Annotated in this window: 117 protein-coding genes (2 of these 117 cut by a window edge); 57 read left to right on the top strand and 60 right to left on the bottom strand. The window is 66.7% G+C overall.

Going from position 1 to position 112,425, the window contains the following annotated elements; translation table 11 throughout:
* On the top strand, positions 1–1,007 hold the 3' portion of the coding sequence (locus AWC12_RS12450) for an aspartate aminotransferase family protein (RefSeq protein WP_085174577.1). 388 nt of this gene lie to the left of the window's left edge; 1,007 of the gene's 1,395 nt are visible here — the last part of the coding sequence; its start codon lies beyond the left edge, outside the window; the stop codon is at positions 1,005–1,007.
* Here AWC12_RS12450 and AWC12_RS12445 read toward each other — a convergent pair.
* Positions 1,004–1,615 (bottom strand): hypothetical protein, encoded by a 612-nt coding sequence (locus AWC12_RS12445; protein ID WP_085174575.1) that lies wholly within the window; start codon positions 1,613–1,615, stop codon positions 1,004–1,006. The genes AWC12_RS12450 and AWC12_RS12445 overlap by 4 nt on opposite strands.
* 124 nt (positions 1,616–1,739) lie before the next feature.
* On the opposite strand from AWC12_RS12445, the gene AWC12_RS12440 reads away from it, so the two are divergent.
* Together AWC12_RS12440 and AWC12_RS12435 are read left to right on the top strand one after the other, a co-directional pair.
* Complete coding sequence (locus AWC12_RS12440; protein ID WP_200864952.1) at positions 1,740–2,132, top strand: hypothetical protein; 393 nt, start codon at positions 1,740–1,742, stop codon at positions 2,130–2,132.
* 86 nt (positions 2,133–2,218) lie between these two features.
* Positions 2,219–2,998, top strand: a complete 780-nt coding sequence (locus AWC12_RS12435; RefSeq protein WP_085174573.1) for an SDR family NAD(P)-dependent oxidoreductase — start codon at positions 2,219–2,221, stop codon at positions 2,996–2,998.
* Here the strand turns inward: AWC12_RS12435 and AWC12_RS12430 are convergent.
* Positions 2,964–4,598, bottom strand: a complete 1,635-nt coding sequence (locus tag AWC12_RS12430) for a diguanylate cyclase domain-containing protein (protein ID WP_085174571.1) — start codon at positions 4,596–4,598, stop codon at positions 2,964–2,966. The genes AWC12_RS12435 and AWC12_RS12430 overlap by 35 nt on opposite strands.
* A 73-nt stretch (positions 4,599–4,671) precedes the next feature.
* Between AWC12_RS12430 and AWC12_RS12425 the strand changes: the two genes are divergently transcribed.
* Complete coding sequence (locus AWC12_RS12425) at positions 4,672–5,688, top strand: CobW family GTP-binding protein (RefSeq protein WP_024444824.1); 1,017 nt, start codon at positions 4,672–4,674, stop codon at positions 5,686–5,688.
* Here the strand turns inward: AWC12_RS12425 and AWC12_RS12420 are convergent, their stop codons facing one another.
* A complete protein-coding gene (locus AWC12_RS12420) occupies positions 5,689–6,243 on the bottom strand; it encodes a DUF1697 domain-containing protein (protein ID WP_085174569.1) in 555 nt (184 codons plus the stop codon). It lies immediately after the preceding gene.
* Positions 6,244–6,272: 29 nt separating this feature from the next.
* Here AWC12_RS12420 and AWC12_RS12415 point away from each other — a divergent pair, with 29 nt between their 5' ends.
* The 5 genes from AWC12_RS12415 to AWC12_RS12395 all read left to right on the top strand — a co-directional run bounded on the left by AWC12_RS12415 (position 6,273) and on the right by AWC12_RS12395 (position 10,142).
* Complete coding sequence (locus tag AWC12_RS12415; protein WP_024444822.1) at positions 6,273–6,659, top strand: DUF2237 family protein; 387 nt, start codon at positions 6,273–6,275, stop codon at positions 6,657–6,659.
* A gap of 34 nt (positions 6,660–6,693) precedes the next feature.
* The gene (locus AWC12_RS12410; RefSeq protein ID WP_024444821.1) at positions 6,694–7,206 is read left to right on the top strand and encodes a DUF4333 domain-containing protein; all 513 of its coding nucleotides are present in this window, start codon (positions 6,694–6,696) and stop codon (positions 7,204–7,206) included.
* 23 nt (positions 7,207–7,229) lie between these two features.
* Positions 7,230–7,889 carry an MOSC domain-containing protein gene (locus AWC12_RS12405; RefSeq protein ID WP_085174567.1) on the top strand — a complete coding sequence of 220 codons (660 nt, stop codon included), beginning with the start codon at positions 7,230–7,232 and terminating at the stop codon, positions 7,887–7,889.
* Between the two features lie 132 nt (positions 7,890–8,021).
* On the top strand, positions 8,022–9,230 hold the full coding sequence (locus AWC12_RS12400) for a mechanosensitive ion channel family protein (RefSeq protein WP_024444819.1): 1,209 nt from the start codon (positions 8,022–8,024) through the stop codon (positions 9,228–9,230).
* Entirely contained in the window at positions 9,231–10,142 is a 912-nt protein-coding gene (locus AWC12_RS12395; protein WP_024444818.1) for a phosphotransferase family protein, read from the top strand.
* Here the strand turns inward: AWC12_RS12395 and AWC12_RS12390 are convergent.
* The 3 genes from AWC12_RS12390 to AWC12_RS12380 form a co-directional block, all read right to left on the bottom strand.
* Positions 10,139–10,591: a hypothetical protein gene (locus AWC12_RS12390; RefSeq protein ID WP_024444817.1), complete on the bottom strand. Its 453-nt coding sequence runs from the start codon at positions 10,589–10,591 to the stop codon at positions 10,139–10,141. The genes AWC12_RS12395 and AWC12_RS12390 overlap by 4 nt on opposite strands.
* A 45-nt stretch (positions 10,592–10,636) precedes the next feature.
* The gene (locus AWC12_RS12385) at positions 10,637–11,353 is read right to left on the bottom strand and encodes an NUDIX hydrolase (protein WP_024444816.1); all 717 of its coding nucleotides are present in this window, start codon (positions 11,351–11,353) and stop codon (positions 10,637–10,639) included.
* 310 nt (positions 11,354–11,663) lie between these two features.
* Positions 11,664–12,659, bottom strand: coding sequence for a ferritin-like domain-containing protein (locus AWC12_RS12380; RefSeq protein WP_200864951.1), 996 nt, complete (start codon positions 12,657–12,659; stop codon positions 11,664–11,666).
* Positions 12,660–12,848: 189 nt separating this feature from the next.
* Here AWC12_RS12380 and AWC12_RS12375 point away from each other — a divergent pair, with 189 nt between their 5' ends.
* Positions 12,849–13,883, top strand: a complete 1,035-nt coding sequence (locus AWC12_RS12375; RefSeq protein WP_036464070.1) for an iron-containing redox enzyme family protein — start codon at positions 12,849–12,851, stop codon at positions 13,881–13,883.
* Positions 13,884–13,887: 4 nt separating this feature from the next.
* Here AWC12_RS12375 and AWC12_RS12370 read toward each other — a convergent pair whose 3' ends face one another.
* From AWC12_RS12370 to AWC12_RS12350, 5 genes are all read right to left on the bottom strand, one after another.
* Entirely contained in the window at positions 13,888–14,085 is a 198-nt protein-coding gene (locus AWC12_RS12370) for a CDGSH iron-sulfur domain-containing protein (protein WP_024444813.1), read from the bottom strand.
* Positions 14,082–14,774, bottom strand: a complete 693-nt coding sequence (locus AWC12_RS12365; RefSeq protein WP_024444812.1) for a HemK2/MTQ2 family protein methyltransferase — start codon at positions 14,772–14,774, stop codon at positions 14,082–14,084. Before AWC12_RS12365 ends, AWC12_RS12370 begins: the two co-directional genes overlap by 4 nt.
* Before the next feature lie 78 nt (positions 14,775–14,852).
* On the bottom strand, positions 14,853–15,557 hold the full coding sequence (locus AWC12_RS12360; protein WP_024444811.1) for a cutinase family protein: 705 nt from the start codon (positions 15,555–15,557) through the stop codon (positions 14,853–14,855).
* A gap of 28 nt (positions 15,558–15,585) precedes the next feature.
* On the bottom strand, positions 15,586–15,945 hold the full coding sequence (locus tag AWC12_RS12355; protein WP_024444810.1) for a hypothetical protein: 360 nt from the start codon (positions 15,943–15,945) through the stop codon (positions 15,586–15,588).
* Positions 15,932–16,216, bottom strand: coding sequence for a hypothetical protein (locus AWC12_RS12350; RefSeq protein ID WP_024444809.1), 285 nt, complete (start codon positions 16,214–16,216; stop codon positions 15,932–15,934). The genes AWC12_RS12355 and AWC12_RS12350 overlap by 14 nt, the downstream gene beginning before the upstream one ends.
* Before the next feature lie 35 nt (positions 16,217–16,251).
* Between AWC12_RS12350 and ppk2 the strand changes: the two genes are divergently transcribed.
* From ppk2 to AWC12_RS12325, 5 genes are all read left to right on the top strand, one after another.
* Complete coding sequence (gene ppk2, locus AWC12_RS12345) at positions 16,252–17,130, top strand: polyphosphate kinase 2 (protein WP_051226495.1); 879 nt, start codon at positions 16,252–16,254, stop codon at positions 17,128–17,130.
* Positions 17,131–17,185: 55 nt separating this feature from the next.
* A complete protein-coding gene (locus AWC12_RS12340) occupies positions 17,186–17,743 on the top strand; it encodes a type 1 glutamine amidotransferase domain-containing protein (protein ID WP_024444807.1) in 558 nt (185 codons plus the stop codon).
* A 70-nt stretch (positions 17,744–17,813) separates the two neighbouring features.
* Complete coding sequence (locus tag AWC12_RS12335) at positions 17,814–18,266, top strand: hypothetical protein (RefSeq protein WP_024444806.1); 453 nt, start codon at positions 17,814–17,816, stop codon at positions 18,264–18,266.
* A 33-nt stretch (positions 18,267–18,299) separates the two neighbouring features.
* Entirely contained in the window at positions 18,300–18,734 is a 435-nt protein-coding gene (locus AWC12_RS12330) for a MarR family winged helix-turn-helix transcriptional regulator (protein ID WP_024444805.1), read from the top strand.
* On the top strand, positions 18,731–19,975 hold the full coding sequence (locus tag AWC12_RS12325; RefSeq protein WP_085174565.1) for an MFS transporter: 1,245 nt from the start codon (positions 18,731–18,733) through the stop codon (positions 19,973–19,975). Before AWC12_RS12330 ends, AWC12_RS12325 begins: the two co-directional genes overlap by 4 nt.
* On the opposite strand, the gene AWC12_RS12320 is transcribed toward AWC12_RS12325, so the two are convergent.
* Positions 19,972–21,057: a glycoside hydrolase 5 family protein gene (locus AWC12_RS12320; protein WP_051226502.1), complete on the bottom strand. Its 1,086-nt coding sequence runs from the start codon at positions 21,055–21,057 to the stop codon at positions 19,972–19,974. The genes AWC12_RS12325 and AWC12_RS12320 overlap by 4 nt on opposite strands.
* 286 nt (positions 21,058–21,343) lie before the next feature.
* A complete protein-coding gene (locus tag AWC12_RS12315; RefSeq protein ID WP_085174563.1) occupies positions 21,344–22,645 on the bottom strand; it encodes an aspartate aminotransferase family protein in 1,302 nt (433 codons plus the stop codon).
* Between the two features lie 278 nt (positions 22,646–22,923).
* Between AWC12_RS12315 and AWC12_RS12310 the strand changes: the two genes are divergently transcribed.
* The 6 genes from AWC12_RS12310 (at position 22,924) to AWC12_RS12285 (ending at position 28,530) form a co-directional block, all read left to right on the top strand.
* The gene (locus tag AWC12_RS12310; protein ID WP_420087708.1) at positions 22,924–23,883 is read left to right on the top strand and encodes an MBL fold metallo-hydrolase; all 960 of its coding nucleotides are present in this window, start codon (positions 22,924–22,926) and stop codon (positions 23,881–23,883) included.
* 8 nt (positions 23,884–23,891) lie between these two features.
* Positions 23,892–24,875 carry a glycerophosphodiester phosphodiesterase gene (locus tag AWC12_RS12305; protein WP_085174641.1) on the top strand — a complete coding sequence of 328 codons (984 nt, stop codon included), beginning with the start codon at positions 23,892–23,894 and terminating at the stop codon, positions 24,873–24,875.
* 127 nt (positions 24,876–25,002) lie between these two features.
* Entirely contained in the window at positions 25,003–26,589 is a 1,587-nt protein-coding gene (locus AWC12_RS12300; protein WP_085174561.1) for a PP2C family protein-serine/threonine phosphatase, read from the top strand.
* Between the two features lie 8 nt (positions 26,590–26,597).
* Positions 26,598–27,653, top strand: a complete 1,056-nt coding sequence (locus AWC12_RS12295) for a cobalamin B12-binding domain-containing protein (RefSeq protein ID WP_085174639.1) — start codon at positions 26,598–26,600, stop codon at positions 27,651–27,653.
* On the top strand, positions 27,650–28,000 hold the full coding sequence (locus AWC12_RS12290) for an STAS domain-containing protein (RefSeq protein ID WP_085174559.1): 351 nt from the start codon (positions 27,650–27,652) through the stop codon (positions 27,998–28,000). The genes AWC12_RS12295 and AWC12_RS12290 overlap by 4 nt, the downstream gene beginning before the upstream one ends.
* Positions 28,000–28,530, top strand: coding sequence for an alpha/beta hydrolase family protein (locus AWC12_RS12285; RefSeq protein WP_085174557.1), 531 nt, complete (start codon positions 28,000–28,002; stop codon positions 28,528–28,530). Before AWC12_RS12290 ends, AWC12_RS12285 begins: the two co-directional genes overlap by 1 nt.
* Here AWC12_RS12285 and AWC12_RS12280 read toward each other — a convergent pair.
* The 7 genes from AWC12_RS12280 to AWC12_RS12250 form a co-directional block, all read right to left on the bottom strand.
* On the bottom strand, positions 28,514–28,879 hold the full coding sequence (locus tag AWC12_RS12280; RefSeq protein ID WP_085174555.1) for a nuclear transport factor 2 family protein: 366 nt from the start codon (positions 28,877–28,879) through the stop codon (positions 28,514–28,516). The genes AWC12_RS12285 and AWC12_RS12280 overlap by 17 nt on opposite strands.
* Positions 28,880–29,034: 155 nt before the next feature.
* A complete protein-coding gene (locus AWC12_RS12275) occupies positions 29,035–29,538 on the bottom strand; it encodes a MarR family winged helix-turn-helix transcriptional regulator (protein WP_085174553.1) in 504 nt (167 codons plus the stop codon).
* Positions 29,535–29,981 (bottom strand): acyl-CoA thioesterase, encoded by a 447-nt coding sequence (locus AWC12_RS12270; RefSeq protein WP_085174551.1) that lies wholly within the window; start codon positions 29,979–29,981, stop codon positions 29,535–29,537. Before AWC12_RS12270 ends, AWC12_RS12275 begins: the two co-directional genes overlap by 4 nt.
* Positions 29,982–29,987: 6 nt before the next feature.
* Complete coding sequence (locus AWC12_RS12265; RefSeq protein ID WP_234813985.1) at positions 29,988–31,337, bottom strand: hydroxyacid-oxoacid transhydrogenase; 1,350 nt, start codon at positions 31,335–31,337, stop codon at positions 29,988–29,990.
* Positions 31,283–31,915, bottom strand: a complete 633-nt coding sequence (locus AWC12_RS12260; protein ID WP_085174547.1) for a TetR/AcrR family transcriptional regulator — start codon at positions 31,913–31,915, stop codon at positions 31,283–31,285. The genes AWC12_RS12265 and AWC12_RS12260 overlap by 55 nt, the downstream gene beginning before the upstream one ends.
* On the bottom strand, positions 31,908–32,747 hold the full coding sequence (locus tag AWC12_RS12255; protein WP_085174545.1) for an EamA family transporter: 840 nt from the start codon (positions 32,745–32,747) through the stop codon (positions 31,908–31,910). Before AWC12_RS12255 ends, AWC12_RS12260 begins: the two co-directional genes overlap by 8 nt.
* Positions 32,747–33,586, bottom strand: a complete 840-nt coding sequence (locus AWC12_RS12250; RefSeq protein WP_085174543.1) for an SDR family oxidoreductase — start codon at positions 33,584–33,586, stop codon at positions 32,747–32,749. Before AWC12_RS12250 ends, AWC12_RS12255 begins: the two co-directional genes overlap by 1 nt.
* Positions 33,587–33,658: 72 nt before the next feature.
* Between AWC12_RS12250 and AWC12_RS12245 the strand changes: the two genes are divergently transcribed.
* Together AWC12_RS12245 and AWC12_RS12240 are read left to right on the top strand one after the other, a co-directional pair.
* Entirely contained in the window at positions 33,659–34,900 is a 1,242-nt protein-coding gene (locus tag AWC12_RS12245) for a metallophosphoesterase (protein WP_085174541.1), read from the top strand.
* A gap of 19 nt (positions 34,901–34,919) precedes the next feature.
* Positions 34,920–35,765 carry an acyl-CoA thioesterase gene (locus AWC12_RS12240; protein ID WP_207576420.1) on the top strand — a complete coding sequence of 282 codons (846 nt, stop codon included), beginning with the start codon at positions 34,920–34,922 and terminating at the stop codon, positions 35,763–35,765.
* 20 nt (positions 35,766–35,785) lie between these two features.
* Here the strand turns inward: AWC12_RS12240 and AWC12_RS12235 are convergent, their stop codons facing one another.
* Both AWC12_RS12235 and AWC12_RS12230 read right to left on the bottom strand, forming a co-directional pair.
* Positions 35,786–36,220, bottom strand: coding sequence for an SRPBCC family protein (locus AWC12_RS12235; RefSeq protein WP_085174537.1), 435 nt, complete (start codon positions 36,218–36,220; stop codon positions 35,786–35,788).
* A gap of 9 nt (positions 36,221–36,229) precedes the next feature.
* Positions 36,230–37,075 carry a lysophospholipid acyltransferase family protein gene (locus tag AWC12_RS12230; RefSeq protein WP_024449449.1) on the bottom strand — a complete coding sequence of 282 codons (846 nt, stop codon included), beginning with the start codon at positions 37,073–37,075 and terminating at the stop codon, positions 36,230–36,232.
* A gap of 55 nt (positions 37,076–37,130) precedes the next feature.
* On the opposite strand from AWC12_RS12230, the gene AWC12_RS12225 reads away from it, so the two are divergent.
* From AWC12_RS12225 to AWC12_RS31080, 3 genes are all read left to right on the top strand, one after another.
* Positions 37,131–39,644, top strand: a complete 2,514-nt coding sequence (locus AWC12_RS12225) for a DEAD/DEAH box helicase (protein WP_085174637.1) — start codon at positions 37,131–37,133, stop codon at positions 39,642–39,644.
* Positions 39,645–39,668: 24 nt separating this feature from the next.
* Positions 39,669–40,370: an SHOCT domain-containing protein gene (locus AWC12_RS12220; RefSeq protein WP_085174535.1), complete on the top strand. Its 702-nt coding sequence runs from the start codon at positions 39,669–39,671 to the stop codon at positions 40,368–40,370.
* Between the two features lie 145 nt (positions 40,371–40,515).
* Positions 40,516–40,656, top strand: coding sequence for a hypothetical protein (locus tag AWC12_RS31080; RefSeq protein WP_162834996.1), 141 nt, complete (start codon positions 40,516–40,518; stop codon positions 40,654–40,656).
* A gap of 1 nt (position 40,657) precedes the next feature.
* On the opposite strand, the gene AWC12_RS12215 is transcribed toward AWC12_RS31080, so the two are convergent.
* A complete protein-coding gene (locus AWC12_RS12215; RefSeq protein ID WP_085174533.1) occupies positions 40,658–41,488 on the bottom strand; it encodes an LLM class F420-dependent oxidoreductase in 831 nt (276 codons plus the stop codon).
* Between the two features lie 46 nt (positions 41,489–41,534).
* Complete coding sequence (locus AWC12_RS12210; protein ID WP_024449453.1) at positions 41,535–41,921, bottom strand: hypothetical protein; 387 nt, start codon at positions 41,919–41,921, stop codon at positions 41,535–41,537.
* Positions 41,922–42,105: 184 nt separating this feature from the next.
* Here AWC12_RS12210 and AWC12_RS12205 point away from each other — a divergent pair, with 184 nt between their 5' ends.
* On the top strand, positions 42,106–42,453 hold the full coding sequence (locus AWC12_RS12205) for a YidH family protein (protein WP_024449454.1): 348 nt from the start codon (positions 42,106–42,108) through the stop codon (positions 42,451–42,453).
* Positions 42,450–42,755: a DUF202 domain-containing protein gene (locus AWC12_RS12200; protein ID WP_024449455.1), complete on the top strand. Its 306-nt coding sequence runs from the start codon at positions 42,450–42,452 to the stop codon at positions 42,753–42,755. Before AWC12_RS12205 ends, AWC12_RS12200 begins: the two co-directional genes overlap by 4 nt.
* On the opposite strand, the gene AWC12_RS12195 is transcribed toward AWC12_RS12200, so the two are convergent.
* Entirely contained in the window at positions 42,750–43,889 is a 1,140-nt protein-coding gene (locus AWC12_RS12195; protein ID WP_024449456.1) for an RNA polymerase sigma factor, read from the bottom strand. The two genes, AWC12_RS12200 and AWC12_RS12195, sit on opposite strands and share 6 nt — an antisense overlap.
* A complete protein-coding gene (locus tag AWC12_RS12190; protein WP_085174635.1) occupies positions 43,889–44,296 on the bottom strand; it encodes a YciI family protein in 408 nt (135 codons plus the stop codon). Before AWC12_RS12190 ends, AWC12_RS12195 begins: the two co-directional genes overlap by 1 nt.
* Positions 44,297–44,395: 99 nt before the next feature.
* On the opposite strand from AWC12_RS12190, the gene AWC12_RS12185 reads away from it, so the two are divergent.
* Both AWC12_RS12185 and AWC12_RS12180 read left to right on the top strand, forming a co-directional pair.
* Entirely contained in the window at positions 44,396–45,940 is a 1,545-nt protein-coding gene (locus AWC12_RS12185) for a phospholipase D family protein (RefSeq protein WP_024446410.1), read from the top strand.
* Between the two features lie 125 nt (positions 45,941–46,065).
* The gene (locus AWC12_RS12180; protein ID WP_024446411.1) at positions 46,066–46,545 is read left to right on the top strand and encodes a hypothetical protein; all 480 of its coding nucleotides are present in this window, start codon (positions 46,066–46,068) and stop codon (positions 46,543–46,545) included.
* A gap of 2 nt (positions 46,546–46,547) precedes the next feature.
* Here AWC12_RS12180 and AWC12_RS12175 read toward each other — a convergent pair whose 3' ends face one another.
* The 5 genes from AWC12_RS12175 to AWC12_RS12155 are packed head-to-tail and all read right to left on the bottom strand — an operon-like array spanning position 46,548 to position 49,413.
* Positions 46,548–47,225, bottom strand: a complete 678-nt coding sequence (locus AWC12_RS12175; RefSeq protein ID WP_024446412.1) for an energy-coupling factor ABC transporter permease — start codon at positions 47,223–47,225, stop codon at positions 46,548–46,550.
* Between the two features lie 34 nt (positions 47,226–47,259).
* Positions 47,260–47,544 (bottom strand): nitrile hydratase accessory protein, encoded by a 285-nt coding sequence (locus AWC12_RS12170; protein WP_024446413.1) that lies wholly within the window; start codon positions 47,542–47,544, stop codon positions 47,260–47,262.
* Positions 47,541–48,161, bottom strand: a complete 621-nt coding sequence (gene nthA, locus AWC12_RS12165; protein ID WP_024446414.1) for a nitrile hydratase subunit alpha — start codon at positions 48,159–48,161, stop codon at positions 47,541–47,543. The genes AWC12_RS12170 and nthA overlap by 4 nt, the downstream gene beginning before the upstream one ends.
* A complete protein-coding gene (nthB, locus tag AWC12_RS12160; RefSeq protein WP_024446415.1) occupies positions 48,158–48,892 on the bottom strand; it encodes a nitrile hydratase subunit beta in 735 nt (244 codons plus the stop codon). The genes nthA and nthB overlap by 4 nt, the downstream gene beginning before the upstream one ends.
* Positions 48,889–49,413 (bottom strand): DUF1097 domain-containing protein, encoded by a 525-nt coding sequence (locus AWC12_RS12155; RefSeq protein WP_085174531.1) that lies wholly within the window; start codon positions 49,411–49,413, stop codon positions 48,889–48,891. Before AWC12_RS12155 ends, nthB begins: the two co-directional genes overlap by 4 nt.
* A gap of 191 nt (positions 49,414–49,604) precedes the next feature.
* On the opposite strand from AWC12_RS12155, the gene AWC12_RS12150 reads away from it, so the two are divergent.
* On the top strand, positions 49,605–50,588 hold the full coding sequence (locus tag AWC12_RS12150; RefSeq protein ID WP_085174529.1) for a GlxA family transcriptional regulator: 984 nt from the start codon (positions 49,605–49,607) through the stop codon (positions 50,586–50,588).
* Here the strand turns inward: AWC12_RS12150 and AWC12_RS12145 are convergent.
* Both AWC12_RS12145 and AWC12_RS12140 read right to left on the bottom strand, forming a co-directional pair.
* The gene (locus AWC12_RS12145) at positions 50,538–51,572 is read right to left on the bottom strand and encodes a GlxA family transcriptional regulator (RefSeq protein WP_085174527.1); all 1,035 of its coding nucleotides are present in this window, start codon (positions 51,570–51,572) and stop codon (positions 50,538–50,540) included. The genes AWC12_RS12150 and AWC12_RS12145 overlap by 51 nt on opposite strands.
* An 89-nt stretch (positions 51,573–51,661) precedes the next feature.
* Complete coding sequence (locus AWC12_RS12140; protein WP_234813984.1) at positions 51,662–52,813, bottom strand: MFS transporter; 1,152 nt, start codon at positions 52,811–52,813, stop codon at positions 51,662–51,664.
* Positions 52,814–52,865: 52 nt separating this feature from the next.
* Between AWC12_RS12140 and AWC12_RS12135 the strand changes: the two genes are divergently transcribed.
* From AWC12_RS12135 to malQ, 3 genes are all read left to right on the top strand, one after another.
* Positions 52,866–54,047, top strand: a complete 1,182-nt coding sequence (locus AWC12_RS12135) for an ROK family transcriptional regulator (protein ID WP_085174523.1) — start codon at positions 52,866–52,868, stop codon at positions 54,045–54,047.
* A gap of 258 nt (positions 54,048–54,305) precedes the next feature.
* Positions 54,306–55,460, top strand: coding sequence for an oxygenase MpaB family protein (locus tag AWC12_RS12130; RefSeq protein ID WP_085174521.1), 1,155 nt, complete (start codon positions 54,306–54,308; stop codon positions 55,458–55,460).
* A gap of 46 nt (positions 55,461–55,506) precedes the next feature.
* Entirely contained in the window at positions 55,507–57,489 is a 1,983-nt protein-coding gene (malQ, locus tag AWC12_RS12125) for a 4-alpha-glucanotransferase (protein ID WP_085174634.1), read from the top strand.
* Positions 57,490–57,540: 51 nt separating this feature from the next.
* On the opposite strand, the gene AWC12_RS12120 is transcribed toward malQ, so the two are convergent.
* The 3 genes from AWC12_RS12120 to AWC12_RS12110 form a co-directional block, all read right to left on the bottom strand.
* Positions 57,541–58,806: an ammonium transporter gene (locus tag AWC12_RS12120; RefSeq protein ID WP_024446424.1), complete on the bottom strand. Its 1,266-nt coding sequence runs from the start codon at positions 58,804–58,806 to the stop codon at positions 57,541–57,543.
* Between the two features lie 80 nt (positions 58,807–58,886).
* Positions 58,887–59,714, bottom strand: coding sequence for a Rossmann-fold NAD(P)-binding domain-containing protein (locus tag AWC12_RS12115; RefSeq protein ID WP_024446425.1), 828 nt, complete (start codon positions 59,712–59,714; stop codon positions 58,887–58,889).
* Complete coding sequence (locus AWC12_RS12110; protein WP_024446426.1) at positions 59,711–60,142, bottom strand: nuclear transport factor 2 family protein; 432 nt, start codon at positions 60,140–60,142, stop codon at positions 59,711–59,713. The genes AWC12_RS12115 and AWC12_RS12110 overlap by 4 nt, the downstream gene beginning before the upstream one ends.
* A gap of 98 nt (positions 60,143–60,240) precedes the next feature.
* Between AWC12_RS12110 and AWC12_RS12105 the strand changes: the two genes are divergently transcribed.
* Positions 60,241–60,840 (top strand): TetR/AcrR family transcriptional regulator, encoded by a 600-nt coding sequence (locus AWC12_RS12105; protein ID WP_234813983.1) that lies wholly within the window; start codon positions 60,241–60,243, stop codon positions 60,838–60,840.
* Here AWC12_RS12105 and AWC12_RS12100 read toward each other — a convergent pair.
* Positions 60,830–61,600 (bottom strand): cyclase family protein, encoded by a 771-nt coding sequence (locus AWC12_RS12100; RefSeq protein ID WP_085174631.1) that lies wholly within the window; start codon positions 61,598–61,600, stop codon positions 60,830–60,832. The two genes, AWC12_RS12105 and AWC12_RS12100, sit on opposite strands and share 11 nt — an antisense overlap.
* Positions 61,601–61,673: 73 nt before the next feature.
* Between AWC12_RS12100 and AWC12_RS12095 the strand changes: the two genes are divergently transcribed.
* Positions 61,674–62,864 (top strand): FAD-dependent monooxygenase, encoded by a 1,191-nt coding sequence (locus tag AWC12_RS12095; protein WP_085174519.1) that lies wholly within the window; start codon positions 61,674–61,676, stop codon positions 62,862–62,864.
* Positions 62,865–62,868: 4 nt separating this feature from the next.
* Here the strand turns inward: AWC12_RS12095 and AWC12_RS12090 are convergent, their stop codons facing one another.
* Positions 62,869–63,072, bottom strand: coding sequence for a zinc-ribbon domain-containing protein (locus AWC12_RS12090; RefSeq protein WP_085174517.1), 204 nt, complete (start codon positions 63,070–63,072; stop codon positions 62,869–62,871).
* Positions 63,073–63,149: 77 nt separating this feature from the next.
* On the opposite strand from AWC12_RS12090, the gene AWC12_RS12085 reads away from it, so the two are divergent.
* Positions 63,150–64,322: a YihY/virulence factor BrkB family protein gene (locus AWC12_RS12085; protein ID WP_234813982.1), complete on the top strand. Its 1,173-nt coding sequence runs from the start codon at positions 63,150–63,152 to the stop codon at positions 64,320–64,322.
* A gap of 11 nt (positions 64,323–64,333) precedes the next feature.
* On the opposite strand, the gene AWC12_RS12080 is transcribed toward AWC12_RS12085, so the two are convergent.
* Genes AWC12_RS12080 through AWC12_RS12060 form a run of 5 tightly spaced genes read right to left on the bottom strand, consistent with a single transcriptional unit; the run spans position 64,334 to position 72,937 of the window.
* On the bottom strand, positions 64,334–65,323 hold the full coding sequence (locus tag AWC12_RS12080) for a glycoside hydrolase family 6 protein (RefSeq protein ID WP_024446432.1): 990 nt from the start codon (positions 65,321–65,323) through the stop codon (positions 64,334–64,336).
* Between the two features lie 46 nt (positions 65,324–65,369).
* On the bottom strand, positions 65,370–65,990 hold the full coding sequence (locus AWC12_RS12075) for a chemotaxis protein CheB (RefSeq protein WP_085174515.1): 621 nt from the start codon (positions 65,988–65,990) through the stop codon (positions 65,370–65,372).
* 1 nt (position 65,991) lies between these two features.
* Complete coding sequence (locus AWC12_RS12070) at positions 65,992–66,840, bottom strand: CheR family methyltransferase (RefSeq protein ID WP_085174513.1); 849 nt, start codon at positions 66,838–66,840, stop codon at positions 65,992–65,994.
* Positions 66,841–66,844: 4 nt separating this feature from the next.
* A complete protein-coding gene (locus AWC12_RS12065; protein WP_085174511.1) occupies positions 66,845–70,330 on the bottom strand; it encodes a response regulator in 3,486 nt (1,161 codons plus the stop codon).
* Between the two features lie 6 nt (positions 70,331–70,336).
* The gene (locus AWC12_RS12060; RefSeq protein WP_234813981.1) at positions 70,337–72,937 is read right to left on the bottom strand and encodes a two-component system response regulator; all 2,601 of its coding nucleotides are present in this window, start codon (positions 72,935–72,937) and stop codon (positions 70,337–70,339) included.
* 105 nt (positions 72,938–73,042) lie between these two features.
* On the opposite strand from AWC12_RS12060, the gene AWC12_RS12055 reads away from it, so the two are divergent.
* Genes AWC12_RS12055 through AWC12_RS12040 form a run of 4 tightly spaced genes read left to right on the top strand, consistent with a single transcriptional unit; the run spans position 73,043 to position 76,240 of the window.
* Positions 73,043–73,495 (top strand): hypothetical protein, encoded by a 453-nt coding sequence (locus AWC12_RS12055; protein ID WP_085174507.1) that lies wholly within the window; start codon positions 73,043–73,045, stop codon positions 73,493–73,495.
* Between the two features lie 14 nt (positions 73,496–73,509).
* Positions 73,510–73,932, top strand: a complete 423-nt coding sequence (locus AWC12_RS12050; RefSeq protein WP_024446438.1) for a nitroreductase family deazaflavin-dependent oxidoreductase — start codon at positions 73,510–73,512, stop codon at positions 73,930–73,932.
* 40 nt (positions 73,933–73,972) lie between these two features.
* On the top strand, positions 73,973–75,004 hold the full coding sequence (locus tag AWC12_RS12045; RefSeq protein ID WP_085174505.1) for a fused (3R)-hydroxyacyl-ACP dehydratase subunits HadA/HadB: 1,032 nt from the start codon (positions 73,973–73,975) through the stop codon (positions 75,002–75,004).
* Positions 75,005–75,010: 6 nt separating this feature from the next.
* Positions 75,011–76,240, top strand: coding sequence for a glycosyltransferase 87 family protein (locus tag AWC12_RS12040; protein WP_085174504.1), 1,230 nt, complete (start codon positions 75,011–75,013; stop codon positions 76,238–76,240).
* Here AWC12_RS12040 and AWC12_RS12035 read toward each other — a convergent pair.
* The 5 genes from AWC12_RS12035 to AWC12_RS12015 form a co-directional block, all read right to left on the bottom strand.
* A complete protein-coding gene (locus tag AWC12_RS12035) occupies positions 76,193–77,266 on the bottom strand; it encodes a LacI family DNA-binding transcriptional regulator (RefSeq protein ID WP_085174502.1) in 1,074 nt (357 codons plus the stop codon). The genes AWC12_RS12040 and AWC12_RS12035 overlap by 48 nt on opposite strands.
* 72 nt (positions 77,267–77,338) lie before the next feature.
* On the bottom strand, positions 77,339–79,450 hold the full coding sequence (locus tag AWC12_RS12030) for a xanthine dehydrogenase family protein molybdopterin-binding subunit (protein ID WP_085174500.1): 2,112 nt from the start codon (positions 79,448–79,450) through the stop codon (positions 77,339–77,341).
* Positions 79,447–79,917, bottom strand: coding sequence for a (2Fe-2S)-binding protein (locus tag AWC12_RS12025; RefSeq protein ID WP_024446443.1), 471 nt, complete (start codon positions 79,915–79,917; stop codon positions 79,447–79,449). Before AWC12_RS12025 ends, AWC12_RS12030 begins: the two co-directional genes overlap by 4 nt.
* A 1-nt stretch (position 79,918) precedes the next feature.
* Entirely contained in the window at positions 79,919–80,563 is a 645-nt protein-coding gene (locus AWC12_RS12020) for a carboxymuconolactone decarboxylase family protein (RefSeq protein ID WP_024446444.1), read from the bottom strand.
* Positions 80,564–80,628: 65 nt separating this feature from the next.
* On the bottom strand, positions 80,629–81,567 hold the full coding sequence (locus AWC12_RS12015) for a LysR family transcriptional regulator (protein WP_024446445.1): 939 nt from the start codon (positions 81,565–81,567) through the stop codon (positions 80,629–80,631).
* Positions 81,568–81,689: 122 nt separating this feature from the next.
* Here AWC12_RS12015 and AWC12_RS12010 point away from each other — a divergent pair, with 122 nt between their 5' ends.
* On the top strand, positions 81,690–82,403 hold the full coding sequence (locus tag AWC12_RS12010; protein ID WP_024446446.1) for an SDR family NAD(P)-dependent oxidoreductase: 714 nt from the start codon (positions 81,690–81,692) through the stop codon (positions 82,401–82,403).
* Position 82,404: 1 nt separating this feature from the next.
* Positions 82,405–82,764 carry a YybH family protein gene (locus AWC12_RS12005; RefSeq protein ID WP_024446447.1) on the top strand — a complete coding sequence of 120 codons (360 nt, stop codon included), beginning with the start codon at positions 82,405–82,407 and terminating at the stop codon, positions 82,762–82,764.
* 8 nt (positions 82,765–82,772) lie between these two features.
* On the opposite strand, the gene AWC12_RS12000 is transcribed toward AWC12_RS12005, so the two are convergent.
* On the bottom strand, positions 82,773–83,009 hold the full coding sequence (locus AWC12_RS12000; protein ID WP_024446448.1) for a hypothetical protein: 237 nt from the start codon (positions 83,007–83,009) through the stop codon (positions 82,773–82,775).
* A 297-nt stretch (positions 83,010–83,306) separates the two neighbouring features.
* On the opposite strand from AWC12_RS12000, the gene AWC12_RS11995 reads away from it, so the two are divergent.
* Together AWC12_RS11995 and AWC12_RS11990 are read left to right on the top strand one after the other, a co-directional pair.
* A complete protein-coding gene (locus AWC12_RS11995) occupies positions 83,307–85,340 on the top strand; it encodes a toprim domain-containing protein (RefSeq protein ID WP_085174498.1) in 2,034 nt (677 codons plus the stop codon).
* A 9-nt stretch (positions 85,341–85,349) separates the two neighbouring features.
* Positions 85,350–87,494 (top strand): DNA gyrase subunit A, encoded by a 2,145-nt coding sequence (locus tag AWC12_RS11990; protein ID WP_085174496.1) that lies wholly within the window; start codon positions 85,350–85,352, stop codon positions 87,492–87,494.
* 10 nt (positions 87,495–87,504) lie between these two features.
* On the opposite strand, the gene AWC12_RS11985 is transcribed toward AWC12_RS11990, so the two are convergent.
* The gene (locus tag AWC12_RS11985; protein ID WP_024446451.1) at positions 87,505–87,726 is read right to left on the bottom strand and encodes a hypothetical protein; all 222 of its coding nucleotides are present in this window, start codon (positions 87,724–87,726) and stop codon (positions 87,505–87,507) included.
* A gap of 23 nt (positions 87,727–87,749) precedes the next feature.
* Here AWC12_RS11985 and AWC12_RS11980 point away from each other — a divergent pair, with 23 nt between their 5' ends.
* Positions 87,750–89,171, top strand: coding sequence for a serine hydrolase domain-containing protein (locus AWC12_RS11980; RefSeq protein ID WP_085174494.1), 1,422 nt, complete (start codon positions 87,750–87,752; stop codon positions 89,169–89,171).
* On the opposite strand, the gene AWC12_RS11975 is transcribed toward AWC12_RS11980, so the two are convergent.
* Positions 89,168–91,780 (bottom strand): Ig-like domain-containing protein, encoded by a 2,613-nt coding sequence (locus AWC12_RS11975; protein WP_165762802.1) that lies wholly within the window; start codon positions 91,778–91,780, stop codon positions 89,168–89,170. The genes AWC12_RS11980 and AWC12_RS11975 overlap by 4 nt on opposite strands.
* A 371-nt stretch (positions 91,781–92,151) precedes the next feature.
* Positions 92,152–92,865: a FadR/GntR family transcriptional regulator gene (locus AWC12_RS11970; RefSeq protein ID WP_085174490.1), complete on the bottom strand. Its 714-nt coding sequence runs from the start codon at positions 92,863–92,865 to the stop codon at positions 92,152–92,154.
* Between the two features lie 127 nt (positions 92,866–92,992).
* Between AWC12_RS11970 and AWC12_RS11965 the strand changes: the two genes are divergently transcribed.
* The 4 genes from AWC12_RS11965 (at position 92,993) to AWC12_RS11950 (ending at position 96,476) form a co-directional block, all read left to right on the top strand.
* The gene (locus tag AWC12_RS11965; RefSeq protein WP_024446455.1) at positions 92,993–93,484 is read left to right on the top strand and encodes a gluconokinase; all 492 of its coding nucleotides are present in this window, start codon (positions 92,993–92,995) and stop codon (positions 93,482–93,484) included.
* Positions 93,485–93,520: 36 nt separating this feature from the next.
* The gene (locus AWC12_RS11960; protein WP_085174487.1) at positions 93,521–94,942 is read left to right on the top strand and encodes a GntP family permease; all 1,422 of its coding nucleotides are present in this window, start codon (positions 93,521–93,523) and stop codon (positions 94,940–94,942) included.
* A gap of 63 nt (positions 94,943–95,005) precedes the next feature.
* Positions 95,006–95,773, top strand: a complete 768-nt coding sequence (locus AWC12_RS11955; RefSeq protein ID WP_024446457.1) for a DUF1906 domain-containing protein — start codon at positions 95,006–95,008, stop codon at positions 95,771–95,773.
* A 34-nt stretch (positions 95,774–95,807) separates the two neighbouring features.
* Positions 95,808–96,476, top strand: coding sequence for an NADPH-dependent F420 reductase (locus AWC12_RS11950; RefSeq protein WP_085174486.1), 669 nt, complete (start codon positions 95,808–95,810; stop codon positions 96,474–96,476).
* Here AWC12_RS11950 and AWC12_RS11945 read toward each other — a convergent pair.
* A complete protein-coding gene (locus AWC12_RS11945; RefSeq protein ID WP_085174484.1) occupies positions 96,473–97,543 on the bottom strand; it encodes a coiled-coil domain-containing protein in 1,071 nt (356 codons plus the stop codon). The genes AWC12_RS11950 and AWC12_RS11945 overlap by 4 nt on opposite strands.
* Before the next feature lie 195 nt (positions 97,544–97,738).
* On the opposite strand from AWC12_RS11945, the gene AWC12_RS11940 reads away from it, so the two are divergent.
* From AWC12_RS11940 to AWC12_RS11920, 5 genes are all read left to right on the top strand, one after another.
* Complete coding sequence (locus AWC12_RS11940) at positions 97,739–98,644, top strand: serine hydrolase (RefSeq protein ID WP_085174482.1); 906 nt, start codon at positions 97,739–97,741, stop codon at positions 98,642–98,644.
* Positions 98,645–98,755: 111 nt separating this feature from the next.
* Positions 98,756–100,447 (top strand): GGDEF domain-containing protein, encoded by a 1,692-nt coding sequence (locus tag AWC12_RS11935; RefSeq protein ID WP_272937885.1) that lies wholly within the window; start codon positions 98,756–98,758, stop codon positions 100,445–100,447.
* A 244-nt stretch (positions 100,448–100,691) separates the two neighbouring features.
* Positions 100,692–101,774, top strand: a complete 1,083-nt coding sequence (locus AWC12_RS11930; RefSeq protein WP_085174480.1) for a methyltransferase — start codon at positions 100,692–100,694, stop codon at positions 101,772–101,774.
* 60 nt (positions 101,775–101,834) lie between these two features.
* Positions 101,835–102,296, top strand: coding sequence for a DUF4174 domain-containing protein (locus tag AWC12_RS11925; RefSeq protein WP_234813980.1), 462 nt, complete (start codon positions 101,835–101,837; stop codon positions 102,294–102,296).
* Positions 102,296–102,928 carry a CIA30 family protein gene (locus AWC12_RS11920; protein ID WP_085174625.1) on the top strand — a complete coding sequence of 211 codons (633 nt, stop codon included), beginning with the start codon at positions 102,296–102,298 and terminating at the stop codon, positions 102,926–102,928. The genes AWC12_RS11925 and AWC12_RS11920 overlap by 1 nt, the downstream gene beginning before the upstream one ends.
* Before the next feature lie 10 nt (positions 102,929–102,938).
* Here the strand turns inward: AWC12_RS11920 and AWC12_RS11915 are convergent, their stop codons facing one another.
* Entirely contained in the window at positions 102,939–103,907 is a 969-nt protein-coding gene (locus AWC12_RS11915) for an aldo/keto reductase (protein WP_085174478.1), read from the bottom strand.
* A 152-nt stretch (positions 103,908–104,059) separates the two neighbouring features.
* Between AWC12_RS11915 and AWC12_RS11910 the strand changes: the two genes are divergently transcribed.
* Positions 104,060–104,830 (top strand): lysophospholipid acyltransferase family protein, encoded by a 771-nt coding sequence (locus AWC12_RS11910; RefSeq protein ID WP_234813979.1) that lies wholly within the window; start codon positions 104,060–104,062, stop codon positions 104,828–104,830.
* Positions 104,831–104,841: 11 nt separating this feature from the next.
* On the opposite strand, the gene AWC12_RS11905 is transcribed toward AWC12_RS11910, so the two are convergent.
* Positions 104,842–105,441, bottom strand: a complete 600-nt coding sequence (locus AWC12_RS11905) for a TetR/AcrR family transcriptional regulator (RefSeq protein ID WP_110808620.1) — start codon at positions 105,439–105,441, stop codon at positions 104,842–104,844.
* A 114-nt stretch (positions 105,442–105,555) separates the two neighbouring features.
* On the opposite strand from AWC12_RS11905, the gene AWC12_RS11900 reads away from it, so the two are divergent.
* On the top strand, positions 105,556–106,482 hold the full coding sequence (locus AWC12_RS11900; protein ID WP_085174474.1) for a CPBP family intramembrane glutamic endopeptidase: 927 nt from the start codon (positions 105,556–105,558) through the stop codon (positions 106,480–106,482).
* A gap of 5 nt (positions 106,483–106,487) precedes the next feature.
* On the opposite strand, the gene AWC12_RS11895 is transcribed toward AWC12_RS11900, so the two are convergent.
* The 5 genes in view from AWC12_RS11895 to AWC12_RS11875 are tightly spaced (at most 4 nt apart) and all read right to left on the bottom strand, a layout consistent with a single transcriptional unit that may run on beyond the window.
* Positions 106,488–107,678: a cytochrome P450 gene (locus AWC12_RS11895; RefSeq protein WP_024446468.1), complete on the bottom strand. Its 1,191-nt coding sequence runs from the start codon at positions 107,676–107,678 to the stop codon at positions 106,488–106,490.
* A gap of 4 nt (positions 107,679–107,682) precedes the next feature.
* Positions 107,683–109,266 (bottom strand): bifunctional 3-(3-hydroxy-phenyl)propionate/3-hydroxycinnamic acid hydroxylase MhpA, encoded by a 1,584-nt coding sequence (gene mhpA, locus AWC12_RS11890; protein WP_085174472.1) that lies wholly within the window; start codon positions 109,264–109,266, stop codon positions 107,683–107,685.
* Complete coding sequence (locus AWC12_RS11885; RefSeq protein ID WP_085174621.1) at positions 109,263–111,149, bottom strand: acyl-CoA synthetase; 1,887 nt, start codon at positions 111,147–111,149, stop codon at positions 109,263–109,265. The genes mhpA and AWC12_RS11885 overlap by 4 nt, the downstream gene beginning before the upstream one ends.
* Positions 111,146–112,084, bottom strand: coding sequence for a fumarylacetoacetate hydrolase family protein (locus tag AWC12_RS11880; protein WP_024446471.1), 939 nt, complete (start codon positions 112,082–112,084; stop codon positions 111,146–111,148). Before AWC12_RS11880 ends, AWC12_RS11885 begins: the two co-directional genes overlap by 4 nt.
* Positions 112,081–112,425 carry the end of a VOC family protein gene (locus AWC12_RS11875; protein ID WP_024446472.1) on the bottom strand. The gene runs 798 nt beyond the window's last position, so 345 of the gene's 1,143 nt are visible here — the last part of the coding sequence; its start codon lies off the right edge, out of view — the gene reads right to left on this strand; it ends in the stop codon at positions 112,081–112,083. The genes AWC12_RS11880 and AWC12_RS11875 overlap by 4 nt, the downstream gene beginning before the upstream one ends.

Genomic DNA, 112,425 nt, shown 5'->3' with positions numbered 1-112,425 from the left:
ACGGTGGCGCCGACGCCGTCGAGCACGCGGTCCGCATGGCGCGCCTGCACACCGGCCGCTACAAGGTGCTGGCGCGCTACCGCTCCTATCACGGTGGCACCGAGACCGCGATCAACCTCACCGGTGACCCGCGGCGCTGGCCGAACGACCACGGCAACGCCGGCGTCGTCCACTTCTTCGGCCCGTTCCTGTACCGCTCACAGTTCCACGCCACCACGGAATCAGAAGAGTCCGAGCGTGCCCTCAAGCACCTCCACGACACGATCCGGATGGAGGGCCCGAACACCATCGCGGCCATCATTCTCGAGTCGATTCCCGGCACGGCGGGGATCATGGTGCCGCCGCCCGGCTACATCCAGGGCGTGCGCGCGCTGTGCGACGAGTACGGCATCGTCTTCATCGCCGACGAGGTCATGGCCGGCTTCGGCCGCAGCGGAAAGTGGTTCTCCATCAACCACTTCGATGTCGTCCCCGACCTGCTCACGTTCGCCAAGGGCGTCAACTCCGGCTACGTCCCGCTCGGTGGGGTGGCGATCAACCCGGCGATCAGCGAGACATTCGCCCACCGCGCCTATCCGGGCGGCCTCACCTATTCCGGCCATCCCCTCGCCACCGCCGCCGCCGTCGCGACGATCAACGCGATGGCCGACGAGGGCATCGTGGAGAACGCGGCGAATGTCGGCGCCGAGGTGATCGGCCCAGGTCTCAAAGAGATTGCCGCCAAGCATCGCTGCGTCGGCGAGGTCCGTGGCGCAGGCGTGTTCTGGGCGGTCGAACTCGTCGCCGATCAGACCACCCGCGAACCGCTGGCCCCCTATGGCAGCTCCAGTGCCGCAATGAATTCCGTCATCGCGGAGTGCAAGAAGCTGGGCCTGCTCCCCTTCGCCAACTACAACCGCATCCACGTGGTGCCGCCGTGCATCATCACCGCCGAACAAGCACGTGAAGGGCTCGCCATCCTCGACCGCGCGCTCGACGTGGCCGACGCCGCGATCGCCGGCGCCTAGTCGAGCTCGCCTCTGGCACCCCGCTCCAGGGCGGCGCGAGCCCGCTCGGGTAACACGATCAGCCCGTCGAGTTCGCGCCGCGCCAGCTGGTAGGCACGGTCCCGCTCCTGCTGTGTGGCACCGGAATCGACTGCCACGCGCAGCAGGCGCTGAGCCCGAACCAGCCGTTCCTGTTCCACGACAGAAAAATTGGTACGACCGCGGCGGATCGCTTCGGCCTCGGCGATGTCGAATGCGGTGGCGTAGTCCTGCACCGCATCGAGATACTCGGATGTCGCTTCGCGGTCCTCGACGAGGTCGGAGACATCCGAGGGACGCAGAAGATCGGCCCGCAGTTTGGCGCGGTGGAAGCGCTGGGTGAGTGGATCACGCATGTCGGTCATCAGCGGGTAGTCGAGAGTCTTCTCGACGTCGATTTCGTAGGCGAGCCACCGGGTATCCGTCCTATCGTGCGTGCCGATGGCACGCGATATCGCGTTGCGCTGAGAGGATCCCCTGTCGACCTGCGGGCCGCGCGCGCCGACAACGGCGCGAAACGTCGCGTAAGCCACACCCGCCAGCGGTACAAGGATGAGCAACAGCTCCGCGAGCCGGATGATCAGTCCCACACCGCCAGCATGCCTCACCACTCCTTCAGAAAACCTTCATAATCGAGATGGTTTTGTTTTCGCATCACCCGGCAACAGTTCTGTTATGCGACACAAGACATCTGCTTTCGGAATCTTCGGACCTATGCTCTTCGCGGGCGCCGCGGCGACTGCAATCGCTACCGCGCCCCTGACCATGGCCCAGCCCGCGCCTCCGCCGTGCTTCAATGCCGACGGCACCCCGTGCGCCAGCGTCGGCACCGCCGGCCCTGGCGGCGCCACCGCCGCCATCCCGGGCGGACCGGCTGGTACTGCCGGACCCGGCGGCGCCAGCGGCAGCACCAATCCCGGCGGTGTGTCCGGCGCTGCGGGTCCTGAGGGTGCGACCGGCGCCATTCCCGGCGGACCGGCCGGCACTGCCGGACCCGGCGGCGCCAGCGGCAGCACCAACCCCGGCGGCGTCGGAGGCACGGCCGGACCCGACGGAGTTTCGGGATGTATCCCGAACGTCGGTTGCGCCTCCATCCCGGTCGGCTGACCAAGACACACCCACACCCACGTATTCTGCGAGGCCGGACCCACTCGGGTCCGGCCTCGCAGTGCTGTCGGGCTACCGTGTCCGGCATGAACACCAGAGTCCCGGCAACGCTGCTGGACGGTCGAGTAGCGATCGTCACCGGTGCCGCACGTGGAGTCGGCAAGGGTATCGCCGCGGCGCTGACCGAACGCGGTGCTTCCGTTCTCCTGGTGGACCGTGACGACGAGCTGCTGCACGCGACGACCGACGACTTGCGCAAATCGGGACGCGCCGTCGAAGCCCTCATGGCAGATCGTCGCGACCCCGACAGCGCCCGCCACATCGTGGCGACCACGCTCGACAGATTCGGCACAGTGCACGGGCTGGTCAACAACGCCATCGCGACCAATGAGCCGAAACCGTTCCAGGACATCACCCGTGAGGACTACGACCTCGTGTTCGACGTCGGGCCACGTGCCACCTTCGAGTTGATGCAGGCCGTCTATCCGGTGTTCGTCGACAACGGCGGCGGCAGCATCGTCAACCTGGGATCTGGTTCGGGCACGATCGGCCTACCCAGATTCGGCGCCTATGCCGGGGCGAAGGAAGCCATCCGTGGAATGTCGAAAGTCGCTGCGCTGGAATGGGGCCGACTCAATATCCGAGTCAACGTGGTGTGCCCGTACGCCGAAACCGAGAGCATCAGGACGTGGCGGGAGTGGGATCCCAAGACCTATGAGCGCACGGTACGCGGGGTGCCGATGGGACGCCTCGGCGACGTCGTCACCGACATCGGTCCGGCGGTGGCGTTCCTGCTCAGTGACGAAGCCGCGTTCGTCACGGCACAGACGATCATGCTCGACGGTGGGGCCGCCGGGTTTCGGTGAGGCGCGAGACGCAGTAGGTCGCGAGAACCTTGACCAGGGAGGCTATTTCGGCAAGGATTTGGTGTCCGTCGTGTGAGTAGAACTCCAGCAGGAAGCACTGCTGCCCGGCGGGCAGACCGATGCCGAGCACTGCCTGGTAGCCCAGTTTGGCCAGCAGCGCGGTCTCGGCGGGATCGGAGTCGTCCAGCCCGATGGCGGCGACGAAGCAGGTTCCCTCCGCCAGGGCCTGCACCGTTGCCGGGTAGTCGGTGAGGGTGTAGAACTCCGGTCCGAGATCCGTCATCACCGACAGGCCGGATTCCTCCTGCCGGACACAGTCCACGCCGCGAATCCTCTGCAGCACATCGTGATCCTCCGTGCACCCGGAAATCACCCAGGCCGCGGTGCCGCACACTTGCTGCACCTGCATGGCGAGAATCTCCAGCGCCTCGGGCACCGTGAGATCGGGGCGCGAATCGAGAATGCCGACGACGACGGCGGCCAACCGATCGATCCCGATCGGCCTGCCCGCGTCGCGGTCACGGCGGTCGATCCCGCCCGCCACCGCTGACGTTGCGACGACGGTGCTGTAGCGGGCAGGCCCCTGACGCTTGGCCTCCATCAGTGCGGCGTCCGCTGCGGCGAGAAGGTCGCTCCCGCTGCGAATGCCCTGACCGGTTGTCGCGGCGCCCCAGGACAGGCTGACCTCGGTGACCGCTGCCTCCCGAATCGCCTTGGTCGCGTCGATGGCGAAGATCTGGGCCGACGCCAGGGTGGCGTCGCGCAACACGACGCAGAACTCATCCCCGCCCAGGCGTGCGGCGATCGACCCGCCAATCGCGACGGACATGTGCTCGAGTTCGCGTGCGACGTCACGCAGCAGTCGGTCACCGGCGGGATGACCGTCGCGGTCGTTGATTCGCTTGAAGCCGTCGAGATCACACAGCAGTGCGACGACTGAATCGGTGTTATCCCAATCTATTTCAGCCAAGTACTGGTCGATGGCGCGCCGATTGGCGATGCCCGTCAGCGGGTCCTCGAACGCATAGCGCCACACCGTCGTCAGGAGTTCCGAGCGGCCTATCGCCATGGCCGCATGAGCGGCGATGGCCTGGATGAGCTGCTTGTCACCGTGGTCGAATCTGCGGCCGTCGTCCCCGGTCGCCCAGATCAGGCCCCACATCGAATCGCCGACCATGACCGGGACCGCGAGCTCGGCTTCCTTACCTACGCTCTCAAGTGCAAGCACGGATTCGACCGGACAGTCCTCGTCATCGAGGGCATTGGTGTACGCGATTCCGCGGCTGAGCAGCGTGTGGACGTTCGATTCAGGCGTCACCTCGTAGAAGTCGTCGACCGGCCACCTCTGTTGGTGCGGCGCCAGGTCGCCGACGTTGATCAGGGTGCGCAAGGCGGCACGGTCGCGTTCCCATCGGGTGATCGTGAGGGCCGCTGTCCCCAGAGCCGCCCGCGCCTGCTCGGCGACGACCTCGAGCACCTCGTCGAAGTAGTTCGCCCGCGACACCGCCTCCGAGATGTGAAGGAGCGCCTTGAGCACGGGGAGCTCGTCGGCAGCATCGCGCTCGGCGAGGCCGGAACCGCCGTCACCCACTCCGTGCACGTATCACCCCCTGGCGCCGATGAACGTGGCGCAAACAAAAATGGTACCGCGAGTCCCTGTAACCTGCGGTGCTGTGCAGCCGATACCTGTGATCGCGTTGACCGGCTATCTCGGCGCCGGAAAGACCACGCTTCTTAATCACGTGCTGCGCAGCCCGAATGCCCGGATCGGCGTCGTGATCAACGACTTTGGCGAACTCAACGTCGACGCCGGACTGGTGACGGGCCAGGTCGACGAGCCCGCGTCGATCGCCGGCGGCTGCATCTGCTGTCTGCCGGACGAGGGCGGACTCGACCTCGCGCTGGCCCGGCTCGCGGACCCGAAGTTGCGCCTCGACGCCATCATCGTCGAGGCGAGCGGACTGGCCGACCCCGTCGCGGTCTCCCGCATCATCCGGTTCAGCGGTGTCGACGGAGTCAGACCCGGCGGCATCGTCGACGTGATCGACGCCGCCTCCCACTTCGACACCGTCGACCGGGACGCGCACCCGCCGGCCCGCTACGGCGCGGCCACACTGGTCGTCGTCAACAAGCTCGACCAGGTCGCCGACCGCGCCGACACGCTGCAACGCATCGAGTCCAGGATCCGCGAACTGAACGCCCACGCCTACGTGGTGGGTGCCACCGGCGGGCGCATCGACCCCGCGCTGCTGTACGACATCGCCACGGCCGCACAGGAATCCGGACAGTTGACGTTCCGCGAGTTGCTGTTCGACGCCGAACCGCACGCCCACGATCACGACCACGTGCATGCGGACTCGGTGACCGTGTTCACAGACGGCTGTGTCGACCCCGGCGCCGTCGTCGACCTCCTCGAGGAACCGCCGACGGGGGTCTACCGCATGAAAGGCACGATCGCGGTCCGTTACCGATCCAGTGTCCGGATGTACACGGTCAACGTCGTCGGACCGTCGGTGCACATCGCCGTCGCGCCGCCGCGCGCGGCGGCCAACAACCTGGTCGCGATCGGAATGGAACTGGACACCGAGGCCGTGCGTGACCAGATTCGGACGGCGCTGGCCGCGACCTCCGGCGCCGCTCCCGCGCAGGGTGTGCGGCGCCTGCAACGCTATCGCCGGCTGAGCATCTGATCAGCGCATGCCGTCGAGGATGGCGAGCATCTTCGTCGTCGTCGCCCAATTCCGGATCGTCATCAGCCGATACTCCGGGGTCCCGACGATGCGGTTCATCTTGCTCTTGGTGCGCTTGGCCGACAGTCGGGTGAAGTACACGACACCGCGCCCCTTCCACGCCTCGTCGACCCCGTCGCGTACCTGGACGACACCCATCGCCTGCTCGACGGTCAGCGGCGTCTTGAGGAAGACGACGTCCCGATGATGGTCCTGGGTGCGCGCGACGAAGTCGGCGGGCGCCTTCTCGACGATGGCACGCAATTCGCGGTGCGACCGCACCACCACGACCGGAGCGCTTTCCAAGCGTTCCGTCAGCAGCGCCTCGATGTCGGACTCCAACGACTTACGCGCACCGTCGAACTCGAAAGCGACGTTGCCTGACTGGATGTAGGTGGTGACGTTTCCGTAGCCGGCGTCGGAGAACACCGACCTGAGGTCCGCCATCGAGATCTTGTTGCGGCCGCCGACATTGATGCCACGCAGCAGTGCCGCATACCGGGTCGTCGATCCCATGGAGGGCGACGCTACGGGATACTGACCCGATGGCAGATCGGAACGTTCTCGGTGGACCGTTGGACGCCTGTGGCACCGAACCTTTGACAGGTTTCTACCGAGACGGCTGTTGCAGTACCGGAGACGAGGACCTCGGCAGGCACACGATCTGCGCCGTGGTGACCGCGGACTTCCTCGCCCACCAGCGCTCAATCGGCAACGATCTCTCGACTCCGATGCCTGCGTACCGGTTCCCGGGGCTGGTGCCCGGTGACCGGTGGTGCGTCACGGCATTGAATTGGCTCCGGGCGCATGAGGACGGACAGGCATGTCCGGTGGTGCTGGCGTCGACCCACGAAAAGACGCTGGAGGCGGTGCCTCTTGACGTGCTCCGGCGCTATGCGGTTGACGTCCCGGACGACCTCGCCGATCTATAGACGTGCGTCGCCGCCGTCTTTACGATCTTGATTCATGGTGAAAACCCTGCTGACCTCCTGCGGCGCCGCTCTGGCGCTGTCCGCCTGCTCGTTCTCCTTCGGCGGACTCGACTACGACAGGCTCGAGGAGGAGATCACCAAAAAGCTCGACGAGAGCTACTCCTCGATCGACCAGAAGGTCTCCAGCGTGACGTGCCCCGAGCAGTCACCAAGCCCGAAGGCCGGCAGCACATTCGACTGCACTGCCGAGGTCGGCGGGCAGACGGTGCGCGTCGGTGTGACGGTCAAAGACGACGACTACAACGTGAGCTACGAGACCAGGGACACGCTGTACGAGCTCCCGACCGTGGCCGACACGCTGGGCGAAGAGGTGAGCAAGCAGGTTGGTTTCCCGGTGACCGTGGATTGCGGCGAGGGTCTCAAAGCGGTCGAGGTCGGTACGACGTTCGACTGCACCGCGTCCGACGAGCAGGGCGCCGAACGCACGGTGCAGGTCACGGCAGCACCGGTCGGTGAGGACGACAGCTGGGAGCTCCTCGACAGCTGATCGCCGCCTGGTTAGCTTCTGGTATGGCCTTGGTGCAGACGGTGAACATGGCGGCGTCCCCTATCGATATGCGGCGGCGCCGCTCGGGGATCGACAAGCGGCCGAGCGCCGAACCGTTGGTGGTGCGGGCGCCGGGACCGCGCAAGGGTGGGCTGGGCAGCGGCGTCGTCGGCGACTCTATCTGCGACAGCAAGCACCACGGCGGCGACGATCAAGCCGTCTACGCCTATGCCAGGGAAGACCTGGACCGGTGGGAGGGAGAGCTCGGGCGCGAGCTGACCAACGGCATGTTCGGGGAGAACCTGACCACCTCCGGGGTCGACGTCACCGGGCTCCTGATCGGCGAGCGTCTGACGGTCGGAGAGGACGGGCTGGTACTGGAAGTGACCAGCCCGCGCACGCCGTGTCAGACGTTTGTGGAGTGGCTCGGCATCCGTGGCTGGATGAAGACGTTCACGGCTGCGGGTGACCCCGGTGCGTACTTCCGCGTCATCCAACCGGGGACGATCCGGGCAGGCGACCGCATCGACGTGCTGTCCAGGCCGGACCACGATGTGACGATCGGCACCGTGTTCCGGGCGATGATGGGTGAATCCGACCTGATGCCTGCGCTTGCGGTCGCGGACGCCCTTCCCGACAAGATCAAAGCGCTGGTGGCCAAGCGCAGCCAGGGTGTGAGCTGAGTCCCATCTGGCCGAAACGAACCTGTGCCGGTTTCGGCCCCGGGGCGGGGCGGGAACGCATCAGTGCGCGTCGACAACGCCGTCGCGCTCCACGTGCCCACTGACAACCGCTCCCAGGAGTCTTCTTCTGTCATGGACGACGCGATCGGACTTCATTCCGCAACGCATTTGGCCGGCGACGCCGCATGGATCGCCGGCGCCATCGCCCTTGCCTACGCGATAGGACTCGCTCTGTCGTGGATTCTGCAACGGCTCGGACGTCGCAGCACCCTGCTGCATCACGTCGCCGACCTCACCCGCCGACCCCTGCGCGCCACCCTGGTGGTGATCGCCGCGTCGGCGGCGGTTCGGCGCACCGTGGACATCAGTGCCAGCTGGCGCAGTTGGGCGGACCATGCCCTCGTCATCGCGCTCATCGCGACCATCACGTGGATGATCGCCAGCCTGGTGCGGGTGGCGGAGCGAGAGGTGATCTCCCGCTTCGCCGGTGGCGACGAGGGGTTGACCGACGCCGACCGCCACCGCCGCAAAATCAAGACCCAGGTACTGACATTGCGCCGCATCGCGGTCGCGATCATCGTCATGCTCGGCGTTGCCGCTGCGCTGATGACGTTTCCGTCGTTCAGCGACATCGGAAAGACGCTGTTCGCGTCGGCCGGTGTGCTGACCGTGGTCGCGGGCCTGGCCGCGCAGACCTCCCTCGGATCCGTCTTCGCCGGAATCCAGATTGCGTTCTCCGACGCCATCCGAGTGGGTGACGTCGTGGTACTCGAGGACGAGTGGGGACGCATCGAGGAGATCACGCTGACCTACGTCGTGGTCCACCTGTGGGACGAACGCCGCCTAGTGCTGCCGTGTACGTACTTCACCAGCACGCCGTTCCAGAACTGGACACGCAACGCCACCGAGCTGCTCGGCACGGCCGAACTGGACGTGGATTTCACGGTGCCATTCGACGCCATGCGCACCGAGCTGGATCGGCTACTGCACGCAAACCCGTTGTGGGACGGCCGAGTCGGTGTTCTCCAGGTGACCGATGCCGTCGAGGGACGGGTCCGGGTCCGGATGCTTGTCAGCGCCTCCAACGCCGGCCAATTGTTCGACCTGCGCTGCGACGTCAGGGAGGGCATGGTCTCTTGGCTGCAGCGGACCAATCCCGGTGCGATGCCCCGTCAGCGCCTCGAGCACCAGAGTGACGTCAGTCGACAGCCGCAGAATGACGTCGCCCAAAACGGCAAATCGCAGGCCGACTCCGGGCTGTTCAGCGGAAGCTTCGAAGCGGACCGCCGGAGCCGGGCTTTCGACGCCGATCTCGCGAGCGTGCGTTACGACGGTGGCTGAGTGATAGGGGACCGGACCCAACGGGCTGTCGCCGCCGCAGTTGGCGCGGCACGCGAACTCGGCCTTCACGTCGAGCACCCCACCGTGTTGCATGACGTCTTCTCGGTGGTCGTCCATCTCGGGCCGGAGCCGGTGGTGGCACGCATTCCGGTGGTCTTGACCGCAAGCCTGCTCCCCGAACGCCAGGCGGCCAGGCAGCAGCGCGAACTCGACGTGGCCGCTTGGCTTGACGGACAGGGTGTTCCGGTGGTTGCGCCGTCACCGCTAGTACCCCGGTCTCCCGTCCGACGGGACGGGTTCCCCATGACGTTCTGGGAGTTGGCCGACGTCGCCGACGACCACCAGCCTTACCAGGGTGTGGATGTATCGTTCGCGGCGCGCTTGCACGCCGCGCTCGCCCGCTATCCGGGAGAGCTGCCGTTCCTGGCACCGTTCAACGACGGTCTGCCGGATATGCTGGCCGACCTCGACAACGTGGAGGTCCTCACGCCCGCCGAAATCGACCGTGCGCGTGTGGAATACGAGGCACTGAGCCGGATACTGGCGGATCCGACGACGTTCACGTCGGCGTTTCCGAAGGCCTCGGTACAGCCAATCCAGGGAGATGGACCGTCCCACAACGTGATCCGCGCCAAGTCTGGCGTGTTGTTTTCCGATTTCGAAGATGTCTGCCTCGGCCCCGTCGAGTGGGACCTCGCGATGCTGGGAAAAGACGCGGTCGACCAGTATGAGAGAACAGCGCGAGAATTGGGTCTGCGCGGCACCGATCCCGAGGTGCTGCGTGTCATGGACTGCGCGCGTCGACTTCAGTTCGTGGGTTGCCTGACGCTGATTCCTCAATTGCCTTTGCTAGCTCAGGGTTTGGGCACAGCGCTGGAGGAGTGGCGCGGCACACCGGTGTTCAGCGGCTAGGTCGGCAGCCCGTAATCCATCGGCGGCCCGTTCGGTCCGACTGCCGTTTGGTCCGCGATCGCCGTAGCGACCGCGACGCCGTCGTGGACCACGCCGACCACCACCACGTGACGCTTCACTGACGGCGAAGCGATCTGGGCCGTCTCGGGCGTGATGCGGAATGTCGTGGTCTGCCCGTCTGGGGTACTTGTCGTGAACGAATTCCCCGACACAGCGATGACCTGTCCCTCCCGCTGTATCTGCTCCCGCGCGGGCGACTCGGCGACGGACGGTCGCGGTTCCGCGGTGGGCTGAGCCGGTGCCGGTCCGACGATCTGCATGGTCAGTAGCCAACCTGCCGTCCCGGCCGCACCGAGCACGGACGCGGTGGTGACGCGGCGCCCGAATTGGCCGCCTCGGCGTGTTTGCCGGTGTCGTCCGCAGTGGTGGGTCGCAGTCACGAGTGTCATCTACCCAGCACGCCGCAGCGGGAAACGGCAATGCCGTTCTCGGTGTCACTTCCAGGCGAAAACTGGCTGCTCAAGGCCGTCGACAGGGTCGCTGCGCCCCTCCAGGCCCAACCACCGCAGCTGCAACAGCACCGCTCCCGTGGGTGCATGGATCAGGTCGTTGCCGAGTGGAATCTGAACCACCGGTCGAGGGCTTTCGGGAATGTCGATGAATCTGGGGGAGTCCTCGCGCAGGAGCTGATGCAGGCCAACCCGGTACACCGCAACAACCTCATCGGGCGAGGGCCGTGGTTCCAGGCGTCCCGCCCCCCAGATCACCACAGGGGTGATGACGTACCCAGAGCGGGTCGGGTAGTCGTCCAGCATTCCGAGCACGGACGACTCGGGGAGCCGGACTCCCACTTCCTCGTCGAGTTCACGCAACGCAGCCTCGACCACCGTTTCCCCCGGGTCGAGTCGACCTCCCGGCAGCGCCCACTGCGCCGAATGCGACGACAGCCGAGATGCCCTCCGGCACAACAGGAACGCGGCTCCCCCGGAGACATCGACCATCCGGCCGTCGAGATCCTCGGGCATGGGGCGGCCCGCGATCCAATCGTCGACCGGCGCCGGGTCGACTCGGTCCTCGCCGACAAGGGAATCGACCAACACCACGGCGACGGCGGCGTGGCGCTTCGAGGGGTCTGTCACACTTCGGCGATCGTGTGCCGCAAGACGCTCGCGGATCCGGTCCCGTAGCTCGTCGTCGTAGCCGATCGTCACCCTTGAAAGACTATGACGGCGGTCAGCGATCGCTTAGAGTGCCTTCCACCAGCGGACCGAGGCATTCGGGTTTCCCCAGTACTCCTGCGCGGTGGGGGTCTTCGGTCTACCCCATTCGCGCAGGGCAGCGATCGCGCGCGCAAACGTGGTCGAGAATGACCGCCGAGTCGACGGCACGGAAAGCGACGGCATTGTGGCCTCCTGCGGTGGCTGGCTATGTGGCTTCGGCTCATTACCCGTTGCCACTGAAGCTAAACGCGCCGAGGCCGACACGGATTTCTCCGCGCCGGCCTCGGAAACGTCGGTGTGGCTAGTTGTTGATCCCCACAACCTCCTGCGCAATGGCGGCGAGACGGGTCTGCGCTGCCGAAACCACGCGCTGGCGGTCCTTGTGCGCTTCCTCGTACGCCACGATCACGCGGATGTCGGCGGGATCCTCAAGCTCCTTGACGGCATTGGCCGCATCTGTGACGTTGAGGTCGTCGTAATCGGCGATCGGCAGCTCCTCGGCCGCGAGGACGCCGGTAGCGCCGCGAGCCTTGTGGATCGCGTCCGCGGCATCTTCGGCACCCTGCTCCCGGCTGATGCGTTCGGCGGCCTGTAGGGCCGAATCACGCGCACCTGAAAGCACCTTCGTGGCTACTTCGCCGGTCTTCGAGCCGCGCTCCACCAGCTCGTCGAAGTTCGGACGGACTGAACGGAGCGCCTCGGCGATCCGCTCTGCGCCGCGTGTCGACCAGGTGAACGGTAGGTTGGCGAATTTGACCGCCAGCCCCGCGGCCGCCTGCAACGGTGTGCGCTTGAGCGCAGCGGGCCCACCCAGGGCGTCCTCGGCCAGTACTGTGGTCAGCCATTCCACGGTCGCGGAGTGCGCGGTGATGAGGCGCGTCGCAAGGTCTTCGATCTCGGGTTCCTTCGCCGAAACCGCCAATGCTTTGACGTAACGCGAACGGTCGAGCAGCTGCCCTTCCAGGGCCAGATCGCCGAGCAGCGCCTCGTCGAAAGGCTCTGCCTGCTCGGTGAGCGCCTTCACGGCCGCAGCTGCGCGTCCCAGGAAAGGCCCGATGATGTCAGGAAAACCGCCGAGGTCACGAATCGCTTTCTCGATCGCCTCGGCGCGAATTTTGGCGTTCTCGGCGTTTTGCGTCAGCTCTCGCTGCACCGCCTCGGTCCGGGCCTGTGCAGTCCTGGTCTCGGCCACCTGGATCTCGGTATGCGTCAGGTCCAGCACTGTACGCAGTTGCGCGATCAGCGTTGCCTTGGAGGCGTTCACTGCGGCGGAATCAATCGTCTTGTTCGAAGCCATGATTGTCTCTTCACTCCTTGTTGGAAGACTTGGCGTTCTCCGGTCAGCGCAGATGTGCGCTTGAAGTTCGGTTACCCGCTTGGGGCCATCCCGATCGCGGATATGGCCCGATGTGAAATTCCCGGCAGAACGTGTAGCAGCCGGGGGGCCCTGGGTACGTCGCCTGGGTACTACCGTTTGCCTGAATGCATGGCGGGTACCTACGGCGGTGTGATCCCGTTGCTGCTTCAACCCACTCTGCCCGACCCTCGTGGTCCGATCTCGATGTCGGTCATCGAACTGCTCGCCGAGCGCGCGCCTCTCCGTTACCTGGCGCGGGTGGAAACCTCGTTGGCCGACGCGGATCCCGCCGGCATCGATCTGCAGCTGGCGCTCTACGTCTGCTACGAACTGCACTATCGAGGCTTCGCCGACGTGGACTCCGCATGGGAGTGGAACGCAGGGCTGCTCGATCTGCGCGGACGCCTGGAGGAGTTGTTCCTCACCGACATCCAAAGCTGCGTCGGTCCCATCGAGGCTGACGTCAGCGCCCTCGAAGAGCTCGACAAGCTGTGCGTCGAACCGGTCAACGGAAACGGACCCTCGTACTTTTTGCGCGATGAGGGCACCTGGGAGCAGATGCGCGAGTACTTCGCGCACCGGTCGCTCTATCACCTCAAGGAGGGCGACCCTCACGCGTGGGCGATTCCACGGCTCACCGGCCAGGCCAAGGCGTCGTTCGTTGCCGTGGAATACGACGAATTCGGCGCCGGTAAAGGCGCCCGGTTGCACCAGCAGCTGTTCGCCGACCTGATGGAGGCCGCACAGCTGGACACCGCCTATCTCGGATATCTCAATGATGTTCCGGCCGAGTCCCTGGCGGTTGTCAACGTGATGTCGCTGTTCGGGCTGCATCGTCGCCACCGGGGCGCCGCTGTGGGCCACTTCGCAGCCACCGAGGTCACCTCCCCGCCCGGATCACGCCGGATGGTGCAGGCGCTGGAACGGTTTGGCGCACCGCAAGAGTGCCGAGCCTTCTACGCCGAGCATGTCGAGGCCGACGCGGTGCACGAGCAGGTGGTGCGTACCGACGTGGTGGGTGACCTGGTGGCCCGAGAGCCGGACCTCAACGCCGACGTCGTGTTCGGCATCCGGGCTTTCGATCTGATCGAGAACCGCTTGGCCGATCACCTGATGGCGAGCTGGCAGGCCGGCCGCCCGTCGCTGCGACGAGAGCTGGACTGAGCGATCAGGTTGCCCGCTCTTTGCGGCGATGGCTCGTGTCGCACAGCGGGTAGGTCTTGGAGCGCCGGCACGCGCAGATCGCGACCATGAAGCGATCGGATTCCACCGTGCTACCGTCCGGAAGTTCGATGCGCACAGGACCTTCCACCATGACTGGCCCGCCGGGAACGACGCGGACCAGTCGTGGCGGTGCGTCACTCACGGCGCGTCCGCACGGATGACAACGATCCGCTCGCAACGACTGCCCCGCGAGAGCAGACCCGCTCGCACGAGCCAGGGGGCGCGCGCCGTCATCACCGGACCGAACGGAATCAACTGCTGAGCAATGACTTCGGCGGACATGCCGTGTTCCCTCAGCGCCCGCAGAGTGCGCTGCACGTCCGAGCACTCGGACTGGACGATCAGCATCGTGCCGCCCTCGTCCAGCAGACGGGGCGCGGCAGCACACATCGGGTCGAGTACAAGCCTGCCGTCAGGCCCGGCGTCCCACGCCCGTGAAGGGCCGGCCGTCGCCGCGACGGCTCCGCCCTCGCCCGTCGGGCAGACCGGAACGTAGGGCGGATTGGCAAGCACCACGTCGAAGGGACCGAATTCGATTGCGCGAGCCCATGACCCACGGTGGACGGCGACCCTGTTGCCGACGCACAAAGCCTCTTCGCGCGCCCGCTGGACCGCCTTGTGGCAGATGTCGAAGGCAGACACCTCTTTGGCACCTGCCACCGCTGCGGCCACGGCGACCACGCCGCTGCCGGTACACAAATCGGCGACCCTGGCCCCCGGCACCACATCGGCCTGGACCATCGCGTCGATCAACAGTTGCGAATCCTCTTGCGGGGGATAGACGTCGACTGCGATCTCAGGGGTGTCGAAGTCGGTATATGCGCTCGTCACGCATCCTTGATGCCCACTTCGGCACCCTCCAAACGTTTGCCGCTGGGAGGCGCGAGAATCCTGCCGGCGCGTGAGCGGCTAGAGCCGTCCGACCGCGAAAGCCGCGCCCTCGTTCGTCATGCCGTTCACCGGGTAAAGGGCGTGTGCCACACCGGGGACACCACCGGGGCTGCCGTCGCAGATACCGTCACCCGGCGCGCACAGTTCCTCGGTCTTGTCCGCATACAGCGAGCCGATCGTGATAGCCGGCGCTCCGTACTTCGACAGGAAAGTGCCGGACGGAGCTCCGAAAAGCACGACCGCCGCGACATTCTGCGCCGCCTTCGGGGGCAGGGGCGAGGGAGCGATCGCGGTCGGCACGGAACTGGGCACCGTATCCGATGTCGTGAAGCCCGAGACCACCGCACCCTGGGAGTAGCCACCGAGAATGAGGCGGGTGTTCGGGCACACGTCCGACATGGTCTGCACCCTGTCACCCGCGTCGCGGATGCCGTCGATCACCGTCTGTGCGAACACAACACGGTCGTCGAAGTTGTTGCCCGCCGGGTAATTCACGGCGTACACCCCCACCGACCGCGGCGCGGCCTGCGCGCGGACCGCATCGACGAATGCCTGGCCCACACCTCCGACTCCCGGCGCTTCGCCGGTGCCACGGGCGAAGATGACCTCGACGTCGGGGCAGGGTTGCTGCGCGGAAGCCGACGGGGCGCCGACGCCCAGAACAGATGCACAAACTCCGACGACGGCGGCACCGGCCGCACCCACCATTGAACTGATCTTCATCGAGCTGCTGTACCCCACGGTTCATTCGTCAAACGCCGATGCCGGCCGCCGCGTCCAGATACTGCAGCAAGTCGTGGGCGGCCAGTTCGACGGATTTGTGCCGCCACTGCGCCGCGCGGTACACGCAGGCGATCAGGCCACTGCGATGGACCCTGCGGAAGTCGCCGCACACGAACGCGTAGCGCGCTTTGGTCTCCTCGGCGGCCCCGTCCGTCAGACCAAGGTGCCAGCGCCCGTACTCCTGCCAGCTGTGCGACTCCAGGTAGGCGTTCTGCGCTGCGGCATCGGGTTGCACGTCACCCCAGTCGCTGTCGAGCACGTACTGGCGTGAGTCGACGAGACCGCGGACGAACTCGACCGCCGGTCCGTTGACCTCATACCTGGCCATCGCCGTCGTGGGGGGTAGGGCTCTGCGGGGACTCCCACTTGGATTCCAGCGTGCGCACCACGACGGTGTCACCGGGCAGCTCGACGTCACACGTCTCACCGTCGTCGCCCTCCAAGGTCACGATCATCGTCGTGCCTGACGCATTCTCGCGGGAATCGATGTGCACCACCTTGTACTCCCCCGGCCCGTCGCCGCGGTTGGGCACAGCCAGCGTGATGAGGTCGCCGGGCGCGACGTTGTCGAGACGGTCGTTGTCGGACTGAGCTGTCATGGGTTCGACGTTAGAGGACGCGGGAAATCACGGGTATGAACGAGATCAGTTTGGAGGAGCTGTCCACCGACAAGCACGGTTTCACGATCGACGACAGGGACGAGGACGAACCCGTCCTGCTCGACAGGGATGGCAATCCGGTGGAGACCTGGCGGGAAGGCTATCCGTACAAGACCAAAATGCGCCGCTCGGACTACGAGCGGGAAAAGCGTCGGCTACAGATCGAGCTTCTGAAGTTGCAGAAATGGAGCCTGCGCACCGGTGCGCGGCACCTCATTCTGTTCGAGGGTCGCGATGCCGCCGGCAAAGGCGGCACAATTGCCCGCTTCATGGAACACCTGAACCCGCGCGAGGCGCGTGTCGTCGCGCTGGACAAGCCCACCGATCGTGAGAAGTCGCAGTGGTACTTCCAGCGGTACGTGCAGCACCTCCCCGCCGCAGGCGAGATCGTGCTCTTCGACCGCTCCTGGTACAACCGGGCGGGGGTCGAGCGGGTGATGGGGTTCTGCAGTGTCGAGGAGTACGCCGAGTTCATCAGGCACACGCCTCTTTTCGAGCAGATGCTGGTCGAGAACGGCATCCATCTCACGAAGCTGTGGTGCTCGGTGTCGCCCGCAGAACAGCGCACACGGTTCGCGATCCGGCTGGTGGATCCGGTTCGCGAGTGGAAGTTCTCACCGATGGACCTCGAGTCCGCCGACCGGTGGGGTGCGTACACGCAGGCCAAGGAGGACATGTTCGCGGCCACTGACACCGACGTCGCCCCGTGGATCGTGGTCAAGAGCAACGACAAGAAGCGAGCGAGGATCAACGCGATGCGGCATGTGCTCGACAAGGTCGACTACGACGACAAGGACCACGACGCGGTGGGCGAGCCCGACCCGCTGATCGTGGGTCGGGCGCTCGCCGATTGATTCGACGAGCTTTCAGCGGGTAGTGCTGCACGCAGAACACGAAAGGAACTGACACATGCCCAACGAACTCAACGGACGCCGGATCGCCTTTCTCGCCGCCGACGGCGTCGAGAAGGTCGAGCTCGAGCAACCGCGCGCTGCGGTGCAGAATGCCGGCGGCCACGCCGAACTGCTGTCGGTCAAGGACGGCGAGATCGACGCGCGCAACCACGATTTGGAGCCGGCCGGAACCTTCCCGGTCGATCGACTCGTCGGTGACGTACGCGTGGACGACTACGACGCGCTCGTGCTGCCCGGCGGCACGGTGAACGGGGACAAGCTGCGCCTCGACGAGGCTGCGGTGGCATTCGTGCGGGAGTTCGTGCAGTCCGGCAAGCCGGTGGCCGCGATCTGCCACGGACCGTGGGCGCTGGTGGAAGCCGACGTCGTCAGGGACCGGACCCTCACGTCTTATCCGAGCTTGCGCACCGATCTGCGCAACGCCGGTGCGACGGTCGTAGACCAGCAGGTGTGCATTGACGGCAACCTGATCACCAGCCGCTCACCCGACGATCTCGACGCCTTCTGCCAGGCCATCACCGACCAATTCGCGAACACCCCCGCTCACACATGACCACCACCGTCCCGCCGACGTGATGTAGCCGGGGGCGTTTTACACCAGCCTGTCGGGGCACCCGAAAAACATGCAGTATCGCAACGCACGCGCAATCACCGTTGGCGGCGTGCTGGCCTCGGCTGTTCTGGCCGTAGCGCTGGTCATGCCGGCGGCGCGGCTCCTTGGTACCGAGGACGGTCTTCTGCAAGGCATGGCGCTGTTTGCCCTCCCACTCCTGGCCGTGTTGACCGCCACCGGCATCCCGTTCTACGGCTTCTGGCGGGCCTCGTCGGTCGCCGTGACGCTGACCCTGGGCGTGTCTGTCGCCATGTGGCTGTTGGCGCTGTTCGCCGTCGCAGGCGCGCTCAGCGGATCCGCATCCGCATTGATTCTGACGATTGCGGTGCTCGCGGTACCGGCGCTGCTTCTCGTCGGTGCTGGACTCTTCACGATGCGGTTCCTCAACGGAGCCACCCCGATCGAAGAACGGGAGCCATCGCCGTCGCTGACACCCCCGGAATCACGACTACCGCGGCGCTGAGGACGAGCGACGAATTCTCGGCAACAAACATGTATGTGCTATGCATATTTGGTGCCGCAGTCCCGTTATGATCAGCTCGACGAGCTGCTGACGCGCATCCACGGTGCACGGCAACGGCCTCACTGGAGGCACCGCGTTCTGCGCGCCGTCGAGCAGTGTCAGCACAACGGCGGAGCCTCGGTCCGCGATGTCGCCCAGTTCATGGCGGTCGAGCATTCGACGGCGAGCCGTATCGTCGCCGCGGTCGTCGCCGAGGGACTGCTCACGAAGTCTTCTGCCCACGATGACCAGCGACGGTGTGCTCTGGTGCTGACCGACGTGGGACGTAAGGAACTCGCCGCGGTCACCGACCGGCGCCGCGATCTGGTCGCCGCGACGGTGGCCGATTGGCCGGAGTCCGACGTCGGCACCCTGTTGTCTCTTTTGGAGCGGCTCACCGAGCGCTTCGAACGCGCGGCCGCCGAATGACGGCGGAGGTTAACGCGCCCACACTCGCCGCCCGCAATGCACTCGGGCTGATGTTCGACCGTGTTTTCGGTGCGTTGTTCTGGGGCAGGATGTTCGCCGTCGTCGGAGTGTGGACGCACGGCATCGTCGCCGCCATCGTGATGTACGACGCGACCCGCTCCGCATTGATGGTCGGTCTGGTGGGTGTCGTCCAATTCGCACCGCAGATCATCCTCAGCCCCACCAGTGGCAAATGGGCCGACGCCGGAAACCCTGTCAGGCAGATTCTGCTGGGTCGGGTCTTCTGCGTTGTCGGCTCCGGCTCGATCGCCGCATGGATGTTCGTACAGCCCGGACTGCAGGGCGCCGCCATCGCAGTCCCGATTCTGCTCGGCACAACCCTGGTCGGCTTCGGCTTCGTCGTCGGCGGCCCTGCGATGCAGTCGATCGTGCCCAACCTGATTCGCGAGGGTGAGCTCGCAACAGCGATGGCGCTCAACAGCATCCCGATGACCGTAGGCAGGATCATCGGGCCCGCCACGGGCGCCTATCTGGCCGCGCACGTAGGACCGGCGACAGCGTTCACGGTCAGCGCCGTCCTGCATTTCGTGTTCGCCATCTTCCTGGTGGCCGTCCGCTTCCCCGCGCCACCGGACCGCGTCCCTGGTGCGGACTACCGCGTGCGCGTTGCCGTCCGGTACGTCGTGCAGGACCGACCGCTGCTGCTCGCACTGGTCGCGGTGACCACGGTCGGCATCGTCTCCGACCCATCCATCACTCTCGCCCCGTCGATAGCCGACGCTCTCGAGGGCGGGCCCAGCATGGTCGGCGCACTGTCGGCGGCGTTCGGTGTGGGAGCGGCCGTCGGGATGGCGGCGCTGGCGCTGCTGCGAGGACGGATCGCGTCGGCATTCGTCTCCTCGATCGGCATGGTCGCTCTGACGCTCGGCAGCATCGTGTTGGCCCTCGGCATCCAGCCGTGGGTGGCGTTCACCGGTTTCGCGTTGGCGGGCTTGGGTTTCGGCATCGCGATGACCGGCCTGGCGACCGTTGTGCAGGAACGGGCCCCCGCGGAACTTCGCGGCCGGATCATGGCGCTCTGGCTCGTCGGCTTCCTCGGCTCGCGGCCGATCGCCGCCGCCGTGCTGGGCGGCACCGCCGACCTCGTCAACGTCTACGTCGCGTTCGCCGTCGCAGCCACGCTGAGCCTGATGGTGACAGTCCTGTGCCGGCCCTCCAAGCTCGTCGGTGTGAACGTCTAGCTCGGCCGACTTTTACCGGTGAGCTGCTTGATCGTGTTGATCTCGCCGGGGCGATACGGGCTACCGTCGGTGTTCAGAAGGTCGTGGAACCACAGCCGCGGCGCGGTGACCGGCTTCTGCCAGGAGTCCCACGGCAGGTAGGTCTGCGACTTGCCGGCAACGAAGCCCCACGTGTAGGCGCCGATGTTGTGGCGCTTCATGATCGGCAGGATCGCCTCCACGGTGCTGCCCAGTGTCCTGGCCATGTACTCGGTGCACAACATCGGCCTACCGAAGCCGAACAACTCCCCCAACCGATCGTTGAAGCCCGACGGATCGGCGTAGTTGTGGAAGCTGATCACATCCGACAGATCGAGCTGCATACGGTTGATGTCGTTGCGGCGCGCAGGATCTCCCCACACTCCGTCCCACACACCGCTGGTCAGCGGCTGGATCGGGTCGACGGACCTGGCCCACTGGAACACCTGGGGCAACAATTCGCCCACCCGCTCGGTCTTGTCCTTGCGCTCGACAGCTTTGTAGACGTCAGCCGGGTTGTCCGGTTCGTTCCACAGGTCCCATCCCAGCACCCGTTTGTCGTGGCGAAATTGGCTGAGCACGCCGATGACGTAGTCCCTCATGACGCGGCGGTAGCCGGGATCGCCGAGGTGGTCGGCACCCGGACTCTGCACCCACCCCGAGTTGTGGACCCCGGGGGTGGGGTCGCGTTGCTTGCCGAGCCTCGGATGCGGATCCCAGCAGGAATCGAACAGGACGAACAGCGGCTTGATGCCGTGGTGTGCGGCGAGGTCGACGAATTTCGCCAGCCGACGCTGGAAGCCGTGCCGGTCCTGCACCCAGAGCAGGTCGTGCAGAAAGACGCGAACTGTGTTGAACCCGACGAACTTTGCCAGGCGTAATTCGGTGTCGATGCGACGCAGATCGAACGTGCCCGGCTGGAACATCTCCAGCTGATTGATGGCGTTGGCGGGGATGAAGTTGGCCCCGACGAGCCAGCCCTGTGCGCGGTGCCAACGGTGAGCACGGTCAGCCGGCCAACGGCTCAGCTCGGCCGACGCCCGCGGCACGGTGGTCAGTGCCATACCTGCCGCGAGCACCACCGGCAACTTCAGCGCAGTGCGACGCTCGACAAGTGGGTTGGGCGACAAGGTGCAATCCTTCGGTCTGAAGATCGGTCGTCCGGCCGAGCGACGCTGCGCGGGACCGAACTCCGTAAAGGACCGGCGAATCGACGGTCGCCAGTGTATCGACGCTGCCGCGCCCCTCGTTACAGTCGCTGTGCAGACCAAGATAGCTCATTGATCAACGCGCAGAGACGATTTCGCAAACCGTGTCGGTGTCAAGCCGCCAGGCGAAACGGAACCGCACTCAAGCGGTGAGGACCGACTTCAACGTCTCGTCGAGGATGTCGAGCCCGGCGTGGAGCTCGGTCTCGGTGATCGTCAACGGCGGCGCGATACGGAAGATCCCGCCCATGCCGGGCAGCTGGACGATGTTCATGTGGAGCCCGCGATCGAGGCAGGCCGCCGTCACCTTCGCCCCCAGTGCATCGGCAGGTGATTTGGAGGCTTTGTCGGACACGAGCTCGATACCCTGCAGCAGACCGCGGCCGCGTACGTCACCCACCTGTTCGTAGCGCCCCAACATGTCGGTGAGGCGTTCGCTCAACTGCCGGCCCAGCGCCGCCGCCCTGGCCACGAGGCCGTCCCTTTCGACCACAGCGAGCACCGTGCTCGCCACCGCCGCGGCGAGTGGATCCGACACGTGGGTGGTGAAGAAGAGGAAACCTCTGTCGTGACAGGCGGCTTCGATCTCCTCGGTGGTGACCACGGCGGCCACCGGCAGGCCGGCGCCGAGTGTCTTCGACAGCGTCAACAGGTCGGGCACCACACCGTCCCTCTCGAACGCGTACATCAGGCCGGTGCGTGCGATGCCGGTCTGCGCCTCGTCGACGATCAGCAGCATGTCGCGTTCGATGCACATCTCTTTGAGCCGGTGCAAGTACCCCTCGGGAAGTTCGATGATCCCGCCCGAGGACAGGATGGGTTCCACCAGACAGGCGGCCAGGCTGCCCGACGACTGCGCGTCGACCATGCCGAACCCGTACTCGAGTTCGGTCTGCCAGTCGTGGGTGCCGTCTGCGTGGCGGAACGGTGACCGGTACGCGTTCGGTGTCGGCAGCGTCAAACTCCCCGGCATGGCGGGACCGTAGCCGCGGCGACCCGCGCTGAACGTCACCGACGCCGCGCCCGTCGTCATCCCGTGCCACGATCTGTCGAACGACACGATCTCGTACTTCCCGGTGTACAGCTTGGCCATCTTGATCGCGGCCTCGTTCGATTCCGCGCCCGTGGTCAGCAGCAGCGTTCTACTCAGCGGCGGCGGCAGCGTCTTGGCCAGCGCCCCCGCCAGTTCCACCACCGGCGGGCTCAGCATCCCGCTGTACAGGTGGTCGAGCGAAGCCACCGCCTGGGACACCGTGGCCACGACATCGGGATGTCCGTGCCCGAGGACGGCGCTCATCTGCCCGGAGGTGAAGTCCAGGATCGCCGTTCCGTCCGTGTCATAGACGTAGCTTCCCTTGGCGCGCCCGATGATTCGCGGGACGAACGCCGCGCCGTAGCGCACGAGGTGACGATCCGCGACCTGCCAGAACTGCTCGGTGTCCACGGCGACACCTTACGTGCCGGCCTCATTCGTCGTCGGTGTCCGGAATGCCGCCAGGCGCGTCTCACGCGAAACCGGCAGCCGTCGGCCGGACACCGGATACCGTTTGCTCCGTGCAGAGCGGCTGCGGATGCGGGGACGGGCACGATCTGGGGGCGATCACCAGGAGGGCGGCCCTGGCGGGGTCGGCAGTCCTCGGGGCGGCCGGGCTCCTCGGGGCTGCTGCCGGTGCGGGGACGGCAACAAGTTCGGCACAGCCGACGCAGACCCCGCCCGCAGCATTGCCCGACACGGCCCTGATCACGCTGGGTGTGCAGGCGGGTCCGCCACCGGTCCCCCACCGTGTCGGCATCTCGTCGGCACTCAAGATCGGCAGCGACGTCTACGTGATCGATTGCGGCCTCGGATCTCTGAATGCGTTCACCGACGCCGGTCTGCGATTCGGCGACCTGAGAAAGACGTTCATCACCCATCTGCACGCCGACCACATCGTCGACTACTACAGCTTCTTCCTCTCCGGCGGCGCCTCGATGAAGCCCGGCGCCACCGCCGTCGAGGTGTTCGGCCCCGGACCCGCGGGCGGGCTGCCGCCCAGCGAGGTGGGCAACCCGAATCCCCCGGTCGTCGAACCGGGCAACCCGACGCCAGGGCTGGCGGCTGCGACCGACGCCCTGATGGCGGCTTTCGCCTACACCAGCAACATCTTCATCCGCGACAGCGGCACCAACGACATCCAGGATTTGATCCGGGTGACCGAGATACCGGTGCCGCCCGGCTCTGATTTCCGCAACCGCTCGCCGAAAATGGAGCCCTTCCATGTTGTTTCGGATGCCAACGTCGACGTGTCGGCAACCCTGGTCTCGCACTACGACGTCTACCCGTCCTTCGCGTTCCGCTTCGACCTGAAGAGATCCGGCGTCTCGGTCACACTCTCCGGCGATACTGTCAAATCCGAGAACCTCATCACCCTCGCCCGCGGCACCGACGTCCTGGTGCACGAGGCGATGTTCAGCCTCGACACCGCCTTCTACGGCAACCGATTCCCGCCGAACTATCTACCCAACTCCCACACCTCCGCGGTTCAGGTCGGCGAGATCGCAGCGGTGGTGCAGCCCGACCATCTGATCGTCAGCCACTACGACCCGCCCGACCTGCCCGACTCACAGTGGTTCGACGCGATCGGAACGAACTTCACCGGACGCACGACGATCGCCCGCGACGGTCAGGTCTTCCCACTGTGAGGAAGTCCATGAGAATCGTGCGCATTGTGACCGCACTGGCCGGCTCCCTCGCCTGTGTCGTCGGATTGTCCGTTCCCGCGATCGCCACCGCGGAACCGGCCGTCTTCGATCTGCAGGCGCACCGCGGCGGTCGCGGCGAGACCACGGAGGAATCCCTGCGCGCGTTCGCCAAGGCGATCGAACTCGGTGTCACCACACTGGAATTGGACATCGTCATCTCCAAGGACGGCCAGCCGATCGTATGGCACGATCCGGTGATCCAGGCCGACAAGTGCATCGACACTGCGCCCGCCACCCCCGGCGACCCCCAGTTTCCGTATGTCGGCAAGCAGGTCAACCAGTTGACGCTGCACCAGTTGCGCACGCTGGACTGCGGCAAGCTCCTCCCCGCATACCCCTACGCAGAGGTCGTAAAAGACAACAGAATCGCAACGCTGCCCGAGGTCTTCGCACTGGCCGACTCGTACCGCGCACCGGTGCGCTACAACATCGAGACTAAGGTCGAAGCCGACAACCCCGAAAAGTCAGCTCCACCACAACAATTCGTCGATATCATCCTTGCCACGGTCCGCGCTGCCGACAAGACGGACCTGGTCGAGATCCAGAGCTTCGATTGGCGCACGCTACCCATGGTGCGTGCCGCCGAACCTTCGATCCCCCTCGTCGCCCTCTGGGACGACACCACCTTCACGCCAGGATCACCGTGGCTCGATGGGATCGACCCGGCGGTGGTACCCGATCCGATCGAGGCCGCACAGATGGTGGGAGCGACCATCCTTTCGCCCGCCTATGAGCTGTCGGACGCGGCACTGGTCGAACGCGCCCACGCCCGGGGCCTGAAAGTGATTCCGTGGACCGTCAACGACGAAGGGTCGATGCGGGCGCAGATCGCGGCCGGAGTCGACGGCCTCATCACCGACTATCCGACGCGGTTGCGGGCTGTGATGGCGGAACTGGATATGACGTTGCCGCCGGCCTACCGCCGGGGTTAACGCTGAACAGCGGCTTTTTGACGCCGGCGAAAGTCTTACGCGGGTACAAGGTAGGTCGACATCGGCGTACTGGCTGCATAAAGTCGTTAGACGGCCGGACGTCGTCCGGTCCGATGAGGAGGCAACGATGGGGAAGAACACACCCCTCGACGTCGACTCGAGAATAGACGCTGACTGGGAGTCTGTTCCGCACCCGGTGCTGGTGGTCGATCGCAACGGACTCGTCCGTACGTTGAGCGCCTCAGCCCGGACCATGCTGGCGGAGATTGCCCCGGGCAGTGCGCTCGACGACTTCGTCCCGTCGTGGCTGGCGGATCAGGCCACACGGGTGGCGCATCAGACACCGTTGCCCGGTGGCGAAGTGGCCTGGTGGCTGATCGACGACCCGGACCATTCCGCCCGGGAGACGCGGCAGGCACTGGCCATGGAGCGCGAGCGCGCAGCGTTTCTCGACGAGGCGTCTGCGGTGCTCATGGCATCGCTGAACATCGACAGGTGCATGGAAGCGACCGTGCAGATGGCGGCGCGGCACATCGCCGACGCCGCGGTGCTGGTCGCACCGGTGACCCGGGGCCAGATCCCGATCGTCAGCTGTGGCCCCGCCGGTGCCGCACAGCATTGCGCGGTACAGGCCGACCCCGCCGACGTGGCGGGGCTCGATGAGGCCCTGCGCGGTTTCCCGCCGGTTCCGTCCCGCTGGATCGACCCGGCATCGGTCCCTGAATGGCTTGTCCCACAGGATTTCTCAGGCAAAGTCGGCTCTGTGGTTGTCACGCCTCTACCAGGCCACGGCGTTCCGGCCGGCGCCCTGGTGTTGCTGAGGCGCACCTCCGAGACCGCGTTCAGCGACGGCGAGGAAATCTTCGCCCGCTTGTTCGCCGCCCGCGCCGGCGCGGCGCTGTCGGCGGCCAGGCTCTACGCCGAACAGTCCGCGATCACCCGGACGCTCATGCGGGATCTGCTGCCCCCGCAGTTGCACCGCCTCGATGGCATCGAGTTGGCCGGAGGGTACCGCGCCTCCGAGGACCACGAGGCCGTCGGCGGCGACTTCTACGACGTCCATCCCGCGCAGACGCCCGACGGTGAAACGCTGGTCGTCCTCGGTGACGTCTGCGGCAAGGGCCTCGAAGCCGCCTTGCTGACCGGCAAGATCCGCAACACCCTGCAGGCACTGGCGCCGTTGGCCAAAGACCACGGCAAGGTGCTCAAGCTGCTCAACAGTGCCTTGCTCTCGGCAGACTCCACCCGGTTCGCCACCTTGGTGCTGGCGTCGGTATCCCGACGAGACGGACACGTCGCGGTTCGACTGACCAGCGCGGGCCATCTGGCGCCGTTGGTCGTGCGTAACGACGGGCGGGTCGAAGAGGTCGACACCGAGGGCACCCTGGTCGGCGTGATGCCCGAGACGCGGGCTCGCACGGTCGAGACCACGTTGTTCCCCGGTGAGACGTGCCTGCTCTACACCGACGGAGTCACCGAGGCCCGCGGCGGCCCGCTCGGCAACGACTTGTTCGGCGAGGATCGGTTGTCCAGGGCACTGAGCGAGTGCACCGGCATGCCGGCCGAAGCCATCGTCGAACGCGTCATGATGCTCACCAGCCAGTGGGTCAACCGCCGCAGCCATGACGACATCGCCGTCATGGCTATCACCGCTCCACGCCGCACGCACCTCAGTGCGGTCGACGGACACACGGCAGGACGGTTCACCGCGTGACCGACGACATGACCGTGCGAGAGCAGCTGTGGGCAGCGGTGATCGACGGAGACGAGTACCTAGCCGCCAACGTTGTCCTGTCCGCGATGGATGCGGGGATGGAACCCGAGTCCGTCCTGCTCGACGTGATCGCCCCCGTCCAGCGCCGCATCGGCACGGAGTGGGCCGCCAACAAGATCACCGTCGCGCAAGAACACGCCGCGACCGCCATCAACGACAGGGTGATCGCCACGCTGGCCCACCACCCTCGATGCCGGCGCGATGCGGACGGGGGCCGCGTCACCGTTGCCTGCGTGGACGGCGAATGGCATGCGCTGCCCGCGCGGCTGCTGGCCGAGGTGCTGCGATTGCGGGGCTGGCAGGTCGACTTCCTCGGCGCGCAGGTCCCCACCCCCCACCTGATCGCCCACCTGCACCAGCACGGCCCCGACGCCGTCGCCCTGTCGTGCTCGATCCCGACCCACCTGCCCACCGCGCACGCTGCGATCACCGCGTGCCAGGCCGCCGGTGTCCCCGTACTCGCCGGTGGCGCGGCCTTCGGTCACGACGGTCGCTTCGCGCGAAAATTCGGCGCCGATGCGTGGGCCCCGAACGCCCGCGCCGCCGCCGACCTCCTGAGCCAGGGAGTGCGCCCTGTGCAGACCGGCTGCACGCATCAACCGATCGACGACCTGCCGCACCTGGCAGATCAGGAGTACACGATGGTGCGCAGCAATTCCGCGCAGCTGGTTCGCACCGCCATCGACGATCTCGAGGAGCGCTATCCGGCCATGCACGGCTACAGCGACGAGCAGCGCCAGCGCACCGTCGAGGACATCGCCCACATCGTCGACTTCCTTGCGACGGCGCTCTACACCGACGACGACGAGTTGTTCACGCAGTTCATCGGCTGGACGGCGGAGATCCTCGATGCCCGCGATGTACCGGCGGAATCCCTGATGCCCGCGCTCGACTCCCTTGCCCGTCAGCTTCCCGAGTTCCCCCGGACACAACGTCTCATCACCGCAGCACAGGCTGCCATCACCCGTCCGACAACCCCTACGACCCAACCTCTCACCGCATGAAATTCACAGTTGCCGTTCACAAGACAGCCCAGTCGGCCCGCGTCCACGTCGCGGGTGATCTCGACTACGGAACATCAGACCTGCTGATCGATACGGTTTCCGAGCTCCCGGCCGGCCAGCCCGGCCTGCAGGACCTTCACCTCGACTTCGCCGACCTCGAGTTCTGCGACTCCGCAGGCCTGTCAGCTCTGGTCCGTTTTCACCGGCTCACCTCCGCCGAGGGAATCGGGCTGCACCTCGACCAGCGGCCGGCCCACCTGGACCGCATTCTTCACATCACCGGTCTCCTCGATTTCTTGACCACCCCGGCGGCGGCGCAGGAGTCCGACGAATCCGACATCGGCTAGTGGAGTACGCGCCGGGGCGCTCCATCGATCTCTTCGGCGCACCCTGCGATCCCACCGTGCTGCTGTGGCACGGTACGCAGAAGGACGCCCGCCGCACTGTCAGAACCCTGGCGAACCTGCTCGCGGATCGCGGTCTGGGTGTGGCTGTCCCCGACTGGGACTCGCACAGCGACGACGGGGGGCGGTCGGATCTGCTTTTGTCAGTGGACTACGCCCGGTCGTGGTCGGAGAAACCGGACGGACTGGTCCTCGTCGGTTGGTCGCTGGGCGGCGTCGCCGCCGCGGGCCTGACCATGGACGCGGCCGATCACGGTCTCGTTCTGGCTCACACCGTCTGTCTTGCAGGCGCTTTCATGGTCCCCGACCCGATCTCGGGAACCAACGTCACCGACAGACTCGGCGGCTCACGCGCGAGATACAACGCGTCCGCCGACCGCTACGAACCCGCCGACGATCCCGACACCGAAGGGGTGGCCGACGTCGTCGCGGATCACGTCGCCACCGCCGCGGGGGTCACGCAGGCGGGATGAGCACGGTCCACAGCTCGGTGATCATTCCGTCGCGTACGAGCGCGACGTCGAAGCCCGTCATGACCGGGCTCCCAGAGGCCGGTTCGACAAGACTCCACGCCAGGTAGCCGAAACCGGGAAGTGCATGCACCGGCCCTGACGCCACGAACTGGCTGTCGGCCAGGTTCGCCTGCAGTTGAACACATTTCGCTTCCAGCGCGTCCCGTCCGGATACCACTGCCTCGGCATCGGTCCATTTGACGTCCTGAGCATAGGTTCGGGCGATCGCCGCCTGCCGCTTCACACCATCGCGTTCGTTGAACACGTCGAGCAGATTGGCGCGCATCAGGGTTTCGATGGGGTCGGACACAGCAGAACTCCTCAAGGGGTAATAGGTGACATGTCGAGCAAGTTGTGGTGGGTTGTGGTGGGTATGCGACTACTCAACAGCAAAACTGCGCTCATCACCGGCCGAACGTCGGGTGTCGGCCTCGCGACTGCGCAGCGGCTCGCCGAGTGACGCGCCTAGGCCCGCGGTCGGTCCTCGTCGAGGTCCGGCCGCGGCAGCGTGCCGTGGCGCAGGATGGACTCGTAGGCCACACCGAGGATGTCGGCGAGTTGGTTTTGCTGCTGCACATCGAGATCGGAGAAGAACGACGTCGCGACCCACGCCGCGTGCCGAGGTACTGCCGATTCGAAGATCGCTCTACCCGCCTCCGTAAGGATCAGATCAGTCGCCCTGCCGTCGGATTCGGACGGTCTGCGCTCGACGAGCCCGCGACGGCTCATTCGCTCCACATGGTGGGAGAGCCTGCTGCGCTCCCAGCCGATGGTGGTGGCAAGCACGTTGAGGTGGGCCCGCGAATCGGCGGCCAAAGTCAGCGCGTTCATCACCGTGTAGTCGGAAAGTGATACGTGACAATCCGTTTGGAGATGGCGATTCATCTCGTACTCGAGGCGGTGGTAGACCCTCATGTAGTTCAGCCACGCGCGGCGCTGTGCGGCGGTGAGCCGCCGCGGGGAGTTCATGCCTTCTCCCCGTCGACGACGATGGTCGAGAGTGCTTGACGGATTCGATCCGGGATCGGGACGGCGTTGCGGGCCTCGCGATCGACGAAGACGTGGACGAAGTATCCGTGCGCGACAGCCTCGTCGTTGCCCGCGCCGAAGATTGCCACTCCGTAGGTCACCGAGCGGTTGGTGAGCTTGTCGACCCGCAAGCCTGCCCGCAGTTCGTCGGGGTAGGCCACCGGCGCCAGGTAGGTGCACTTCGATTCCACCACAAGGCCGATGATCGGTGAGGAATGGATGTCGAGGCCACCTTCACGGATCAGGAAGTGGTTCGCGACGGTGTCGAAGTAGCTGTAGTAGGTCACGTTGTTGACGTGGCCGTACACGTCGTTGTCCATCCACCTGGTGGTGATCGGCAGGAAGTACCTGTAGTCGGCGGCGCGGTGTCCCGGCGTCGTCATCGCCTGTCACCAGTACTGCATGGACTGGCGGAAAGTGTTGTCCAGCAACGACTTGTCCACTTCGATCGGCGCATTGCCGAGCAGTCGCTGTTGCGGCCACGCCCCGTCGGCCAGCGATGCGCTGTCGGCGTCGGTGTAGCCGACGCCCCCCAGCCCGTTGGGCATGCCGACCGTGCGCATGATGCCGATGAGGTGCTCGGCGAGCACCGTACCGGCATCCGCGGGTACGGCGCCTCGGACGTCGGCTCCGAGTTGTGCGGCCGCCTCCAGGTGGCGCCCGGGGTCGGTGGGTGCGGTGATACGGAACACCGCAGGCGCATTGAGAATTACCGACATGCCGTGGGGCACCAGCGGTTCCGTATCGGGGTAGCCCTCGGGACGGAAGTCGCGCACCTGCCCGGCCACCGCATACGCCATCGCGTGCGGCAGATGGACGCCGGCATTTCCGAACGCGATACCGGCCAGCGTCGCGGCCCACATGACCTGTTCGCGCGCCTCCCGGTCGGATGCGTCTTTGACAGCACGGTCCAGGTACACACCGAGTAGGCGCAGCGCCTCGCGGCACCCGAGATCGCTCCACGGGTTGGCACCCTGGCTCATCGGTCGCTGACTCGGCCGAGCAGGCGCGGCGCGCCTGCTGTACGGGCGCGCAGTGTAGGACTCGAGGGCGTGCGAGAGCACGTCGAGTCCACTGCAGGCAACCACAGTGGCCGGCAGCGTGTCGGTGCTGTCGGGATCGACGAGCGCTTCGGTCGGGCGCAAGGCCGGTGACGCGATTCCGGTCTTGGCGTGCATCGACAGCAGATCGAAGATCGCGATTCCGGTGACTTCGCTACCGGTGCCCGAGGTCGTCGGGCAGGCGATGTGCGGCTTGAGCGGCCCCGGCACCGGGGTCGCCGAACCCACCGGGGCGTTGACGTACTCGAGGAAGTCGGCCGGATGGGTGGCGTACAGGTTGGCGGCTTTGGCGGTGTCGATCACCGAACCGCCGCCGACGGAAACGTAGCCGTCGGCACCGGTGTCCGCCGCGAAAGCCGCTGCTGCCCGGAAGGATTCGTCTGTCGGTTCGACACGAACCTCGGTGTACGGCACGACGTCGATCCCCGCGTCACGCAACGAACGGGTGACGGTGTCGAAGACGGCCAACGCGGCGACGGCGGGGTCGGAGAACAGCGCGACGCGCCTGACGCCGAGCGCTGCGGCGCGATCGCCGACCTCGGCGAGGCATCCGCGGCCGAACGTGATCCGCGACGCGTCGACGGTGAAGGCGCCATCGGTGTCGCTTTCGTGGCAGCAGCTCATCAGGAAGCCGCCGACCGTTCCCGCTGCAGTCGAATCACGGCGGGGCCGAGCCACAGGGCGAGGAACTCCCGCAACTCGGCACCCTGATGCGGGGGGCTGCCGGGGTCCAGCAGCAGCGAGTGAATGGAGCGCAGCCCGAACTCGGCCAGCCGATCCAGCGAAACGTCGTCGAAGCCGTGTGCCTCCCAGTCGACTTCCAGCCGATGCAGAAGTGCCGTGCCGAAGGCGCGCGCGGTATCCGACGTGATCGACGGAACACTTCCCCGTTCGCGGCCTCCACGTTCCCGTTGGTTGAACAGGAACTCGATGGTGTCTTCGTGGGCCAGGGCCTCGATCGTGAAGGCGACCCCTTCAACCATGGCGGCCGCAGGCTCGTCGTAGCCGCGCAGGTGGGCGGCTAGCTGGTCGAGGAAGCCATCGGCTGAGCGCACCGCGCACGCGACCAGCAGCGCGTCCGTGCTGGGGAAGTACCGGTAGACGGTCTGGCGGGTCACGGCGAGCTCACGCGCGACGTCGGCGATCCGCATTGCCGAACCGCGCTCGGCGATGATCTGGTCGGCCGCGTTGAGGATGCGGTCGATCGCCTCCTCATCGGAGCGCGGGGTGTTACCACCCCAACCGTGGCTACGCACCCGGCCATCTTATCGGCCGTGCCGTGACCGCAAGGGCCAGCATCACCAGCGCGATACCCGCGACTTCGCCCACTGTTGGACTCTGCGCCAGGACCACCGCGCCGACGATTGCTGCGGTGGCAGGCAACAGCGCCAACAACAGCGCGAACCGCTCCCGGCCGATGCGGGCGAGCACGCGCTGATCCAGCGCATACGGAATCGCACTGGACAACACGCCTACCCCGACACCCAGCAGCCATGTGCGCGGGTCGGCGAAAACCGAAGCATCACCGGCGAGTTGGACGCCGAGCAACGGCGGGGCCGCGATCACGGACGCCGTCGCCAAGCCGATCGCCAGGGAGTCGACCCCGTCACCGGCATCGGCAACCCACTTGCCGAGCAGGATGTAGCCAGCCCACAGCGCCGCCGCGAGAAGCGCGAAACCCACTCCCGCCCAATCGACGTCGGGCTCGACACCGGCGAGCAGGTATACACCTCCGGCAACGAGGACCACACCGAGGAAATCCCGGGCGCGCCGCGACCCGGCGGTCGCGACGGCCACGGGTCCGGCGAATTCGATCGCCACCGCGGTTCCGAGCGGAATCCGGGCGATCGCCTCGTAGAAGGCGACATTCATTCCCAGGGTCACCACACCGAACGCCGTCGCCGCCACCACCATCCGAGCCGTCCACCGGCGACGCCACGGCCTACGCCATGCGAGCAGCACGGCAGCGGCGCCCGCCGCGCGCAGCCAGGCCACGGTCGCCGGATTCGTCGTCTCGAACAGAAAGACACCGATTGCCGCGCCGAGATACTGCGAGAGGGCGCCGACGACGAAGAGCAGCGGGACCATCAGGCTTTCGCCGCGGCCACCCGGCTCCGCTCGGTGATCGACGCGATCACGCCGCCGTCGTTGAGGATGTCGGTGCCGGTCAGGTAGCCCGCCTTGGCGCTGGCACAGAATGCGAAGAGCTCCGCCATCTCTTCGGCCTTGCCCCACCGCGGCACGGCGGCGTCGACGACCATCGCTCCCGCGCCGGCGTTCTCCTCGAGCCTGCCCATCTCGGTGTCGACGGACCCCGGCGACACAGACACGATGCGCAGCCCACGTCCGTTGAACCGCTCGGCCTGCGCCACGCTGTACCAGCGGACAAAGCTTTTGCTCACCGCGTAGGAGATTCCCGAACGCGCTTCCTCGGGCGCAACGGCGCAGGCTTCCAGCATTTCGGTCATGAACTGGTCGATGTCCTCGGTGGCCAGCGGGAACTTGGCCGTAGGTATGAACTCGGCCGGAAGTATGTGTGCGGCCATCGATGCCACGTTGACGATCGCGGCGCCCTCGCCGGCGCTCGCGTAGAACTCCTCGCCGACGTTGACCGTGCCGACGGCATTCGTCCGCATCACGTATTCGGCGTCACCCATGCTCGGGCTGACACCGGCGGTGTGGATCACCGAGGCGAGCCTGCCCAGGCCGCTCGCCGTCTCGAAGAGGCGGCGCACAGCCTGGCGGTCGGTGACGTCGCAGTGGACCGAGGTGACGTCGACTCCGAGGTCCTTGAGCGTGGCTGCGGCGGCATCGAGCCGGTCCTGCCTGACGTCGCACAGCACGATGGCATGGTCGCGTCCAACGATCTTCGCCGTCGCCACGCCCATCCCACCCGCACCGCCGGTGATTAACGAAATCGCTGTCATATGTAATCCTCCCTGGGTCATTCAACACTGTGACCTAGACGATGCGGAATGACCCGTCGGTACTTTCGATAGATGACCGACGAGCGCTTGCGCGAGGAGCATGTGGAAGACGAGCGCTTGCGCGAGGAGCATGTGGAAGACGAGCGCTTGCGCGAGGAGCCGGCGCCTCGTCGGCCGCGACGCTGGCGCCGCGTGGCTGTCGTGTTCTCCATCCTGCTGCTTCTGTTCGGGGTGCCCTGGCTGACGCTGGTGGTCGGCGGGGCGGCGTGGCCGACTGCTGTCGTGGTCGTGGGTTCGATCGCCTTTGCCGCCGCCCTCGCCGGATTGCCGATCCTGATGCTGTCGGGCCACGGGAGACGGCACGACGGTGCGGCCGCGCTCGGCGATGCGCTGCTCGGCGCCGCCTGGGTGTTGTTCGTGTGGTCGGTCCTGGGTCAGGTGCTCGAGCTCGCCCTGCTTGTGGCGGGTGTCACCGACCCGGCGCGCTCCCGGATCGTCACCGTCACTGTGCTGGCCGTGGCCGTCGCTCTTCTTGTCTGGGGCTACACCGAGGCGATGCGGGTGCCGCGAGTGAAGGCTCTCGACGTGACGATTCCGCGCCTCGGCCGCGGGCTCGACGGCCTGCGCGTCGCGGTCATCACCGACACGCACTACGGGCCGATCAACCGGACTCGATGGTCGGCGGGCGTTGTCGAGCGGGTCAACGAGCTCGCCGCCGATATCGTGTGCCACGTCGGCGACATCGCTGACGGCACCGCCGAGGTCCGGGACCAGCAGGCGGCACCGCTGGCGTCGGTGCGCGCCGCCTCGGCACGGGTCTACGTGACGGGCAACCACGAGTACTTCAGCGAAGCGCAGGGTTGGCTCGACTACATGGAGCGCATCGGCTGGGACGTTCTGCACAACCGGCACGTCACGATCGAGCGCGGCGGTGACCGGCTCGTCGTCGCCGGTGTCGACGACGCCACCGCAGCAGGATCCGGGGTTCGCGGGCACGGCCAGGATCTCGCCACCGCCCTCGCGGGCGCCGACCCGGAGTTGCCGGTGCTTCTGCTGGCCCACCAGCCCAAGCAGGTCTCCGACGCGGCCCGCGCCGGCGTGGACCTGCAGTTGTCCGGTCACACCCACGGCGGGCAGATCTGGCCGTTCAATTTCCTGGTGCGCATCGAGCAGCCCGTCGTGCACGGCCTCAGCAGGCACGGCGAGCGGACCCAGCTCTACACCAGCCGCGGTACCGGTTTCTGGGGTCCGCCGTTCCGGGTGTTCGCACCCAGCGAGATCACCCTGCTGACCCTGCGCAGCGCTCAGTCATAGCTCGGGCAAGATGTCCGGCGTGTCCTCATCGCTGGCCGACGTGCTCGCCACCCTGCAGTTCGAGCGCGCCGGCGAGATGTCCTTCGTGGGCGACCAGCTGCCCGCGCCGGCCAACCACATCCTGGGCGGCCACATCTCGGCGCAGGCGCTGCTCGCCGCGAGCCTCACCGCGCCCGACCGTGCCCCGCACAGCGTGCACACCTACTTCCTGCGACCCGGTGACTCACGTCTTCCCGTGATTTTTGACGTCGCCCAGCTTCAGGAGGGACGCACGTTTTCGGCGCGCCGGGTGACGGCACGACAGGGCCAGGAGATCCTGCTCGAGGCGATGTCGTCGTTCAAGTCTGCCTCGCACGAAACCATGCCGACACCCCCTGTGGACTACCAACCGGCCATTCCCGAAGTGCCGCAACCGGAATCGCTGCCCTGGGTGGCGCCGCACTTCGCCGAATCCGAGGAGACCACCAAGGGTCAGTGGGCGAGCCTGCGTTGGTTCGAGCGGCGCATCGTGGACGCCGACACCGAGCCGCCGGCGCGGTCCCGGATCTGGTGGCGGCCCGACGGCGCCGTCCCCGATGACCCCGTGCTGACCGCCGCGCTGGTGGCCTACCTCTCGGCGGTCACCCTCACCGAGCCCGCATACGCGGTGCGCGGCGGTGTCAGCGTGTCGGCCCAGCGAGACCATTCGGTGTGGTTCCACGCGCCCGCCGATCTGACCGATTGGCTTCTCTACGAGCAGTCTTCACCCAGCAGCACCGACACACTGGCGCTGGCCAGCGGCACGATGTTCAATCGCGCCGGCCAACTGGTGTGCACGGTCCGTCAGGAGATGTACTTCCCTCCCGGACGACCGCCGCGACACTGAACATCGGCTGGGACTGAAAGTCAGTCCTCGACAAGGGCTTTCAGCTGCTTGACGGTGCGATCCATGATGCGTCCCACCTGACGCGACGCCACGTAGTCCGCGATAAGGCCGAGCACGCCTCCCGGCGCCTCGTACGCGAGGCGGAACGTGACCTTGGTGCGCCCGTCCCCCGCGTCGCGCATCCGGAACCGGCCCCGCAGCGTCACCCCGGTGATCCCGATCCAGGCCAGGTCTCTGGGCTCGTCGAACTCGACGACCTCGATCACCCCGCCGATCGGAACCGAACCGACCTTCCAGTGCACGGTGTAGCGCGAACCGACGCCGACGGGGCCGTCGGTGACGGTCTCCCACCGCTCGAGGCTCGCCATGAACTCCGGATAGCACCCCGGGTCGCTGATGTGCTTCCACACCAGATGGGGTTCGACCTCGACGATCACACTGCGCGAAAGCCTCATGGGTATCTCCTAGCCGAGCACCGGGAAGCGTCGCTCGGCGGCCAGCCGGTCGACGGCGGACTGCAGTGCGCCCTCGACCCTGTCGTGGATGGTCTCGTCGTCGCCGGCGGCGATGTCGTCGGCGTCGATCGGCTCCTGCACCTCGATCACGATCTTGGTCGGCAACGGCAGCCGGGGAACCATGTCGCTGACGGCCAATCCCCACGGGGGAGCAAGGAGAATCGGGACGCTCTTGAGCCGCGCGATCTTGTCCACCTGCAACAGCCTGGCCAGCCACTGCCCGCGGTCGAGGAACAGCGCCGCCTCCTGACCGCCGACGCTGGCGATCGGCACGATCGGTACACCGGCTTCGCGCGCCAGCTTGACGTAGCCCTTGCGCCCGCCGAAGTCGACCTCATGACGTTTCCAGGACGGCCGGAACACCTCGTAGTCGCCGCCCGGGTAGACCAGCAGCGCGGCACCGGACTTCAACGCGAGGGTGGCGTTGTCGTGGTTGGCGGCGACGGTGCCGAACTTGCGCAGCGAGCCCAGCCCCGGCATGGACACCACCAGGTTGTGTGCCAGCTGGTAGAAGGGTCGCTCGACACCGAAGTAGGAGCAGAACGCCAGCGTGAACACAAATGTATCGGGGGGTAGGTTGCCGCCGCTGTGGTTCCCGACGAGCAGCACCGGCTTGTCGGCCGGGATGCGGTCGAGACCACGCACATCGGCCCGGAAATACAGCGAGGCCAGCAGCCACAGACCCGGCAGTTGCTCGCGAATGTAGTCGGCGTCGCGCTGATCGAGGTCGGCCTTGGGCACGCGCGCCGAAACCTCGTGCTTGACCCACTCGAGAACATCACCCAACCCGGCCATGCGAAGTGATATTGACAACAGCGCCGTGCGGCAAACCTGGCAGGGTGTATCCCTGATGAACTCGACCGCACTCCTTCAACCGCGCCCGGGTGACGACGCCGACGAACTGTTCACAGCGTTCGCGGCGTGGGCCGAAGCCGCGGGCACGACGCTCTACCCGGCGCAGGAGGAGGCGCTGATCGAGTTGGTCAGCGGTGCGAACGTCATCCTGGCCACTCCGACCGGATCGGGGAAGTCCCTCGTTGCAACGGGCGCGATCTACGCGCAACTGGCGGCCGGGGCCACCAGTTACTACACGGCCCCGATCAAGGCGCTCGTGAGCGAGAAGTTCTTCGCGCTGTGCGACGTCTTCGGGGCCGCCAACGTCGGGATGCTCACCGGGGACGCGGCGGTGAACTCCGACGCGCCGATCATCGCGTGCACCGCCGAGATCCTGGCGAACGTCGCGCTGCGGGAAGGCCGCGGCGCAGCCATCGGCCTGTGCGTGATGGACGAGTTCCACTTCTACGGCGACCCCGACCGCGGGTGGGCGTGGCAGGTGCCGCTGCTGGAACTGCCGCACGCGCAGTTCCTGCTGATGTCTGCGACATTGGGCGACGTCACCTTTCTGCGCGAGGATCTCACCCGGCGCACCGGCAGGCCGACCGCGCTGGTGGCCAACGCGGAACGTCCTGTGCCGCTGTACTACTCGTACGCAACAACACCGATGCACGAGACGATCCAGGAACTCGTCGACACCAAGCAGTCGCCGATCTACGTCGTCCACTTCACGCAGGCTTCGGCACTGGAGCGGGCGCAGGCACTGATGAGCGTCAACGTCAGCTCCAAGGACGAGAAGGCCGCGATCGCCGACCACATCGGAGCTTTCCGCTTTTCCACCGCGTTCGGCTCGACGCTGTCGCGGCTGGTGCGCCACGGCATCGGGGTGCACCACGCCGGCATGCTGCCCAAGTACCGGCGGTTGGTCGAGCAGCTCGCTCAGGCAGGGCTGCTGAAGGTCATCTGCGGTACCGACACTCTGGGTGTCGGCATCAACGTGCCGATCCGCACCGTGGTGTTCTCGGCATTGTCGAAGTACGACGGGACCCGAACCCGGCTGCTCAGCGCCCGCGAGTTCCACCAGATCGCCGGCCGCGCCGGACGCGCCGGATTCGACACGGCGGGCACTGTCGTCGTGCAGGCACCCGAGCACGAGGTGGAGAACCTCAAACAGTTCGCCAAAGTCGCCGACGACCCGAAGAAGCGGCGAAAGCTGGTGCGCCGCAAAGTTCCCGAGGGCATGGTGCCGTGGAGTGAATCGACGATGACCAGGCTCGTCGATGCCGCGCCTGAACCGCTGACGAGCCATATGCGAGTCACCACGGCAATGATCCTCGATGTCGTCGATAGACCGGGTGATCCGTTCGAGTCGATGCGACGGCTGCTCACCGACAACCACGAGCCGCGCAAGAAGCAGCTACGGCTCATCCGCGAGGCCGTCGGAATCGCCCGTTCGCTGCTGCAGGCGGGAGTGGTCGAGCGGCTGCCCGAGCCCGAACCGGACGTGCGGCGCTACCGCCTCACCGTCGATCTGCCGCGCGACTTCGCGCTGAATCAGCCGTTGTCGACATTCGCGTTGGCTGCCATCGACCTGCTGGACACCGACGCGGAAACCTATGCCCTCGATGTCCTTTCCGTCATCGAGGCGACGCTGGAGGATCCGCGCCAGATCCTGGCGGCCCAACTGAACAGAGCCAGGGGCGAAGCGGTCGCACAGATGAAGGCCGACGGCATCGAGTACGACGAGCGGATCGAACTGCTCGACGAGGTGACCTACCCCAAGCCCCTGGCCGAACTGCTCGAGCACGCGTTCGAGGTGTATCTGCGCAGCAATCCGTGGGCGGCCGACGGCAAGCTCTCACCCAAGTCCATCGCACGCGAGATGTGGGAGGGGGCCTTCACCTTCCGGGAGTACGTCAGCGTCTACGGTCTGATGCGCGCAGAAGGGGCGGTGCTGCGCTATCTGTCCGACGCCTTCAAGGCGTTGCGCTCCGGTGTGCCCGCCGCGGCACGCACCGAGGAACTCACCGACATCGTCGAGTGGCTCGGTGAGCTTGTGCGGCAGGTGGATTCGAGCCTGCTCGACGAGTGGGAACAGCTCACCAGCCCCGACCAGCCTCTCGATGCCCCAGTGGCCGTGCCCGCCCGTCCTCGCCCGCTGACCGGCAACGAGCGCGCGTTCACCGCGATGGTGCGCAACGCGCTGTTCAGGCGGGTGGAGCTATTCGCACGGGAACGATGGGATGAACTCGCCGCGCTCGACGGCCGGTCCGGGTTGAGCGCCGAGCGCTGGCGCGAGATCGGCGACGAGTACTTCACCGACCACGACGACGTCGGAACCGGCGCCGACGCCCGCGGACCCGCGCTCCTCATCTTCGACAGGCAGCCCGACGTCTGGCGGGTGCGGCAGATCCTCGACGACCCCGCCGGCGATCACGATTGGGGCTTCGACGTCGAGGTCGATCTCGAGGCCTCCGACGAGGAAGGTGCGGCGGTGCTGCACGTGGTCGATGCGGGCCGCTTGGACTGAGCGCCACCGGGTACACCGGAGACCATGACCGAACCGGTAACTCCTCAGGCCGAACCGGCTATCACCGACATCGCTCGCCGACACGGGCTTTCGCGCGAGTCCGTGCTCGCGATGCTCGTGGCGCTGCGGGCCGGCGGCGGCACCATGGCCCAGTTCTCGATTCCAGAGCTCGGCGGATCCGGCCAGTGGATGCGTGGCGGCATGACCATGGTCGGCGACATGTTCGACAACGCGCTCAACGCACGCGTCGACGCCCTGTGCAACGAACTGACCCAGCTGATGTCGACGACGACGGTGTTCACGCCCGCCCCGACTGCCGGCAATTGGTGGCCCGACGACCTCGGCGTCCCCAGCTCCACGGGCGGCCAGAACGACACCCGCTATGCGGTGTTTCCGGCGTCCCGTCGTTTAGCGATCCACTTCAAAGGAACCACAAGGATTTTCGACACCGGTGAGCATCAAATCGGTGGTGTCGCGCAACAACAGGGTGGCGCAGGCGGCTCGGTGACCTTTACCAGCCAGCTCGGCACTTTCGACGTGTCGAGCCTGCGCGAACTCGGCGGCGCCCAGCCGCCCGCTCCGCCGGCTGCTCCCCCGGCTGCTACGGCCGGGGATACGGCCGGCGTTATCGCGGCGATCGAGTCGCTGGCCGGCCTGCACGAGCGCGGCATCCTCTCCGACGAAGAGTTCGCCACCAAGAAGGCAGAGTTGCTCGCACGTCTTTAGCGCTGTGACCAGGCTCTCTGTCTCCAAGATCACACGTCGGCGGTTTGATTAACGCGGATGTAACACGGACCATGGACAGGGTCCGGCCGATGGGCGATCCCCGATTCGCGCCGGACCCCAAGTCAACGAAACAGGAGTCCCAAAGATGTTCGCGCAGTACCGTGCCGCCCGCCAGATCAACCGTGATCGGCGGCGCCTCTACGCACGGATTGCCGCCATGCCCCACTCGACGATTCGGGACGAGTTGGTGGCCGTCGCACAGCGATATGAGGGCCCCGAGCGCTGACCTAGCCTCGGTACTGGGCGACCCTCTCGGCGTAGGCGTCGAGTAGGCGCAAGGATTCGTCGAGCGGTTTGGTGGGAAGCAGCACGCCTAGCCGGCTGAATCCCAGCTCTTCGACCGCGTGCCAGTAGTCAGGATTGGCGGGGGTGCCGAACTGCGAGAGCGGCACGTCGTAGTCTGCGCCCTCGCGAATCTGGTCGACACGTCGTTTCAGGTTCTCCACGGGCAGCGGATTCGAGATCCAGCCCGCCCGGTGCCGGAGAATACGTTTCACGGTCGCATCGGAGTCACCACCGATGAGGATCGGCGGGTGAGGCTTGCGGACCGGCTTCGGCCGAAGGTACGACGACTCGAAATCGACGTATTTGCCGTGGTATTCGGCAGGCTCATCGGTCCACAACGTCTTGATCGCCTCGATGCGCTCGTCGAGCAGCGCACCACGGGTCTTCGGATCGGTGCCGTGGTGGCGCAACTCCTCGATGTTCCAGCCGGCGCCGACACCGAACACGAAGCGACCGTCGGACAGCACGTCGATGCTAGCGGCCTCCTTCGCGGTGATGATCGGGTCGCGCTGGATGAGCAGCGCGATGCCGGTGATCAGTTCGATTGTGGAGGTGACGGCGGCCGCCGCGGCGAGCGTGACGAACGGGTCGAGCGTGCGGTAGTAGATCTGCGGCAGCTCGCCGCCGAGCGGATACGCCGACTCCCGGCTTGCCGGGATGTGGGTGTGCTCGGCGACGGCGAGCGAGTCGAAGCCCCGCTCCTCGATTGCGCGGGCCAGCGACACCGTGTCGATGGTGTCGTCGTTGACGAAAGTGGAGATCCCGAACTTCACTCCTGCGAGGCTATTCCTGCCGAATGCGCCGACCGCCTGCAGGGTGCTACCGAGCAGTCCGACAGTCGGGCTTTCGCTGCGCCAACGCGCCGAGGGCGGATACGACACCGCCACCGTTGATGACGGCCCACGCGATGTTGCCGGGCTTGCCCGACCGCGCCGCCGCGGCAGCATGATTGGCCCCGAACAACGCTGAGAGGACGGCCAGACCACGAAGTTGCGCCCGCACGGGGTCGCCGGCACCCGCGACTATGGCCGTTCCCGCGACCAACGTCCCCAGGTTCCAGATCGCGATCTCGCGTTGCCACCCGGGGTTGTACCCCCATGCTGTAGTGGCGGCGAACTTTTCCGGGAATACTCCCTGCACAACCAACGCCACTGCGGTACCCGCGAGCCATGTCGCAGCGGCCGCGCGAACAGTCGGCAGATACATCGAGCCTCCCTGTCAACGTCAGATGCTTCTCAGCGAGCCCAGACTAAAGCCACACAGGGCAGCCTCGCCTCGCAGGTGACTATCCGCTGGCGCCCAGCGCGCATCAAGCATCAACGACACGCTCGAAGCCCGAACCGGGTCCGGGTCACCGTCCACGGCGCGCCGCGCATATTACGGTTGACCGGTGCGCGACGAGGGTGAGGAACCGGACTACCGATTCACCCTGGCCAACGAGCGCACCTTCCTCGCCTGGATCCGCACCTCGCTGGCACTGATCGCCGGCGGTGTGGCCGTGATCCAGTTCCTACCGGCTTTCGGGATCGCCGGGGTACGACACGTTCTGAGCATCGTTTTGACCGCCGGCGGCGGTGTACTCGCCGCGCTGGCGGTCAGACGCTGGCAACGCGTGCAGACGGCGATGCGCTGCGGTGAGGACCTGCCTCCGACGCGGATCCCCGCCGCACTGGGCACGGCGATCTTCGTGATCACCGTCGCGGTGCTGGTGATCCTGTTCGTCTGGCCGCCCCGATGAAACCGGGCCTCCAGGTGGAGCGCACGCAGCTGTCCTGGGAGCGAAGCGCATTCGGGATCGTCGTCGGCGGTGCGCTGGTCCTGCTGCGCCCGCATGGGCCCCTCGAGGTGGGCCGGGTAACACTCGCATCCCTCGCGGGACTGCTCGCGCTCGTCGTGCTGTGGCTCGCTTACCGGCGGTCGCTTCGCATGCGCGAAGAGCAGAGCAGGGTGCCGCCGCCGCGCGGCGAGGTCTTGATACTCGGTTACGGCACAGCGCTTTTCGCGCTGGCCATCGTCGTCGTCCTGCTCGTCGCGCTATGAGCTGTGGCGCAGCGATGCCGCGCGCATGGTCAGGTGGTTGCGCTCGGCGACGGTCTGCGCCTGCGCGGCTGCTTCGGTGTAGAGCCGAGCCGCCAGATCGGTGTCACCGGCCTTCTCACGAAGGTAAGCCTCTGACGCGGTGTAGCGCGGTAGCGCCGGATCAACCTCGGCCAGCGCGGCGAGACCGGCCTGCGGGCCGTCGGCCTCGCCGATCGCGACGGCACGGTTGAGACGCACGATCGTGCTGTCGTTGAAGCGGAGCAACTCGTCGTACCACTCGACGATCTGTACCCAGTCGGTCTCCGTCGAGGTTCGGGCGTCTGCGTGCAGGGCCGCGATCGCGGCCTGCGCCTGGTACTCGCCCAAGCGGTCCAGCGCCAGCGCAGCCTGAAGGATCGCGACGCCTTCGGCGATGAGGTCGGTGCGCCACAGGCTGCGGTCCTGGTCTGCGAGCGGAACGAGGCTGCCGTCGGCACGCGTGCGGGACGGACGGCGTGCGTGGTGCAACAGGAAAAGCGCCAGCAACCCGGCTACCTCTTCGTCGGCGGTCTGCGACGCAAGCTGGCGTGCCAGCCGGATCGCCTCTGCGGCGAGGTCGACGTCGCCGGTGTAGCCCTCGTTGAACACCAGGTACAGCACCTTGAGCACAGTGCGCAGATCTCCGGGCTGGTCGAGGCGCACCTCGCTGACCGTCCGTTTCGCTCTGCTGATCCGTTGCGCCATCGTCGCTTCGGGGACCAGGTAGGCCTGGGCGATCTGCCGGGTGGTGAGACCGCCGACGGCCCGCAGCGTCAGCGCCACCGCGGAAGCGGCGCTCAGGCTGGGATGGGCGCACAGGAAGTAGATATCGAGGGTGTCGTCCGCAGACTGTACGGGTCCCGGCGCCGGCTCGTCGCTCACCTGCCGCTCGCGATCACGTCGCGCAGCATCGGCTCTGGCGATATCGATGAACCGGCGCCACGCCGTGGTGATCAGCCAGCCCTTCGGATCCGCGGGGCGATTGTCGGGCCACGAGTCGATCGCGCGGATCAATGCCTCCTGCACGGCGTCCTCCGCGCTGGCGAAGTCCGCTCCGCGGCGGACGAGGGCAGCCAGGACACCGGGGATGAGGTCGCGCAGCTGCGCCTCCGTCATCACTCGGCGGGAAGGTGCGTGCCGCTCATGAACGGGCGCACCTCGAGCCACTCGTGTATCGGCTTGCCGCCGGCGCCGGGCGCGGCGGACAGTTCACCGGCCAATTCGACCGCCCGCTCATAGGAGTCCACGTCGACAATCATGTAGCCGGCGATGAGATCCTTGGTCTCTGCAAACGGTCCGTCGGTGACGGGCGGCCTGCCCTCGCCGTCGTGACGGACCCAAGCTCCGTCGGGCATCAACGCCTGGCTGTCGACGTACTCGCCGCTGTCGCGCAGACGGTCCGCGAAGTCCTGCATGTACTGGATGTGCGCTTCGATCTCACTCGGCGACCACCGGTCCATCGGGACGTCGTTGACCGAAGCCGGAGCGCCGCGGTAGTGCTTGAGGAATAGGTACTTCGCCATGAAATTCTCCTTTCGGTGGCGACCCGTGTTGGTCACTCACCCCAGGGACGGAGCCGCCCCATGATTCTCGACATCCGTGTTTTCGGGTAACTGGTGGAGGTGCCTGATTCAACGGACTGGTTTCTCGCCGCCGGCGAGCGCGGCAACTTCGCCACGTCTATCCCCGACTGGAGCACGGGAAACCGGGTCGAGCCGCTGATACATGGCGCCACGTACTTCGACCGACTGGCGACCGAGGTCGCCGCTCTCGGCCCGGGTGATCACCTGTTTTTCACCGATTGGCGTGGCGATCCCGATCAGCGGATGCGTGACGCGGGTCCGACGATCGCGAAGCTGTTCTCCGACGCCGCGCGCCGTGGCGTGGTCGTCAAGGGACTGGTGTGGCGCTCGCATCTGGACAAGTTCTCCTACAGCGAGGAGGAGAACCAGCACCTCGGGGAGGCCATCGAAGCCGCCGGTGGCGAGGTGCTCCTCGATCAGCGGGTGCGGTTCGGCGGTTCCCATCATCAGAAGCTGGTGGTGCTGCGTCGCCCCAGCAATCCAGAACGCGACGTCGCGTTCGTCGGCGGAATCGACCTGTGCCATTCCCGCCGTGACGATGCCGACCATCGCGGCGACGTTCAGGCCGTCCAGATGTCCCCCGCGTACGGCGACAGGCCGCCGTGGCATGACGTCCAGCTGCGCATCCGGGGTCCGGCGGTCGGCGCGCTGGACACCACGTTCCGGGAACGCTGGACCGATCCGGCGCCGCTGGACATGCTCTCCCCCATCGCGTGGGTGGTCGACAAGCTTCGGCGAGCCGACCTGACTCCAGGTGAGCTGCCACCACAGCCCACGGACCCGCCACCGTGCGGTCCCCACTCGGTGCAGGTGTTGCGCACCTACCCCGACGCCCACTTCGAGTACGCCTTCGCCCCGCACGGAGAGTTCAGCATCGCCCGCGGCTACACGAAGGCGCTGCGACGCGCGCGTCGGCTCATCTACCTGGAGGACCAATACCTGTGGTCGAAGGACGTGACCAATCTGTTCGCCGCCGCGCTGAGGGCCAATCCCGACCTCCATCTCATCGCGGTCGTGCCGCGCCACCCCGATGTCGACGGACGCCTCGCACTTCCGCCCAACCAGGTCGGGCGCCAGCACGCTCTCGAGACGTGCCGGGCAGCAGATCCCGACCGCGTTCACGTCTTCGATCTCGAAAACCACGACAGCACACCGGTTTACGTGCACGCTAAAGTCTGTGTGATCGACGATGTCTGGGCTTCGGTCGGTAGCGACAACTTCAACCGGCGATCCTGGACACACGACAGCGAATTGTCGTGCGCGGTGCTCGACGACACCGGTGGATTCGCCCGGGATCTGAGGTTGCGCCTTCTTCGCGAGCACCTCGACCGAGCAACCGACGGCAGCCAAGACGGCGAGCTCGTCGATCCTGCGGACGCCGTGCGCGCTGTCATCCGATCGGCACACGCGTTGCAGGACTGGCACGACCGAGGCCGAGTCGGCCCGCGTCCGCCGGGACGACTGCGCCCGCACCAACCCGAACATCTCGGCGCCCTGACGCGGATCTGGGCCGAGCCCGTATACCGGGCCGTCTACGACCCCGACGGCCGTTCCTATCGCGACCGCCTGCAGCGGCGATGGTAGCGATGTGTCGTTGCATATTCGATATCAACGTTTGTCTCAAAAGTCACATGGGTAACTCTGTTAACAGCGCGGCGGCGCGCCCGCGCATCCAGGGAACCGATGAAAGAGATGAATGGAACATCGACATGAACACAGTTCTTTACTTCAGCGCCCGCGGCGCCGTGTATGAGACCCGCGCCTACACCAAGGCCGATATCGAGAAGCTGATGCACGACCAGGGTCTGCACTGCCTGACCAGTACGGACCGACAGTTCGATTTCTGGTTCAGCCCGTCGACGCACGGCTGCCAGCGCCGCGTCAACCTCGCGGCGACCGAACTTCTGCTGGCGACAACGGGTTTCACGGCGAAATCGGTACCGCTGCTGCGAGGCTCGGTCGTGATCGCCACCCACGACTCCGATGGCGACCTCGACGGACTGAGCTGGCAGCAACTCGACCAGCTGGTGCAGCGCAGCCGCTCGCTGAACAAGCGCAACGACCGCGTGCTCGCCCGCCGAATCCAGCGTGATGCTCGCGACACGCGGCGCAAGGCCGCGCCGGCGCAGACGCCGGTGTCGACGCCCGCGCCGGTCAGTTGCGCACGTCTGCGCAGCTCGGCCGCCTGAACTCAGGCGGGATTGAACAACCTCGGCTCCAGCCACGCACCGTCGCGGTAGCGCTGGGCGGCCTTGGCCGCCGCGAGCACCGCGAGGTCTGCCAACGGCTCCAGCACGATCACCGACAGATACGCCGCGCCGAACGTGGCCACGCTGGTGACGGTTTCTACAGAGAAGCCCTGCCCGTAGAGGGCCCAGAAGGTCACCCAGGACACGATCCCTGCCTGATATGTCGCCGACAGCGTCAACGCCTGACGGTATTTCAGGTCGACATATCGGGTCTCGGGCGCGATGGTCCTGCCGGCCACATACTGCAACGCGAACAACGGCACCAACAACGTGGTGACGTTCATGCCGTACTGCGGGAGATCGAACGGCGCCACGAGCAGGCCCTGGATGAGCAGCCCCAGCGCTAAACCGATCGCCGCCGGAGCGGCTCCGAAGAGCAGGAACAACGTCGACCCGAGGATGAGGTGGACCTCGGACACTCCGACGGGGAAGTGCGGGAACACCTCGAAGAATGCGAACACCAGTGCCGTCGTCAGCGTGGCGCCGACAAGCAGAGACGCAATGCCGCGTTCTTTGACGTGCTTCCACGCAGCGCTGAGCGCGTAGGCGCCCGTGCCCGCGGCGGTGGCATAACTCAGGACGATCTTGGCCCCGTCGACCAAACCTGGCTCGATGTGCATGTCAGTTCCGTTCTTCTCGCTGTTCGGTGTTGGTTCAGTGGTGGTCGCGCAGCTCTTCGGGTGCTGACAGAATCGACCGTCGGTCGACGACATGTTCGAGAGCGGCGACCCAGTGGTCGTAATACTCCCATTCGCCTCGAACAGGTTCCGGCGACGCTTCCCAGGCGCCGATGGTGTCGATGAGGCTCTGCTGGAATTCGCTCCAGGGATAGTGCCCGAACTCTGAAAGCGCAAGGGCGAGACCGAAAGCCCGGCGCTGCCACTCGTGGTCGAAGGATGGCGCGGCCTGGTCGGTGGTACAGGTGTTGTGCAGCTTCATGACGCCTGCCCCGCCAGCGCGACACCCATCATCGACTCCGTGGTGACCAGGTCCATGAGTTGCTCGTCGGTGAAACCGTCTGTGCCCGAGGGCCGTTCCGGTATGACGAACCACCGGGAGTGCCCGGATGAATCCCAGATCTTGATCTCGGTGTCGTCGGGTAGTTCGACCCCGACCTCCGCGAGTACCGTGCGTGGTTCGCGCGCGGCGCGCGCACGAAACACCGGATCCTTGTACCAGTACGGCGGCAGCCCGAGAACCGGCCAGGGAAAGCACGAGCAGAGCGTGCAGATCACCAGGTTGTGCACACCCGGGGAATTGGCGACAGCCTGCAGATGCTCGCCTTCGGCACCGGCCATGCCCTCCGGCAGTTCCAGTTCGGCGATGGCGGCGGGCGTATCGTCGACGACCCGCGCGGCGAATTCCGGATCAGTCCACGCCTTCACAACAATCTTCTTGCCGTTGAGCGGAGTCATCTCCGATTCGAAATAGGCCAGTACCTTGTCGACCGTGTGACTTGTGATGATGCCCTTTTCGATCAAGAGCCGTTCCAGCGCGGCGACCCGGTCGGCGCTGAGCTTCTCACGGTCGGGCGGGTAGGCGAACTGGTCGGTCACTTGTCCTCCTCGAGGGGTTGCAGGTAGGCCTCGAACAATTCGGCATAGAGGCTGTTGGCGCCTGGTTCCGCGCGGGGACCCCACAGCTCCTGAGGGGTGAACTCGACGATGTATATCGGCATGGGGTCGCCGATGCCGTCACCGGTGGCGACGAAATAGCCGTAGTCGCCTTCGAAGATGCGCTGCACGGTCCCGACCTTGGCACGCAGATAGCCGGGAAGCCGCGTGTGCTCGGCGGCGGGCTTGTCGGCGATGCAAACCTTTTGTCCTACGGCGAACTTCGGATGGGCGACATCGCGGCGGGGGCTGTCGCCGCGGCGCAGATAGGCGATCACCTGATCGTCGATGGCGGGATCGCCCTGGTCCGTCGGCGCATCGACGGCGCCCAGGAGCGCACCGATCTCGGCCTCGGAGACGTAGCCTCTGTCCACGAAGAACGCACTGATGCCGCCGAGCCATTTCTCGTAGTAGCGGAACTTGAAGTAGTCGAAGGGATTCATGCCCTCGGCACCGGTGCGCAGCGAAGCCCACGTCCATTCATCATGGAATTCCGTCGGCACATCGTCGATCGGATACTCGGGCAGCGCCGAGCCGAGGTGATTGCTCAGACCCATCATCGCGACGTGGATGCCGAAGATGCGCTTCTCCCAGTCTTCGACGAACACCCGCTTCTCGAGATCGAGTGGCTGAGGCAATCCCTCGAGCCCGCCGAGATAGTGCTGGAGCTTCATGCTGCTGCGCCTTCCGTGTCGGGCCGGCCGGCCGGTGCCGGTCGTGTCATTGCGGTGGCCACGTATTCGGAGGCGATTCCGAATGTCGCACCGAGCACGCATGCGCATGCCGCCACCAGTCCGGGGTGCGAAATGCTTGTCGCGGTCACCAATTGGCCGGTTCCGGCAACGGTCGACACGGTTGAGGCGAACCCGACGACGACCGCCGGTGTGGTGGAAAGCAGTCCCAACCACGACGCCTGGACCATCAGCGCGCTGCCGACGCCTACGGCGATGGCGGTGGCGGTCAGGCTGCCCCCGAACAAGTGTGCGGCGTACAGGCTCGCACATGCGATCGCGACGCCAACCAGGTTGGAGCACACCGATCTCATCCAGCCGGCGGGGCCTCCACCGACGAAGAAGAACGACGCCCAGGCGAGAAACACCACCCAGATCGGAACGGCGATCACCGTGGCCGTGAAGGCGACCGCCACACCTCCGAGCACACCGATACTCAGCGTCAGCGCAGACCGCGAATCCATATGGTCCCTCCTCGTGTCGCCAACTACGTTCGCGTCGGGGTGTTTCCGGAACGTAACCGCTGGTTTTCGGATACCTGCCCGCTGCGACAGGTGTGCGGCAAAACGGGACATGGACCGACCGTCCCGGACAGGTCGAGTGCAATTCCGGACATAGGCGCGCATGGGAATCCTGCCCCGGCCACGCTGTGGCAGTGAGCAGCCCCGTCCGCAGGCCACCGCACATCGCGGTTCTGGTGTTCGAGGGCGTCCGCGGGCTGGACGTCGCCGGTCCGCTCGAAGTGTTCGACGTCGCCGGTGGTCTGGGCTCCGCCTACTCTGTCGCGTTCTACTCCACCACCGAGGCCACGGCGGTCCGGTGCGCGTCGGGTCTAACGCTTCACACGGCGCCCGTATCAGCTCTCGCCTCCGAAGTCATCGACATACTGTTCGTCCCCGGCAGCGAACGCGTGGTCGCCGACGGTGCGCCGTGGCATCTCGTTCGCACGGTCCGGTCCCACGCCGCGCGGGCACGCCGGGTGGCCTCGATAGGCACCGGTTCATTCGCTCTCGCCGCGGCCGGGGTGCTCGACGGTCGGCGCGCGACGACGCATTGGCGTCACCTGGACTCGTTCGCCGTGCGCCATCCGTCGGTGATCGTCGACCGCGAATCGGTGTACATCTGCGACGGCAACGTGTGGACCTCGGCGGGTGCGGCTGCCGGAATCGACCTGGCTCTCGCCCTGGTCTGTGAGGACCACGGGGCCGCCGTCGCACAGGATATTTCCAAGGAGCTGGTGGTGCTCGGCAGAAGGCTGGAAGGCCATCCGCAGATTTCGGTGGCAGCGCGGACACCGCGCCCCAAGCATCCCGAGATCGACAGACTTCTGGAGACGGTCAACGTCGATCCCGCCGGGCACTACGAACTCGACTCCGTGGCAGCACAACTCGGAATCAGCCCGCGACACCTGGCGCGGTTGTTCAAGGCGCAGACAGGTATGACGTTGCGCCAGTATGTTCACGAGGTACGGATGGAGAACGCGGTGGCGCTGATCCTGGCCGGGGAGTCATTCCGCGCTGCGGCCCGCCGCAGCGGACTGCACTACGGGGCCAGCGTCCGGACTCATCTCGATGCTCGGCGCACGCGGCTATTGGCTGATTCCCGTAGTGCGAAAGCGGTTTCGATACATGCCGGGTGAGATCCCGAGATTGCGTCGGAACGTCCTCCGCAGAGTGTCGGAGGTTCCTAAACCGGTGCGGCGCGCCACCGCATCCTGACTCTGATCGCCGGTGGCGAGCAGCACCTTGGCAGCTTCGAGGCGGGCCTGCTCGACGAATCGCGCCGGCGTCATACCGACCTGCTCACGAAACACACGCACCAGGTGACGCTCGCTGACGGCCGCACGCTCGGCCATCGCAGCAAGGGAGTGATCAGCACCGGGGTCGGCAATGACGGAATCGACGATCTCGCGAAGACCGCCGGTGACCGGCAACGCCGATTCAGCCCACACGCTGAACTGCGCTTGCCCGCCCGGCCGCTGGAGAAACACGACCATCCACCGCGCCACCCGTCTGGCCACGGCGGGCCCGAAGTCGCTTTCGACCATCGCGAGCGCCAGGTCGATCCCCGCGGTGATACCCGCACCGGTGATGAACGGACCGTCCTGCACGAACAGCGAGTCGGGGTCGACCTCGACATTCGGATAGCAGCGCGCCAGGGTTTGGCAGTGCGCCCAATGGGTGGTCGCACGCCGGCTGTCGAGCAGACCCAGAGCCGCGAGCACAAAAGACCCGGTGCACACGGAGGCGATTCTGCGGGCCCGCGGCGCGAGCTTGCGCACCATGCCTATCGCATCCGGGACCGAATCCGGGGTCGGTTCCTCGGGGATGTCGTGCACCCCCGGGGTGAACATGAACTCGGCGGGAACACCCCCGGGGACCACCAACGTGTCGAACGCGTCCGGAACCTCGTTGACCGAGACGTCGACATCGAGCGTGGCGAAGGCGGTGGTGCCGACCGCACGACCTGTCGGCGATGCCAACAACACCGTGTAACGCGCACCGAAGTCGTTGGCGCGGGCGAAGATTTCCAGGGGCGCCGCGACATCCTGCAGGGTCACCTTGTCATAGAGGGCGAAGACGACCGTCTTCGACGCCGGGAGATGTCTCGATTCGTCGGCCACGTGTCTTGATCTGCCCTTCCGGTGCCCTCCGATATCCCCCGCGACGTGGGTCAATGTATCCGAGATCTGTTACCAGCGCGTTGCATTGGTCACGACGTCGAGGGGAAGGCACGCCGCGCCGCGACGACGACCACGAGGCCGGCGGCCACCAATCCCACCGCAACCCACGGCAGCACGCCGACGTCGGCAACGGTGAGTACGCCCGCGCCGATAGCGGCGCCGCCCGCGATGCCGAGGTTGGCCGTGGCGTTGACCCAGGCGCCTGACAGTTCCGGAGATGCCGCCTGGGACCGCACGGCGCAGGCCTGGTAGATCGACGGCACACCGCCGAACGCCCCGTTCCACACCCCGGCGGCGAGCACGACCCATCCCAGCGTCGGATAGGTGCACGCGAGGATCACGAGACCGCCGATGACGGTGAGCAGGACGGTCGTCGCGGTGGCTCTCGGATTACGATCGAGTGTCTTTGCGGTGCAATACAACCCGGCGAAGCCGCACGCACCGCAAAGGAGCAGCAGGGGCCCGACCAGCGCGGGCTCGAGGCCGGACGACAGGAGCAGCAGGCTGATGTACGTGTACAGGGTGAACTGCCCCAGATAGGTCAGTACATTCGCGACGGCCACCGCCGCCAGTTCGCCACCGCGTCCGTCGCCGGTTCCCTCGGGATGGTCCCCGGACACGTCGGGCAGCACCACCGCTACGAGTGCCAGCACCGCCACCGCCGCGACCGCCAGCACCGCGAACGAGGCCCGCCATCCCACAGCCGTGCCCAGTGATGTCGAAAGTGGCACGCCCAGAACGAATCCCGCCGATGCGCCGCCTGTTGCGAGAGCCAGCGCCCGTCCCACGTAGGCGCCGGACACCAGCCGCGGCACGTACCCGATGCACAACGAGAAGAACAGCGCGTGCGTGATTCCGCCGATCATCCGTCCCGCGGCGACCACGGCGAAGACAGGGGCGGCGGCGACCATCGCGTTCGACAACGCGTAGCCGGCGAGGGTCAGCAGCAGCAACGGCTTACGCGGGAACCGGCTCGTGATCAGGGTGAGCGGGACCGCCAACGTGGCGACCATGACCGCGTAGAGGGTGACGAGCAGGCCCGTCACCGAGGCTTCTACCCCGAAGCCCTCCCCGATGCCGGTGAGCAGACCGACGGGCAGGACTTCGGTGGTGACGGCCAGACACGACGCCACCGCCAGCGACAGCAGGGCGGGCCGGGTGGCGCGCAGATCCGAGGTCACTGCCGCGAATATACTCAGTGCACGAGTTTAATCAACTGGAATATTGGTGCCCATGCCGCAAGAGCTCGGATCCGCCTCGCAGCTGCGCTGGTACGGCGCTGCGAAGCTGATCGCACTCGCACGCTCCGAGCCCGGCATCACCCGCGCGGCGGCCGCCGAGCGACTCGCCATGAGCAGCGGCGGCGCCGCAGATCTGGTCGCCAGGTTGCGTCGTGCAAATCTGCTCGACGAAGCGCCCGCACCGGCCAGCGGCCGGGGCAGACCGACCACAGTTCTGCGTCCCCACCCTGACGGCCCGGTGGTGCTGGCCGTCGACCTGCGGCAAGGAGACTGGCGGTTGGCGCGGGCGAGCCTCGACGGCATTCCGCAGGTGATCGCCCAGGGGCGGCACGGCCGGGCGGGCCCCGCGCGAGTGCTCGACCACATCGCCTCGGCGGTCGCCGAGGAGTACCGCAGACTGTCCGGGCGCGCCCGCGCCGTTTCCGTCTCGGTGGCGGGCACTGTGAGAGATTCGCGGCTGGTGCAGTTCACCACGCGCGGCTGGCGCGACGTCGACCTGAGGGCTCTGACGGCTCGACTGCCCGCCCGCGCGAACCTGCCACTGGTCCTGGGCAACGACGCGACCCTTGCGGGTCTCGCCGAGGCGCGGACCGGCGCAGCCCGCAACGCTGGTACGGCGCTGCACCTGATCGTGCTTGTCGGTCTCGGAGGGACGCTCGTCGTCAACGGTGAGCCGGTGGCCGGATTTCGCGGTGCGGCAGGCGAATACGGACACATTCCCTTCGGCGATCCCGAGCTGGAATGCCCCTGCGGGGCACGGGGTTGCTGGGACCTGACCGTCGACGGCCGGGCGCTGGCCCGTCACCTCGGCGTCCCGGCGCCCGCTGACCCGATCGCGTTCGCACACAGGGTTCTTCGTGAACGGCCGCCCGGCAGCGGGACGGCGCTCGATGCGGTGGCGACCTCGCTCGGGCGTGGCATCGCGGGCCTCGTCAACGTGCACGACCCCGCGATCGTGACGCTGGGCGGGCTGGCCCCGCAGCTCCGAGACGCGGCGCCCCGGGCATTCGACACCGCATACCGGGACGGGCTCATGGGGTTTCGCAAGTCAGCCGCTCCGAAGGTGCGCGACGGAATGCTCGGCGAGGACGCATCGCTGCACGGCGCCGCAGCGCTGGCGCTCGACCGCATCACATCGGAGGCGGCACTGGCCGACTGGGCCCGGCGGAACTGAGTCGTGGCCGCGCAGCGGCGGGTTTCGGCACAGCCGGGTCGGGTAACGACGTAGGCATGACCACTCCAGAGCCGAGCAACGAGACCGACGAAGTGTTGACCACCCCGGCCACCCCCGGCGCCGAAGCTCTTCCCACCGACGGCGAGGACGGAGAGTCGGCGACGTCCTAGCTTGTGACGTCCTGGCACGTCGCGTTGCTGATATGAAAGACCTGTGGCACCGACAGCGTTTCGCTATCCGCCTGCACACCCACGGCGGATGCGACTGCTGTACCCGTCGGATGCTGTCGCGCAGGCCTTCGTCGACGGACTCGACGAGGGCGATCCCGTCGCCGAGCGATTCGTCGCCGAGACCTATCACGGTGAGCTCGGCGCCAGAAAGGCCCGCGAGCTCGTCGAGCGAGCGCAACGCACCGGCATCGATAACGAGCCCGACGCTCCCGAATCGATGCGCGCTCTGTTCGCCGAGTTCGAGCAGATCCCCGACTGGGTGGAACCAGATCTCGTGGAGGAGGGCGCAGCGGTGTGGCGGCGCTGGGCCTACGCGCTCGGCGCCCTCGGCAACGCTGGAACCAACGACACCTACACCGAGGGCTGGCTTGCGGTGCCGCTGTCGCTGTCCGGCGGATATGCGGGTCAGCGTGCGCTGCACCGGTATCTCGAGACATCGCGGTGGTGGATCGAGGTCTGCCGACCCGGCGCGATACTGACCCCAGGATCGTTGGGCCGCAACGTCTCTCTGCACGTGCGGATCATGCACGTCAGCGTCCGCGCTCGGGTCAGGGCGCATCCCGAATGGGACGCCGAACGTTGGGGGCTCCCGATCAGCCAGTCCGCGATGCTGTTGACGCTTCTCGGTGGCAGCGTGGCACCGGCGATGGGGTTGTTCCTCCTCGGACATGTCACCTCCCCGAGGGAGATACGGGCGGTCCTGCACTTCAACCGATACTGCGGCCACCTCGTCGGCGTCCGGTGTGACGGGTACTTTCCGGAGACCATTACCGATGCGTGGCGAATTCTGCTGATGGCCAATGCCGCCCGCAGCTACGACAGCGGCAGCAGCGGCGCCGAACTCGTCGAATCCTTCGTCCCGGCGTTCGCACCGGCCCCAGGTCTGCGCGGCATCACCCGCCTGCGCGCCGAATATCACTACCGGGTCCAAGCCGGCTATCTCGGCCTGTACATGCTGCCGTGGAACCGTCGCAGATACCGGCTACCGTCAGCTGTCCCGGGAATCGTGCTGCTGCTCTTGCGTTCTCCGCTCATCGTCGGGTTGGAGATCCTGCGACGTCTCTCCCCGCGCATCGACAGACGCTGGCAGGCCGGCAACGTCAGGCGCTGGGAGAGCTGGCTGGAGTGGCAGTCGGCGGGCAAGGCGGCGGCCTTCGAGGCGGCCGCCCCGCTGCGGCGCTGAGCGACGGATTAAGGAATCCCCCGCGGGGTACAAACGCGCCGTGACGATGGCGACTCCGAAACCCGTGGCCGAAGACCTGCGCCGACTGGCCGCAGCGCACGGCGTGGCCACCTCCTACCGCAACGAACGGCGTGAGCCGGTCGAGGTGGACGCCGATGTGGTCATCCGCGTGCTGGGGCTGATGGAGGTCGACGCGGGCAGCGTGTGCAGTCGCCGCGCGGCATTGGCACGACTCGACGAACGCGAACGGGCGGGTGTGCTACCGCCGACGATCTCGATGCGCGTGGGCGGGCCACCGCGCGCGGTACCCGGTGCCGTGTCGCTGGTCGCAGAGGACGGTTCGGAGACAGCGGTCGACGGGGCACTTCCCGGCGACCTGTCGCCGGGCTGGTACCGGTTGCACACGCGCGACGGCCAACAGGCCACCGTCGTCGCCGCCCCGCGAAAGGTCCCCGCCGCGCCGCCGACGTGGGGGTGGATGCTGCAGCTCTACGCACTTCGCTCGGCCCGCTCCTGGGGTATCGGTGACCTCGGGGACCTCCGAGAGTTCGTCGAATGGACCGCGACGACACACGGCGCGGGAGCCGTCCTGCTCAACCCACTCCACGCCCCCGGACCGACGCATCCGGTGCAGCCGTCGCCCTACACACCGTCGAGTCGCCGGTTCGCCAATCCCCTGGCCCTGCGCATCGAGGACACCGCTGCTTATCGCCGGGCCGATGCGGATGTGCGTGCCGAGGTGGACGCCTTGCGTGTCTCCGCGGCGACCCCCCGGATCGACCACGATCTCGTCTGGGTTGCCAAACGCGGTGCTCTAGAACTGCTTTGGCGTAGTGAGAGCCGCCCCAACCCGATCGACGAATCGTCGGCGTCGGCGGGGCTGCGGGACTGGGCCACCTACTGCGCGCTGGCCGAGCGACACGGCGGGCGGTGGAGCCGCTGGCCCGAGGCGCTGCGGGACGTCAACGGATCGGCCGTGGCGGCGGCACGCCGGGAGCTGGCGTCGCGGGTGGCCTTTCATGCCTGGGTGCAGCAGTGCTGCTCCGACCAGCTCACGAGCGTAAGGGGCGCCGCGCGAGACGCCGGCATGGGCTTAGGCGTCCTGCACGACCTCGCCGTGGGCGTCGACGCAGACGGCGCCGATGCGTGGGCCCTGGCCGACGTGCTCGCCGCGGGCGTGAGCGTCGGGGCGCCACCGGACAACTTCACTCCCCGCGGCCAGGACTGGGGGCTGCCACCCTGGCGGCCCGACAGGCTTGCCGCGACCGGCTACGCCGCACTGCGTGACATGCTGCGTGCCGTCCTCGCGCACGCCGACGGGCTGCGGATCGATCACGTCGCGGGGCTATGGCGGCTCTGGTGGATTCCGCCGGGCGACGGCCCCGACCGCGGCACGTACGTGCACTACGACGCGGAGACGATGCTCGCGGTGCTCGCGCTGGAGGCGCACCGGGCTCACGCGACCGTCGTCGGCGAGGACCTGGGCACCGTCGAACCGGAGGTCACCGAGGCCCTTGCGGACGACGGCATGCTGGGCTGCGCGGTGTCCTGGTTCACCCGCGACCAGTCCGTCGAGGGCGAGCCGCTGCTGGCTCCCGCGAACTGGCCTGCCCGCGCAGCCGCCAGCCTGTCCACGCACGACTTGCCGACCGCAGCCGGCTTTTTTCGCGGTGAGCATGTCCGGGTGCGTGCCGATCTCGGCCTCCTCGACGATGTCGATGCCGAGCAGGCCAACGCCGACAGGGAGCGGGCCGAATGGCTGGCCCTGCTGCGGTCGGAAGGGTTTCTGGACGCCGAGTCGGAGCCGGACGAATCGGCGATCGTCCTTGCGATGCACCGGTTCCTGGCGGCGACCGCTAGCCGGTTGAAGCTGATTTCGCCCTATGACGTCATCGCCGAACCGAGGCAGCCGAATCTTCCCGGGACGGTGGACGAGTACCCGAACTGGCGCCTGCCGCTGCCCCTGACCTTGGAGGAACTGCGCGCTGACCCGCGGGTCGCGGCGATCACCTCCGTCTTCCGCGATTGAGGCCGGGGGCCGCATTCTTGGGGTCGGTAGCCGCCCGCACCGACACCTGACCTACAGCGGTGGCTCGCGGCGCGGCGCCGCGTGGCCGTGGACGCCTTCGGCATACGCGGTTTCCGCGTGCTGTGAGAAGTCGACGCCGGAGGTCTCGTCCTCGGGACTGATCCGGAAACCGATGACGCGGTCGATCAGCTTGGCCAGGACGAAGGACACGGCGAACGCGTATCCGGCGACGACCACCACCGCCAGAGCCTGCTTACCGAGCTGCCCCAGACCGCCGCCGTAGAGCAGCCCTTCCGGTCCGCCGGTCATCACGTCCGTGGCGAGCAGACCGATCAACAGCGTGCCGACCACGCCGCCGACGAAGTGCACGCCGACCACGTCGAGAGAATCGTCATATCCGAAGCGGAACTTCAGACCGATCGCAAACGAACAGACGATGCCGGCGAGCAGGCCGACCACAGCGGCCCCGAGCGTGTCGACCGTCCCGCAGGATGGTGTGATCGCGACCAGGCCGGCGACGACACCCGAGGCCGCGCCGAACGTCGTGGGTTTGCCGTCCCGGACCTGTTCCACCGTCAGCCAGCCCAGCATGCCCAGGCAGCCTGCGACGAGGGTGTTCAGGAAGATCGCGGCGGCAGTTCCGTTGGCGGCCAGGGCTGATCCGGCGTTGAACCCGAACCAGCCGAACCAGAGCAAGCCGACACCGAGCAGGACGAAGGGAAGGTTGTGGGGACGCATCGCGTCCTTCTTGAAGCCGATACGCGGTCCCAGAACCAACGCCAACGCCAAAGCCGAAGCTCCGGAAACGATCTCGACGACGAGGCCACCGGCGTAGTCGAGCACCCCGAGCTCGAAGAGCCAGCCACTCGGTGCCCACACCCAGTGCGCCACCACCGCGTACACGGCGATAGCCCAGAGTGGCACGAAGACGGCCCATGCGACGAACTTGGCGCGATCGGCGATCGCACCGCTGATCAACGCGGCCGTGATGATGGCGAAGCTGAGCTGGAAAGTGGCGAACAACAATTCGGGCACCGGCCCGCGGGCTGTGTCGGGCGCGATGCCGCTCATACCGATGTGCGACAACCCGCCGATCAGCCCGCCCGCACCATCCCCGCCGAACGCCAGGCTGTAGCCGACCAGCAGCCAGGACACCGTCACCAGCGGGATCGCGATGAAGCTCATCATGATCATGTTCAGCACGCCGGTGGTGCGCACCATGCCGCCGTAGAAGATCGCGAGCCCCGGTGTCATCAGGAGAACAAGGGCGGTGCTGGTCAGAAGCCACGCGGTCGCGGCGGGATCGATCTCACTCAATGTCCGGCTCCTTCGACGGTCCCGGACGAGGATGGCGGGCCTGCGTTTCGGCTACGCGGCGATTGTGTTTCCGGAATGTTTCACAGGTTCGAACGGTGCCGGGCCAGGAACTCGGCCATCGAGAACGGCGAACGCCCGGTGAGGCGCGTGACAGTGTCGGTCACCCGGTCTTCGGATCCCCTGCTGATCTCGTCGTCCATCGCGGCGAGTATCGCCGCGAATTCCTTGGGCACCCCGGTGGCGGCGATCTGAGCGGCGCGTTCTGCCGCCGTGACCGCGACGTGGCGGATCTGCCTGCCGGTGAGTTCGCTTACCAGCGCGCACACGTCGGCGTAGCTCAGCGCTTCTGGTCCGGTGATGACGAGCGAGCAGTTCGGGGCGTCGTCCTGCAGCAGGCAGTGCGTAGCCACCGCGGCGATGTCCTCCGCGTCGACGAAGCCGATCCGACCGTCACCGGTCGCCGTCGTGAGCAACCCGTTTCGCAGGCCGTGCGCGACGGGGTGATCGCCGACAAGGTTCTGCATGAACCAGGAGGGCTGCAAGATGGCCCACTCCGGCACGAGCTCGGTCACCAGGCGGTGCAGCGCCCCGAGCCCGGCAGCAGCGGGTTCGATCGCGGATGCACTGAGGAGGACGACTCGGCGCAAACCCTGGCTGAGCCCGATCTCCAAGAACGGTTGCACAATTGGCGCAGGCTCGGCTTCGCCGATCGGTGCGACCAGATACATGCGCTCGACATTCCGAAAGGCAGGTGCGTAGGTCTTCGGATCGTTCCAATCGAACCTGATGCCGGCGGGACCTGGCCTGCGGCTCGCTTCGCGCACCTCGACCGCTGCGGCTTTCAGCAGACGGCTCACCGCGGAGCCGGTGTTGCCCGTCGCGCCGGTGACCAACACCGGTGCTCTCATCTCGTCTCACCCAGGACCTCGGCGGCGGCCAGCGGACTCCAGTAATCCCGGTAGTTCTCGATGCCGTCCGCGCCGACGGTGATGACCGCGATGTAGCGCATCCGGTAGGGCTTCTGCGCAGCCACGGCAACGCCGTCCACCTCGAACTCGACGATGACGGTCGACGGATCGCCGGTCTGATGCCGTGTCTGGGACGCGATGGCCCGCACGTCGAGCATTTCGGTGTAGCCGGACAAGTAGTCGGCGACGGCCGATCGGCCGTCGAGGCGCGCCGGCTGCCCTGCCGCGGCGAACGGAAACTCCATGGTGCCGCCCGGCGCCCAGAGCGCAGCGAACCCCTCCATGTCGTGAGCGACCAACAGTTCGAGCGCACGGTCGATGACAGCGTCGGTGTGCTCGCGTCGGGCCTGGTCGGTCGAAGGTGGCATCGGCGATCCTCCAGTCAGTGTGGACGGGACGGTTCCGTCCCGTCCACCGTAACGCATCAACGGACGGTACTGTTCCGTCCAGCCGGTAATCTGACGCGGTGCCCGACATTCGCCGCGAACCGACCGGAGCTGCGGTCTTCAAGCCGGAAGTGACCGACGCGATCACCACCGCCGCCGTCGACATGCTGGTCGAGGCCGGCTACGCGAAACTGTCGATGGAGAGCGTCGCCCGGCGCGCCGGAGTCGGAAAGAGCGCGCTCTACCGGCGCTGGCCGTCGAAGGTAGACCTCGTCACCGCCGTGCTCGCCCAGTTCAGCGTCCCGTCCACACCGGCACCCGACACCGGGAGCCTGCGCGGCGACATCCGCGCCCTTCTCGAAGCCGTTGCGGACTGGTTGACCGATCCGCGGATGCGCGTGATCCTGCCCAGCCTTCTGGCCGAGTACGACCGCAACCCCGCACTCGCCGAGGCGAGCGCCGCACACATCGCCGAACCGCGCCGACGGTGGGCGCGTTCGACCCTCGATCGCGCCGTGGCGCGGGGGGATATGACCGAAGACCAGGCCGACCTCCTGCTCGACCTGCTCGCCGCACCCACCTACTGGCGCATCGCACACGGCAGGCCCGTCGACGCCGCGTACCTCGATCTACTCGCCGACATGCTCACCCGCGCGGTGGGGACAGCCGCTAACCGATGATCGCGACGGCCCTGGTCCATCCCGCCGAGGCAGCGTCGACCTTCACCGGGAAGCAGGACACCTCGAAGCCGGTCGAGGGCAACTGTTCGAGGTTGTGCAGCTTCTCGATGTGGCAGTACCCGATGTCGCGGCCGGCCTTGTGTCCCTCCCAGATGACGGAAGGATCGTGGTCCTCGGCGTATCGGCGTGCCGTGTAGGAGAACGGCGCATCCCAGCTCCAGGCGTCGGTGCCCGTGAGCCGCACGCCCTGCTCGAGCATGTGCAGCGTCGCGTCGCGTCCGATGCCGCAACCCCGCTGCACGTAGTCGTCATGGCCATACCGTGTGCCGGCGCTCGTGTTGACCACGACGATCTCCAGCGGGGACAGCGTATGGCCGATGCGCTGCAGCTCGGCATCGATGTCGTCGGGGGTGACGACGTAGCCGTCGTCGAAGTGACGGAAGTCGAGTTTGACGCCGGGCTGAAGGCACCATTCGAGCGGGACCTCGTCAATGGTGATCGCGCGTTCGCCGTGGTTCATCGTCGAGGCGAAGTGATACGGCGCGTCGAGATGGGTGCCGCTGTGCGTCGTCATCGACACGCGTTCGATAGCCCAGCCCTCGCCGTCAGGCAGGTCGTCCCGCGTGGCACCCGGAAAGAAGGCCAACACGTCGTCGACGGTGTCGCGGTGGGTGAGGTACTCGATCTCGGGACGGTAGCCGGGCGGATCGGAAGCGATGCCGCTGCGCAGCGGCACGGAGATGTCGATCAGGGTGCGCATGGTGGCCAGAATGTCATGCACGCGTCATGCCGGTCCGGTTTCACCGAACCGCGCGTAGGGCAAGAATTCCGCCATGCCTCGACATGCGGTCATCTCAGGTGCCGGAATCGCCGGCCCGGCACTGGCGCATCAGCTCACGGCGCGCGGCTGGAGCACCACCGTCCTCGAGCGATTTCCTCAGCGCCGCGATGAGGGCCAGAACGTCGACGTCCGTGGCGCGGCCCGCGAGGTGGTCCGCCGTATGGGTCTCGACGGGGACATCCGCGCGGCCAACACCGGTGAGATCGGCACCCGTTTCGTCCGGGCCGACGGCTCCCCGGCGGCGTCATTTCCCGTCGGGGGTCACGGTGACAATGACGGGCCCACAGCAGAATTGGAGATCCTGCGCGGCGAGCTCTCGCGCATCCTCATCGAGAACACCCCCGGTACCGACTACCGCTTCGGCATACAGATCAGCGACGTCAACGACGACGGGGACCGCGTCCGGATCGCGCTGCAGGACGGGACATCGCTCGACGCCGACCTGCTGGTGATCGCCGAGGGCCTACACTCGCGGTCGCGCCGGTTCGTCACATCCGTCGACGTCACTGACCTCGGAATGTACTTCGCCTACGCCACCATCCCGCGCCTCGACAGCGACGACCGATGGTGGAACTGGCAGCATGTCACCGAATCTCGTGCCGTCCATCTGCGGCCCGACAACCTCGGTACCACGCGGGCCATCCTGACATTCATCTCCGACGTTCGCGGCTTCGAGGAACTCGACCGCGCCGGACAGCTGACCATCCTGCGCCGCACGTTCGCAGATGTCGGTGGCACCGCACCGCGTGTGCTTGCCGAACTGGAAAGCGGTGCGCCCATGTACTTCTCGGTTGCCGGGCAGGTGCACAGCCCGACATGGAGCAAAGGCAGGATCGCGCTATTGGGCGATTCCGCGTTCTGCAACGCAACATTTGGCGGTGCCGGAACCAGTCTGGCACTCATCGGCGCCTACATCCTGGCCGGCGAACTCGCCGCCGGCGGGGCGGTGACAGCTGCGCTGCACCGCTACGAACACGCGATGAAGCCGTTCACCGACTCCGCACCCACGGTGCGCGCCAAGGTGCTGCGGCTCGCCAATCCCCGTAGTAGCAACGGTATTCGGCTGCTGCACACGGTGGCAGCGCTGGCGGCCAGCCCGCTCGGCAGAGCCGTTTCCGCAGTTGCGGGTAACGGACTCAACACCATCGCCAGCCCAGCTCAGCAACTTCCCGATTACATGTAGACGCTCACACTGCCACAGCGTCGCCGCAGATTCCGCACACCTCGAGATTGCGCCGATTCCACCGCGCGACCGGAACGAAGAACAGTGAGAACTGTTTGAACTCCCGAACGCGGATCCACTGCGACGTGTTGTGGCAGCGCCCGCACAGCCTGACCTGACCGACCCCCGCGCGCTTCTGCTTGGTTCCGTAGCCGAAGAAGAGCAACACGCCGCAAGCCTACGCACGCTGTCAAAGTGCCTGCGCGGCAATTCGTTCAACGTGGTTTAGGTCGGCGCCCTGCGGGCATGCCCGACAGCGTGAACCGTGTTGTGCGATGGCTCGTGCCGCTGGGCGCCCTGCTCGCCGGAGTGATGCTCGGGCGATCTGGCCAGCGTCGGCAGCCTGGGCTCCCGTCCGACCCGCCCGAGCCGGACGCCAATTCGGACACCAGGCAGGCGCCCGATCCCGAGGATCCGGCCAAGCCCGACTCCCCGGCCGACCTCAGCAAACCCTCTGTGCTGTACGTGCTGCGCAAGACCGCGCGCGAGTTCAGCACCGATCAGTGCACCGATCTCGCCGCGGCTCTCACCTACTACGCCGTGCTGTCGCTCTTCCCGGCGCTGGTCGTCGTCGTCTCGCTTCTCGGCGTCTTCGGCCAGGGGCAGCGCACCACCGACGCGGTGCTGCAGATCGTCGAGGACCTTGGGCCGTCGTCGGCCGTCGACACCCTGCGCACCCCGATACAGCAGCTGGTCGAAGCCCCGTCCGCCGGGTTCGCGCTCGCCGCCGGTATCGCAGGCGCTCTGTGGTCGGCGTCCGGATACATCGGCGCGTTCGCGCGCGCCATGAACCGCATCTACGAAGTCGAAGAGGGCCGGCCGATGTGGAAGCTGCGCCCGCTGCAGCTGCTCCTCACATTCGTCGGTCTCGTCTCGGCGGCCCTCGTCGCTCTGATGCTCGCCGTCAGCGGGCCGATCGCTGACGCGGTCGGAGGCGTCATCGGCCTCGGCGAACAGGCCCAGCAGGTGTGGAGCATCGCACGCTGGCCGGTGGTACTCACCTTCGTCATCCTGGCGGTGGCGGTCCTCTACCACTCCGCGCCGAACGTGAGGCAGCCGAAGTTCCGCTGGATCAGCATCGGTGCAGGCGTGGCGATCCTGGTCTGGATCCTGGCGTCCGTCGGGTTCGGCTTCTACGTCGGCAACTTCGGCAGCTACAACAAGACCTACGGCGCGCTGGCAGGGGTGATCGTGTTCCTACTGTGGCTATGGCTCACGAACGTCGCATTGCTGTTCGGCGCCGAGCTGGACGCCGAACTGGAGCGCGGCAGACAATTGCAGGCGGGCATCGCCGCCGAACGCGACCTACAGCTGCCTCCCCGCGACAGCCGCGTGGCGGAGAAGAACCGGATCAAGGCCGAAAAAGACATCGCACGCGGGCGCGCTCTGCGCAGATCGCGCGGCCGCGACGACGGGTGACGGCCGCCCCGTCACCAACCGGCGTTACGGGCCAGATCGATGGCGTACTGGCTGACGAAGGTGCCCGCGCTCGGCGCACCGCGGCAGGAACCGTCGGACTCACCGGGGCGCTTGACCCACAGGAATGCGTCGACCTGCGGGTTACCCGTGTCGGTCGTGGGGCGCGCCCCGAGTGCCCGCCCGCTCGGATTGCACCAGTAGAGGTCATCGCCCTCGACCGGGCCTGCGCCGTTGCGGGAGGTGTCGATCACGAACGGTTTGCCGCCCGTCATCCCCGAGACTGCCGAGCCATAGCCGACCGATTCCTCGGTGGTGAAGAAGTTCGCGGTGTTGAGGCTGAAGCCGCGGGCCTTGGCCACGCCGACCTGATTGAGGCGGGCCGCCATGACATCGGCGGGAACCCAGCGGGCGTGCCCGCCGTCGACGTACACGGCGGTGCCGGGATTGCGCGTCAGCACGTCGACGGCGTAGCCGATCAGTTCGAAGCGCTCCTGCTGTTGGGCGGGCGACAAACAGTCCGCCATGGCCAGGGCGTCGGGTTCGAGGATGACCGCTGCGGGGCCGCCACCGATCGCGGCTGCGACACCGTCGATCCAGGACCGATAGGAATCGGCGGACCCGAACCCGCCCGCCGCGAAGCTGCCGCAGTCGCGGTTCGGGATTCCGTAGAGCGCGAGGATCGGCATGGTGCCTGCCGCCTGCGCAGTCTGGATGTACTTCGCGTCCACGGCGGGCGTGGAAAGGTGATCCATCCAGTAGGCCGTGGGCGTGTTCACGACGGCCGCCAGCAGCGGGTCGGGGTTGCCCGCAAGCGCGCGCATTCCCTTCGACTGCGGATTGACATAAAACGGGCGGCCGACGAGCGGGTTGGCGTCCGCGGCCAGGCGCACCGCAGGCGCGGGGCCGGGGTCAGCGGCGACACCGATGCCGGCGAAGACCGCGGCGACCGTCAGGACTGGAGCGAACCACCGGGCGACTGCTCCCGCAGCTGAGGAAAACACCTACCGGAACTTAGTGCGGCTGTGCACCGAATGCCAATGCGTCGTATTACCCGGATGCGGCGTTCGTCAGCCACGCGCCGATGCCGCCCGGATCGGCGACATGATCCGGTGTCACCGCGCGCAGTGCCGCCTCGACCGCGACGGGGGCCTCGCAGCTGGCCGGATCCTGAAGGACGACGCGGCCGCCCGCCGCCTTCACCGCGGCGCACCCGGCGGCGCCGTCTTCGTTCGCGCAGGACAGCAGGACGGCGATGGCCGACTCGCCGAAGTCCGCGGCGCTCATGAACGCGACGTCGATCGACGGTCGCGAATAGGCGACGGGTGCGTCCAGCGTCAGGTGGGCGCGCACCCCGGCCACGGTGACATACGGCGCGACCGAGGTATGCGGCTGCTCGGAGAGGCTGCGGCCGCGCCCGACGAGGAGGTGGTAGCCGGCGGGCGCCACGGTCACCGTCCCCGGTGTACATACCGACGGACTGTCGGCGGGCTCGCTGACCGGGAATCCCGTGTAGGTCTGGAGCACTTCGACCAGCGGCGAGGGGTCGGGGGGACGATGCAGCACCACACACACCGCGCTGTCGCGAATGTCGAACGTCTCCAGAATGCTGCGCATCGCCTTCAGGCCACCGGCGCTGCCCCCGATGACGATCAGGTCGGGGGGTGCCACGCTAGCGCTGACCCTTGACGTAGATGCCCAGCCGGCGGTCGACCGGGGTGAACCATGACTTGGCGTCGGTGGTGAGGCGCTCGCGAGGACCGATCACCAGATTGCCGAACGGGGAAAGACTTTCGCCGAACATCAGTTCCACCCTGTGCTGGAGTGTCTCCTCGAAGTAGATGAACACATTGCGGCACATGATCAGGTTGAACTCGCCGAAGGTGCTGTCGGTGGCCAGGTTGTGGGAGAAGAACTCGATCCGCGACCGAAGTTCGGGGCTGAGGATGCACCGATCGTATTTGGCGACGTAGTAGTCGGAGAAGGGCCGGTGGCCGCCGGTGGCCTGGTAGTTGCGGGTCGCCTGGATCATGCCGTCGGCGGGATAGATCGCCGATTTCGCCCGGCGCAGGGAATCGTTGTCGATGTCTGTCGCGTAGATGGTGGCGCGGTTGAGCAGACCTGCCTCGTCCAGGAGTATCGCGATCGAGTAGGCCTCCTCCCCCGTCGCGCAGCCCGCGATCCAGATCCGGATACGCGGGTATGTCGCCAGCCGGGGCAGCAGCTCCGCGCGAATCTTGGCGAACACCAGCGGATCACGGAACATCTCGGTGACGTTGACGGTCATCGTCGACAAGAAGTCGGCCAGCAGCTTCGGGTCCCGGAGCACGCGACCCTGCGCCTCGGAGATCGACGCGAAGCCGTGCCGGTTGACGAACGCCATCAGCCGCCGGTTCCGGGAGGCGTCACTGTAATGACGGAAGTCGTAGCCGAGATGCTCGAACACCGTGTAGAAAAACGCATCCGCCTCGATCAGAGCGAGGTCTGTTGATCGAGGCGCGTCAGATTGCTCGGCCACCATGCTCTCAGGTGCTCGCCGAATCACGTTGTGCACGAGGGCGACCGGTGAGCCACACCCGCAGCACCGACGTCAACTGATCCATGTCCACGGGTTTGGTGACGTAATCCGACGCTCCCGCATCGAGGCACTTCTGCCGATCACCCTTCATGGCCTTGGCGGTCAGCGCGACGATCGGCAGGTTACGCCAGCGCGGTTCGGCCCGGATCCGGCGCATCGCCTCGTAGCCGTCCATGACGGGCATCATGATGTCCATCAGGACCAGCCCCACCTCGGGGTGCTCGGCCAAGCTGTCGAGACCGGCCTGCCCGTTGCTGGCGGGCACCACGGTGATGCCGTATCGCTTCAGCGCACTACCGAGCGAGAACACGTTGCGGACGTCGTCGTCGACGAGCAGCACCGTGTTGCCTTCCAGAGATTCGTCCATACGTCTTGGGTTGGAAAGGATTTCGCGCGCTGAATCCGGCATCTCGGTGGCGACCCGGTGCAGGAACAGCGCGGTCTCGTCGAGCAGCCGCTCAGGGGATTTCGCGTTCTTCAACACGATCGCGGCCGCCAGCGCTTCCAGCCGCTCGGTCTCCTCAGCGGTGAGCTCCCGACCGGTGTGCACGATCACCGGCAGGCTCTTCTGCTTGAGCTGCTCCTTGATCTGCTCGATCAGGTCGATGCCGTCGATGTCGGGAAGCCCGAGATCCAGGACCAGACAGTCGTAGGACTTCGGGCCCGACAACTCCGCCAGGACCTGCTCACCGGTGGCGACGGCGGTGATCGCGATGTCGTCGCTCTCGATCATGTGCTTGACCACCTGACGCTGGCTGGCGTCGTCCTCGGCGACCAGCACGTGGCGCGGACCGGGCTTCAGGAAGTCGGCGGTCGAACTCAACATCGACCGCAGTTCGGAGATCCCGGCCGGCTTGTTGAGCGTCTGGATGGCGCCCATCCGGCGACCCCTGCCGTCGTCGTTGGCTCCGGACACCACGTTGACCGGGATGTGACGGGTCGCGAGATCGTGCTTGAGCACGTCGAGCACCACCCAGCCCGCCATGTCCGGGAGCCCGATGTCCAGCGTGATGGCGGCCGGTTGCCGTTCCTTGGCAAGCGCCAGGGCCATTCGTCCGCTTGCCGTGATGACCGACTCGAACCCGGCTTCACCGGCGAGCTCGGCCAGCATCCCGGCAAAGGTGGGATCGTCCTCCACGATCAGCAGCACCGGCTTGGATCCCTGCGGCCATCCGACCGCCGAGATGTCGACGTCATCGAGCCGTGCCGCGGGCTCGTCCTCGGCCGCCGGGGCCGATACCACCTGCGGCGCAGGCTGACTCGCCGGCTGCGACGGCGCGGGTGCGGTTTTCGGGGCGGCCCCGACGGGCAGGTAGCAGGTGAACGTCGAACCCTGCCCCATCGCACTGCGCAGCGCGATGTCGCCCCCGAGGTGCCGTGCGAGCTCACGGCTGATGGCCAGCCCGAGGCCCGTCCCGCCGTACTGCCGGGCCGACCCGCGGCCCGCCTGCTGGAAGGACTCGAAGATGAGGTTGTGGTCCTTTTCGTCGATACCGATCCCGGTGTCGGCGACGGCCATCGCCAGATATCCCTGGCCCGTATTGCCCTGCGTATCAGCCGCTCCCGAGAACGTGACGGTGACCGAACCTTTGTCCGTGAACTTGATGGCATTGGCGACCAGATTCTTGGCGATCTGCTTTACCCGCGTGTAGTCGCTGGTGAAGGTGCGCGCCGCCGAGTCCTTCACCTCGACCAGGAACTCCACTCCCTTGTTGAGGGCAATGGGCCGGAACGTGCGCTCGAGGAAGGTCACCAGCTCGGCGACGCTGATCTCTTCCATCTCGGTGTACAGCGACCCGGATTCGACCTTGGCCAGATCGAGGACCTCGTCGATGAGGTTGAGCAGATCCTTGCCCGATTGCTGAATCGTCTCCGCGAATTCCAGCTGCTTGGCGTCGAGTTCCTCCGATTCGGTCAGCAGCCCGGCGAGGATGAGGATGCTGTTGAGCGGCGTTCGCAGCTCGTGTGACATGTTCGCGAGGAAGTCCGACTTGTACCGCGAGGACACCGCCAGTTCCTCGGCCTTGACCTCCAGGGAGCTGCTGATGCGTTGCAGCTCGTCGTTCTTCTGTTCCAACGCGCGCGACTGTGCCTCGAGGCGTTCCGAGCTGGCCTTGAGCTCCTCCCGCTGGGCGCGGAGTTCCTCGGTGGTCTCCTCCAGTTCGGCGTTCTGCGCGGACAGCATGTCCTCGCGTTGCGTGAGTTGCTCGTTGGCAGCACGCAACTCCTCTTCCTGGGTTTGCAGCTCCTCGGTTTGGGCTTGCGAAACCCGCAGCAGCTCGCGGGTTTTCTCGGCCGACTCGATCGCGCTGAGCGCCACCCCGGCGCCCAGCGCGATAGCTTCCAGAAGTTCGATGTCGTCATCGGTGAACAGCTGCAGGCTCCCGAGCTCCAGCACGCCGAGCACCTCGGACTCGAACTTGATCGGCACCAGGATCAACGACACCGGGCCGGTCTTGCCCAGCCCCGACACGATCTCGACGTAATCGCTTGGGGCACCGGTCACCTCGATCCGGTTACCCTCCAAGGCGCACTGACCGACCAGGCCGTCCCCCAGCCCGTACGAAGTGGGCAGATCCTTGCGGCGGTGGAACGCATACGAGGCCGTCAGTGCGTACCGTCCCGCGTCGTCGTCGAGTTGCTTCAGATACAGCGCACCCTGCCTGGCGCCGACGGCCTCGGCCGTGCGCGACACGATGATCCCGCAGGCCGCCGTCAGGTCGTCGACGCCCTGAACCTCGGTCATCAGCGAGGCCTGGGTTTCCTTGGAGCGGCGCGCCTTCTCGTTCACCCTTGCTGCCGCGCTGACAGTGCGGACGATGTTGCGGCTGGTGAACCACAGCAAGATGCCGAGCACCGCCACGATGGCGCTGGCGAGGACCCAGAGGCTGTTCTTGGTGAACTGGATCGCGCTCGCCGCCCGCGCATTGGCCTCGTCGACGGCCCTGACGGTCTCCTGCTCGATTTGTCCCAGCAGGTTTTCCAGCTGCACCGCCTGCGCGTCCGATTCCCGCTCGGACGACGAGAGGTCCCTGGTCACCTGGAGGTTCTGTATCTCGCTGCGGTAGGCCGACTGGAAGCTCGACCACGTGGTCAATGCCTGTTGATACAGCAGACGCCGATTGGCGTCGGCGTCTTCCTCGGCCTGCGTGCGCAGTTCGGTCTCCATTGTGGCTTCCAGACCGTCCAGCTCAGCGGAGATGTCGGAACGGCGGGCCGCGTCGTCGGCGAACAGCAACTCGCCGTAGGTGGCGAGGAACGTCTGCAGGTCCCGGCCGACGTCCATCGCGGTAGCCTGCGCACTTCGCGCCTGGGCACGTTCCTCGTAGAGCGCGGAGATCCGGTTGATCTGGACCGTATAGAGCGTGTTCGCCAGGATGACCGCCAGCAGCGCCGCACCGCAAAGGATCGCCAGTCGGGTGGTGAGCTTCATGTCCGCCTAATTTCGGTTGGCACCCTGGTCGGCCCCGACGGCCGTCCGGCTGTCGACATAGGCGGCCAGCTCGGTCGTCTCGATCGGATGGGAATACAGGAACCCTTGCTGCAGATCACAACCCGCGCCCTTGAGCCAATCGGCCTGCTCGTGCACCTCGACGCCTTCGGCGATCAGATCGGCCTGCATGTTCGCGGCCACGGAGATCTGGCTGCGGACGAGGCGCTGGACCCGCTCGTCCTCGTGCACCCGCGCGACGAAGGAGCGGTCGATCTTCAGCCAATCCACCGGTACGTGCATCAGGTTGGCCATGCTGGCATGTTCGACACCGAAATCGTCTATCGCCAAACTGAATCCGCGGTCGCGCACCGCGCGCAGGGCCTTGTGCGCGGGAGCGGGATCCCCGATGAACGCTCGCTCGGTGAGCTCGAGGCAGACGCTGTGAGGGGCAATCTTGGTGTGCTGTTGGGCGAGGGTCAGGTGCTCGAGGAAGCTGGTGTCGAGCACCTGATCGCGAGAGACGTTGACGTGCAACTTCAGATCGGGCCTGCCGAGAGCGACGAAGTCCTCGAAGCTGCGGGTCAGGATCCACCGTCCCAGCGCTCCTGCCTGCCCGGAATCCTCGGCCAGAGCGATGATTTCCGCCGCGGGGATCTCCCGGCCGGAGGGCCGCCAGCGGATCAGGGCTTCGAGGCCGAACAACGCTCCCGTCGCCGAGTTCACGATCGGTTGGTACACCATGCGGAAGTCCGAGCGTTCGAGCGCGGCGATGATCTCGGCGCGCAGGTGCACCCGTCCCTCTTGCCGCGACCCGATCAGGTCCGTATACGGGACGCAGACGGCGAGTCGGTTCTTCTTGGCCTCGAACATCGCCATGTCGGCCTGCGTCAGCAGTTCCTCGGGGCTGTGAGCGGTGACGCCGAGACATGCGATGCCCATGCTGATCGACGGATACAGCGTCGCGTTCCGACACGAGACCGGCCGTGACTGAACCTGGTCCAGAATCCTGTTTCCCGCCGCGACAGCCGCATCCATCGACGCCACGTCTTCGAAGACGACGATGAACTCGTCGCCGCCGACCCGGCACACCAAAGTGTCGTCGTCGACCGCGGACCGCAGGCGGGTGGCTACCTCCAGGAGTAGTTCGTCGCCGGTGTCGTGACCGTAGGTGTCGTTGACGACCTTGAAGTGGTTGACGTCCATGTACAGCAGCGCGACAAGTTTCGATGCCGAGGTTCGATGGTGGGCCAGAAGGGCGAGACGCTCGTTGAGCTGTCGTCGATTGGCGAGGTCGGTGAGCGGGTCGTGGCTGGCGAGGTGCCTGATCTCGGTCTGCGCGTGTTTGATCTCCGTCAGGTCGTGGACCACGACGGCGACGTGCAGGTCGCCGGCGTCTCCGATCGGCGAGAGCGTGACCATCACCTCGACGGGATGACCTTCACGACCCGCAAGCGTCATCTCCAGCGAGACTTCCTGACGCGTCGCCGTCGTGGCGTCCAGCTGCTCGCTCAGACGGTCTCTGTCCTGGGCCATCGCCAGATCCACGATCGACGTGCCCATCAGGTTGTCGCGATCCATGCCGAAGAGCGCGGTCGCAGCTTGGTTGCAGCTACGGATGGCCCCCGACATGTCGACCGCAAGGATCGCGTCGCCGGTGGCCTGCATGACCGCGGCGTACTCCGCCTGCACCCGGTACAGAGAGGCATTCGAGATCGCCAACGCAGCGCCCACCGATGCGCCACGGAACAGAGCTGCCTCCGCCTCGGTGAACGCCGGCCCGCCCGCCCGACCGACGCAGACCACGCCCACGAGCTGGTCCCTGGCCGTCAACTCTTCGATCATGACCGAGCCGTTCGACGTCTCGCTCTGCAAACCGGCCAGCGGCTCGGACATTAGAGCGCGCAACAGCTCCGAGGCCTCCCCCGATTCCGCGTGCGAAAACGACTCGTGGAAGCCGTGATCGACGGTGGGCACCCGCAGCACACATTCGGCATCGAACATCTGGCTGAGCTCAGTGACGATCGTTCGCTCCAACGACGGCAGGTCGATGCTGGCAGCCGAGAAGATGTTGCCCAACTTCTCCCGTCGCCGCGTGAACGCCAACTCTTCGCGCTGCCGGATCTCCGCGGCGCGAGCGGCCATCAGCTGCTCCTCGTGGAGCTTCGCTGCCGCCGCGCGCAGCCGGGCAAACGACCGATCGAGCTCGAGAAGAGCCTTGACCTTGGCGAAGAACACCTGCCGCGACACCGGCTTCATCAGGAAATCCACGGCACCGAGGTCATAGCCGCGACCCAGGTCGCCGGCCTCGGCCTGCCCCGTGAGGAAGATGATCGGAGTGGACGCCAACTCTTCGACATCGCGGATGAGCTGCGCCGTCTCGAAGCCGTCCATGCCCGGCATGTTGATGTCGAGAACGATCACCGCGACCTTGCGTTGCAGCAGGGCGGTGAGCGCCTCCTCACCGGATCCCGCCTGGGCGATATCGCAATCCAGCGGTGTCAGCACAGTGCACAGCAGGTCGCGCAATCGTGCGTCGTCGTCGACGACCAGAACCGACTGCCGGTCGTCGGTGGCGCTGCCCTCCCCTAGCGCATCTTCCGTCAGCACTAGACCCCTCAACCCCTCCCAGCCGCTAAGGGCGGTCGACCGCGTACGTCAGCATAGTTAAGGTGATCCGGTTTCGTCAGCAAACTGGCCGAGGTGAGGAGGTAGATGCGCGTGGTTGCAGGCCGCAGCGTCACATCCGAGAACCTGGGAGCGTGGGTGATCAAGTGCAACCCGAACAAGACGCCGCTCGATCCGATGGTCTCGGCAGGCGAGGCGAAAGGGTCGTGGTGTGGTGCCGACAACTATCGGTCCCAGCTGATGCAGCCCGGACAGCATGTCCTGCCTTGGGTTTCGACTCACAAGTGCCGGGGATTCTGGGGCGCGGGAACCCTCACCGGCGCCGTGATATCCGACGCCGGAGGGCGCCATGTGCCCGTGGACATTCCGCTGTTTGCTGAACCCCTGACGGCGACCGCGCTGTCAACTGTCCCGGGGCTGGGGACGATGGAGGTTTTCCGGTCGCCGCAACAGGCCAATCCGTCCTGGGTCAGTGCGGCCGAGTGGCGGGTACTCAAGCGACTGATGGACGACCATTGGAATAGGGCACCGGCCCGATGACGTTGGAGGCAACCATGAGCGAGCAGGCAGAACTGAGTCCCACCGAGTGGGTCCGCGAGCAGACCCAGAAGATCCTCGAGCAGGGTACGACCGACGGCGTCGAGGTCATGGACCGGCCGATCGTCCTTTTCACCACGACCGGCGCGCAATCCGGCAAGAAGCGCTACGTCCCGCTGATGCGGGTCGAGGAGAACGGGCGCTATGCGATGGTCGCGTCCAAGGGCGGCGACCCGAAGCACCCCAGCTGGTATCACAACGTCAAGGCGAACCCGTCGGTGTCGGTCCAGGATGGGGACAAGGTTCTTGAGGGCACTGCACGCGAGCTCGAGGGCGACGAGCGGGCCCACTGGTGGGAACTGGCCGTCGCGGCGTACCCGCCGTACGCCGAGTACCAGACCAAGACAGATCGACAGATCCCCGTCTTCGTCGTCGAGTAGTTTTCAGCGCTGCGGTGTCGGCCCGTTAGTGTGCTGACTCATGACCGCACCAGCAGACGCGTCACCGATCGAAGAGCGGGTCGGCCACTACTACCAGATGGACGGCACCTACCTCGTCGGCCGCGAGAAGGTCCGCGAGTACGCACGTGCGGTGCAGGACTACCACCCCGCGCACTGGGATCTGGCCGCCGCGGCGGAGCTGGGCTACTCGGACGTGGTCGCGCCGCTCACGTTCACCTCGGCGCCGGGTATGCAGTGCAACCGGCGCATGTTCGAAGAGATCGTGGTCGGTTACGACACGTATCTGCAGACCGAGGAGGTCTTCGAGCAACACCGCCCGATCGTCGCCGGCGATGAGCTGCTGATCGACGTCGAGCTGACGTCGGTGCGCCGCACCGCGGGCAGGGACTTCATCACGGTCACGAACACCTTCACCGACACCGCCGGTGAGCGCGTGCACACGCTGCACACCACCGTCGTCGGCGTGACCGCAGACGACATCGATGCCGGTGTCAAGATCGCCGTGCAGAAGGCGATGATGCACGACATGAACATCTTGGACATCGGTGGCTCCGATGACCACTACGAGAAGACGGTGCGACCGGAGGGCGAGATCCGGATTTCCGAAGGCGGCTCGACACGCACCCCCGGCACGCCCTCGTTCGACGACGTGAAGGTCGGCGACGAGCTGCCGGTGCATCACACCAGGCTCTCCCGCGGCGACCTGGTGAACTACGCCGGCGTGGCCGGCGACGCGAACCCGATCCACTGGGATGAGGACATCGCCAAGCTGGCCGGGCTGCCGGATGTGATTGCCCACGGAATGCTGACCATGGGGCTGGGAGCCGGGTTCGCGTCGGCATGGTCGGGTGACCCGGGCGCTGTCACCCGGTACACGATCAGGCTGTCGCAGCCGGCGATCGTGTCGGCCAAGGAAGGCGCCGACATCGAGTACAGCGGCAAGATCAAGTCGCTGGACCCCGAGACCCGTTCGGGTGTCGTCCTGGTCGGAGCCAAGTCGGGCGGCAAGAAGATCTTCGGCCTGGCGACGCTGAACATCCGCTTCCGCTAGTCGACCGTGAGCAGGCCCGCGCTTGCCGTCGTGGTGTCGTGGGCGACGCTGTCGGTGGTGCTGGCGCTGACCACGCTTCGCCCTACGGCCAACTGGGGCCTGTTCGACGGCGGTGTCGATCTCGACGTCTATCGCAAGGGCGCCTGGCATGTGCTGTCCGGGCTGCCGCTCTACGAGATGCCGGTCGACAAGTTGCTCTTCTACACCTATACGCCGTTCTCCGCGATCGTGTTCGTCCCGCTCGACATGCTGCCTGTGGTGGCCGACCGGCACTACTGGCTGGCAGTCAACATCGCGGTGCTGGCGGCAGCCATCGTGGTGAGCTGGCGGCTACTCGGCCACCGCACGACGTGGCGGTTGGCCGGAGTCTCGGTGCTGATGGCGTTGGGGTGCGTGTTCCTTGAGCCCGTCCGCACGGGATTGTTCTTCGGCCAGATCAACCTGGTCCTCATGCTTCTCGTTCTGCTCGACGCGGCAGGCATGCAGCGCAGTCGTCTCGCAGGAATCGGCACCGGCATCGCGGCCGGCATCAAACTCACGCCCGCCTACTTCGTCCTCTACTTCCTGGCCCTGCGGCAGTGGCGGGTGGCCACGGTCACTGTCGGGACTCTTGCATTCACCGTCGCGCTGGGATGGCTTGTGCTGCCTGAGGATTCGCGAATGTACTGGACAGGCACCTTCCTTCGCTCCGAGCGTGTCGATGATCGGCTGGGGCACCCGTCGAACCAGTCGCTACGCGGCGCCATGGCACGCGTCACGGGCGCGGAGCCACCCCTGTGGCTGTGGTTGGCGATCGCCATTGTCATTGCGGCGCTGAGTCTCTGGATTGCGGTGCGGCTGTACCGGAGAGAAGAGCGGCTGCTGTCCCTGACCCTCGTGGGTCTGACGACGGCCGTGGTGTCACCGTTTTCGTGGACACACCACTGGGTGTGGGTGGTGCCTCTTTTCGTGTGGCTGGTCGATCGGGCGCTGCGATCGTGGCGATGGTGGCTGATACCGGCCGCGTTGTTCATCGCGCTGGGAGCGTGGCCGTACTGGTATCCACGCCTGAAGGATCCGCGCATCGGGTTCTATCTGTTCCCGCACGATCATCCCCTCGAGGTCGTGCAGGTGAACTTGTATGTGAGCTTGTATGTCGGGCTGCTGGTCGGCGCCGGGATACTGGCCTTCAGGTCTCGGCGGGGGCGCTCAGACCGGCCGGCGGTCGGGGGCGGGTCCGGTCGAGGCTCGCACTGAAAGCGTCAGCGGCAGCAGCAGCGACCGTGGATGCCGGTCGGGATCGTTGAGCACCTCAAGGAGCAGGCGGGCGGCCTCGGCGCCGATGTCGTACTGCGGGATGCGCACACTCGTCATGGGCGGTGACACCTTGTCCATGAACGGCATGTCGTTGAACCCGACCACGCTGATGTCCTGCGGGCAGCGCAGACCGCGCTCGGACAGCGCGTCGTACACGCCCAGGGCGAGCAGGTCGTTGCCGGCGAGGACAGCGGTGAACTCCAGATCGGAGTCCAGGAGCGTCCGCATGGCTTTCGCGCCTGCCTCTTCGCTCCATGTCTCACAGACGACCGTCCGCCCCTTCTCGGCGGGGAGATGGAGGTCTTCGAGATAGGACATGAACGCGCGACGCCGGTTCACACCGGTCGACAGATCCTGAGGGCCCGCGAGGTGCACGATCTTGGTGTGGCCCAGCTCGACGAGGTGCTGCATCGCCATGGCCACCCCTGCTGCGTCGTCGGAGGTGACCGACGGGATATCGGCAGATGCACTGCGCCGGTTGACCAGCACCATCGGCGTGGATGCCGCCGCGAGGTCGTCGAGCAGCGGGTGCTTGAGGTGAGCTGTCGCGAAAACGAAACCTTCGACGTTGCGCTGGCGGAACGAATCGACCGCCGCCTTCTCCACGTCCGGCCGGTTGTCGGTATTGACGATCCAGGCGCTGTAGCCGACCGAGCGAAGCACGTCCTCGACCCCGCGCACGATCGGCGGAAACAGCGGATTGGTCAGATCAGGGATCACCATCCCGATCGTCGCCGAGCGAGATGTTTTGAGGCTGCGCGCAATCGGGTTGGGCGAATAACCCATCTCGGCGGCGACCTTCTTGATCCTGGCAGCGGTCTCCGCGTTGACCAGGCTCTCGGTCTGCTCGTTGAGGGCGCGCGACGCGGTCGCCGGATGGACACCAGCCATCACCGCAACCTCTCTGAGCGTCGCCCTTCGCACTGCTCGCCTACTTTCTGCACTCGGCTGCAACTGTCGTCTCATGATGGAGCCCTCCGAGAGTACGTGCAATGAAACCCGCTAATCGCGCGGGACACGGGCGCCACAATTGGCAGCTCAGCTAACTGAATCGATCGCGGCAACGATGTTGGCGGGCGTGAACGGCAAGGTGTAGACCCTGACACCCAGCGCATCTGCCAACGCATTGCCGATCGCCGCCGTGACCGGGCCCTGCGTCGCCTCCCCCGCGCCGAGCGGCGGCTCGTCAGGGCGGTCCAGCACGTGGACGTCGACGATTGGTACCTGGGTGAAGCGGATGATCGGGTAGGACTCCCAATCTGTGCTGGTGACCGAATGCCGGTCGAAGCGAACCTGTTCCAGCAGTGACCAGCTGGCCGCCTGCACGGCGCCGCCTTCCAGCTGATTACGCACCCCGTCGGTGTTCACCACGCACCCGACATCGGCCACGACAGTCAGACGGACGACACGCAGACGGTCGGTCGCTTCGACGTCGGCGACGACTGCGCAGTAGGAGCCTCGATTCTTGTAGCGGCAGAACGCAATTCCCCGGCCGTGGCCGTCAGATACCGCGGTGCCCCAGCCGGCGACGTCGGCGACGGTGGTGAGCACCCGGCGTGCGCGCGGGTCGGACAGATTGGCGAGCCGCAGCGCCAGCGGGTCACGGCCGGCGGCACGTGCCAGCTCGTCGATGACGGATTCGGTGGCGAAGGTGTTGAGATGGCTTCCCAAGGAACGCAGCGACGACGTCCGGATGGGCATGGTCAGCAGCCGGTGCACGGTCACGTCGACTCTGGCGACGTCGTAGTACGGCTCGGCGTTGCGCGCGGATCCGTGCCCACGCTCGGCCGGCGGATCGACCGCGGGAGGCAGCATCTCGACCCCTGCGCGGTGCGCCTCGGCCAGCATCGTGTTGGTAGACGCATACCCCGGCCGTCCCGTATGGCCGTTGGTCCACAGTTCGTAGGACCAGTCGGTGATCGTCCCGCTGTCGTCGATACTCGCTTTGACCTCACCCACCATGGCGGGACCGAAGGGCTCCCAGGCGAATTCGTCGGACCGGCTCCACTGCACGCGCACATGCGTGCCGGGGATCTTCGTCGCCAGCAGCGCGGCGTCCATCGCGACATCGTCGGCGGCGTTGTGGCCGTAGCTGCCGGGACCTTCGACGTGCTGGACCACCACCGCGTCGGGATCGAGACCGAGCGCGGCCGCGATCGCAGGCCCCAGCGAGAACACGCCCTGGCTGTGGCTCCAGACCTGGAGCCGTCCGCCGTCGAGGTGGGCCAGCGCGCAGCTGGGGCCGATCGACGCGTGGGCGAGGAACGGCCGGGCGAACGCGGCTTCCACGACGGCGGCTGCATCGTTGTGATGTGCGCCGTCGCTGCGGATCGGGCGCACGTCAGCCTCGGCCGTCCGCAGCCAACGCGGCAGATCGTCGACGTCGGGCAGGTCGATGCCTGCCGACCAGGTCGCGGTCGACGCCAGCTTCTCGGCGGCGCGGGTGGCCTGCCCTTCCCGCCGGGCGACGACCGCCACGAAGTCACCGTCCCGGACGACGGTCTCGATACCGGGCATCGTCGAGATGTCCTCGAGCGCTGCGCTTTCGAAGTGGGCGCCCACCCTGGGAGGGCGGACCACGCGCGCGTGCACCATGCCGGGGAATTCGAGGTCGTGAATGAAGCGTGGCTTCCCGAGCACCTTGTCCGGCAGGTCGACGCGGGCCAAGTCCTTCGACGTGGGCGGTGCCAGCTCGATCTCCAGCGATGGATCACCAACCTTGACATGCAGGTCGACCTCAGCGGACAGATCGGCGTACGAGCCGATCCGGGAACCGTCTGGGGTCGTGAAGACCCCTGCAGCCAAACAGACTTCGCCGGTATCCCGCCCTGACCTGCGGGCTGCGGCGCGCCGGTACAACTCGCGGGCCTCCGCGCACACCCGCCGAACCGCGGCCCCGGAGAAGGTGATCGACAGGCTGCCCGCAGTGAGCCCCTCGTTCGGCGACGCTGCGGTGTTCGTGGCTTCCGCGCTGACAACTTCCGGCGGTACATCGAGCTCGTGGGCCGCGATCTGGGTCAGCGCCGTCAGAATCCCCTGTCCGAGCTCGACTTTGCCGACGCGTAACACAATGGTGCCGTCGTCGGTGACGGTGAGCCATGTGGAGATCCAGGGATTGGCGACGAGCGAGGCCGGTAGCTCGGCCGTCATTGCCCGGCCTCGGTCGAACCTGCTGCGGCGAGCACGGCATCGACGAAGCGCAGGTGGGTTCCGCAGCGACACAGGTTGCGGTCCAGCGCCGCCGACACCTCGGCCCGCGTCGGCCGGGGGTTGTTGCGCAGTAGGGCGGTGGCGCTGACGATCATGCCGCTGATGCAGTACCCGCACTGGCCGGCCTGCAACTCCAGGAACGCGGACTGGAGCGGGGTGGGGTCATCGGGACTGCCCAGCCCCGCGACAGTGCGTACGTCACCGCGCACGTAATCGACGGGGGTGTCGCACGCGGGCGTCGGGTGCCCGTCGATCAGCACGAAGCACGCGCCGCATTGGCCGAGGCCGCAGCCGAATTTAGGTGATTTGTCGCCGATGTCGTTACGCAGGACTTCCAGTAGGGACGTGCCGGCGGGAACGTCGACGTCGTAGTCACGGCCGTTGACGTTCAGCCGGAGCGTCGTCATCTCAGGCGTGGCTCTGCGCTGCCCAGTAGTCGGGATCGGCCTTGCTTGCCGCGAGCTCGTCGGCAGTCGTGAAGCCGGGCGCCAGCGAAGCGGCCGTGCCGGCCATGTACTGGTGGTGGTCGATGCCGAGCAGCCGGATCCAGCTCTGCTGGCCGAATGTCAGCGAGATGAAGCACCCGAGCTCGACCAGCTCCTCCTCGGAGAAGTGCGTGTACAGGCGTGCCCAGAGTCCGTCCAGGTCCTGGTTTCCCCATGCGATCGATTCGGCGTAGGCGAGCGCAGCCTTCTGGCGGTCGTCGTAGAGGTCGGAGGTCTCGAAGTTGAGCAGCTGGTCGTACTGCTGCTCCTGCAGTCCCGCCGTGGTTGCCTTCTCCGAGCGCTGGTTTCCGCAGAACTCGCACTTCACCGTGCGCGAGATGTACACCCGGCAGAGGTCCTTGATCGCGTGGTCGACGATGCCGTTGTGGAACTGGGCCTTCCAGCTGTCGGCGAAGGCCCAGAAGGCCGCCGGGGAGTGCGCGCGGACGGCAGAACTCTCCGGGCGCGGCGTCCCGTGCTTGGCGCACCGCTCCATCTCTTCCTTCATCCGCTCGTCCAGCTGCTCGAACGGCACATAGCTGATGCGCGGGGAATTGGTGGTGCCCATGTCGCTCCCTTGCGAAGGTTTTGCAATCGATTGCAGCCTCAGTATGTGCCCAGCTGGTCGACCGGTCAAGGGTCGGTGACCTCCTCTGAGTTGGGCAGATGAGGGTCGCCGCGAGGCAGCCACGCGCCGGGCTGATTCAGAACTGCGCTGTCCACACCGGTCGTGAACTCACCAATAACCGCATGCACCATGGGGTTTGGTTCATCGCGGCGCCAAACCAGCGACCACGTCCACATCGGAACCGGGTCGGTCACCACCCGCCGGACCATGTCTGCAGGTGTGGCGTCGTTCTGGCCCTTCGGGTTGTTCAACACCGGACGCCGAAGCCGGCGTACGTGGTCGAAGAACGTCGAGCCCGTCACGCCGCCGTCATCGACACGCACCAGCCGGGCACCCGCCTCACGGGCGAACTGCTCGGCGAATCGGTTCCACGACGACCAGCTGTCCTCATCGGAGTCGATCAGCACGGTCAGCTCCTGCGCGGCGACCGGCGAGGAGTCGGGTCCGATGCTGAGCGCGTAGAGGCGATCCGCGCCGACGAGCCTGGCATCTAGCCCTAACATGTCGAGGTCGGCCTGATCGACCCGGCAGATCGCGAGATCCAGGCTGCCCTCAGCGACCCGCTTCGCCTGCGTGTGCGAGGGCATGACCCAGGTATCCACCCGCAGCTGCGCCACCCCGGCGGCACGCTCCGCCCAGTCCGTCGGGCACCATTGCACGCAGCCGATTCGGACCGGCACGGAAGACGACAGACCGCGGGCGTGGCGCCGCAGTTCATCGGCCTGTGCGATCAACGCATGCGCGCGGGGAAGCAGGGCTGAGCCGGCGGCGGTCAACGCTACCGATCGTCGATCCCGGTCGAACAGCTGCACCTTCAGGTCGCGCTCGAGCGCCTTGATCTGTTGGGAGAGGGAGGGACCCGCGATCCGCAAACGTTCGGCAGCCCGTCCGAAGTTCAACTCTTCGGCGACCGTGACGAAATAGCGCAGCTGTCGCAGCTCCACACGGATCAGCCTAGTTCAGTGGGAGTTTTCACCTACCACAAGAGAGCCAATCGGTTGCACCGCTACGGACTTCGCCTGCCCTTCCGCGTGTTCTCATGACCGAGACCACGGAAGGGAATGCCATGACCACCACACCCCGCGTCGCCGTCATCACCGGCGCATCACAGGGAATCGGTGCCGCACTCGTGGGCGGCTACCGCAAGCTCGGGTACGCCGTCGTCGCGAACTCCAGGAACATCAGCGCCGGTGATGATCCGATGGTGCTCGCGGTACCAGGTGATGTCGGCGTACCCGGCACAGGGCGACACATCATCGACGCCTCTATAGAGCATTTCGGTCGCGTGGACACCGTGGTCAACAATGCCGGCATCTTCGTCGCCAGGGCGTTCACCGACTACACCGACGAGGAGTACGACGCGATCACCGGCGTGAATCTGCGGGGCTTCTTCGAGGTATCCCGGGCGGCAATACAACAAATGTTGACACAGGGCGACGGCGGGCACCTTGTCACGATCTCGACGACACTGGTTGAGCATGCCAATTCCGCTGTGCCGTCGGCACTCGCCTCGCTGACCAAGGGCGGGCTCAACGCAGCTAGCCGGGCATTGGCGGTTGAGTACGCCACACGCGGAATCCGTTCCAATGCAGTCGCACTCGGGGTCATCCGGACGCCCATGCATGATCCGTCGGATTACGAGACTCTTGCGTCCCTGCATCCCGTCGGCCGAGTTGGCGAAGTGGTCGACGTGGTGGACGCGGTGCTGTATTTGGAGAACGCGCCGTTCGTCACGGGAGAGATCCTGCACGTCGACGGTGGTCAGAGCGCGGGGCATTGACGTGGACGCCGAAGAAGTCATCACGGAGGTCATGGACGAATGGAAAGCCGGGATCGGCGCCCACGATCCCGGCCGGGTCGCTGCTGCGTTCGCCGAGGACGCTGTGTTCCAGGGCTTGAAGCCGTACGGGGTCGGTAGGCAGGCGGTCTTCGACTACTACGACTCGCAGCCGCGCGGCATGACCGTCGACTACCAGATACGCGAAAGCCGCAGCCCAACAGCCGGTGTGGTGATCGGCTACCTGGCTGCGGCGTTTGCATTCCCCGACAGGCCCACTGTCGAGCTCGCCGTCGGCGTTGTGCTCACACGGTTTGACAGCGGGTGGCGCATCGCCCAGTACCAAGCGTCACAGATACAGTAGGCGCCCCGTCAGTTGCGGACCGACGTGTCAACCTTGGGTACCTTCACCCGGGGGTAGAGCTGGTTCAGCCACGGGTTGTTGCTGTCGCTACCGGGACCGTACTGCGGCCAGCCAAAGCCACTGCCGTTGCCGTTCCCGTTGCCGCCGAAGGTCCACCCTGGCTGGGCCTGCGCGGGACCGGCGAAGCCGATGACCGCCGCGGAAAGTGCACTTGCTGCGATGCCGATGAGTCCGATCTTCTTCACGGATCTCGCCTCTTTCCTGTTCCCTACTCCCTGTGACGGGCAGTCACCCGCCGACACGGAGTAGAACCGGTGACGCAGCGGTTTGATTCCGTCCAGCAGCCCACCAGCGCGGACGCCCTTGAACCGCGCTGGTGAGGGCGGTGCCTGAGCGGGTGGTCCGTTGCCGCCGGGAACGTACGTCAGAGGTTGCGACCGAAAACGAGCTGACGATCACAAACTTCGCCTCCACGACGGTGTCGGCTCGAGCGACTACGATTTCCCCGCCCCCTATCCCTGCGTCGAGGTAAAGGATTAGTAGTGAGCTACACCGCCGCCGACATCACCGAGCTCGACGATGTCCAGCACACACGCCTGCGGCCGGCGGTCAACCTGGGGCTCGACGTCCTCAACACAGCGCTGCGCGAGATCGTCGACAATGCGATCGAAGAGGTCGCCGACCCCGGCCATGGCGGGTCTCGCGTCACGATCACGCTGCATGCCGACGGATCGGTCAGCGTCGCCGACGACGGCCGAGGTCTCCCCGTCGATTCCGACCCCTCCACCGGGAAGAACGGCATCGTCAAGACGCTGGGCACCGCCCGCGCGGGCGGGAAGTTCTCGGCGCATTCCGATGCCGCCAGCACGGGCGCCGGTCTGAACGGGATCGGCGCCGCCGCAGCGGTTTTCATTTCCGCACGAACCGATGTGACGGTGCGCCGCGCCGGCAAGACGTATGTGCAGAGTTTCGGCGGCGGCTACCCCGGTGTGTTCGAAGGCAAAGAATTCGACCCACAGGCGCCGTTCACGCGCAATGACTCACAGAAACTGCGGGGAGTCGGCAACCGTAAGCCCGACGCGCACGGCACGACGGTACGAATCCTGTTCGACCCGGTGGTGGTTCCCGACTCCAGCGTGGACATCAACGAGGTCCTGCTCCGTGCGCACGCCGCGGCGCGGATGTCGCCGGGGGTCCATCTTATGGTCGTCGACGAGGGCTGGCCGGGCGAGGACATCCGCCCGGAGCTGGTCGAGCCGTTCGATGGTCCGTGGGGCACGGAAACCCTGCTGGACTTGATGTGCGCGGCGGGCGACACCCCTGTTCCCAGCGTGCGGGCCGTGGTCGAGGGGCGCGGTGAGTACACCACCGGCCGTGGTCCGACCCCGTTCCGCTGGTCATTGACCGCAGGCCCGGCCGAACCGGCCACCGTGGCCGCGTTCTGCAACACCGTCCGGACTCCGGGCGGCGGGTCCCACCTGACGGCGGCCGTGAAGGGGTTCTCCGAGGCGCTGGCCGACCGCGCGTCCCGCATCCGGGACCTCGGGCTGGCCAAGGGAGAGGACGGCCCCGAGCCACAGGACTTCGCCGCGGTCACCGCCCTCGCGGTCGACACCCGCGCCCCCGACGTCTCGTGGGATTCGCAGGCCAAGACCGCGGTCTCCTCGCGATCACTCAATGTCGCGATGGCCCCGGACGTCGCCCGCAGCGTCACCATATGGGCGGCCAACCCGGCCAACGGCGAAGCCGTGTCGCTGTGGGCCAAACTCGCACTGGAGTCGGCGCGGGCACGGCGCAGCGCCGAGGGCGCGAAGGCACGATCCCGTGCGGCGTCGAGGGCCAAGGGTCTGGGCACAAATCTGTCACTGCCGCCGAAACTGCTGCCCAGCCGGGAGACAGGTCGTGGGTCGGGCGCTGAACTCTTTCTGTGCGAGGGTGATTCGGCGCTGGGCACCATCAAGGCAGCGCGAGATGCCACCTTCCAGGCCGCCTTCCCGCTGAAAGGCAAGCCGCCCAACGTGTATGGGTTCACCATCAGCAAGGCGCGCGTCAAGGACGAGTTCGACTCGATCGAACGCATCCTCGGCTGCGGCGTGCGGGACAACTGCGATCCCGAACTGTGCCGCTACGACCGGATCCTGTTCGCCTCCGACGCCGACCCCGACGGTGGCAACATCAACTCGAGTTTGATCTCCATGTTCCTGGACTTCTACCGACCACTGGTGGAGGCAGGCATGGTGTACGTGACGCTGCCGCCGTTGTTCGTCGTCAAGGACGGTACCGAGCGCATCTACTGCCAGGACGAATCCGAACGTGACACTGCCGTGGCCGAGCTGAAGGCCAGGTCGAAACGCAAGGTCGAGGTGCAGCGCAACAAGGGTCTCGGCGAGATGGACGCCGACGACTTTTGGAACACCGTGCTGGATCCGCAGCGGCGCACCGTAATTCGAGTGCACCCCGACGAAGACGAGAAGAAGCTGCACCACACACTGTTCGGCGGGCCACCGGAGGGCCGGCGCGCGTGGATGGCCGATATCGCCTCCCGTGTCGACACCTCCGCGCTGGACCTCACCTAGGGAAATACCGTGACCGCCACACTCGACCTTCCACAGCAGAACCCCGATCTGGTTCTCGACCAGAGCGCCGATGACTACTGGAACCACTACCAACTGACGTTCGCGCTCTACAGCGTCAGCGACCGCGCCATCCCGTCCGCATTCGACGGACTGAAACCGGGCCAGCGGCGGCTGCTGTACCAGATGCACGAGTCGGGGCTCCAGCCCGGAAACAAGCCGCAGAAGTCGTCCAAGATCTGCTCGGCGGTCACCGGCAACCTGCACCCGCACGGCGGCGCGTCGATGTACGGGGCCGCGGCGCTGATGGCTGCCGAGTTCCAGCGTGTGAAAGTCATTGACGGACAAGGCGCTTTCCCGCGGATCCAGGGTGATATCCCCGCCGCGGACCGCTACACGGAGATGCGGTTGTCGGCGCCGGGCGCGGCTCTCACCGCCGAGCTCAACGACCACGCGGTGCCGATGGTGCAGACATTCGACGGCGAGTGGACCGAGCCGACGATGCTGCCAGCCCAGTGGCCCGTGCTCCTGTGTAACGGGGCCGTGGGTATCGCCGAGGGTTGGGCCACCAAGGTCCCCGCGCACAATCCGCGGGAAATCATGGCCGCGTGTCGGGCGCTGCTGAAGACGCCCAACATGACCGACGACAGACTGGTCAAGCTGATCCCCGGGCCGGACTGGGGATGTGGGGCCACCGTGGTGGGCACCGCCGGCCTGAGGGACTACATCACCACCGGCCGAGGCGCATTCACCGTTCGCGGAACGATCTCTGTGGACGGGAAGAACTGCATCATCACCGAGCTGCCCCCGGGTGTCGCCAGCAACACCGTGCAGGACAGGATCCGGGCCCTCGTCGAGTCCGGTGAGATGTCCGGTGTCGCGGACATGTCCGATCTGACCGACCGCCGCAACGGGCTGCGGATCGTGGTCACCGCCAAACGCGGCCACAGCGCCGAGCAGATCCGCGACCAACTTCTGGCGCTGACACCGCTGGAGTCGACGTTCGCCGCGAGTCTTGTCGCGCTCGACGAGGACCGGGTGCCCCGCTGGTGGTCGGTGCGTGAGTTGATCTCGGCGTTCCTGCATCTGCGTGATTCAGTGGTGCTGCGGCGCAGCGAGTATCGGCTGGAGAAGGTGACCGCGCGCCGCCACCTGGTGGCCGGCCTGATGAAGATCCACCTCGACATCGACGCCGCCGTCGCGGTAATCCGCGGTTCCGACACCGTCGACGATGCTCGCCGCGGGCTGCAGGAGCGGTTCTCGATCGACGAGGAGCAGGCGAATTACGTTCTGGCGCTGCAACTTCGCCGGTTGACCAAGCTCGACGTGATCGAGCTTCAGGCCGAGGCCGACAAGCTCGACGCCGAGTTCGCCGAGCTGACCGAGCTGGTATCCAACCCCGACGCCCGTCGCAAGGTCATCGACTCGGAGTTGGTGGAGACCGCGAAACTGTTCAAGGGTCCCGAGTTCGACCGCCGGACCGTGCTGGACTTCGACGCCACACCCGTGACTTCAGGCTCCGACGAGGACGGTCCCCGTGAGCGGAAGGTCAACGCCGCATGGCGTCTCGACGATCGCGGCGTGTTCTCCGACAGTCACGGCGACCTGCTCACCGCGGGGCTCGGCTGGGCGGTCTGGACCGATGGGCGGATCAAGTTCACCGCCGGTGGCGGACTGCCCTACAAGATCCGCGACATCCCGGTGGCGCCCGACATCACGGGGCTGCTGCGCTCAGGGGTACTGCCCGACGGCTATCACCTGGCGTTGGTGACACGGCGCGGCAAGGTTCTGCGGATCGATCCGGCGGCGGTGAATCCGCAGGGCGCGGCGGGAAATGGTGTGGCGGGGGTGAAGCTCGCTTCCGGCGATCCAGAGGACTCTGTCATCGCCGCACTCCCGGTTTCGTGCCAGAACGGCGAGGCCATCCTGTCCATCTCCGAGAAGGGCTGGAAGGTCACCGAGGTCGCCGACATTCCGGTGAAGGGCCGCGGCGGCGCGGGGGTCGGCTTCCACCCGTTCGTCAACGGCGAGAACGCACTGGTGTCGGCGACCATCTCGGCGACGGGATTCGTGCGCGGCAAGAGGGTTGTGCGTGCCGAAAAGCGCGCGAAAGCGTCGATCAAGGGATCGGGTTCGGACGTGACAGCAGCGCAGTAGTACCGGTCGATCAGTTGCGCACAGACGTGTCGACCTTCGGCACCTTCACTGACGGGACCATTTGGTTCAGCCAGGGGTTGTCGTTGCGGGGATAGTAGAAGTCGTAGCTGTAGTTGACTCTTGGACCGCCGAATCCCCAGCCATTGTCGTCCGCCTGAGCCGGGCCGGCGGATCCGATCGCCACGACGGACAGCGCCCCGGCCAGAGCTCCCAACGTTGCGAACTTGCTCATCGGTCAACGGTAGCGTCGAGCAGGTGACGGTGTCACGCACGCGCCTCGCCCGGCTACCGGCCGTCGGGATCGTCCTGTGTGCTCTCACGACCGCGTGCGGTGATTCTGCGCCACCACCGGCCGCTACGCCCATCGCCATCGCTCCGACGACGACCTCGCCGGTGCGCACCGTCCCCGACGTGACGCCGATCGGCGACTTCTCCCCCGTCTCGCGCCTCGTCGAAGAAGCGATCGCTGCGCACCGGCTACCGGGGGCCGTGGTCCAGGTCGGGCACGCCGGCACGATCGTTTTCCGCCAGGCCTTTGGCACGCGCAAGCTCGCCGGCGAACCGGGGCTCGACGGTGCACCGTCACCCGCGGAGCCGATGACCGAGGACACCATCTTCGATCTCGCTTCATTGACGAAGAGCCTCGCCACCGCGACCGCGGTCATGCAGCTCCACGAGCAGGGCCGGGTGCTGATCGACGAACCGCTACACACGTACCTGCCCGGCTTCAATACGGCGGGCGATCCGCGCCGTGCGCAGGTGACCATACGCATGTTGCTCACCCATACCTCAGGCATTGCAGGCGATCTCAGCCTCGACGGTCCGTGGGGGTTGGTCAAGGCCGACAAGGCAGAGGGCATTCGACGGGCGCTCGGCGCGTGGGTGGTCTTCGATCCCGGACAGCGATTCCACTACTCCGACATCAACTTCATCCTCCTCGGCGCACTGCTGGAGAAGATCACCGGCGTGCCCGAAGACGTTTATGTGCAACAGAACATCTTTGGGCCACTCGGGATGTCCGACACTCGCTACCTGCCTGCCGCCAAAGCCTGTGGCCCGCATCGGATCCGGGGTACCGCGATAGCCCCGGATCCCGATGGCCCGGCGGTGAACCGCTGCCCGGAGGGCACGTGGAGTACCGAGCTGCTGGGCCGCATCGCACCCACGGCTCTCGACGAAGACACTCCGGGCATCAACCCCGACTTCGGTTATCCGCTCCGCGGCACCGTGCACGACCCGACGGCACGCCGCATGGGCGGGGTGGCCGGCAGCGCCGGGGTGTTCACGACCGTGCACGACGTCGGCCTCTTCGCCCAAGCTCTGCTCGATCGTCTCGCGAACCGCCCCAGCGCTTTTCCGCTGACACGCGCGGGCGTACAGATGATGACGACCCCACAGCAACCGGGACACGACACGCCGACACCGGGGCAGGATCTGCGCGGCTTCGGCTGGGACATCGACACCGCCCACTCGGGACCGCGCGGGGCCATCTTCCCGGTCGGGAGCTTCGGCCACACCGGGTTCACCGGCGTCACGCTATGGATGGATCCGGGGTCGGATACCTACGTCGTCGTGCTCGCGAATGTCATACATCAACGCGGAGGGCCGCCGATCACCACGCTGAGCGGGCAGGTCGCCACTGAAACCGCACGGGCCCTTCATCTGTACGGCAGCTAAGCCGGAACGACGAGGCGCGCGGACAGTTCATGGAGGTAGACCTCGAGGTCGGTGTAGCCCATCGTCGACAGCGTGGCGGCGTTGTGGTTGGCCGACAAGGGATTCAATCCCTTGCTGATCTCCCAAGAGTCCGGCATGCCGTCGCCGTCGGTGTCCGCGGGAGCCGGCGGAGCGCCGCCGGCGTAGGCCGGCAGGTGGGCGTCACCGGCCGGGTTGGTGGCAGGGTCGGCCGGCGAAAGGGTGTCATCGGCTACGGACTGGAGCAGTCGGTTGTCCATGGGGTCACGCGGCCGAGCACCGGCGCGGTCGCGCAGGACCGCCCGCAGCATCTCTGTCGGGGTGTAGGTGATGGTGGGGAATGGATGCCGCGCGGTGAGCTTCTGGGCGCGGTGCGTCGAGTCATCGGGGGTACCGGCTGAGGCGAAGTCGTTGCAGCAGTAGAACAGGTCGTAGTCCGCACGGGATGGGTAGCGGCTCATCCTGTTGCCGCTGACGTAGAGCCTGTTGCCTGCTACACGCAGGATCTGGTCGTCGAACATGCCGTAGGGGAACTGTGCTCCGGTTCGGAAGTAGTTGTTGACGGCGTTGAGGTTCCAGTAGATCGGGTAGGGGTTGCCGCTGGCGTCGATGACAACGTTGGTGTTTGCGCCCAGCGCGATGAAGAAGCGCGGATCCCAGTAGAGGTTGTTCGACAACTCCAGGTTCATGGTGGAGTGTGCCGCGGCCAGCGATTCTCGGCTGCCTTCGGGCAGGCGGCCCTCGATGCGGTTGATGACGTTGTGGTGCAGCGCGATGTTGTCCAGTGCGAACCCGTAGGCCGGATTGGAGTAGTTCATCAGCACGCCGCCGTAGAAGGAGTGCCCGCCCAGGGTCTCGGCGATGATCGAGTTCTGGATGGTGATGTTGTTCGAGTAGGAGATTTCGACGGCTTCGTCGGTGGCGTTGCCGATGGACACATGATCGATGACGGCATTGCGGGTGTAGCGCAGGCGCACCCCGTCATCGCTGGGTCCGCTCAGTCCCGGTCGGATCCTGACGTGCTGCAGGATCCAGTTCTGGGCGAAGTCGGACGGAGCCCGAACCGCCTGGTCCTGATAGGGGCTCTCGTCGGTGACCAAGCCGCGGATGGTGATGCCGCCCGGCGAGGTCTGGCCCGCGATGGTCACGTCACCGTTGGTCAGATGGATCTGGGCGTCGATCAGCCCGCTGACCTTGAACAGGATGTACTTCGTCCCGGGTTGGTCGATCGCCCACTGCAGTGAGCCGGGTCCGGCGGCGTTGGTGTTGGTCACGTAAACCACGCTGCCGCCGCGGCCACCGGTGGCCAGGCTGCCGAACCCCTCGGCGCCGGGGAACGCCGCAAGCGGTCCCGTCGGGGGTGGATCCGGGACGGGTGCGGACCCGATCGCCACGGTGACGGGCAGGGTGGCCGTGCCACCGTGGCCGTCGTCGACGGTGACGACGAACGAGTCAGCACGGTCGGCCGCCGTGGCGCCGGGCGCCTGCGCGTTCTGGCGTGCGGCCGCGGTGGGGGTGTAGACGAACGTTCCGGCGGCTGCCACGCTCACTGCGCCCTTGGCCGTCGTCGTCGACCCCCGGTAGGTCAGTACGTCACCGTCGGCATCGTCGGCGGTCACCATGCCGGTCACCACTCCGGTTGTCGAATGCGGCTGGCCCACAGCGGCTCTCGGACTCGATGGCGCCGAATTGGCGGGCAGGATGGCGAAGGTCAGCGGTATCGCGGTCGCGGCGCCGAAGCGGTCGGCGGCCACCACCGTGGCGGTATCGGCTGTCGTACCGGCCAGACCCGTCGCGGCGGCGTGCCGGGCCACTGGCGTCGGCGTATAGGTGAACCGCCCGTCCCCGCCGATCACCAGCGCGCCTTTGCCGGGCGGACCGGATACCCGGTAGGTGATCCGGTCGCCGTCGGGATCAGCCGCAGCGAGGGTGCCTGCGACGGCTCCGGCCGTCGGTGCGGCCGCGGTGTAGGTGAAGGCGTCGCCGTCGCGGTCCGTCGCGGTGATCCGACCGGTCACCTGCCCGGTGACCGGATCCGGATTTGCCACCGTGGATCGAAGCCTGGTGGGCGCGCTGTTGGCCGGACGGATCGGCACGGTCACCGGTACCGCAACAGTGCCGCCGCGCCTGTCGCTGACCGTGATGTCGAAGGTGTCGGTGACCTGGGCGGGGGTGACGTCGGTGGCCGCGGCGGCATGGCGGGCGGTGGCACTCGGGGTGTAGGTGAACGACCCCCGCGACGTGACGGCCACCGCGCCGGTGGTGGCGGCGCCTTCGTAGGTGAGCTTGTCGCCGTCGGCGTCCCTCGCACTCACCCGGCCGGTGACCCTGCCCGTCGACCACCCCGGTGAGCTCTGCCAGCTCAGTACCGCCGTCGGCTCTGTGTTCGGCTCGGCGGACAGTTCCGCGGAGGCACGCGATTCGGCATCGGGGTCCGCGCGGTGGCGTCGGTCGTCGGCCTCGTCAGTCCCCGGTTTCTCGTCGTCGGTGTCCGATCTGTCCGAATCATCGTCGACGGACTCGTTGGGGTCCTCATCCGAGGAATCCGAGGACCTCGACGCGGTGGAAGTCGACGCGGTGGAAGTCGACACGGTGGAAGTCGACGCAGCGGAGGACGCGGATGAAGCATCTGCCGCACTGTCGTCCGCATGAGCGGACCCCGCACCGGCCAGCGCGGCGGCGCCGAGACCGAATCCGACCGCGCCCGCGCCCAGCCAGCCATAGGGCTGCACCGTGCGTGACCCACCCCGGCGGTGACGGCGCCTCGAAACGACCTCGGTGCAGTGTTGCTGCTGTCGCGAATGCCTGGCGGTGACCATATCGGGATACCCCTCATCCGGTCGGCTCCGCGAAACTCGCAGCAACCAGGCCCTCGGCTCTGAAGTGCAGTAATCCTACTGCGGCAACCGAGTTGACGGGAAGCGAATCGGGGGTCCATCTCGCTCGTTTTCGTGATCACCAGTCATGGTGCCGGTAGTTCGTCGACCACCGCCGCGGCGGCCTCGTCGATGATGGCTCGCATCGCCTCCTCGGCCTGCTTCGCCTCACCCATCCTGATTGCGCGCGCCACCTCGTCATGCAGGGCGATCGCCGCGATCTTGGGCTTCTCCGGCATCATCCCGTGCTGAGTGCGTCCGGTGAGCACCTCGTCGACCACCCCGGCCAGCGCGCGGAACATCTCGTTGCCGCTGGCCTCGAGCAAGGTCTGATGAAAGATCTTGTCCGCCAACAGATACGAGTCGAGATCACCCGATCGGCCGTGCACCACCATGTCCGACACCGCCGACGCCATGATCCGGCATTGATGCGGAGTAGCGCGCTGCGCGGCCAATGCCGCCGCCGCCGGCTCGAACCCGAGTCGCAATTCCGACAGCGAGGTCAGCAGGGCCGTGCGGTCCCCGACATCGAGGCGCCACCGGATCAGCATCGGATCGAAGACGTTCCACTTCGCCGCAGGCTGAACGGTGATTCCGACCCTGCGCCGCGACTCGACCATTCCCATGGATTCGAGCACCCGAATCGCCTCCCGCGCGACGCTGCGCGATACGCGGTGTTCGGCGATCACCCCGTCAAGAGTGATGACCCGTCCGGGCGGGTACTGACCGGACACGATGGCAGTCCCCAGAGCAGTCAGAAGACTGCCGTGGCGGGCGACGCCGGAGGACCGATCGAGCATTGCTGAATGATGCCAGATTGGCGGCCGGTCGTTCGTAAAACAGGCCTTTCTCAATCTGACACTTGCATTAGTATGATCTTTGAGGCACGATCATGTGACGTCAGCCACATCGAATGGGTAAGAGGTCATGCCGTCACCAATCGTCGTCATGGGAGTTTCGGGGTCAGGTAAGTCGACGGTCGGCGCAGCGCTCGCGCAGCGGCTGCGAGTCCCCTTCGCCGACGCGGACGACTTTCACCCTCCGGAGAACATCGCCAAGATGACCGCCGGCCATGCCCTCGACGACGACGACCGATATCCCTGGCTGGAGGCGATCGGAGAGTGGTTGGCGCAGCACCCCGACGGCGGGGTGATGAGCTGCTCAGCCCTCAAACGCGTCTACCGGGACCAGCTCCGACAGCACCGCGCCGACATCGAATTCCTGCATCTGGCGGGCTCCCCGGAGACGATCGGCCGACGACAGGCGAGCCGCCCGGGCCACTTCATGCCCGCGGCCTTGCTGGCGTCCCAATTCGAGACGCTGGAACCTCTGGAGCCCGACGAGCAGGGCGTCGCCATCGACGTGGATCAGAGCATCGATTCGATCGTCGACTCGTACATCGCCACCACAAATACGTAGCCACAACAGTTCACGACACCACGGATAGGGGATCTCATGGAGGCCATTGATCCGGCATACGGCACAACAACTCTGCTGCTCATCGCGGCAGGTGCGGTCGCGCTGCTGCTGTTCCTGATCATCAAGGTCAAGCTGCACGCATTCGTCGCGCTGGTCCTGGTGAGCGCGCTGACCGCGCTGGCCGCCGGCATTCCGGTCGCCGATGTCCCCAGCGCGTTGACGTCCGGCTTCTCGAACACCCTGGGCTCGGTGGCCCTGCTGGTCGGCTTCGGCGTGATGATCGGCAGACTGCTCGAAATCACCGGGGGCGCTCAGGTTCTCGCCGACACACTGATAGGTCGATTCGGGGAAAAGCGAGCCCCGCTCGCCCTCGGCATTGCCGCACTGCTGTTCGGCTTCCCGATCTTCTTCGACGCCGGACTGGTGGTCTTCCTGCCCATCATCATCACGGTCGCGCGACGCTTCGGCGGCTCGGTCCTGCTGTACGCATTCCCGGCGGCCGGCGCCTTTGCCGCCATGCATGCTCTGGTTCCACCGCACCCGGGTCCCGTCGCGGCCTCGGAATTGCTCGGAGCGAACATCGGCCTGACTCTGATCATCGGCGTCCCGGTCGCCGTCGTGTCCTGGTACGTCGGCGCATTCCTGGTGTCTCAGTTCATCGGCCGCAAGGTGCATGTCGATGTCCCCACCGCGCTGTTCGGCGAGATCAACGGCGGACGCGATGCCGATAACGATGGCGCGGCGGCCGGTACGACGACCACCACGACCCGCACCGCGCCCGCCTTCGCCACCGTCCTCGGTGTGCTGCTGCTGCCGTTCGTGCTCATCTCGTGCAACACCGTGATCGACACCCTGATGACCGCCGGTGTGATCGAGGAGGGTGCCACGTGGGCCGGATTCTTGAAGTTGATCGGCACCACGTCGATTGCGTTGCTGATCACCGTGATCGTGGCGACGCTGGTGCTCGGTCTGCGCGGCCGCTCGATGTCCGATGTCACCGACATTTTGGACAACGCACTCGGACCGATCTGCGCGATCATCCTGATCACCGGTGCGGGCGGAATGTTCGGTGGCGTGCTACGGACCAGCGGCATCGGCGACGCCCTCAGTGGCTCGTTGTCGAATCTCGGATTCTCCCTGATACTTCAGGCCTTCCTGATCTCGACGCTGCTGCGGGTCGCGCAGGGTTCGGCGACCGTCGCTCTGACGACGACGGCCGGGCTCCTCAGTGCCTCCGTCGCCGCGGCAGGGCTCAGCAACGTTCAGCTCACGGCACTGGTGATGGCCATCGCCGCCGGCGCGACGGTGCTGTCCCACGTCAACGATTCCGGCTTCTGGCTGGTCAGCCGCTTCTTCGGAATGGATGTCAAGACGACGTTGAAGACCTGGACCGTGATGGAGACCACGCTCGGCTTGAGTGCTTTCGCGCTCAGCCTGGGGTTGTGGGCGATCGGCTGACCACCGGCGTGTCCCGGCCGGAGATCACGCTGGTCACACCAACCACTTTGTTAACATCGCCCGGTGTCGATCTCCCGGCGTGACGCGCTGCGCTACGCCGCCGCGGCGACGGCACTGGCCGGATTCGGTGCGGCATCCGGCATCCGTTCGCCCGCCGCGTCGGCCGCCGCTCCCACGCTGATCGACTTTGCGATGCGCCAAATCCCGGCTCAGGACATCCGCGCCGCCGGCCACGCCGGGGTGATCAATTACGTCTCAACGTCGCGGCCCGGATCGAACTTCGGTGCCAAACCGATCACCCTGCCCTATGCGAAGCAGCTGACCGCCGCGGGCCTGGTGATCGTCAGCAACTACCAGTACGGGAAACCGGGAGGAACGGCGCCGTCTGATTTCACCCGCGGGTACCCCGGCGGTGTGGCCGACGCCCGCACCGCCTGGGCGCTGCACAGCGCCGCCGGCGGCGGCAAGAGCGCGCCGATCTATTTCAGCGTCGACGACGACATCGACCGTGACACGTGGAACCGACTGGCGCTCCCGTGGTTTCGAGGCATCAACTCAGTCATCGGGGTTCAGCGCACCGGGATCTACGCCGGCATCCGACCGTGCACGTGGGCTGCAGCCGACGGCGTGATCGGCAGGTCCGGAACCGCGGGCCGAGTGTGGGCCTGGCAGACGCGGTCATGGTCCAACGGCCAGATCTATCCCGCCGCGGTGCTCTATCAGCGCATCATCGACACCGCATCGAATCCGGGACCGGTGGTCGGGGGCATCCGCGTCGACGTCAACGATGTGCTGGCCCAGGACTGCGGTCAGTGGAACTTCCACCCCTAGGAATAGGGGCCGATAGCGGACTGTTGCCGCCTTCATGAACATCGGCATCATCGGAGCGGGACACATCGGCGGCACGCTGACGCGGCGGCTTCGCGAACTCGGACATGACGTGAGAGTGGCGAATTCGCGAGCCCCCGAGACGCTCGCAGACCTGGCCGACGAGACCGGGGCCACCGCGGTGTGGGCCAAGGACGCCGCAGCCGACGCCGATCTCGTCATCGTGAGCATTCCGCAGAAGAACGTGCCCGACCTCGCCGACGGAATCGTCGACGCGCGCAGGCCGGGCGCCCCGGTGATCGAGACCAACAACTACTACCCACAGCAGCGCGACGGTGAGATCGCCGGCATCGAGGACGGTCAGGTCGAGAGCGCATGGGTCGCCGAGCAGATCGGCGCGCCCGTCTACAAGGTTTTCAACGGCATCTTCTGGAAGCACCTACTCGAGCGCGGGACGCCAGGCGGGACGCCGGACCGCATCGCACTCCCCATCGCCGGCGAAGACGGAGCCGGGCGCGAACTCGTCCACGGCATCGTGGACGCATTGGGATTCGACCCGGTCAACGCAGGCCCGATCGCGGAGTCGTGGCGTCAGCAGCCCGGAACACCGGTGTACGGCAAGGATTTCGACGCGGAGCGGACTCGTGAGGCGCTCGCGAAGGCGACACCCGAGCGAACCTCGGAGTGGAGCGCGCGCACGGCCTAGCGGCGCGGCGTCACCGTGATGTGCACGTGGTCGTAGTGCCCGTAGCCCGAGGCCTGCGGACCGGCAGGCGTGTAGTAGGTGCCGCGCCAGATCACGTCCTGGAGCCCGAACCTGCCCGCGTTGCTCATCGCGAAGGCCAGGATCTGATCTCCCAGCGCGATGCCCTCTGGGCTGTCGGGATTCGGGATCATGATGTCGATCGCGAGACCGCTGGGATGCCACGGCTTGGAGTCCGGCCGGACTCCGTCGATATCGGAGATCTGCGGGAACTGCCGGCTGACGGCGCGCGCGGCCAGGACGGCGTTGGGCTGCAGCCCGGCTTCGTATGCGACACCGACGGGCAGCGCCTCGGGATTGTCCGGTAGGACCACCGGCGGCGGTGCGACGTCGCCGGGCGGCACCATGGGCAGCGCAGCCGGTGGTGGCGGTGCGCTGTCGACGATGGCCTGCTGTTGCGGCGTCAGCGCCGCGTACTGCGCCTCGGCGGCGGCGATCTGCCGTAACAATTCGTTGAGCTTGGCCTGCAGCTCGGCGCGCACGGCTTCGGCCGACTCGACCGCGGCACCGGCCGCGGCAGCGGACTTCTCGGATGCCTGGGCGGCGACCGCAGCACGATCCCGAGCCGAGTGATACGCCTTCATCTGATCGGCCATGCGAGCGCCGACGGTGCGCTGCATCGACAGTTGATCGATCAGCTGCTGCGGGGACGAGGCGGTCAACAGCCCCGCGAACTCTACGTCACGCCCGCTCGTGTAGTCCATCGCCGCGATCCGGTCCACGGCGGCCTGATAAGGCTCGAGTTGGGCTTTGGCGATTTCGAGGGCCGCCAGATCGGCGCGGTGACGTTCGGCAGCGGCCGTCTGTTCGGACAGCTTGGCCTCGGCCTCGCGCTGGGCTGCGGTCACCGCCTCGCGGCTCTGCACGGCTTGCTGGGACAGTTCGTTGAGTTGGGCCAACGCGTCGGCGGCCGGATCCGCGTTGACCATCCCCCCGGGTACACCCAGGACCAGCATCGCGGTCACCGAAGCGCAGACCGTTCGCCGAAATGTGTGGCGCACCCGGGTCACGCGGACAGTCACAATCCTTCGATTGAGGACCTCAGGGCCCTGCTGGTGATGACTCGCAAAGGCTACGAACTGACGACGGCGATGTCCACTCGTCCGCGATACGAGCCGGGCCACCTCGGTTGATGCCGATTAACCTGGGTATTAGGTAGGGGCCGGCCAGACCGACCCCGCTTCACGATCGTCTTGGAGGAACCCATGCCTCGGCAGTTGCCCACTTGTGCGATGACGGCGACAGCGCTCGTGTCCGTCGCGCTCCTCGTGAACGGCTGCGAGGCGCAGGTCCATGGTTCGCCGCCGGCCACCGAGCACGTCCCGCAGGCACCCGCGGTCGCCCCGCAGGCGCCGCCTGCGCAGCCCACGGCGCCGCTTCCCGGGCTCGATGCCCGCGTCAAACAGGCCTCCGCCGATGCGGCTGCCTCCGGCGCCGAGATCGACACGGCGGTGCTCGACCGCACCACTGGGCAGGTCGCCTCCAGCGGCGCCAACTCGTCCTTCCCCATCGCATCGGTGGTGAAGCTGTTTATCGCCGACGACCTGCTGCTGCAGGAGTCGGAAGGCAAGACGACGCTGTCCACGGACGACCGCGCGGCTCTCGACAGGATGTTGCGGTCGTCCGATGACAGTGCGGCTCAGACGTTTTGGGACCGCAGCGGCGGAAGCGCGATCATCGCCAGGATCAAGGCGCGGTATGGATTGGCAGGTACGGCCGCGCCCTGGAACGGGCATTGGGACGTGACCACAAGTACCGCGAATGATCTCGTCCGTTACTACGACATGTTGTTGGACGGCACCGGTGGCCTGCCACCGAACAAAGCCGACATCATCCTCGGCGACCTCGCGCAGTCCACGCCGACAGGTCTCGACGGGTACCCGCAGCGGTTCGGCATACCGGACGGTCTCTACGCCGAACCGGTTGCGGTCAAGCAGGGCTGGTTCTGTTGCTGGAACGGCGGCAACCAACTGCACGTGTCGACCGGCGTGATCGGTCCCGATCGGCGCTATGTGATGGCCATCGGATCGCTGGATCCGACCGGTGAGGCCGCCGCACGCGAGAACATCACCAACGCCGTCAAGACGATCTTCCCGGGCGGAAAGGTCTGAGCCGCCCCGAGTTGCTCCAAAGGATTTGCTGACGGCATCGTCGCATGGCGACGGTGACGGCGACCGCGGACGTATCATCGCAGGACCGGAGTCCGAAGCAGAGGGGAAGCGGTGCCACGTCGGTTGAGTGCAGCCTTTCGCGCGCCGCTCGCCGAACGCAACCATCAACCTTTCGTCAGCGGCGCCGACCCGGTGCTGCACCGATTGATCGGAGACGCCGCCGAGGTTCCGATCTTGAAAGCGCTGTTGCGAATCTCGGATGCTGTGCTGAGCTCGGATTACTTCGACGAGGTCCTCGAGGTGATCGCCGAGCAGGCGCTGATCGCGCTCGGCGCGGCGTCGGTGTCGATCAGTCGGTGGGAACGCGAGGGCAACATCCTGCGCACCCTCGTCAACGTCGGTGACCTCGCAGCTCACGAGGAGCGCTGGCCCACCGACGAGTGCTACGAGGTCGGGGTGGACACCGACGTCACCGACCTGCTGATCGGCGGCAGGGCCTACGTGCACTGCATCGAGGACGAGCGTTGCCCTCCGGAGTCGCGCCAGTTGCTCACCGACCTCGGCAAGGAGTGCGAGCTCGGCGTTCCGATCGTCCACGGCGATGTGATGTGGGGCGAGATCTGGGCCAGCTCCTCCGGTGGCCATCGCTTCGACCACGGAGACGCCCAGCTGCTGCAGGCCATCGCCACCTACACCGCCGTGGCCATCGCGCGTTCGGAGTTGTTGAACACGGTGTCGGCGTACGCGTTCGAGGATGCGCTGACCGGTATCGCCAACCGGCGCGCCGTCGACCGATGGTTCGAGCAGCAGGACTGGGCAACCTCATCGGTGGTTGCTCTGATGTGTGATCTGGACGGCTTCAAACAGATCAACGACCGTGACGGTCATCCGGCTGGGGATCAGCTGCTGCGCCACTTCGCCGGTGTGCTCACCTCGACGGTCGCCGCCGTCGATGGTGCGATGGTCGCCCGGTTGGGCGGCGATGAGTTCTGCGTTCTGCTTGCCGATGCCACGCTGGCAGATGCGCAGGGATTCGCGAACAGTGCGACGCGCCGGTTCCGCGAGACGATGAACACCCCGGTGACGATCTCGTGGGGGGCGGCCAGGTCGGACGCGGAACGGCGCTCCGGCGGCGAACTCCTCGACGCCGCCGACGCGGCGCTGATCGAGGCCAAGCGCCACGGGCCCGCCCACTACAGCGCGGTGAGCCCGACCGAAGTCGTCCCGGGTGCGGCCCAGCGCCTCCACCGGCAGGGGGCGCACCGATCGGAGCTGGAAGCCCTGTGCCGGTCCGTGGTCGACATCACGCGCGCCCACCCGGGCCTGTCGGCGCTGGAGGCGCTGGAGGTGCTGGCGGTGCAGATGCAACAGCTGGTCGGCACCTGCGCCTACGCGTTGTCCGTCGTGAACGAGGACGGCACCGAGCTCGTCACCCTGCGCAAGGTGGACATCGTGCGTGACCCCGGGTCCGGACTGGCCATCCTGACCGATCTCAACATCGACGGCTGCGCCCTCGCGGACTATCCGGAGACCGCGAGAGCACTCGCCGATGCGTCCACTTTCGTTGCCGCACAGGGCCTTCCGGGTTCTGATCCCGCTGAGGTGGCGCTGCTGGAGCAGCTCGGCTACGACGCCGTCCTGGCCGTCGGTGTGCACGGAAACCATGACCGGTATCTGGCGGAGTTCTACTTCAGCTCGGACCACCAGGATCTCGTGGCGTTCGCCCCGGTCATCCAGGTCTTGACGTGCTTCTGCGTTCACGGTCGGCGAGGTGACTCGGGGCTGAACGCGTCCGCCGGCTGAATGCCCCCCAACACGATGTATTGATCATCGACAAATCGGGGAACAGAGGGTTCTGGGTTCGGCTGCACTGTCCGTTTACACGGACGATTCGACTGGCAGCCGCCCCAGGCAGGGCCCCCGATGCGGATGTTGAGAACAAGCATCCCCCGCTCCCAGGGTTCATCGGGGGCCCTGACCTACCTACGCTAACCCCGCCCACCGACAGGTCGCGTCGGTTCGCCGTCTCAGCGGTTAGCCTGCACGGATGCCATCGACGCCCCTCCCCGTGGTTCTGGCCACGCTGGCGCTGCGGCGCAAGCTCAAGCAGTTCGCCGACCGCCTGGTGCCGCCCCAGATAGCGCTACTCGATCTGGGTGAGGGCGTTGGTGCCGTGCAGGTCGCCGCCACCATCGCTGAACTGGGGATCGCCGACGTCCTCGCCGACGGCCCGATGACGGCGCAACAGATCGCCGCCCGTGTCGACAGCGATCCGGACACCACTCATCGGCTGCTGCGAGGAGCCGTGGCCTGCGGTCTCTGTTCCATGGACCGCCGCAGCGGGGCGGTGACATTGACGCGCACGGGCGCCGTGCTGCGCACCGATCACCCCGCCTCGCTTCGTGCGTGGATGCGGTACAAGGGCATGCGGTCGACCGTCGACGCCTGGAGTGGGCTCGCCGACAGCGTCCGCAGCGGCAACAGTTCGTTCGCCGCCGTGCACGGAATGTCGGTGTGGGATTGGTATGCCGCTCATCCCGGCGAGGGCCAGATCTTCGCGGCGACGATGCGACAGGCCACCGAGATCAGCGCCCGCGCGATCGCTCGCGCCTACCCCTGGCCGGACGGGGCCGTGGTGTGCGATGTCGCCGGTGGCATCGGCACGCTGTTGTCGGTGGTCGTGACGACGGCCCGCGTTCGGGGAGTTCTCGTCGACAGTCCGGCCATGCTCGCCGAGGCTGCGCGTTTGCTTCGCGAGCGCGGTGTCGCCGACCGCGTCGAGACAGTGGAGGGGGATATCCTCGGCTCCCTCGATGTGGAAGCCGATGTGTATCTGCTCAAGGATGTCCTTCACGACTGGGACGACGAGCGCTGTGTGGCCGTGCTCGGAGCTGTGGCGAAGGCCATGCCCCGGGGAAGCAAGCTGGTGGTCATCGAATACCTCCAGCCCCGCAATTGCCCCAATCCGTATTCGCCGCTGCTCGACCTCCACACGCTGACCCAGCGCGACGGAGGACGGCTGCGCTCGGAGAACGAACTGGCCGCTCTGTTCACCAGAGTGGGTCTGCGGCCCACCGGTCGCCGATTCTCGGTCGTCCCCCACGATCTCGTCGAGGCTGAGAAGGTCTGACGGGTCTTCGGCGACGATTCGGGCAGGGTGTGAATGGGTACTACCCACCGCGTGTCAAGCATGCGCACGCTGGTCCGGTCGACGTTCGTCCTGGCGGCGTTGGTGGTCAGCTCTGTGCTGGGATCAACGCCTGCTTCGGCCGCCGACCTCGACGACTTCCTGTGGGAAAGCCGACCATTGCTCGTGTTCGCGCCGACGTCGAGTGACCCGCGCCTTGTCGAGACGCTGAACCGGATCGAGGCCACCCGATGCGACTTCGTCGGGCGTGAGATGGTGGCGGGCGTAATCCTGGCCGACGGTTCCGGCACCTTTGATGGGCGACCGATGGAAACCGGTGAGCCGCAGCGACTCGCGGATGCGTACGGCGTGGGCCGCGACGGATTCACGGTGGTGCTGATCGGCAAAGACGGTGGCGAGAAGTTTCGCGTCGACGACGTACCGGACCTGCAGACGTTCTACGCCGTTGTCGACGGAATGCCGATGCGAGCCCGCGAGGCGCAATCAGATTCGAGCCAGTGCTGATGCCGAGGATCCGTATGGGGCTGGCGTTCGCCTGCTCAGCGCTGATAGCGGTGTCGTGCGGGAGCATAGGGCAGCCGGCTGACGCCGACATGACGACGAGCCCGCCGAGCACCACCGCGGGCGCCTCGGACCTCCTTCTCGTCGACCTCCGCAACGCCGACGAGGTGGCACGTTGGACCACGATCAACGATCCTGTGATGGGCGGCAAATCCACCTCCAGGATCAGGTTCGCCAAGGGCGGCCTCGTATTCTCCGGCACCATCTCGCTGGAGAACAATGGCGGGTTTGCCTCAGCGCGGGGACCTCAAAATCCCGAGATCGGCCGCAGGGCAACGGGTGCCGACGCCCTGCGGGTAAGCGCATCGGGCGACGGGAAGACCTACCTGTTGAAGGTGGGCGAGGCCGGGCAGTCGTGGTCCTACATACAGCGGTTCGCCACCGAGCCTGGTGTGGGGCGCAGTTACGACTTGCCTGTGTCCGGGTTCGAACCGGTCGGCCAGCGTCTCGATCCCGAACCGAATGCCCCGGCGACGCTGGACCCGTCGACCATCAACCAGGTTTCGCTCTACATTCTCGACAAGCAGCAGGGCTCGTTCGAGATCACCGTGAGCGCAATCGACGCCGTCTTCTGAGGCACCTAACTCACCTCACCCCGTGATCGGTGTAACGGCCGCCCATCACCATGTCACTGAGTGGCTGCAGCTGCGCCACCGCGTCGGCATCCAGGTCGATCGACAGGGAGGCCACGTTCTGGTCGAGACGCGCCGCGTGGCGGGTCCCCGGAATCGGCACCACAGTGACGTTCAACCGCGGCGCCTGGGCGTACACCCAGGCCAGCGCGACCTGCGCGGGCAATACGCCAAGCCGGTCGGCGACGGTGCGGACGGTGGCGGCGATGGCCTGGTTTCGCTCACCCGCCTCCCCGATGAAGCGAGGGTTGCGAGCCCGAAAGTCGTTGGCGTCCAATGTCTCGGTCTGCACCGCGCCTGTCAGGAAGCCCCGTCCCAGAGGGGCGTACGGCACCAGCCCGACCCCGAGTTCGGCCATCACGGGTGCCAGCTGCTCGACATCTCGGGTCCACAGCGAGTACTCGCTCTGCACGGCGGCAATCGGATGCACTCCGTGCGCACGCCGCAGTAGGTCGGCAGTCACCTCGCTGAGCCCGAGATAGCGCACCTTGCCTGCCGTCACCAGCTCGGCCATCGCACCGACGGTTTCCTCGATTTCGGCGTTCTGCGGCGGTCGGTGCAAGTAGTAGAGGTCGATGTGATCGATGCCCAGTCGCAGCAGGGAGGCATCGCAAGACCGCCTCACGTACGGCGGATCGCCGCGGTAGATCCGCATATCGTCGCCGCTGCTGCGGTCGATGCCGAACTTCGTCGCGATCTGGACATCGTCACGGCGACCGGCGATCCCGCGGCCGAGCAGAACCTCGTTGTGCCCTGCGCCGTACTGGTCTGCGGTGTCGAAGAACGTCACCCCGCTGTCGATGGCGTGGCGGATCGTGTCGATGCTGGTATCCCAGTCCGTGGCGCCGTAGTACTCGCTCATGCCCATACAGCCAAGACCCTGGGCTGACACATCGAGACCACCGAGTGTGTTTCGGTTCATGACTGAAAAGGCTAGCCACGCCAGAAGCGCTCAACCTGGGTGTACTGCACCCTGGTTGCGGGCTTTGATAGCGTTCGCACACTTGGGCCGGAGGGAGTTTGCATGCGTACCGCCGTGCACGTATGCCGCCGCGACGACGATTGCCTTCCGGCGTGACGGAGCAGCCTGATATCGCGCCGCCCGGTTGGGTGTCCGCGGCACTTCAGACCTACCTGCGGGTGTACCACCGGCATGAGGTTCGCATCGACTCTGCGGTGCCCGACAGGCCCGTGCTCTTCGTGTGCAACCACGGTTTCGGTGGAGTCATCGATCTCAATGTCGGGGCATTCGTGGCAGCGCGGCAAGCCGCGGGCGTCACGCGGCCCACCACCGCGATGGTGCATCAGATCGCATGGACCCTCGGCGTCGGTTCGGTGGTCGAACGTTTCGGCGGCACCCCGGGCAGCCGGGAGGCAGCGGACGAGGCTTTTGACGCCGGCCACCATGTTCTCGTCTTTCCGGGTGGCGACGTCGATGCCGGAAAGTCGTGGCGGGACCGGAACACGATCAAGTTTCACGGCTCGGGATTCGCGCGTCTGGCACAGGAGCACCACGTTCCGATCGTGCCGGTGGTGACAGCAGGGGCAGGTGAATCGCTGCTGGTGCTCAGCGACGGCCAGGCCGCCGCTCGAGCGCTTCGCTTACCGAAGTTGTTGCGCGTCAAAGCTCTTCCGCTCAGCGTGTCGATCCCCTGGGGCGTGAACTTCGGCGTGGTCGGCCTGCTGCCCTACATTCCACTGCCCACCAAGCTCGTCACCGCGGTGATGCCGGCGATAGTGCCCGATGCGACTGAGTCCCCCGAAGATCTCGCCGACCGTGTTCGTCGTGCGATGCAGGACCGCCTCGACGCCCTGACCGCGGGGCGCACACCTGTTCTCGGGTGAGCGACTCACTCTCAGCTGTCCGACAACACCGCAGACACCGCAGTTTTCAGCGTGTTCGCCTCGAAACCGATTCGGGCGCAGGCGCCGGGAAGCGCGCGCTCGAAAGCCAGCCCGTTGACCACGGTGAGCAGGAAGCGCGCGGGCGCCTCGAGGTCGCCGGCGCCGAGTACCCCCTCCTCCTGTAGGGCGAACAGCCAGCGCTGCACACGATCGACCGCCAGGCGCTCCAGCGCCAAGAACACGTGGGTCGAATCTTCGGGCGGCGGGGAAGCGACGTAGGCGTTGTGGAGCGCCGTCCAATGCCGGCGCGCTTCCTCGCCCGCGCCCACCGCCGCGAGAAGCATGTGCAGGCACGCCTGGAGGCGTTCGGCGGGACCTCGTGAGGTATCGGCCATCGGATCTTCGGGGAGGTCGAGCGTCTGCATCCCGGCTACCACCGTGTCGATCAATGCCTGTTGAGTCGGGAAGAAGTGCCGAAGTGATCCGGTGCTGACCCCGGCGCGCGCCGCCACCGCGCGAACACTGAGCCTGGCAGTCGGATCCTCGCCCAGCATTGTCGCCGCGGCGATGAGGATCTTGCTCCGGGTGTCCAACTCCTGCGATGCAGTCATGCCCGACTCACCTCCCCCAGACTTTCTATCACAGTGTGCTAGCGTCGGCACGAACCCCGACTATCACAGTGTGCTAGTCCTCTCATTGCGATCTCCGAACCAGAAAGTGCATCCATGACCGTGATCGACCGACCGTGGCTGCTGCGCGACGAACCGCGCAGTTCGGCCGAAGAAACCCGCGCGGGCGCCGAGTATCACCGCGCCTTCGCGGGCTCCCGTCGCGGCGTGTGGCGTGGAATCCTGACGATCGCCCTGCTCTTCAGCGGGTTCGTCGGCTTCGGCATTCTGTTCACCGAGCTCTCCGTCGTAATCGACAGGCATGTCCTCGGCCGCACAGAGGAATTCACCCCGCTACGCCATATCGCCGGCTCGCTGTCGCTGGCCGCGCTGATCCCGTACTGCATGCTGCTGCAGCGCCTGATCTATGGAGTGCCCGCCGGGTCGCTGTCCTCTGTAGCCGGACGCTTCCGATTCGGCGTGTTGGGCAAGACGCTGCTGCTGTTCGGACCGCCGGTCCTGATCGCCAACGCAGCCGTCGCCCTGCAGGACAGCGCGACGACCGACTGGACGACCGTGGATCTCGTCGCCCTGTTTCTGAGCGGCCTCCTCGTGACGCCGCTCGCGGCCGCGGGTGAGGAGTACGGCTTTCGCGGACTGATGTTCCGAGTGGTCGGCTCATGGGCTCGCAACACCCATGTCGGACTGATCTGCGGGATCGTCACTACCACCGTGGTCTTTTCGCTGATGCACGGGACACTGGATCCCTATCTGCTGACGTCCTACCTCGTCCTTTTCGGCACGATGGCGGTTCTCACCTGGCGCACGGGCGGGCTAGAGATGGCTGTTGTCCTCCATAGCGTCTACAACCTGAACATCCTGCTTGCGACGACCCTGCACATCGACCTGGGAGCAGAGCTGAACAACCGTTCACAGGCGGTCGGCTCACCGGCGAATCTCATCCCCGGCGGAGTTCTGCTCCTCATCACCGCGGGTGTCTGGTGGATGACGCGAGCAAGTGGACCCCCGCGTACTGCGCCCTAGTCGCGCTAAGCCGGGATGAGCCGGACCGGGAGGTGCTCGAGGCGGTGAATGATGTTGTTGACGGCCCATTTCGGCTCTGCGGCGATCTCGATGCGGTCGACGCGCTCGATGAGAGCCTGCAGCATGGCGGTGGTTTCCATTCGCGCGAGGCCCTGGCCGGCGCAGGCGTGCGCGCCACTGCCGAACCCGACGTGGCGTCCCGCACTTTTGCGGATGTCGAAGATGTCGGGAGCGTCCCATTCACGTTCGTCGCGGTTGGCAGAGGCATACATCACCAGCACGCGCGCACCAGCGGGAAGCTGTACATCACCGATAGTGCTCTCGTGCAGCAGCTTTCGAGTGAAGGAACGTAGCGGTGACTCAAACCGCACGACCTCGTTGACGGCGTTGGGCAGCAACGAGGGATCTTCTCTGAGCAGCTGCCACTGTTCGGGATGGCGGGCGAACAGAAGCAGGGCACTCGAGATGGCGCTGATGGTCGTATCGAGCGACGGGGCGATGTAGTCGATGAGCAGGGGCGGCACCTCCTCGACGGCCAGGGTGCCGTCGTCGACGGCGGTGAGCAGTTCCTCCGCCATGCTTCCCGGCAGCACGTTGCGGTCACGCACCAGCCGTCGAGCGAAGCGCAGCATGTGCAGACTGCGGGGGGCCGCTGTGAGCGCACGCCAGTTCGCCGGACCGAGAATATCGAATGTCGCTGCAGCCCAGTGGAGTAAGTGGTGACGCTCATCGCGAGGCCACCCCACGAGATCCGGGACGACGGCCATCGGAAGGGCAGTGGCCAGGTCGGACACCGCGTCGACAGTTCCCCCGCGTACGGCTTCGTCGACGAGACTGCGAGCCTGTGCGCCGACATCGTCGCCCACCGTGCGCAAGGCTCGCGGCATCAGCCGGTGCGCGACCAGCTTGCGCCGCCGCTCATGGTCGGCGCCGTCGCTGCTGAGGGTGGTGCCGCGCGACAGCCGGTTGGCGATCGGATTGGCGGCTACCCCGTGGCCGGACACGAACCGGCCGTCGTCCCGCAGCGTCTCCTTGCACTCGGCGTAGCGGGGCAGGGCGTAGAGGCGGTGCCGGGGCAACCACACCACCGGCCCCAGTTCGCGCAGTGCCCGGTAGTGCGGGTGTGGTTTGAGGAGCGCTGCGCGCGTGTAGATGTCGCGACGGTACACCGGTAGCGCCGTGAGATGACGGAGCACGTGGTCAATCCTTCACGGGCTGGGCCGCGCTCGTTGGCGCGGTCGAGTGATCGAGCGTGTACACGGGAAGGGCCCGGCACACCGCGCTGACGTCACGGCCCGCGGCCAGCACGGTTCGGTCGGGCCTGACCACCGCCGCGGCAACACGATGGCGGTCGAGCCAGCGGCCCAGTTCCGACCCCGCCCCGGCGAGGACCGGTCGTGCCCCACGGACCGTGACCATCTGCCGCTGGGATGGGGTTAGGGGGACGCTGGTGATCAGGCCGAATCCGTAGCCCAGTTCGTCATCGAGGCGAGTGTTGGCCTCCAGCAGAGCATTCGGGCACAGCGCTCCGGCGACGCCACGAGTACGCAGGGTACGTCGGACAAGTGACGAGGACCGAAGCGACGGAGTCTGCGAATCGGTGAGCTTGGCTCTCAGCCCCGGTACCACGTGTAGCCGCGTCAGCACGAGAGCCCGTGCGAGCGCACCGATGCGACCACCGGAGGTCATCGCGCGCCCGATGTTGCGCGCCATGAGAATCATGTGGCGGGCGTGCGGGCGACGCTCAGCCTGGTAACTGTCCAGGGCCCCCGGCGGCAGATCGCCCCGGTGCACACCGGCGACCTTCCAGGCCAGGTTCATCGCGTCGCGCAGACCGGCGCCCATCCCCTGCCCGATGAACGGTGGTGTGAGATGGGCGGCGTCACCGAGCAGGAAGATGTTGCCACGCTGCCATTGGTCGGCCAGCTGAGCGCGAAAGGTGTACTCGGCGACACGGATCACTTGCAGTTCGGCGTCGACGACATTCCGAGTCCAGGGAGCGATCAGCGGTCGCAGGGCGGGCAGGGTGGCGTAGTCGTCGGCCGACTCCCGCTCGAGGAGCCGGAACTCCCAGCGGTAGCGGGTCGGGCCGATCCGCATGTAGGTGCCTGCCCTGTGATCATCGCAGAGCTGATGCACACCCTCCCACTGGCGCAGGTCGGCCTCGGTCTCGATGTCGATCACCAGCCATCGCTGATCGAACTTCAGGCTGCGCATGGACGCCCCGATCGCCGCGCGCACCATGCTGTTGGCGCCGTCGCAACCCAGCACGTAGTCCGCGGTGATCACCGACTCCTGGTCACCGCAGCGGTCGCGAACCCGCAGGCGCAGCGGTCGTGTACCCGACGGCGGGGTCACCCCGAGCACCTCGGTGTCGCCGCGCAGGCGCGCGTGCGGGTATCGGGTCATGTTGGCGCGCAAAAGTTCTTCCAGTTCCGGCTGATCGAACATGCTGGCCGCCGGAAAGCCGTTGCGTGTCAGCCGCGTATCGCGGTCGAACTGCGATAGCACCGTCATGGCGCGGTCGACGAGCCGCAGCCCGCGAGCGGGGCGGGAGATGACGGCGAACTCGTGGGCAACGCCGAGTCGGGCCAGGATGCGATATACCTCGTCGTCGAGGTGGACGGCGCGCGGCTGCGGATACACCCCGTGCCACCGGTCGAGCACAAGGGTATCCACGCCGTACTGGGCAAGCAGAGTCGCGGCCGTGATCCCGGTGGGCCCGCCACCGACGACGACAACCGAGACGTGTTCGGCCGGTGCGTCGTTCGCTGCGGTGGTCATTGCTGGTGAATCTCGACGTTCACCGCGAACGACTTCACGATCCGTTCCACGGCCGTGCGGTCGGCCGCGGGCTCCAGCGTGAGAACCACCAGGGGCGTACCGGTACTGACGCGACCGGCGATGCGCAGCACCCCGGGCTCGCCGGCGAGGGCGTCGGTCAGTGCGTGTTCGGCGGCCGTCGCGCGCAACGGCACCTTGTAGGGCTTGCCCACGTCGGTCACGGGGATGGCGTCGACGACGGTGACCGTCTTGGGCATCGCGGCGCGTTCACTGATCCGCTCGCCGACGAAGGCGGTGAGCTCGTCGCCGGTCACGGTGGCGCCGGGTCGCACGGCGACGAACGCGACGGGAACCTCGCCCGAATGGGCATCGGGCCGTGCCACTGCCGCCGCCGCGGTGACGTCGGGATGGGCGAGCAGCGCGTCCTCGATCAGCGCGGGGTCGATGTTGTGCCCCCCGCGGATGATGAGATCTTTGGCCCGCCCGGCGAGGTAGAGGAAACCCTCATGGTCGACGCTGGCCAAATCGCCGGTGTCGAGCCAGCCGTCGCGCAGTGCGCCGCGGCCGTCGAGCTCATAGCCGTCGTCGGAACGCGCGATGACGTAGCCGGGGAAGACGGTCGGTCCACTGATGGTCAGCGTCCCAACCTGACCAGCGGGCAGCTCCCGCCAGGTGCCGTCGGCGCCGACCTCGACTGCCCTGGCGCGTTGGTAGGGCATGCGCTGTCCGACCGACCCCGCGCGCGGGTGATCTACGAAGCTGCGGGCGCTGGCGCAGGTGGCCTCGGTGAGCCCGTACCCCTCGACCAGGCTCACTCCCGTCGCGTCCAGGAAATCCTGGCGCACGGTGTCCGGCAGCGCCGAGGCACCCGACACCGCAGAAGTCAGGCTGGAGATGTCGGCGTCGACGGAAATCTGGGCGAGGACCGCGTAGACGGTCGGCACGGCACTCATCGCCGCGAGTCGGTAGTGCTCCACGATGCGCCAGAAGTTCTGATACAAGCCCATGTCGCGGTATCCCAGCGGCCCGGCCCACACCACCGGCTGGCCGCGAAGCAGCGGTGCCAACAGGGTGACGATCAAGGCGTTGACGTGGAACAGCGGCAGCGCGGCGAACACCACGGCATCCTCGTCGAGGTCGGCGCTGAGGGCGACCATCCATGCATCGGCCACTTCGTTGCCGTGGGTGTGCGCGGCCAGCTTCGGCATACCGGTGGTGCCGCCGGTGTGGAAAAGCGCTGCCAAATCGGCGGATTCGGCGTGGTCGTCGTCGAGTGGCTGGGCGTCGTACTCTGCTAGCAGTGCCGAGAGATAGACCACGATGACTCCGGGCAGGTCTGGCGGTGGCGGCGGGGGGCCTTCGGCCAGCGTGGGCCGCAGCAAGACCACGCTGTCGATCAACCCCGCTTCGGCGAGGGCGGCGGCGCGTTGCACCCCGGCGGGGTCGAGTTCGGGTGCGGCGGTGATCAAGATCCGGGCACCCGAGAGCCGCGCCAGCTCGGCGATGTGCTCGCCGGACAGCGACCCGTTGATCGGTACCGCGATGCCTGCGGCCTCGGCAGCCAGGGTGGCGGAGATCAGCTCGTCGCAGTTCGGGCTGATCAGCAGCGCCGCTTTGCGCCGATCAAGGCCCAAGTGGCGGAGTGCTTTTGCCGCGCGTGTCACATCGGCGGCGACTTCACCGAACGTTCGGCGCGCGCTGCGCGCATAGTCGGTTCCGTCGGGCAGCACGGTGATTGCGATACGGTCGGGCCACAATCTGGCGGCTCGTAGGACGACGTCGTAGGTACATGCCGGCAGGCCGCGGCGATCGAGCGGGATCTCCTCGATGGCGGTGATGTCCTCCGGCGATTGGGCATTGGGCCACAACAGGTCTGCGCTCATGCGTGCCGTACCGCCCATCGCTGGGTGCCCAGATCCAGGGCGCCGTCGTCGGTGGCGATGGAGGCCTCGACGATGTCGCCGTGCTGCAGGTACTTCGTATTGTTGGCTTGCCGGGAGAAGAACGCCTTCCACTTGACGGCGGGGGGCAGTAGGTTGCCGATCATCTCAATCGGTTTGGGCGGGGCGGTCAGTGCGGTGCCTGCAGGTGTTCCGGTGAGGATGAGATCCCCGGCGGCCAGATCCTGGAACCGGGTGAGGGACTGCAGTGCCTGCAGGGGTCGATAGAGCATGTCACCCTCGACGACTGCGTTCTGGCGTTCCTCACCGCTGACGCTCAGTTGCAGCCGCAGATCGCTGAAGCGCGCCAGCTCTGCCGCATCGAGAAGCACCAGCGCCGGACCCACCGGGGTGAACGTCGGGTACGACTTTGCTTCGTAGAACTGGGTTTGCGGCAGCTGAATGTCGCGCGCAGATACGTCGTTGGTGATCGTCAGGCCCGCGATGTAGTCCGCGAGGTTGGCATCGGTGATGGTGGTGCCCGCCGGCACGTCGCGGCCGATCACGAGCCCGATCTCGATCTCGTAGTCGAGCAGGTTCACGTGCGAGGGCCGAACGACCTCGTCGAAGGGGCCGCTGATCGACGCGGAGGATTTCCGAAAGAACGTCAGTGGCACCGTCTTCGGGTCCATCCCCGAGTCCCGCACGTGAGATTCGAAATTCGTCATCTGGGCGATCACCCGGCACGGGGTGGTGACCGGTGACAGCAGGCTCAGCTCGTCGATGGAGACAGAACCCTCCGAAGCGGCGGCGGCCTCGATGGCCGCGCGGTCGGCGAGGAGTTCGCCGGTTGTGGCGGCGGTGGTGGAGATCTTGGCGGCACCGGTGCTTGTCTGCACCCACCAGCCATCGGTCGTGCGGAGAACGGAAATGGTCATTGGGTCGCAACTTTCAGTAGGCCGATGAGACGGTCGAGGTCGAATTCGTTGTCACTGCGAAGAGCGCTGAGCATCGAGGTCACTTGGTGTCGTGCTGCGCGGGGGCTCGCGTCGAGGAAATCCTTGGTGGCCGGTGGCCCCCACTGCGCCAGACCCGATGCGGTGAACGGGGCCCAGCCGGGTTCGAGCGTGCTGTCGAACATGTCGCCGTCGGCGAAGTGTTCGACCAGGAAGCCATCCGGGTCGCGCCAGTAGTCGAAGAGCTGGCTGCCCTGGATGTGGCGTCCGATTCCCCAGGAACGGAAATAGCCTCGCTCGCGCAGGTATTCACCACCGGCGGC

The sequence above is a fragment of the Mycolicibacterium iranicum genome, from assembly GCF_002101705.1.
Lineage (GTDB): Bacteria > Actinomycetota > Actinomycetes > Mycobacteriales > Mycobacteriaceae > Mycobacterium > Mycobacterium iranicum.
This window is presented reverse-complemented; position numbering and strand designations above follow the sequence as displayed.

Excerpts from the sequence above, each read along its gene's own strand:
- AWC12_RS12130 (WP_085174521.1), top strand. The coding sequence starts at position 54,306 with ATGCGACTGCTGTACCCGTCGGATGCTGTCGCGCAGGCCTTCGTCGAC.
- AWC12_RS12295 (WP_085174639.1), top strand. The coding sequence starts at position 26,598 with ATGACCGTGCGAGAGCAGCTGTGGGCAGCGGTGATCGACGGAGACGAG.
- AWC12_RS12110 (WP_024446426.1), bottom strand. The coding sequence starts at position 60,142 with ATGCCACCTTCGACCGACCAGGCCCGACGCGAGCACACCGACGCTGTC.
- AWC12_RS12360 (WP_024444811.1), bottom strand. The coding sequence starts at position 15,557 with ATGAAGATCAGTTCAATGGTGGGTGCGGCCGGTGCCGCCGTCGTCGGA.
- AWC12_RS12170 (WP_024446413.1), bottom strand. The coding sequence starts at position 47,544 with ATGAAGCTGCACAACACCTGTACCACCGACCAGGCCGCGCCATCCTTC.
- AWC12_RS12305 (WP_085174641.1), top strand. The coding sequence starts at position 23,892 with ATGAGAATCGTGCGCATTGTGACCGCACTGGCCGGCTCCCTCGCCTGT.
- AWC12_RS11900 (WP_085174474.1), top strand. The coding sequence starts at position 105,556 with ATGACCGTGATCGACCGACCGTGGCTGCTGCGCGACGAACCGCGCAGT.
- AWC12_RS12010 (WP_024446446.1), top strand. The coding sequence starts at position 81,690 with ATGACCACCACACCCCGCGTCGCCGTCATCACCGGCGCATCACAGGGA.
- nthB (WP_024446415.1), bottom strand. The coding sequence starts at position 48,892 with ATGAAGCTCCAGCACTATCTCGGCGGGCTCGAGGGATTGCCTCAGCCA.
- AWC12_RS12035 (WP_085174502.1), bottom strand. The coding sequence starts at position 77,266 with ATGAGACGACAGTTGCAGCCGAGTGCAGAAAGTAGGCGAGCAGTGCGA.
- AWC12_RS12415 (WP_024444822.1), top strand. The coding sequence starts at position 6,273 with ATGGCAGATCGGAACGTTCTCGGTGGACCGTTGGACGCCTGTGGCACC.
- AWC12_RS12255 (WP_085174545.1), bottom strand. The coding sequence starts at position 32,747 with ATGGTCCCGCTGCTCTTCGTCGTCGGCGCCCTCTCGCAGTATCTCGGC.
- AWC12_RS12435 (WP_085174573.1), top strand. The coding sequence starts at position 2,219 with ATGAACACCAGAGTCCCGGCAACGCTGCTGGACGGTCGAGTAGCGATC.
- AWC12_RS12135 (WP_085174523.1), top strand. The coding sequence starts at position 52,866 with ATGCCGCAAGAGCTCGGATCCGCCTCGCAGCTGCGCTGGTACGGCGCT.
- AWC12_RS12320 (WP_051226502.1), bottom strand. The coding sequence starts at position 21,057 with ATGGCACTGACCACCGTGCCGCGGGCGTCGGCCGAGCTGAGCCGTTGG.
- AWC12_RS12440 (WP_200864952.1), top strand. The coding sequence starts at position 1,740 with ATGCTCTTCGCGGGCGCCGCGGCGACTGCAATCGCTACCGCGCCCCTG.
- AWC12_RS12220 (WP_085174535.1), top strand. The coding sequence starts at position 39,669 with ATGACCGAACCGGTAACTCCTCAGGCCGAACCGGCTATCACCGACATC.
- ppk2 (WP_051226495.1), top strand. The coding sequence starts at position 16,252 with ATGAACGAGATCAGTTTGGAGGAGCTGTCCACCGACAAGCACGGTTTC.
- AWC12_RS12390 (WP_024444817.1), bottom strand. The coding sequence starts at position 10,591 with ATGACACTCGTGACTGCGACCCACCACTGCGGACGACACCGGCAAACA.
- AWC12_RS12300 (WP_085174561.1), top strand. The coding sequence starts at position 25,003 with ATGGGGAAGAACACACCCCTCGACGTCGACTCGAGAATAGACGCTGAC.
- AWC12_RS11925 (WP_234813980.1), top strand. The coding sequence starts at position 101,835 with ATGCGCACGCTGGTCCGGTCGACGTTCGTCCTGGCGGCGTTGGTGGTC.
- AWC12_RS12045 (WP_085174505.1), top strand. The coding sequence starts at position 73,973 with ATGACCGCACCAGCAGACGCGTCACCGATCGAAGAGCGGGTCGGCCAC.
- AWC12_RS11985 (WP_024446451.1), bottom strand. The coding sequence starts at position 87,726 with ATGAGCAAGTTCGCAACGTTGGGAGCTCTGGCCGGGGCGCTGTCCGTC.
- AWC12_RS12180 (WP_024446411.1), top strand. The coding sequence starts at position 46,066 with ATGAACACAGTTCTTTACTTCAGCGCCCGCGGCGCCGTGTATGAGACC.
- AWC12_RS11960 (WP_085174487.1), top strand. The coding sequence starts at position 93,521 with ATGGAGGCCATTGATCCGGCATACGGCACAACAACTCTGCTGCTCATC.
- AWC12_RS12100 (WP_085174631.1), bottom strand. The coding sequence starts at position 61,600 with ATGCGCACCCTGATCGACATCTCCGTGCCGCTGCGCAGCGGCATCGCT.
- AWC12_RS31080 (WP_162834996.1), top strand. The coding sequence starts at position 40,516 with ATGTTCGCGCAGTACCGTGCCGCCCGCCAGATCAACCGTGATCGGCGG.
- AWC12_RS12340 (WP_024444807.1), top strand. The coding sequence starts at position 17,186 with ATGCCCAACGAACTCAACGGACGCCGGATCGCCTTTCTCGCCGCCGAC.
- AWC12_RS12095 (WP_085174519.1), top strand. The coding sequence starts at position 61,674 with ATGCCTCGACATGCGGTCATCTCAGGTGCCGGAATCGCCGGCCCGGCA.
- AWC12_RS11930 (WP_085174480.1), top strand. The coding sequence starts at position 100,692 with ATGCCATCGACGCCCCTCCCCGTGGTTCTGGCCACGCTGGCGCTGCGG.
- AWC12_RS12245 (WP_085174541.1), top strand. The coding sequence starts at position 33,659 with ATGACCGACGAGCGCTTGCGCGAGGAGCATGTGGAAGACGAGCGCTTG.
- AWC12_RS11920 (WP_085174625.1), top strand. The coding sequence starts at position 102,296 with ATGCCGAGGATCCGTATGGGGCTGGCGTTCGCCTGCTCAGCGCTGATA.
- AWC12_RS12175 (WP_024446412.1), bottom strand. The coding sequence starts at position 47,225 with ATGCACATCGAGCCAGGTTTGGTCGACGGGGCCAAGATCGTCCTGAGT.
- AWC12_RS12115 (WP_024446425.1), bottom strand. The coding sequence starts at position 59,714 with ATGAGAGCACCGGTGTTGGTCACCGGCGCGACGGGCAACACCGGCTCC.
- AWC12_RS11970 (WP_085174490.1), bottom strand. The coding sequence starts at position 92,865 with ATGCTCGATCGGTCCTCCGGCGTCGCCCGCCACGGCAGTCTTCTGACT.
- AWC12_RS12235 (WP_085174537.1), bottom strand. The coding sequence starts at position 36,220 with ATGAGGCTTTCGCGCAGTGTGATCGTCGAGGTCGAACCCCATCTGGTG.
- AWC12_RS12200 (WP_024449455.1), top strand. The coding sequence starts at position 42,450 with ATGAAACCGGGCCTCCAGGTGGAGCGCACGCAGCTGTCCTGGGAGCGA.
- AWC12_RS12230 (WP_024449449.1), bottom strand. The coding sequence starts at position 37,075 with ATGGCCGGGTTGGGTGATGTTCTCGAGTGGGTCAAGCACGAGGTTTCG.
- AWC12_RS12210 (WP_024449453.1), bottom strand. The coding sequence starts at position 41,921 with ATGTATCTGCCGACTGTTCGCGCGGCCGCTGCGACATGGCTCGCGGGT.
- AWC12_RS12270 (WP_085174551.1), bottom strand. The coding sequence starts at position 29,981 with ATGACGACGCCGGGACACCGCGCCGCCGACTACAGGTACTTCCTGCCG.
- AWC12_RS12330 (WP_024444805.1), top strand. The coding sequence starts at position 18,300 with ATGTGCTATGCATATTTGGTGCCGCAGTCCCGTTATGATCAGCTCGAC.
- AWC12_RS12380 (WP_200864951.1), bottom strand. The coding sequence starts at position 12,659 with ATGGCTTCGAACAAGACGATTGATTCCGCCGCAGTGAACGCCTCCAAG.
- AWC12_RS11905 (WP_110808620.1), bottom strand. The coding sequence starts at position 105,441 with ATGACTGCATCGCAGGAGTTGGACACCCGGAGCAAGATCCTCATCGCC.
- AWC12_RS12020 (WP_024446444.1), bottom strand. The coding sequence starts at position 80,563 with ATGGGCACCACCAATTCCCCGCGCATCAGCTATGTGCCGTTCGAGCAG.
- AWC12_RS12290 (WP_085174559.1), top strand. The coding sequence starts at position 27,650 with ATGAAATTCACAGTTGCCGTTCACAAGACAGCCCAGTCGGCCCGCGTC.
- AWC12_RS11965 (WP_024446455.1), top strand. The coding sequence starts at position 92,993 with ATGCCGTCACCAATCGTCGTCATGGGAGTTTCGGGGTCAGGTAAGTCG.
- malQ (WP_085174634.1), top strand. The coding sequence starts at position 55,507 with ATGGCGACTCCGAAACCCGTGGCCGAAGACCTGCGCCGACTGGCCGCA.
- AWC12_RS12325 (WP_085174565.1), top strand. The coding sequence starts at position 18,731 with ATGACGGCGGAGGTTAACGCGCCCACACTCGCCGCCCGCAATGCACTC.
- AWC12_RS12050 (WP_024446438.1), top strand. The coding sequence starts at position 73,510 with ATGAGCGAGCAGGCAGAACTGAGTCCCACCGAGTGGGTCCGCGAGCAG.
- AWC12_RS12055 (WP_085174507.1), top strand. The coding sequence starts at position 73,043 with ATGCGCGTGGTTGCAGGCCGCAGCGTCACATCCGAGAACCTGGGAGCG.
- AWC12_RS12070 (WP_085174513.1), bottom strand. The coding sequence starts at position 66,840 with ATGGTGGCCGAGCAATCTGACGCGCCTCGATCAACAGACCTCGCTCTG.
- AWC12_RS12410 (WP_024444821.1), top strand. The coding sequence starts at position 6,694 with ATGGTGAAAACCCTGCTGACCTCCTGCGGCGCCGCTCTGGCGCTGTCC.
- AWC12_RS12155 (WP_085174531.1), bottom strand. The coding sequence starts at position 49,413 with ATGGATTCGCGGTCTGCGCTGACGCTGAGTATCGGTGTGCTCGGAGGT.
- AWC12_RS12375 (WP_036464070.1), top strand. The coding sequence starts at position 12,849 with ATGGCGGGTACCTACGGCGGTGTGATCCCGTTGCTGCTTCAACCCACT.
- AWC12_RS12335 (WP_024444806.1), top strand. The coding sequence starts at position 17,814 with ATGCAGTATCGCAACGCACGCGCAATCACCGTTGGCGGCGTGCTGGCC.
- AWC12_RS11915 (WP_085174478.1), bottom strand. The coding sequence starts at position 103,907 with ATGAACCGAAACACACTCGGTGGTCTCGATGTGTCAGCCCAGGGTCTT.
- AWC12_RS12405 (WP_085174567.1), top strand. The coding sequence starts at position 7,230 with ATGGCCTTGGTGCAGACGGTGAACATGGCGGCGTCCCCTATCGATATG.
- AWC12_RS12250 (WP_085174543.1), bottom strand. The coding sequence starts at position 33,586 with ATGACAGCGATTTCGTTAATCACCGGCGGTGCGGGTGGGATGGGCGTG.
- AWC12_RS12065 (WP_085174511.1), bottom strand. The coding sequence starts at position 70,330 with ATGAAGCTCACCACCCGACTGGCGATCCTTTGCGGTGCGGCGCTGCTG.
- AWC12_RS12275 (WP_085174553.1), bottom strand. The coding sequence starts at position 29,538 with ATGAACTCCCCGCGGCGGCTCACCGCCGCACAGCGCCGCGCGTGGCTG.
- AWC12_RS12195 (WP_024449456.1), bottom strand. The coding sequence starts at position 43,889 with ATGACGGAGGCGCAGCTGCGCGACCTCATCCCCGGTGTCCTGGCTGCC.
- AWC12_RS12190 (WP_085174635.1), bottom strand. The coding sequence starts at position 44,296 with ATGGCGAAGTACCTATTCCTCAAGCACTACCGCGGCGCTCCGGCTTCG.
- AWC12_RS12025 (WP_024446443.1), bottom strand. The coding sequence starts at position 79,917 with ATGACGACGCTCCGGCTGAACGTCAACGGCCGTGACTACGACGTCGAC.
- AWC12_RS12350 (WP_024444809.1), bottom strand. The coding sequence starts at position 16,216 with ATGACAGCTCAGTCCGACAACGACCGTCTCGACAACGTCGCGCCCGGC.
- AWC12_RS12225 (WP_085174637.1), top strand. The coding sequence starts at position 37,131 with ATGAACTCGACCGCACTCCTTCAACCGCGCCCGGGTGACGACGCCGAC.
- AWC12_RS11950 (WP_085174486.1), top strand. The coding sequence starts at position 95,808 with ATGAACATCGGCATCATCGGAGCGGGACACATCGGCGGCACGCTGACG.
- AWC12_RS12400 (WP_024444819.1), top strand. The coding sequence starts at position 8,022 with ATGGACGACGCGATCGGACTTCATTCCGCAACGCATTTGGCCGGCGAC.
- mhpA (WP_085174472.1), bottom strand. The coding sequence starts at position 109,266 with ATGACCACCGCAGCGAACGACGCACCGGCCGAACACGTCTCGGTTGTC.
- AWC12_RS11880 (WP_024446471.1), bottom strand. The coding sequence starts at position 112,084 with ATGACCATTTCCGTTCTCCGCACGACCGATGGCTGGTGGGTGCAGACA.
- AWC12_RS12355 (WP_024444810.1), bottom strand. The coding sequence starts at position 15,945 with ATGGCCAGGTATGAGGTCAACGGACCGGCGGTCGAGTTCGTCCGCGGT.
- AWC12_RS11885 (WP_085174621.1), bottom strand. The coding sequence starts at position 111,149 with ATGAGCGCAGACCTGTTGTGGCCCAATGCCCAATCGCCGGAGGACATC.
- AWC12_RS12085 (WP_234813982.1), top strand. The coding sequence starts at position 63,150 with ATGCCCGACAGCGTGAACCGTGTTGTGCGATGGCTCGTGCCGCTGGGC.
- AWC12_RS12030 (WP_085174500.1), bottom strand. The coding sequence starts at position 79,450 with ATGACGGCCGAGCTACCGGCCTCGCTCGTCGCCAATCCCTGGATCTCC.
- AWC12_RS12420 (WP_085174569.1), bottom strand. The coding sequence starts at position 6,243 with ATGGGATCGACGACCCGGTATGCGGCACTGCTGCGTGGCATCAATGTC.
- AWC12_RS11940 (WP_085174482.1), top strand. The coding sequence starts at position 97,739 with ATGCCTCGGCAGTTGCCCACTTGTGCGATGACGGCGACAGCGCTCGTG.